This is a genomic window from Agrobacterium sp. Azo12, assembly GCF_029193765.2.
GTDB lineage: Bacteria > Pseudomonadota > Alphaproteobacteria > Rhizobiales > Rhizobiaceae > Agrobacterium.
In genome coordinates this window covers 1650551-1765532 of the sequence record NZ_JARFYO020000001.1, presented here as the reverse complement: position 1 = coordinate 1765532, position 114982 = coordinate 1650551, and the positions used below count along the sequence as shown (strand labels likewise).

The 114982-nt window shown below is 56.0% G+C and carries 101 protein-coding genes, 2 tRNA genes and 1 riboswitch (2 of these 104 cut by a window edge); of the genes, 38 read left to right on the top strand and 65 right to left on the bottom strand.

Annotation, left to right across the window (positions count from 1 at the left end; translation table 11 throughout):
- The 11 genes from surE to PYL13_RS08185 all read right to left on the bottom strand — a co-directional run.
- Positions 1–378 carry the 5' end (the start) of a 5'/3'-nucleotidase SurE gene (gene surE / locus PYL13_RS08235; protein ID WP_275640987.1) on the bottom strand. It extends 399 nt beyond the left edge of the window, so 378 of the gene's 777 nt are visible here — the first part of the coding sequence; the start codon lies at positions 376–378; its stop codon lies beyond the left edge, outside the window.
- Between the two features lie 21 nt (positions 379–399).
- The gene (gene serS / locus PYL13_RS08230) at positions 400–1683 is read right to left on the bottom strand and encodes a serine--tRNA ligase (RefSeq protein WP_192487682.1); all 1284 of its coding nucleotides are present in this window, start codon (positions 1681–1683) and stop codon (positions 400–402) included.
- Between the two features lie 98 nt (positions 1684–1781).
- A complete protein-coding gene (gene tatC, locus PYL13_RS08225) occupies positions 1782–2594 on the bottom strand; it encodes a twin-arginine translocase subunit TatC (protein WP_275640986.1) in 813 nt (270 codons plus the stop codon).
- Positions 2591–3421 (bottom strand): Sec-independent protein translocase protein TatB, encoded by an 831-nt coding sequence (tatB, locus tag PYL13_RS08220; RefSeq protein ID WP_275640985.1) that lies wholly within the window; start codon positions 3419–3421, stop codon positions 2591–2593. Before tatB ends, tatC begins: the two co-directional genes overlap by 4 nt.
- Before the next feature lie 58 nt (positions 3422–3479).
- Positions 3480–3683 carry a twin-arginine translocase TatA/TatE family subunit gene (locus PYL13_RS08215; protein ID WP_192487679.1) on the bottom strand — a complete coding sequence of 68 codons (204 nt, stop codon included), beginning with the start codon at positions 3681–3683 and terminating at the stop codon, positions 3480–3482.
- A gap of 138 nt (positions 3684–3821) precedes the next feature.
- On the bottom strand, positions 3822–4553 hold the full coding sequence (gene scpB, locus PYL13_RS08210) for an SMC-Scp complex subunit ScpB (protein ID WP_259144999.1): 732 nt from the start codon (positions 4551–4553) through the stop codon (positions 3822–3824).
- The gene (locus PYL13_RS08205; protein WP_250982703.1) at positions 4546–5394 is read right to left on the bottom strand and encodes a segregation and condensation protein A; all 849 of its coding nucleotides are present in this window, start codon (positions 5392–5394) and stop codon (positions 4546–4548) included. The genes scpB and PYL13_RS08205 overlap by 8 nt, the downstream gene beginning before the upstream one ends.
- Positions 5395–5435: 41 nt before the next feature.
- Complete coding sequence (gene nagZ / locus PYL13_RS08200) at positions 5436–6452, bottom strand: beta-N-acetylhexosaminidase (protein ID WP_275640984.1); 1017 nt, start codon at positions 6450–6452, stop codon at positions 5436–5438.
- Positions 6453–6567: 115 nt separating this feature from the next.
- The gene (locus PYL13_RS08195; RefSeq protein WP_368077675.1) at positions 6568–9522 is read right to left on the bottom strand and encodes an SPOR domain-containing protein; all 2955 of its coding nucleotides are present in this window, start codon (positions 9520–9522) and stop codon (positions 6568–6570) included.
- Positions 9523–9651: 129 nt separating this feature from the next.
- Entirely contained in the window at positions 9652–11409 is a 1758-nt protein-coding gene (gene argS / locus PYL13_RS08190; protein WP_275640982.1) for an arginine--tRNA ligase, read from the bottom strand.
- A gap of 62 nt (positions 11410–11471) precedes the next feature.
- The gene (locus tag PYL13_RS08185; RefSeq protein WP_192487673.1) at positions 11472–12689 is read right to left on the bottom strand and encodes a deoxyguanosinetriphosphate triphosphohydrolase; all 1218 of its coding nucleotides are present in this window, start codon (positions 12687–12689) and stop codon (positions 11472–11474) included.
- Between the two features lie 185 nt (positions 12690–12874).
- Between PYL13_RS08185 and erpA the strand changes: the two genes are divergently transcribed.
- Both erpA and xth read left to right on the top strand, forming a co-directional pair.
- Positions 12875–13207: an iron-sulfur cluster insertion protein ErpA gene (gene erpA, locus PYL13_RS08180; protein ID WP_192487672.1), complete on the top strand. Its 333-nt coding sequence runs from the start codon at positions 12875–12877 to the stop codon at positions 13205–13207.
- An 86-nt stretch (positions 13208–13293) separates the two neighbouring features.
- The gene (gene xth, locus PYL13_RS08175; protein ID WP_275640981.1) at positions 13294–14085 is read left to right on the top strand and encodes an exodeoxyribonuclease III; all 792 of its coding nucleotides are present in this window, start codon (positions 13294–13296) and stop codon (positions 14083–14085) included.
- Positions 14086–14212: 127 nt separating this feature from the next.
- On the opposite strand, the gene exoR is transcribed toward xth, so the two are convergent.
- The 5 genes from exoR to PYL13_RS08150 all read right to left on the bottom strand — a co-directional run bounded on the left by exoR (position 14213) and on the right by PYL13_RS08150 (position 22353).
- The gene (gene exoR / locus PYL13_RS08170; RefSeq protein ID WP_192487670.1) at positions 14213–15007 is read right to left on the bottom strand and encodes an exopolysaccharide production regulator ExoR; all 795 of its coding nucleotides are present in this window, start codon (positions 15005–15007) and stop codon (positions 14213–14215) included.
- 542 nt (positions 15008–15549) lie between these two features.
- Positions 15550–16851: an OmpP1/FadL family transporter gene (locus tag PYL13_RS08165; protein WP_275640980.1), complete on the bottom strand. Its 1302-nt coding sequence runs from the start codon at positions 16849–16851 to the stop codon at positions 15550–15552.
- 471 nt (positions 16852–17322) lie between these two features.
- Positions 17323–20166 carry a valine--tRNA ligase gene (locus PYL13_RS08160; RefSeq protein WP_275640979.1) on the bottom strand — a complete coding sequence of 948 codons (2844 nt, stop codon included), beginning with the start codon at positions 20164–20166 and terminating at the stop codon, positions 17323–17325.
- Positions 20167–20512: 346 nt separating this feature from the next.
- The gene (locus PYL13_RS08155) at positions 20513–21472 is read right to left on the bottom strand and encodes a PopZ family protein (protein WP_275640978.1); all 960 of its coding nucleotides are present in this window, start codon (positions 21470–21472) and stop codon (positions 20513–20515) included.
- Positions 21473–21681: 209 nt separating this feature from the next.
- On the bottom strand, positions 21682–22353 hold the full coding sequence (locus tag PYL13_RS08150) for a protein-L-isoaspartate O-methyltransferase family protein (protein ID WP_275640977.1): 672 nt from the start codon (positions 22351–22353) through the stop codon (positions 21682–21684).
- Positions 22354–22944: 591 nt separating this feature from the next.
- Between PYL13_RS08150 and PYL13_RS08145 the strand changes: the two genes are divergently transcribed.
- Positions 22945–23073: a hypothetical protein gene (locus PYL13_RS08145; protein ID WP_275640976.1), complete on the top strand. Its 129-nt coding sequence runs from the start codon at positions 22945–22947 to the stop codon at positions 23071–23073.
- 63 nt (positions 23074–23136) lie between these two features.
- Here PYL13_RS08145 and PYL13_RS08140 read toward each other — a convergent pair whose 3' ends face one another.
- On the bottom strand, positions 23137–23544 hold the full coding sequence (locus tag PYL13_RS08140) for a hypothetical protein (RefSeq protein ID WP_275640975.1): 408 nt from the start codon (positions 23542–23544) through the stop codon (positions 23137–23139).
- A 144-nt stretch (positions 23545–23688) separates the two neighbouring features.
- Between PYL13_RS08140 and PYL13_RS08135 the strand changes: the two genes are divergently transcribed.
- A complete protein-coding gene (locus PYL13_RS08135) occupies positions 23689–24198 on the top strand; it encodes a lipocalin family protein (protein WP_275640974.1) in 510 nt (169 codons plus the stop codon).
- Positions 24199–24499: 301 nt separating this feature from the next.
- A complete protein-coding gene (locus PYL13_RS08130; protein ID WP_250982717.1) occupies positions 24500–25012 on the top strand; it encodes a nuclear transport factor 2 family protein in 513 nt (170 codons plus the stop codon).
- A 26-nt stretch (positions 25013–25038) separates the two neighbouring features.
- On the opposite strand, the gene PYL13_RS08125 is transcribed toward PYL13_RS08130, so the two are convergent.
- Entirely contained in the window at positions 25039–25542 is a 504-nt protein-coding gene (locus PYL13_RS08125; protein WP_259145015.1) for a DUF2441 domain-containing protein, read from the bottom strand.
- Positions 25543–26012: 470 nt separating this feature from the next.
- On the opposite strand from PYL13_RS08125, the gene PYL13_RS08120 reads away from it, so the two are divergent.
- Positions 26013–26312, top strand: coding sequence for a hypothetical protein (locus PYL13_RS08120; RefSeq protein ID WP_275640973.1), 300 nt, complete (start codon positions 26013–26015; stop codon positions 26310–26312).
- A 298-nt stretch (positions 26313–26610) separates the two neighbouring features.
- Positions 26611–26742: a hypothetical protein gene (locus PYL13_RS08115; protein WP_256435694.1), complete on the top strand. Its 132-nt coding sequence runs from the start codon at positions 26611–26613 to the stop codon at positions 26740–26742.
- A 246-nt stretch (positions 26743–26988) separates the two neighbouring features.
- Here PYL13_RS08115 and PYL13_RS08110 read toward each other — a convergent pair whose 3' ends face one another.
- From PYL13_RS08110 to lldR, 7 genes are all read right to left on the bottom strand, one after another.
- Entirely contained in the window at positions 26989–27615 is a 627-nt protein-coding gene (locus tag PYL13_RS08110) for a hypothetical protein (RefSeq protein WP_275640972.1), read from the bottom strand.
- Positions 27616–27621: 6 nt separating this feature from the next.
- Positions 27622–27930, bottom strand: coding sequence for a hypothetical protein (locus PYL13_RS08105; RefSeq protein WP_275640971.1), 309 nt, complete (start codon positions 27928–27930; stop codon positions 27622–27624).
- On the bottom strand, positions 27923–28669 hold the full coding sequence (locus PYL13_RS08100; protein ID WP_275640970.1) for a TIGR04255 family protein: 747 nt from the start codon (positions 28667–28669) through the stop codon (positions 27923–27925). Before PYL13_RS08100 ends, PYL13_RS08105 begins: the two co-directional genes overlap by 8 nt.
- A gap of 304 nt (positions 28670–28973) precedes the next feature.
- Positions 28974–29047, bottom strand: a tRNA-Cys gene (locus PYL13_RS08095).
- A gap of 409 nt (positions 29048–29456) precedes the next feature.
- Positions 29457–31160 (bottom strand): D-lactate dehydrogenase, encoded by a 1704-nt coding sequence (gene dld / locus PYL13_RS08090; RefSeq protein WP_441296630.1) that lies wholly within the window; start codon positions 31158–31160, stop codon positions 29457–29459.
- Complete coding sequence (lldD, locus tag PYL13_RS08085) at positions 31160–32308, bottom strand: FMN-dependent L-lactate dehydrogenase LldD (protein WP_275640968.1); 1149 nt, start codon at positions 32306–32308, stop codon at positions 31160–31162. The genes dld and lldD overlap by 1 nt, the downstream gene beginning before the upstream one ends.
- A 4-nt stretch (positions 32309–32312) precedes the next feature.
- Complete coding sequence (gene lldR / locus PYL13_RS08080; RefSeq protein WP_275640967.1) at positions 32313–33071, bottom strand: transcriptional regulator LldR; 759 nt, start codon at positions 33069–33071, stop codon at positions 32313–32315.
- Between the two features lie 161 nt (positions 33072–33232).
- Positions 33233–33440, top strand: a riboswitch (cobalamin riboswitch).
- Positions 33441–33541: 101 nt separating this feature from the next.
- Between lldR and metE the strand changes: the two genes are divergently transcribed.
- Entirely contained in the window at positions 33542–35896 is a 2355-nt protein-coding gene (metE, locus tag PYL13_RS08075) for a 5-methyltetrahydropteroyltriglutamate--homocysteine S-methyltransferase (protein ID WP_275640966.1), read from the top strand.
- Between the two features lie 69 nt (positions 35897–35965).
- Here the strand turns inward: metE and wrbA are convergent, their stop codons facing one another.
- Positions 35966–36565 (bottom strand): NAD(P)H:quinone oxidoreductase type IV, encoded by a 600-nt coding sequence (gene wrbA, locus PYL13_RS08070; protein WP_192487654.1) that lies wholly within the window; start codon positions 36563–36565, stop codon positions 35966–35968.
- A gap of 249 nt (positions 36566–36814) precedes the next feature.
- Here wrbA and PYL13_RS08065 point away from each other — a divergent pair, with 249 nt between their 5' ends.
- A complete protein-coding gene (locus PYL13_RS08065; protein ID WP_275640965.1) occupies positions 36815–37579 on the top strand; it encodes a competence/damage-inducible protein A in 765 nt (254 codons plus the stop codon).
- Positions 37580–37713: 134 nt separating this feature from the next.
- Positions 37714–38559 carry a universal stress protein gene (locus PYL13_RS08060; protein WP_275640964.1) on the top strand — a complete coding sequence of 282 codons (846 nt, stop codon included), beginning with the start codon at positions 37714–37716 and terminating at the stop codon, positions 38557–38559.
- A gap of 77 nt (positions 38560–38636) precedes the next feature.
- On the opposite strand, the gene PYL13_RS08055 is transcribed toward PYL13_RS08060, so the two are convergent.
- Positions 38637–40079, bottom strand: coding sequence for an alkaline phosphatase (locus PYL13_RS08055; RefSeq protein WP_275640963.1), 1443 nt, complete (start codon positions 40077–40079; stop codon positions 38637–38639).
- A 163-nt stretch (positions 40080–40242) separates the two neighbouring features.
- On the opposite strand from PYL13_RS08055, the gene gpt reads away from it, so the two are divergent.
- Positions 40243–40743 (top strand): xanthine phosphoribosyltransferase, encoded by a 501-nt coding sequence (gene gpt, locus PYL13_RS08050; RefSeq protein WP_275640962.1) that lies wholly within the window; start codon positions 40243–40245, stop codon positions 40741–40743.
- A gap of 65 nt (positions 40744–40808) precedes the next feature.
- Here gpt and soxR read toward each other — a convergent pair whose 3' ends face one another.
- Positions 40809–41276, bottom strand: a complete 468-nt coding sequence (gene soxR, locus PYL13_RS08045) for a redox-sensitive transcriptional activator SoxR (protein WP_275640961.1) — start codon at positions 41274–41276, stop codon at positions 40809–40811.
- Positions 41277–41341: 65 nt separating this feature from the next.
- On the opposite strand from soxR, the gene PYL13_RS08040 reads away from it, so the two are divergent.
- The 3 genes from PYL13_RS08040 to PYL13_RS08030 all read left to right on the top strand — a co-directional run bounded on the left by PYL13_RS08040 (position 41342) and on the right by PYL13_RS08030 (position 47756).
- Positions 41342–41917, top strand: a complete 576-nt coding sequence (locus tag PYL13_RS08040; RefSeq protein WP_275640960.1) for an NADPH-dependent FMN reductase — start codon at positions 41342–41344, stop codon at positions 41915–41917.
- Complete coding sequence (locus PYL13_RS08035) at positions 41917–43086, top strand: MFS transporter (RefSeq protein WP_275640959.1); 1170 nt, start codon at positions 41917–41919, stop codon at positions 43084–43086. Before PYL13_RS08040 ends, PYL13_RS08035 begins: the two co-directional genes overlap by 1 nt.
- An 866-nt stretch (positions 43087–43952) precedes the next feature.
- Positions 43953–47756: a vitamin B12-dependent ribonucleotide reductase gene (locus PYL13_RS08030; RefSeq protein ID WP_275640958.1), complete on the top strand. Its 3804-nt coding sequence runs from the start codon at positions 43953–43955 to the stop codon at positions 47754–47756.
- A 185-nt stretch (positions 47757–47941) separates the two neighbouring features.
- On the opposite strand, the gene PYL13_RS08025 is transcribed toward PYL13_RS08030, so the two are convergent.
- Entirely contained in the window at positions 47942–50245 is a 2304-nt protein-coding gene (locus PYL13_RS08025) for a P-loop ATPase, Sll1717 family (RefSeq protein WP_275640957.1), read from the bottom strand.
- A gap of 603 nt (positions 50246–50848) precedes the next feature.
- Here PYL13_RS08025 and PYL13_RS08020 point away from each other — a divergent pair.
- Together PYL13_RS08020 and PYL13_RS08015 are read left to right on the top strand one after the other, a co-directional pair.
- Positions 50849–51526 carry a FadR/GntR family transcriptional regulator gene (locus PYL13_RS08020; RefSeq protein ID WP_275640956.1) on the top strand — a complete coding sequence of 226 codons (678 nt, stop codon included), beginning with the start codon at positions 50849–50851 and terminating at the stop codon, positions 51524–51526.
- A complete protein-coding gene (locus PYL13_RS08015; protein WP_275640955.1) occupies positions 51523–52854 on the top strand; it encodes a CynX/NimT family MFS transporter in 1332 nt (443 codons plus the stop codon). The genes PYL13_RS08020 and PYL13_RS08015 overlap by 4 nt, the downstream gene beginning before the upstream one ends.
- Before the next feature lie 165 nt (positions 52855–53019).
- Here PYL13_RS08015 and PYL13_RS08010 read toward each other — a convergent pair whose 3' ends face one another.
- The 7 genes from PYL13_RS08010 to PYL13_RS07980 all read right to left on the bottom strand — a co-directional run bounded on the left by PYL13_RS08010 (position 53020) and on the right by PYL13_RS07980 (position 61960).
- Positions 53020–54309 (bottom strand): NtaA/DmoA family FMN-dependent monooxygenase, encoded by a 1290-nt coding sequence (locus PYL13_RS08010; RefSeq protein WP_275640954.1) that lies wholly within the window; start codon positions 54307–54309, stop codon positions 53020–53022.
- Positions 54310–54330: 21 nt separating this feature from the next.
- Positions 54331–55254, bottom strand: a complete 924-nt coding sequence (locus PYL13_RS08005) for a hypothetical protein (protein WP_275640953.1) — start codon at positions 55252–55254, stop codon at positions 54331–54333.
- 11 nt (positions 55255–55265) lie between these two features.
- Positions 55266–56516: an acyl-CoA dehydrogenase family protein gene (locus tag PYL13_RS08000; RefSeq protein ID WP_192487641.1), complete on the bottom strand. Its 1251-nt coding sequence runs from the start codon at positions 56514–56516 to the stop codon at positions 55266–55268.
- Positions 56517–56675: 159 nt separating this feature from the next.
- Positions 56676–57659, bottom strand: a complete 984-nt coding sequence (locus tag PYL13_RS07995; RefSeq protein ID WP_275640952.1) for an ABC transporter permease — start codon at positions 57657–57659, stop codon at positions 56676–56678.
- Positions 57660–57662: 3 nt separating this feature from the next.
- The gene (locus PYL13_RS07990) at positions 57663–58595 is read right to left on the bottom strand and encodes an ABC transporter permease (protein ID WP_275640951.1); all 933 of its coding nucleotides are present in this window, start codon (positions 58593–58595) and stop codon (positions 57663–57665) included.
- The gene (locus PYL13_RS07985; protein ID WP_275640950.1) at positions 58585–60198 is read right to left on the bottom strand and encodes a dipeptide ABC transporter ATP-binding protein; all 1614 of its coding nucleotides are present in this window, start codon (positions 60196–60198) and stop codon (positions 58585–58587) included. The genes PYL13_RS07990 and PYL13_RS07985 overlap by 11 nt, the downstream gene beginning before the upstream one ends.
- Before the next feature lie 4 nt (positions 60199–60202).
- Positions 60203–61960, bottom strand: coding sequence for an ABC transporter substrate-binding protein (locus PYL13_RS07980; RefSeq protein WP_192487637.1), 1758 nt, complete (start codon positions 61958–61960; stop codon positions 60203–60205).
- 328 nt (positions 61961–62288) lie between these two features.
- Between PYL13_RS07980 and PYL13_RS07975 the strand changes: the two genes are divergently transcribed.
- The 6 genes from PYL13_RS07975 to PYL13_RS07950 all read left to right on the top strand — a co-directional run bounded on the left by PYL13_RS07975 (position 62289) and on the right by PYL13_RS07950 (position 69929).
- A complete protein-coding gene (locus PYL13_RS07975) occupies positions 62289–63875 on the top strand; it encodes an ABC transporter substrate-binding protein (RefSeq protein WP_275640949.1) in 1587 nt (528 codons plus the stop codon).
- Positions 63875–64918: an ABC transporter permease gene (locus PYL13_RS07970; RefSeq protein WP_275640948.1), complete on the top strand. Its 1044-nt coding sequence runs from the start codon at positions 63875–63877 to the stop codon at positions 64916–64918. The genes PYL13_RS07975 and PYL13_RS07970 overlap by 1 nt, the downstream gene beginning before the upstream one ends.
- Positions 64915–65754 (top strand): ABC transporter permease, encoded by an 840-nt coding sequence (locus PYL13_RS07965; RefSeq protein ID WP_192487634.1) that lies wholly within the window; start codon positions 64915–64917, stop codon positions 65752–65754. Before PYL13_RS07970 ends, PYL13_RS07965 begins: the two co-directional genes overlap by 4 nt.
- The gene (locus tag PYL13_RS07960; protein WP_275640947.1) at positions 65751–67403 is read left to right on the top strand and encodes a dipeptide ABC transporter ATP-binding protein; all 1653 of its coding nucleotides are present in this window, start codon (positions 65751–65753) and stop codon (positions 67401–67403) included. Before PYL13_RS07965 ends, PYL13_RS07960 begins: the two co-directional genes overlap by 4 nt.
- 61 nt (positions 67404–67464) lie before the next feature.
- Positions 67465–68601 carry an LLM class flavin-dependent oxidoreductase gene (locus tag PYL13_RS07955; RefSeq protein ID WP_250982744.1) on the top strand — a complete coding sequence of 379 codons (1137 nt, stop codon included), beginning with the start codon at positions 67465–67467 and terminating at the stop codon, positions 68599–68601.
- 101 nt (positions 68602–68702) lie between these two features.
- Positions 68703–69929 carry a GNAT family N-acetyltransferase gene (locus PYL13_RS07950; RefSeq protein ID WP_275640946.1) on the top strand — a complete coding sequence of 409 codons (1227 nt, stop codon included), beginning with the start codon at positions 68703–68705 and terminating at the stop codon, positions 69927–69929.
- A 45-nt stretch (positions 69930–69974) separates the two neighbouring features.
- Here the strand turns inward: PYL13_RS07950 and PYL13_RS07945 are convergent, their stop codons facing one another.
- From PYL13_RS07945 to PYL13_RS07925, 5 genes are all read right to left on the bottom strand, one after another.
- A complete protein-coding gene (locus PYL13_RS07945; RefSeq protein ID WP_441296659.1) occupies positions 69975–71207 on the bottom strand; it encodes an adenylate/guanylate cyclase domain-containing protein in 1233 nt (410 codons plus the stop codon).
- Positions 71208–71436: 229 nt separating this feature from the next.
- Positions 71437–72264 carry a response regulator gene (locus PYL13_RS07940; protein WP_192487629.1) on the bottom strand — a complete coding sequence of 276 codons (828 nt, stop codon included), beginning with the start codon at positions 72262–72264 and terminating at the stop codon, positions 71437–71439.
- Positions 72265–72414: 150 nt separating this feature from the next.
- On the bottom strand, positions 72415–74928 hold the full coding sequence (locus PYL13_RS07935; protein WP_275640944.1) for a GcvT family protein: 2514 nt from the start codon (positions 74926–74928) through the stop codon (positions 72415–72417).
- 181 nt (positions 74929–75109) lie between these two features.
- Entirely contained in the window at positions 75110–75373 is a 264-nt protein-coding gene (locus PYL13_RS07930; protein WP_250982747.1) for a hypothetical protein, read from the bottom strand.
- 108 nt (positions 75374–75481) lie between these two features.
- Complete coding sequence (locus PYL13_RS07925; protein WP_405049378.1) at positions 75482–78142, bottom strand: mechanosensitive ion channel domain-containing protein; 2661 nt, start codon at positions 78140–78142, stop codon at positions 75482–75484.
- A 330-nt stretch (positions 78143–78472) separates the two neighbouring features.
- Between PYL13_RS07925 and PYL13_RS07920 the strand changes: the two genes are divergently transcribed.
- Complete coding sequence (locus tag PYL13_RS07920) at positions 78473–78724, top strand: GlsB/YeaQ/YmgE family stress response membrane protein (protein ID WP_192487625.1); 252 nt, start codon at positions 78473–78475, stop codon at positions 78722–78724.
- 193 nt (positions 78725–78917) lie between these two features.
- Positions 78918–78993, top strand: a tRNA-Lys gene (locus PYL13_RS07915).
- 238 nt (positions 78994–79231) lie between these two features.
- Here PYL13_RS07915 and PYL13_RS07910 read toward each other — a convergent pair.
- Together PYL13_RS07910 and PYL13_RS07905 are read right to left on the bottom strand one after the other, a co-directional pair.
- The gene (locus PYL13_RS07910) at positions 79232–79447 is read right to left on the bottom strand and encodes a hypothetical protein (RefSeq protein WP_250982748.1); all 216 of its coding nucleotides are present in this window, start codon (positions 79445–79447) and stop codon (positions 79232–79234) included.
- 341 nt (positions 79448–79788) lie between these two features.
- Positions 79789–80700: a PhzF family phenazine biosynthesis protein gene (locus PYL13_RS07905; protein ID WP_275640943.1), complete on the bottom strand. Its 912-nt coding sequence runs from the start codon at positions 80698–80700 to the stop codon at positions 79789–79791.
- Positions 80701–81052: 352 nt separating this feature from the next.
- On the opposite strand from PYL13_RS07905, the gene PYL13_RS07900 reads away from it, so the two are divergent.
- Complete coding sequence (locus tag PYL13_RS07900) at positions 81053–81826, top strand: NAD kinase (protein WP_250982751.1); 774 nt, start codon at positions 81053–81055, stop codon at positions 81824–81826.
- Between the two features lie 4 nt (positions 81827–81830).
- Entirely contained in the window at positions 81831–82367 is a 537-nt protein-coding gene (locus PYL13_RS07895) for a hypothetical protein (RefSeq protein ID WP_250982752.1), read from the top strand.
- Positions 82368–82653: 286 nt separating this feature from the next.
- Here PYL13_RS07895 and prfB read toward each other — a convergent pair.
- The 3 genes from prfB to PYL13_RS07880 form a co-directional block, all read right to left on the bottom strand.
- A protein-coding gene (gene prfB, locus PYL13_RS07890) for a peptide chain release factor 2 (RefSeq protein ID WP_259145094.1) occupies positions 82654–83785 on the bottom strand; the annotation gives its coding sequence in 2 pieces (ribosomal slippage) (positions 82654–83715 and positions 83717–83785; 1131 coding nt in all).
- Positions 83786–83914: 129 nt separating this feature from the next.
- Positions 83915–86371: a penicillin-binding protein 1A gene (locus tag PYL13_RS07885; protein ID WP_275640942.1), complete on the bottom strand. Its 2457-nt coding sequence runs from the start codon at positions 86369–86371 to the stop codon at positions 83915–83917.
- A gap of 398 nt (positions 86372–86769) precedes the next feature.
- Positions 86770–88035, bottom strand: coding sequence for an N-acetylmuramoyl-L-alanine amidase (locus PYL13_RS07880; RefSeq protein WP_246787651.1), 1266 nt, complete (start codon positions 88033–88035; stop codon positions 86770–86772).
- Positions 88036–88685: 650 nt separating this feature from the next.
- Between PYL13_RS07880 and PYL13_RS07875 the strand changes: the two genes are divergently transcribed.
- Entirely contained in the window at positions 88686–91643 is a 2958-nt protein-coding gene (locus PYL13_RS07875; protein WP_275640941.1) for an Rne/Rng family ribonuclease, read from the top strand.
- A gap of 105 nt (positions 91644–91748) precedes the next feature.
- On the opposite strand, the gene PYL13_RS07870 is transcribed toward PYL13_RS07875, so the two are convergent.
- Positions 91749–92534 carry a DUF4394 domain-containing protein gene (locus tag PYL13_RS07870; RefSeq protein ID WP_275640940.1) on the bottom strand — a complete coding sequence of 262 codons (786 nt, stop codon included), beginning with the start codon at positions 92532–92534 and terminating at the stop codon, positions 91749–91751.
- 196 nt (positions 92535–92730) lie between these two features.
- Between PYL13_RS07870 and PYL13_RS07865 the strand changes: the two genes are divergently transcribed.
- Both PYL13_RS07865 and PYL13_RS07860 read left to right on the top strand, forming a co-directional pair.
- Positions 92731–93357, top strand: a complete 627-nt coding sequence (locus tag PYL13_RS07865; RefSeq protein ID WP_275640939.1) for a sigma-70 family RNA polymerase sigma factor — start codon at positions 92731–92733, stop codon at positions 93355–93357.
- A complete protein-coding gene (locus PYL13_RS07860; protein WP_275640938.1) occupies positions 93354–94073 on the top strand; it encodes an anti-sigma factor in 720 nt (239 codons plus the stop codon). Before PYL13_RS07865 ends, PYL13_RS07860 begins: the two co-directional genes overlap by 4 nt.
- Positions 94074–94179: 106 nt before the next feature.
- On the opposite strand, the gene PYL13_RS07855 is transcribed toward PYL13_RS07860, so the two are convergent.
- The gene (locus PYL13_RS07855) at positions 94180–94530 is read right to left on the bottom strand and encodes an antibiotic biosynthesis monooxygenase family protein (protein WP_275640937.1); all 351 of its coding nucleotides are present in this window, start codon (positions 94528–94530) and stop codon (positions 94180–94182) included.
- Positions 94527–94853, bottom strand: a complete 327-nt coding sequence (locus tag PYL13_RS07850) for an NIPSNAP family protein (protein ID WP_275640936.1) — start codon at positions 94851–94853, stop codon at positions 94527–94529. The genes PYL13_RS07855 and PYL13_RS07850 overlap by 4 nt, the downstream gene beginning before the upstream one ends.
- Positions 94854–94928: 75 nt before the next feature.
- On the opposite strand from PYL13_RS07850, the gene PYL13_RS07845 reads away from it, so the two are divergent.
- Positions 94929–95630, top strand: a complete 702-nt coding sequence (locus PYL13_RS07845; RefSeq protein ID WP_275640935.1) for an ArsR/SmtB family transcription factor — start codon at positions 94929–94931, stop codon at positions 95628–95630.
- A 93-nt stretch (positions 95631–95723) separates the two neighbouring features.
- On the opposite strand, the gene PYL13_RS07840 is transcribed toward PYL13_RS07845, so the two are convergent.
- Complete coding sequence (locus PYL13_RS07840) at positions 95724–96845, bottom strand: pyridoxal phosphate-dependent aminotransferase (RefSeq protein WP_441296658.1); 1122 nt, start codon at positions 96843–96845, stop codon at positions 95724–95726.
- Positions 96846–97179: 334 nt separating this feature from the next.
- Between PYL13_RS07840 and PYL13_RS07835 the strand changes: the two genes are divergently transcribed.
- The 5 genes from PYL13_RS07835 (at position 97180) to aat (ending at position 101182) form a co-directional block, all read left to right on the top strand.
- Positions 97180–97947, top strand: coding sequence for a DsbA family protein (locus PYL13_RS07835; RefSeq protein ID WP_250982762.1), 768 nt, complete (start codon positions 97180–97182; stop codon positions 97945–97947).
- A 315-nt stretch (positions 97948–98262) separates the two neighbouring features.
- Complete coding sequence (gene aroQ, locus PYL13_RS07830) at positions 98263–98700, top strand: type II 3-dehydroquinate dehydratase (protein ID WP_192487609.1); 438 nt, start codon at positions 98263–98265, stop codon at positions 98698–98700.
- A gap of 27 nt (positions 98701–98727) precedes the next feature.
- Positions 98728–99210, top strand: coding sequence for an acetyl-CoA carboxylase biotin carboxyl carrier protein (gene accB, locus PYL13_RS07825; RefSeq protein WP_192487608.1), 483 nt, complete (start codon positions 98728–98730; stop codon positions 99208–99210).
- Positions 99211–99221: 11 nt separating this feature from the next.
- Positions 99222–100565 carry an acetyl-CoA carboxylase biotin carboxylase subunit gene (accC, locus tag PYL13_RS07820; protein WP_192487607.1) on the top strand — a complete coding sequence of 448 codons (1344 nt, stop codon included), beginning with the start codon at positions 99222–99224 and terminating at the stop codon, positions 100563–100565.
- A 2-nt stretch (positions 100566–100567) separates the two neighbouring features.
- Positions 100568–101182, top strand: coding sequence for a leucyl/phenylalanyl-tRNA--protein transferase (aat, locus tag PYL13_RS07815; protein ID WP_192487606.1), 615 nt, complete (start codon positions 100568–100570; stop codon positions 101180–101182).
- A 165-nt stretch (positions 101183–101347) separates the two neighbouring features.
- Here aat and PYL13_RS07810 read toward each other — a convergent pair whose 3' ends face one another.
- From PYL13_RS07810 to gatB, 5 genes are all read right to left on the bottom strand, one after another.
- Positions 101348–101782 (bottom strand): DUF2155 domain-containing protein, encoded by a 435-nt coding sequence (locus PYL13_RS07810; RefSeq protein WP_192487605.1) that lies wholly within the window; start codon positions 101780–101782, stop codon positions 101348–101350.
- A gap of 99 nt (positions 101783–101881) precedes the next feature.
- Positions 101882–102280 (bottom strand): NADH:ubiquinone oxidoreductase subunit NDUFA12, encoded by a 399-nt coding sequence (locus tag PYL13_RS07805; RefSeq protein WP_192487604.1) that lies wholly within the window; start codon positions 102278–102280, stop codon positions 101882–101884.
- A gap of 109 nt (positions 102281–102389) precedes the next feature.
- Positions 102390–102863, bottom strand: coding sequence for a GNAT family N-acetyltransferase (locus PYL13_RS07800; RefSeq protein ID WP_275640933.1), 474 nt, complete (start codon positions 102861–102863; stop codon positions 102390–102392).
- The gene (locus PYL13_RS07795) at positions 102860–103357 is read right to left on the bottom strand and encodes a GNAT family N-acetyltransferase (RefSeq protein WP_275640932.1); all 498 of its coding nucleotides are present in this window, start codon (positions 103355–103357) and stop codon (positions 102860–102862) included. Before PYL13_RS07795 ends, PYL13_RS07800 begins: the two co-directional genes overlap by 4 nt.
- Positions 103358–103431: 74 nt before the next feature.
- Complete coding sequence (gatB, locus tag PYL13_RS07790; RefSeq protein WP_192487601.1) at positions 103432–104934, bottom strand: Asp-tRNA(Asn)/Glu-tRNA(Gln) amidotransferase subunit GatB; 1503 nt, start codon at positions 104932–104934, stop codon at positions 103432–103434.
- Positions 104935–105105: 171 nt separating this feature from the next.
- Here gatB and PYL13_RS07785 point away from each other — a divergent pair, with 171 nt between their 5' ends.
- The gene (locus PYL13_RS07785; protein ID WP_275640931.1) at positions 105106–105681 is read left to right on the top strand and encodes a hypothetical protein; all 576 of its coding nucleotides are present in this window, start codon (positions 105106–105108) and stop codon (positions 105679–105681) included.
- Positions 105682–105702: 21 nt separating this feature from the next.
- Here the strand turns inward: PYL13_RS07785 and PYL13_RS07780 are convergent, their stop codons facing one another.
- Positions 105703–106212, bottom strand: coding sequence for a GNAT family N-acetyltransferase (locus PYL13_RS07780; protein WP_259145136.1), 510 nt, complete (start codon positions 106210–106212; stop codon positions 105703–105705).
- Between the two features lie 390 nt (positions 106213–106602).
- Here PYL13_RS07780 and PYL13_RS07775 point away from each other — a divergent pair, with 390 nt between their 5' ends.
- A complete protein-coding gene (locus tag PYL13_RS07775; protein WP_250982769.1) occupies positions 106603–106860 on the top strand; it encodes a YjhX family toxin in 258 nt (85 codons plus the stop codon).
- Positions 106861–106907: 47 nt separating this feature from the next.
- Here PYL13_RS07775 and PYL13_RS07770 read toward each other — a convergent pair whose 3' ends face one another.
- From PYL13_RS07770 to PYL13_RS07755, 4 genes are all read right to left on the bottom strand, one after another.
- A complete protein-coding gene (locus PYL13_RS07770; RefSeq protein WP_275640930.1) occupies positions 106908–107369 on the bottom strand; it encodes a GNAT family N-acetyltransferase in 462 nt (153 codons plus the stop codon).
- Positions 107370–107389: 20 nt separating this feature from the next.
- Complete coding sequence (gene gatA / locus PYL13_RS07765) at positions 107390–108871, bottom strand: Asp-tRNA(Asn)/Glu-tRNA(Gln) amidotransferase subunit GatA (protein WP_275640929.1); 1482 nt, start codon at positions 108869–108871, stop codon at positions 107390–107392.
- A gap of 119 nt (positions 108872–108990) precedes the next feature.
- Positions 108991–109278, bottom strand: coding sequence for an Asp-tRNA(Asn)/Glu-tRNA(Gln) amidotransferase subunit GatC (gatC, locus tag PYL13_RS07760; protein ID WP_192487597.1), 288 nt, complete (start codon positions 109276–109278; stop codon positions 108991–108993).
- 166 nt (positions 109279–109444) lie between these two features.
- The gene (locus PYL13_RS07755; protein ID WP_275640928.1) at positions 109445–110155 is read right to left on the bottom strand and encodes a metal-dependent hydrolase; all 711 of its coding nucleotides are present in this window, start codon (positions 110153–110155) and stop codon (positions 109445–109447) included.
- A gap of 96 nt (positions 110156–110251) precedes the next feature.
- Between PYL13_RS07755 and ruvX the strand changes: the two genes are divergently transcribed.
- A complete protein-coding gene (gene ruvX, locus PYL13_RS07750) occupies positions 110252–110746 on the top strand; it encodes a Holliday junction resolvase RuvX (RefSeq protein ID WP_275640927.1) in 495 nt (164 codons plus the stop codon).
- Here ruvX and PYL13_RS07745 read toward each other — a convergent pair.
- The 5 genes from PYL13_RS07745 to PYL13_RS07725 form a co-directional block, all read right to left on the bottom strand.
- Positions 110683–111018, bottom strand: a complete 336-nt coding sequence (locus tag PYL13_RS07745; protein ID WP_192487594.1) for a DUF6105 family protein — start codon at positions 111016–111018, stop codon at positions 110683–110685. The two genes, ruvX and PYL13_RS07745, sit on opposite strands and share 64 nt — an antisense overlap.
- A 379-nt stretch (positions 111019–111397) precedes the next feature.
- Positions 111398–112033, bottom strand: coding sequence for a TetR/AcrR family transcriptional regulator (locus tag PYL13_RS07740; RefSeq protein WP_192487887.1), 636 nt, complete (start codon positions 112031–112033; stop codon positions 111398–111400).
- 176 nt (positions 112034–112209) lie between these two features.
- The gene (locus tag PYL13_RS07735) at positions 112210–112812 is read right to left on the bottom strand and encodes an AAA family ATPase (protein WP_250982774.1); all 603 of its coding nucleotides are present in this window, start codon (positions 112810–112812) and stop codon (positions 112210–112212) included.
- Between the two features lie 12 nt (positions 112813–112824).
- Positions 112825–114477, bottom strand: a complete 1653-nt coding sequence (locus PYL13_RS07730) for an acyl-CoA dehydrogenase family protein (RefSeq protein ID WP_275640926.1) — start codon at positions 114475–114477, stop codon at positions 112825–112827.
- Between the two features lie 124 nt (positions 114478–114601).
- Positions 114602–114982 carry the 3' portion of a LysE family translocator gene (locus tag PYL13_RS07725; protein ID WP_275640925.1) on the bottom strand. 198 nt of this gene lie beyond the right edge of the window, so 381 of the gene's 579 nt are visible here — the last part of the coding sequence; its start codon lies off the right edge, out of view — the gene reads right to left on this strand; the stop codon is at positions 114602–114604.

The window sequence follows — 114982 nt, the reverse complement described above, 5'->3', positions numbered from 1 at the left end:
GGCCTGGCTCAGCGCAAATGAACGCACGCCCTGCAGCGTGCCTTCGATGGCGCCGGCAATAGTACCGGAATAGGTCACGTCGTCGGCCATGTTGGCGCCGGAGTTTACACCCGACAGCACCAGATCAGGTTTGCCGGGCAAAACTTCGCGAATGCCCATGATGACGCAATCGGTTGGCGTACCGCGCAGGGCAAAATGCTTGTCGGAAACCTTGCGCAAACGCAGCGGCTCAGAAAGCGTCAATGAATGCGCCAGACCACTCTGATCCGTCTCCGGAGCGACAATCCACACATCGTCGGAGAGCTTGCGCGCAATGCGCTCAAGCACCGCCAGCCCTTCGGCGTGGATACCATCATCATTGGTCAGAAGAATGCGCATTCATATACCCTTTCTGCAGTATCAGGCTGCTTTTTCGATCTTGGTCAGACCGCCCATATATGGCAGCAGCACGTCCGGAATTGTGACAGAGCCGTCTTCGTTCAGGTAGTTTTCGAGAACGGCAATCAGGCAGCGGCCAACAGCCGTGCCGGAACCGTTCAGCGTGTGAACGAACTTCGTTGCCTTGTCTTCCTTGCCCCGGTAACGGGCGTTCATACGGCGACCCTGGAAGTCACCACAGACCGAGCAGGACGAGATTTCGCGGTAAGCGTTCTGGCCTGGCAGCCACACTTCAAGGTCATACGTCTTGCGTGCGCCAAAGCCCATGTCGCCGGTGCACAATGTCATGGTGCGGAAATGCAGACCAAGACGCTTCAGCACTTCTTCAGCGCATGCCGTCATGCGTTCATGCTCTTCCACAGCGCTTTCCGCATCGGTGATCGAAACCAGTTCGCACTTCCAGAACTGGTGCTGGCGCAGCATGCCACGGGTATCACGACCGGCAGAACCAGCTTCCGAGCGGAAGGACGGCGTCAGCGCGGTAAAGCGCAGCGGCAGCTTTTCCTGATCGAGAATTTCGCCCGAAACCAGGTTGGTCAATGTGACTTCAGCCGTCGGGATCAACCAGCGGCCATCCGTGGTCTTGAACAGGTCTTCGGAGAACTTCGGCAACTGGCCGGTTCCAAACATCGCTTCGTCACGCACCAACAGCGGCGACGACACTTCGGTATAACCGTGCTCGCCTGTATGCAGGTCGATCATGAACTGGCCAAGCGCCCGTTCCAATCGTGCAATCTGGCTGGTCAGAACAGTAAAGCGGGCGCCGGACAATTTGGCTGCGCGTTCGAAATCCATGTAGCCAAGCGCTTCACCGATATCGAAGTGTTCTTTCGCCTCATGGTTCCAGCCCGGCTTTTGACCAACGACACGCGCAACAATGTTGTCGTGTTCGTCTTTGCCGACAGGAACGTCATCGAAGGGAATATTGGGAATGCGCGACAGGGCGTCGTTGAGTTCTGCCGTGATCTGGCGGTCCTCTTCTTCTGCCTGTGGCATGGTTTCTTTCAGCTCGGCAACTTCGGCTTTCAGCTTTTCAGCAAGCTCGAAGTTCTTCTGTCCCATGGCTGCGCCAATCTCTTTGGAGGCGGCATTACGACGGGACTGCATTTCCTGAAGTTTCTGAATAACGGCACGGCGCTTTTCATCAAGCACTATCAAACCGGAAGAAAGAGGCTCCGCGCCGCGCTTTGCCAGGGCGGCATCCAGAGCTTCGGGGTTTTCGCGTATCCATTTAATATCGAGCATTGTCGTTCCAGACTGTTCGGTTTGCCTGCGGTTACTTCAAAAAAGCAAAAGCCGGGCTTGAAGCCCGGCTCATGAAAAATAGCATGCCGGACCAAACGTCAGGCGTCTTCGGAGGCTTCGAGCTCCCTGCCTGCATTTTCCGCCTCCCGCTTCTTCTCCACGAGTCGAGCCAAGTATATGGAAATCTCGTAGAGAATGATCGCAGGCAGCGCAAGACCGATCTGGGAAAGCGGATCGGGCGGCGTTAGAACGGCGGCCACGACAAAGGCAATAACGATGGCGAATTTGCGCTTGTCCTTAAGCGTCTGGCTGGTGAGCAGACCAACGCGGGCCAGAAGCGTGGTGACGACAGGTAGCTGGAACACCAGACCGAATGACAGCACCAGCGTCATGATCAGGCTGAGATATTCCGACACTTTCGGCATCAGCGAAATGGCAACTTCGCCCTCTTCCGGCAACTGCTGCATGGCAAGGAAGAACCACATGACCATGGGCGTGAAGAAGAAATAGACGAGTGCTGCACCGATCAGAAACAGGATCGGTGATGCAATGAGGAATGGCAGGAAAGCAGCGCGCTCATTCCTGTAGAGGCCGGGCGCCACAAACTTGTAGAGCTGCGAGGCAATAACCGGAAACGCGATAACAATCGCGCCGAACATCGCCACCTTCACCTGGGTGAAGAAGAATTCTTGCGGGGCGGTGTAGATGAGTTCTGCCTTGGAAAGGTCAAGTCCTGCCCAGGTCACTGCCCACTTGTAGGGAATGACCAGAAAGTTGAACAGGTGCTTGGCAAAGCCGAAGCACACCACAAAAGCAGCAAAAAAAGCCACCAGCGACCAGATGAGCCGCGTGCGCAGCTCCATCAGATGCTCGACAAGCGGCTGGGGTTTGTCTTCGATATCGCCGCTCATGCTTCGTCCTTCTTGGCAGTCTTTGCAGTGGCGGCGGTTTTCCGCACCACTGGCTTCTTGGCGGCGGCAGGCTTGTCAGCCACATCAGTTACAGCCTTGGCAACGGATGGCTTTTTGGCAGCAGCGGTCTTGGCTGGCGCGGCTTTGGCGGGCGCGGCTTTCGCCGGCGTAACCTTGGCTGGCGTTGCTTTCACGGCGACCGGCTTTGCTGTCTCGACCGTATCAGCAGCAGGTGCGACTGACGCCGTTTTGGCTCTAGGCTTGGCGGCCGGCTTTGCAGCAACCGTGGTTGCCTCGGCCGTGGTGGCAGCCTTTGCCGTTGCTGCCTTGGCGGTCGATGCCTTCGGCGCACGCGGCTTTGCAGCCGGTTTTGCCTTGGCAACAACAGGTGCTGGCGTTGCAGCATCGGGGATGATTGCCGGAGGACTATCCGGCAACATCATCGAAGGTTCAGGCACCGAAACCGGTGTCGAGGAAGCTGGTGTCGCAGAGGTTGCGGACGTGCCCGACTTTGCGTCATCCAGTGTCGTTGCCTTTTGCAAATCGGATTTGATATCCTGACCAAGCTGGCGCAGCGGGTTCATGGCGTCCCGCAGGGAGTTTGTCGGATTCAGGTTCTGTACGTCGGAAATGGTACGACGGACATCATCCATATCAGCTTCACGCAGCGCTTCATCGAACTGACTGCGGAACTCGCCCGCCATCTTTCGAAGATTGGCCGTCATTTTGCCGAAGGCACGTATCATTGGAGGCAAATCTTTGGGTCCGACGACAACGATCAATACGACCGCAATCACCAGAATCTCGCTCCAACCAATGTCAAACATCAATATGCTCCCGAGACACGCTCGCCTCGCCGGTCAGACTGGCCTTGACGGCCAAGTCTTACTTGATTTCGTCAGCCTTGTGATCAACCGTCTTGCTGTCGGTCGATGCGGGCGGCGTTGCGTCGTCGTCAGCCATGCCCTTCTTGAAGCTCTTGATGCCCTTGGCAACATCACCCATCAGTTCCGGAATCTTGCCGCGGCCGAAAAGAACCAGGACAATGACCAGAACGATAAGCCAATGCCACACACTGAAAGAACCCATAACCGAAACTCCTGAATTGCGCTTTTAACCGATGTAAGATGTTTATTGCTGTTTTTCAAACACCAAAATGCACGCCCCTGCAATTGAGGAGTTGTCGCAGGTCAAACTCCCGCGAGGTTTTCCAGCATTTTAGTTTTATTAGTCGTCGTCGCCGGCGCCACCGGGCATCAACAGGCCCAGTTCTTCCAGATCCAGCTGCGTGATCGGATCTTCTTCATCCGTCAGATCATCGTTCATGGATGGAATCGGTATGCCGAAATTGGCCGGAATACGGCCGGAAAGCAGCCCTGCCCCCTTCAGTTCTTCGAGACCCGGCAAGTCGCGCAGTTCCTCAAGACCGAAGTGATCGAGAAAATCGACCGTCGTGCCCATGGTGACCGGCCGACCCGGTGTGCGCCGGCGCCCGCGAAACCGCACCCAGCCCGCTTCCATCAACACATCAAGTGTTCCCTTGGAGGTTTGCACGCCACGGATTTCTTCGATTTCCGCACGCGTCACCGGCTGGTGATAGGCAATGATTGCAAGGACTTCCAGGGCCGCACGTGACAGTTTGCGCGGTTCCTTGTCTTCGCTGCGAATGACGAATGACAGGTCACTGGCCGTTCTGAAAGCCCAGTTCCCGCCAATCTGGATAAGATTGACGCCCCGGTTGTTATAGGCAACCTTCAAGCGCCACATCAGTGCCGACACATCCATGTCCTTGGGCAGACGTTCGGCAATAAATGCTTCCGAGACCGGCTCGGCAGAGGCAAACACAAGCGCTTCGGCAATGCGTTCGGCTTCACGCTCCACGCGGCTCAGCGCCACCTGTGGTTCGGTTTTCACCACGTCCGCAATGGTGTTGTCGTCCATCGGTTCATGGTCACTCATTCTCGGTATCCTGATCAGGCTGGCCTAGCACCGGTTTGCCGGTGCCCTTGCGCATGAAAATCGGCTGAAAGGCGCCATCCTGCCGTATTTCGAGAGTGCCTTCCCGCACCAGTTCCAGCGATGCGGCAAAGGCGCTGGCAATCGCGGTCACACGGTGTGCAGGGTCGGCTATATATTGCAACAGATACTGGTCGAGCGCCGTCCAGTCATCGATATCGCCAAGCAGCGAGGTCAGCAGCTCACGGGCATCGACCAGCGACCATACCTGACGTTTTTCAATCGTCACATGGGTAATGGCATGGCGCTGCCGAAGCGCTGCATAGGCGCTCAGCAGATCATAGAGATTGGCCTCGAACACCGAGCGGCTGGTATGGGGAATATGTTCCGGTGCACCACGCACGAAGACGTCGCGACCCAGACGGTCGCGGTTGACCAACTTTTCCGCCGCCTCGCGCATCGCCTCAAGGCGTTTCAGGCGGAAGGCCAGCGTTGCGGCCATTTCCTCACCGCTTGGGCCGTCATCCTTGGCCTGCTGCGGAATGAGAAGCTTGGACTTCAGAAAGGCAAGCCACGCCGCCATAACCAGATAGTCGGCCGCCAACTCAATGCGCACCCGCCGCGCCGTATCGACAAAGGACAGGTATTGTTCGGCCAGCGCCAGCACCGAAATGCGCGACAGGTCCACCTTCTGCGTACGGGCAAGATGCAGCAACAGATCGAGCGGGCCTTCAAAGCCCGCAACGTCGATCATCAGCGCAGCTTCACCCGTAGCCCGCTCGGCAGTGTTTTCCTGCCAGAGCTTGTCCATAGGTGTGCTGGTGCGGGACTTGTCTGCCGCCATCTTCCCATCCGCCGGAAACCGGCCTGTTTTACCTGATGATATCAGGCAACTGCCCACATTGCGTTGAATTCTGCTCTCAGCGCCGCTTCATCGCCGCCGTCAGCCTGCTGGAAGCCCGCTTCAACTGCCTTCGCACGCTCCAGAGCGCGTCCAGACAGCACCGGGACTTCTTTCACGACCGCAAGCATTTCACTCATCACGCCGTTGCAATGCAAGACCATATCGCAACCGCCTGCCACAATATTGGCAGCGCGCTCGCCCAATGTCCCGCGCAGCGCATTCATCGAGGTGTCGTCAGACATCAACAGGCCATCAAAACCGATGCGGTCACGAATGATCTCGTCGATGACCTTTCTGGATGTGGTGGCCGGTGCATCCGGGTCGATCGAGGTAAACACCAAATGTGCGCTCATTGCCATCAGTTCCTTGTTCAGGGCACGGAATGGCACGAAGTCATGTTTGTCCAGTTCGTCCACCGGAACATCGACTACAGGCAGCTCATGGTGAGAATCCACCATGCCGCGCCCGTGGCCGGGCATGTGCTTCATGACAGGCAACATGCCGCCGGCTTTCAGGCCATCAGCCGCCGCCTGCCCCATCAGCGACACCGTCTCGGGGTCAAAACCATAGGCGCGGTTGCCGATGACATTGCTGGCGCCAGGTACCGGGACATCCAGAACCGGCAGGCAATCCACTGTGATGCCGAACCTCGTCAGATCAAAGGCATGCAGGCGCGACATCAGCCAGGCGGCGCGTAGCCCCTTTTCCCGGTCTGCCTTGTAGATTTCACCCAAGGCTTCTGCCGAAGGATAGGCCTGCAGGATTGGCGGCTTGATACGCTGTACGCGTCCACCTTCCTGGTCGATCATCACAGGTGCATCGGGGCGGCCAATCGCATCCCGCATCGCGGCCACGAGATCGGAGATCTGATCCGGCTCTGCGATGTTGCGGCCAAACAGAATAAATCCCCACGGACGTTCCGCTTTGTAAAAGGCAACTTCCTCAGGCGTCAGTGTCAGGCCACTGCATCCCAAAATTACGGCTTTAGATTCTGTCATGGCGCTCACCGGCTTCATGTGGAGGATTGGATGTGATGACCGGACGTACCGATCGGACAATAAAAAACCGGGAACGGCAAGCGCACCCGGTTTTTGAATTTTATGCCATCAGCAATTAGCGGGCAATCAGGCAGCTTCCGCCAGCGGCACGGTAACGCTCGCACAGTGCTGCGGCTTCATTCTTGTCGCCAGCTGGAATGCGAACCCGGTAATAGGTTCCCTTGCCAGCAACTTCCGCTGCCTTGATGTCAACGCCGCGACCACCAATGACCGAACCGAACTTTCCGGACAGGCTCTGGTAGGACTTCTGCGCTTCAGCCTGGCTCGGCAGCGAGGCGATCTGCACATAATAACCACCGGTCGAGACGGTGTTCTGCACAGGGGCAGCCTGCTGAGGCTGTGCCGGGGCAACCGGGGCCGCAGGTGCTGTTGCAACGGGCTGGTTGGAGGTAACGGCAGCATTTGCCTGCTGTGCGGCCGGACGTGCCGACGGTACAGGCGCGCCGTTATTGGCAGCAGCTGGAGCCGTTGCGGCAGGTGTTGCCACTGCAACCGGGCTGGTTTCGATGACCTTCGGCACATCGTTTGCAGCCGTGGCATTGTCAGCGGTGCTCAGAGGTGTTGGCTCAGGTGCAGCGTTGGATGCTGGTGTTGCCGGTGTCGTTGTTGGTGTCTCTGGCACTTCCTGTGCGACGAGCGTGCCATCCGGCTTGACGATCATCGTACGGACCTTGCGTGGAGATACGGCAGGTGCATTGCTTTCGGACTCGGATGCGCGGGCTGGTGCATCATTCTGCGCCAGCAGGCGTGGATCTTCGGTTTCACCAACCGGCGTACCCATGTTGCCGAAATCGCTTTCGTCCTCGCCTTCCATTGGCAAGTTCTCAGGGATCAGCGTCTTCTGCACAACATCAACCGGCTCTTCGTTGGAAGAGATCAGCGACGACTGCTTGGGATCAGCTGCGGTCTGGCCAGCAACACGGTCATACACCGCCTTATCCTGGTTCGGCACAGTCTTGCCACCTGGATTTTCAGGCACTTCCTTTACCGGATCATTGTCGGCAGAAATGATGATTGGCGCACCGTTGCCGGACGTCTGCGAACCACCGGACATCAGCGCGTAAACACCACCGGCAACCAGAACAACACCGAGTGCGGCAACCGGAACGATCCAGCGACGCGAACGACGCTCTTCGTTTTCATATGGCTGCATTGGCTGTTCATAGAGGTTCTGCGGTGCATGCTGCTGTTCAGCCCTGCCCTCAGATGCCGCCTTCATGCTGTGACGGAAATCCTCTTCCAGCGCCTTTTCAAAATCATCCAGATTTTCAAACGGTGCTGCGGCCTGCTGCAAACGGGCAGCGGACTGGTTTGGAGCATTTCTGTTGCGATCAAGACCAGCTGGCGTGGATGCAGGCGTAAACAGTGCCGCAAGCTCAGTGTCGAGGTCCAGATCATCATCATGACGGCGTGGGGCCGGCTTCGGCTCAAACACGCCAACTGGCAGATCCGGCACTTCCATCTCACCAATGGTTTCCGGACGATCTTCGGTATCGCCAATCTGGCCGTGGTCAAATGGCAGCGGCTCAAGCTCTACTGGTGCAGGCGCTGGTGCCCGTGCAGCAACCGGTGCTGGAGCAGGCTTGGCAGGCTGCGGCGCATAAGAGAATGACTGTGGAGCTGCAGCGGCAGGCTGCGTTCTCTGCGGAGCAAAGGCAGCAGCTGCTGCAACCACTGGAGCCGCAACAGCGGCAACCGGCGGGGACGGTACAGGCACAACGCGTGGCATCTCAATCGGCTTTGCGGCGACCGGCTCAACATTGCCGATATCGGACAGATCGAAATCCAGATCGATATCATCAAGCGCCATTTCGAACGCATCATCTGCGAAGGGCTCGAACTCAGCGGCAGGTGCGACAGGCTTTGGTGCCTGTGGCGTCGCCTGGCTGCGTGGAGGCTCGTAGAAGGACGGCGCAACCTGGAAGACATCAGGGCTTACAGGTTCGGCGCGCTTCAGAAGCGGGGCAGCCGCAACAGGTGCAACCGGGGCAGCTGGTGTAAAGACCGGCTGCTGGGCGGCGGTATTGTCGTTGCGGACGGAATAGTGATCAACGTCGTAAAGCAGTTCATCCATCGGGGAGAACGGTGCTTCAGGCGCCTGCGTGACAGGTGCTTGTGCGACAGGAGCTTGGGCAACCGGCTCGGGCGCAGGCTCGAACACTGGCTCAACCGGCGCCTGACGCACAGGCTCTGCCTGCGGACGTGGCGCAACCGGTGTGGCGCGCGAACCGAAGTTTGCCAGCGGCAGGCGCAGGCCCGACACTTCCAGCGACGAACGGTGCAGATGCGGAGCGGCCTGCGGCGTTGCGACGGGAGCCGCTACCGGGGCCAGCTGTGGCACGGTGTTCTGGGCCTGCAAGGTGGATGCCATTGAGCCAAAGTTCAGTTCCAGCTCATCGGCCAGATTGAAGGCAGGCTCGACACGCGGCAGCTCAGGCTCTTCCTGTGCAGGGGCTGGCTCTGCAGCCACGCTGACTGAGGGCAGCTCAAAAGAAGGCTCGCGATACTCGACCACACCAGGTTCGCTGACGTAGTTCCAACCACCCTGCTCCGGAATAGTCACTTCCGGTTCTGGCGCGAATTGCGGCTCTGGGTAATCGGGTTCAGCAGGCTTCGCGTAAGCCGCAACTTCCTGCTCGTAGGAAGGCGCAAAGGACGGCTCAAGCGAAACCTCTGGCTCGTCGTAAGCGGCAGGTACCTGAACGACAGGTGCCTGGGGCTCTTCGTGATAGCTTGGTTCAGGCTCGTAGCGCGGCTCTTCCTGATAGACAGGGGCCGTTGCGGCAGGCCGCTCAAAAGCCTGCGGCGGTGCCACCGGTTCGCGCGGAGTAAACTCGGCGACAGGATCCAGGCGTGGCGCATCGTAAATCTCGAATTCGCGCAACAGCTCGTCTTCGAGATTGAATTCAGGTTCCCGTCTTTCAACCTGCTGCGCAGGTGTCTGCGCAGCAACAGGAACGACATGTGAAGGACGTTCATCGAAACCGACGATACGGGTCAGTTCCGCCAAGGGATCATCCTCAGCGAATACATCACTCCGAGCGTCTCGATTATACGCGGCGTTTTTCTCGACCATTTCACGTTCCACTATCTACGCATTACGGCTTTTGCCAGCGCATTGTGGGTAAATGGTGACGCTTTAGCGCATTTCGGCCGGTGCATCGGCCCCTACGAGGGCCAGTCCGGACTTCAAAACATTCGCGACAGCATTCACCAGCCCAAGTCTGGCAACGCTTAATTCTCGGTTTTTATCGTTAACAAATCGTAATTCAGGCTGATCTTTACCTTTATTCCAGTGTCCGTGGAACGAACTTGCCAGATCATAGAGGTAAAATGCCAGTCTGTGCGGCTCTTGCGAAGAGGCCGCAGATTCGATCAGACGCGGATATTCCGCCAGCTTGGCAATAAGCTGTAACTCATTGACATCGCTGATCAAAGCAGCACCGCCTGCGAGGTCAGCCGTGCTGACGTCGAGATCAGGAAAGGCCTCTTTCGCCTGACGGAAAACAGACATGCAACGTGCGTGAGCATACTGCACATAAAATACCGGATTATCTTTCGATTGCTCCGTTACTTTGGCAAAATCGAAGTCAAGCGGCTCAGAATTCTTGCGATAGAGCATCATGAAGCGAACCGGATCACGGCCGACTTCATCCACAACATCGCGCAGAGTGATGAAGTCACCCGAGCGTTTCGACATCTTGACCGGCTCACCGTCACGGAACAGCTTGACCAGCTGGCACAGCAGAACCGTCAGCTTGGACTTGCCCTCGGAAACAGCACGAGCAACCGCCTCAAGGCGCTTTACGTAGCCGCCATGGTCTGCGCCAAGCACATAAACCATTTCAGTGAAACCGCGGTCGAACTTGTCCTTGAAGTAGGCAACGTCAGCCGCAAAATAGGTGTAGCTGCCATCCGACTTGATCAGCGGACGGTCCATGTCGTCACCAACCTCGGTGGAGCGGAACAGGGTCTGTTCGCGGTCTTCCCAGTCCTCCGGCAGCTGGCCCTTTGGTGGCGGCAGCGTGCCCTTGTAGACATGGCCCTTGAAGGTCAGGTCATTGATGGCCGACAGGATAGGACCGGCATTGCCGGCATGCAGCGTGCGCTCGGAATAAAACACGTCGTGCTTGACGTTCAGCGCTTCGAGATCTTGCCGGATCATCGCCATCATTGCGGTGATGGCCTTGTCCTTGACGATCGGCAGCCACTTTTCTTCCGGCATGGCGCGCAGCTTGATGTCGTATTCGTCAGCCAGTTCCTTACCAACAGGCACGAGATAGTCCCCTGGGTAAAGGCCTGGTGGAATGGCGCCAACATCTTCACCCAGCGCTTCGCGGTAACGCAGGAATACCGACCGCGCCAGAACCTCGATCTGCGAGCCGGCGTCGTTGATGTAATATTCCTTGGTCACGTCATAACCGGCAAATGACAGCACGTTGGCAAGCGTGTCACCGACAACGGCGCCACGGCAGTGGCCAACATGCATCGGGCCGGTCGGGTTTGCCGAAACATATTCGACGTTGACCTTGTGGCCCTCGCCCATTGTCGAGCGGCCAAAATCAGTTCCAGCCTCGATCATTGTCGACAGCAGGCGCTGCCAGTAACCGACGGAGACCTTGATGTTGATGAAGCCGGGGCCTGCAACATTGACGTCGGCAACATCAGGTTCACCCTTCAGCTTCTCGACAATGATTTCCGCCAGGGCGCGCGGGTTGGTGCCAAGCGGCTTGGCCAGCACCATTGCAGCATTGGTGGCGACATCGCCATGGCTTGCATCACGAGGGGCTTCAACGGTTACTCGGCCGAAATCAACGGCTGCGCGGTTGTCCTTAACGATATCGATCGTTTCGAGCGCGTTTTTGATTCTGGTATCGAAGTCGGCAAAAAGGTTCATTGCATCCACCTGCGCGAACGGGTTTCCATCCGTATCCATGGTTAAAGAAGTTGAGGCGCTGCCTATCGCAAATCGGGGGTATGGTCAAACAATCGCTGGTGCGCCTTCAGTGCATAACTGTCGGTCATGCCCGCGAGATAATCTCCAACATGCCGTGCCAGCTGCCCTTCGCTGAGGCCAGCGATATGGTCCACCCAATAGTGGCCCTGCATTTCCTTCGGGTCCTGCATGTAGCGTTTGAACAGATCGCAAACGATTTGCGTTGCCCCGGCACGAACGCGCATGATCTCCGGATGGCGGTAGATATGGCCAAACAGCAGCTTCTTGATCTGCTTGTCGGTCTCGGCCATACCTTCAGAAAACGTGGCAATGGTAATGTCGGCGCCGCGCACATCTGCGGCACTCTGCGGATTGACGACAGACAGATTGTGCTGCGTGACGGCAATCACATCCTCGACCATGCGGGTAATCTGCCGGCGCATGATTTCATTGGCGAAACGTTCGCCATCGAGATTTGGATATTTGGCGCGAACCTCAGCCATAAGCCCGGCCAGAAACGGCACTTCTTCCAGCATCTCGAAGGTCAGATAACCCGAGCGCAGGCCATCATCGATGTCGTGGGTATTATAGGCAATATCATCTGAGATGGCTGCGACCTGCGCCTCAAGGCTGGCAAAGCTGCCAATTTCCAGATCGTTCAGCTTGCAATAATCAACGATCGGCAGTGGCACCGGCCCCCGCAGCCCCTGCCCGTTGGCGTCAACCAGCGGACCATTGTGTTTGACCAGACCTTCCAGCGATTCCCACGTCAGGTTCAGGCCATCGAAATCAGCGTAGCGGCGCTCCAGCTTGGTGACGATGCGCAGTGACTGGGCGTTATGGTCAAAACCACCATAGGGTTTCAGCATCTCATCCAGCGCATCTTCGCCGGTGTGGCCAAACGGTGTGTGGCCAAAGTCATGCACCAGCGCCACGCCTTCGGCGAGGTCTTCGTCCAGCTTGAGCGCACGCGCCAGCGCACGGGCAATCTGCGCCACTTCAACCGTGTGGGTCAGACGTGTGCGGTAATGATCGCCATCAGGGCTGATGAATACCTGCGTCTTGTGTTTCAACCGGCGGAACGCCGTTGTGTGCACGATGCGGTCACGGTCGCGCTGGAATTCGGAACGGGTCAGGCTGGATGGTTCAGGAAAAAGGCGGCCGCGTGTCGTCCACGGGTCGGCAGCAAACACTGCCCTCTCACCGCTTCCAAAACCCAATGCACGCTGATCAATTCTCATGTCTCACCCTGTTCTCGACTGCCATTGACGTTTCACACCCACATTCATACCTATGCTAAGGCCTGTCGCATAGTAACGGAAACACAGACTTTTCCTTCAAGCAGGGTATAGACCTCTTCTTTGAGTGTTTTATAATTGCGTTTAAACAAATCTCTCCGGACCTTGACCCCGGCCATGAGGACAACATGACACAGATAGACGTAACCCTTTCCGAATCGGCAGCCAAGAGAATCGCCGAAATCGTCAGCGCAGATGCCGGCAAGCAGGCCCTTCGTGTTTCCGTGGAAGGTGGCGGCTGTTCCGGTTTCTCCTACAAGTTTGACCTTGAGGACACACAAGCAGACGACGACGTGGTGATTGAACGCGACAACGCCAAGGTTCTGATCGACAGCATGTCGCTGATCTACATGGCCGGCTCCGAGATCGACTTCGTCGATAATCTTCTTGGTCAATCGTTTCAGATAAAGAATCCGAATGCGGTTGCAAGTTGCGGATGTGGAACGAGTTTTTCCGTTTAAACCCTTCCTGTGAGTTCAGCGGTAAAACGGGTGTCAATTGCCTTTTCATCGGGTAAAGATAGACCTTGAGAAAAACGGGGTATCCGATGAAAATCGCCACATGGAACATCAACGGCGTCAAGGCACGCATTGAAAACCTTTGCCAGTGGCTGAAGGATTCCAGTCCGGACATCGCCTGCCTGCAGGAAATCAAGTCCGTTGATGAAGGTTTCCCTCGCCTCGAAATTGAAGCTCTCGGCTACCACGTGGAAACACATGGTCAGAAGGGCTTCAATGGCGTTGCGCTTCTCTCAAAGATCAAGCCGGACGAAGTGCGCCGTGGCCTTCCAGGTGATGATACCGATGAACAGGCCCGCTTCATTGAAGGTGTGTTCTCGATCAAAGGCGGCGTCATTCGCGTCTGTTCGCTTTACCTGCCAAACGGCAACCCGCCGGATGATCCCGTAAAATACCCCTATAAGCTGCGCTGGATGGAGCGTCTGCGTGCCTATGCGGCGCAACGTCTTGAGCTTGAAGAGCCGTTCATTCTGGCCGGTGACTATAACGTCATTCCCGAACCCTATGACTGCCACGACCCGAAAGTCTGGGAAGGCGACGCGCTGTTTCTGCCGCAGACACGGCAGAGTTTCCGCCGTCTGGAAAATCTCGGTTTTGTCGATGCGGCCCGTGCGACAACCGATGCGGCGGGACTTTATTCCTTTTGGGATTATCAGGCTGGGGCATGGCCGAAGAACAACGGCATTCGCATCGACCACCTGATGTTGTCGCCGGAAGCCTCTGACAAATTGCAGGCAGTTTCGATTGAGAAACATGTCCGCGCCTGGGAAAAGCCATCGGACCATGTGCCCGTTTGCGGTTTCTTCAACTTCGCCAGCTGATCTTATCAGCCTGCGGTCGCGCAGGCTTCACTCACCCATGAATTTATGCATACACATCCGTCGCCACCTCTCAGGTGGCGGCGCTAAAAAGGCGTGAGCTGTTTACAGGGATAATCCTTATCAGGGATCAGTCCAGATTGCCGGAGCGGATGCTCTGGGCAAGCGAGATGGCGTCACGGCGATCTCCCTCACCAGCCACCGCAAAAGCCTGTTCCTGCAAATCCTGAACCCAAGGGCATTCAGAAGGGTTGCAACGATCAAGAGCTGCGGTCATGAAAGCAAGTCCGCGTACGGTCTGGCCTTCCTGGAAGATCACATTGCCAAACACCGACATGGCACCAGCATGGCCGTTGCGGCGCGCCTGGTTTAGCCACTTCTTGGCCTGCATAGCATCCGCGCGACCGCCCTCACCCGCCAGAATCATCTGGGCAAGCTGGAACTGCGCTTCTGCAACGCCAAAGGTCGATGCCACCTGGAAATAGATCTGGCGGGCCTGCGACATATCAGGCTTTACCGGGCTGCCCGGAATGCCATGGCGATAGTAGTCGGCCAACGACAGCAGAGCGTTCACGAAGAAGCCTGTGTCTTCAGAACCCGGCTCTACGCCCTGGCTGGCAATTTCATTGTAGATTTTGAAGGCTTCGAAGTCGTTTTTGGCGACACCGTCACCATAGGCATACATGTTGGCCAGTGCCCAACGGGAGCCTGTGTGGCCCTTTTCGGCCGCATAACGATAGGCTTCTACCGCGTCTTCCTTCTTACCGTTCTTGTAGGCCTTGAAGCCGAATTTGAAGAGGTCGAACGGTCCGGATTCCTTCGTGACACCCGCATTGATATCGAATGCAGCTGCTGGCATTGCCAAGGAGGCAATGAGGAAACCCATACACAGGGGTTTCAGGATGTTGGCTTCACGTTTCAACATTTCACCGAACTTCTTTCATTCGTCTCGGCGTATATCCAAGACCGCTGTCACACTGCAAAGACAAACCGCAGTCATTTGCGATTTTCCGAGGCGACTGCGTCTTTCTGGCCGCAGTTATCACTACGCGGTCATTTGGAAGCCGAGTCCAATTCCGTGTTTGACGGAAACAGATATAGGAAACATTTCCGGCAAGATAACGGCGTTTACCAACAGCCTGTTTGGCAGTTGCAATCGATGGAGATGCCCGTCTCCGCTGATAAGCCTTACACCCTGAATTCAAAACCGTTTTCACTTTCACCACGTTCACGGATGCTACGCGACACGCTTGCCCCCCGGCAAAATCGCCACCCGTGAGAATAGCGAAACGCTTCCTTTGTGGCGGGAAATGGACAAATGCGCCTCTCTCTCACCGCGTGCATAAGGTTGCAGAAATGTGTTGCTAAATCGTCACAATTTTGAGCCACAAAAAAAGAAAGGCCCGGCAGGGACCGGACCTTTCACTTTTCCAATCAGACGTCATTCTGCTTCAGTAAATGCGTCGATCAGAACTTGACCTTGATGCCGGTTGAGATGGCCGCCACGACATCGTTGCCGAAGTCATAACCAGCCTCATCCCCACATATCGCCGTTCCCGTTCCACAACGCGCACCGCCAATAGATGAACTACCCGAGGTCAGCAGACCAACCGCACCGGCGATCTTGAACTCAATGTTCTTGTTCGGTGAATAGATCAGCTGTGTGCCGAGCATCCAGGTGTCTGTCTGTGTCCCGATGACGGTCGAGGTGCCACGATCCCAGGTGACGCTAACCGCCCCACTCCACTGATCGTTGAACTTGTGCCCAACACCACCTGAAACAGTCCAACCATCACGGTAGAACAGGTCAAGCGTGTTAAGCGAACTTGCTCCAGGAACGCAGGGAGAAACGCCAACAGGGCAGAACGGTACGACCTGGATCTGGCTCCAGTCGGTCCACTTGACAGAACCGAAGGCCAGCCAGTCCGGTGCGATACCGGATTGCAGCTTCAACTCAAGACTGTCCGGCATGGAAACCGATCCATAGACAGGAGTAATCTTGCCGCCGTAAATGGCCAGTGGCGTGCCAGCCACAGCGGGTAACCCCGTCAAATCAACGCTACCGCTGAGATCGTGATCAACAGCGCTGTTATAAACAAGGCTCGCACGGAATGCTATTTCCGGGATTTCATAGGCAATGCCTGCGCGCCAACCCCAGCCATCACCTTCCATATCTAGCTTGCCAATGCCTGAGTACAGGCTGGGATACGCCGGACCGAGAGCAGCGGGGGCGAGAACCTGGCGATACTTGTAACCGCTGATTTCCTGATAGAATGCACCACCGATGATCGAGAAATCGCCCTTGCCGGCTTCAAATTTGACTCGGCAAGTCGCGGCATAGTTATTCGACTTGACCTTGGTTTCGATGTTGTAGCTGGAACCCTGCCAGATGCCGGGATTGAGATCCGCACCCCAAGGCTGCGAATAATCGAACATGCAGTCGCCGAAATCGCCGATCGAGGCCTTTCCACCAATTCGCGGCGACCAATAGCTCTCCGCATCGTCCGCAGAAGTGCTCCAGCTAGCTGGCAATGGAATAGCTGCAGGAGGGGTAGTGCCTGGGCTCTTGTACGGATTATCTACCGCGTTTTTCACCTTGCGGTGCGGCATCACGAAGGTGCCGGAAGCATCCAAGGCGTAATCTGAAGGTTCGAACAGAAGGTCGATGTTGTAACCACCGCGCTCCAAACCGCCAGCAAAGGACGGCGATGCAACAATGCTGCCTGCGACGAGGCACAATGCGCCTTTAATAAATCCACGTTTTGCCATCTCTCTCCCCAAACAAGGCAATGTGATGGTGAAACAGTGAAGCTGTTCGCCCAAAATGACAATGCCAGAATTTTGCCTGCTACCTTTAGATTAGCTCAAAAGTTTTACGTAAGTTTTTGATAAATCCAAAAAAAATCAAGCCATTTGGGACGAGATTCCAACATAATTAGAATTTTAGACAAAACGCAGAAATAAATTCTACCGAACCCGCAAACTGTAACATTATCACTACAGCTTGGGCATTCGGGAAAATATCGCGAAAAACTGTAACATCCGATACAGTTTTCGGCTTTTCTCGAGATTTGCCAACCGTTTGACGTGGCAAGATCTGGAATGGGCTCACGCCTTAATCGCGAAACACTGGAGGGTAAGGCCAGCACGCCAGCGCCCTGTCCTTACCAACGTCAGGCAACAAAAAAGGCGCATCCCTTTCAGAATGCGCCTTCGTTATTCGTTGCTCTGTGCAGCGGATCAGCTGGCCTCGTTAACCCGTGTCAGCGCGGTCTTGAGGTTGGCGATCTGTACTTCCAGCTCGGCGTTGCGCTCACGGTCTGCAGCAACAACTTCCGGATCGGCATTGGCAATAAACTTCTCGTTGCCAAGCTTCTTGGCAATACGGTCAATTTCAGCCTCAGCCTTGCCGATTGCCTTTTCGAGACGGGCCTTTTCAGCCGCGACGTCGATCAGGTTGCCAAGCGGCAGGCAGGCCGTTGCCTCACCGACGATGATCTGTGCCGAACCCTTCGGTGCGGTGCTGGCCAGCGTGATGTTTTCTGCACGTGCCAGACGGCGAATGGCAGCGTCATGACGCTCCAGACGCGACTGCGTCACGCCATTGGCACCAACGACAACCAGCGGCGCTGTTGCACCCGGCGGTACGTTCATTTCAGAACGGGCCGAACGAATGCCGGTGACGAGATCAACCAGCCAGTTGATTTCGGCCGCAGCAGCGGTGTCGGTGAATTCTGGTGTTGGCCAAGCGGCATGGCACAGCAGACCGTCACGGCTTTCGCCTTCTTCGACCGTATGCGCCCACAGCTCTTCCGTCATGAATGGCATGAACGGATGCAGCAGCTTGTAGATTTCGTCCAGAACATAAGCCGCGCACGCCTGTGCTTCGGCCTTTGCCTTTTCGTCGTGACCGCTGAAGACAGGCTTGAGCAGTTCCAGATACCAGTCGCAGAACTGGTTCCAGACAAAGCGGTACAGCGAGCTTGCAGCATCGTTGAAGCGATAGTTGCCGATGGCTTCCGTTACCTCATTTGCCGTAACGGCAAGTTCGGTCAGGATCCAGCGATTGATGGTCAGCGTGGTTGTTTCCGGCAGGAAGTCCGGATCACGCTTCACGCCGTTCATTTCCGCAAAGCGTGTCGCATTCCACAGCTTGGTGCCGAAGTTACGATAACCGGCGATGCGGGCAGGATCGAGTTTCACGTCGCGGCCCTGCGCTGCCATGATTGACAGCGTAAAGCGCAGCGCATCCGCACCATATTCATCGATCAGTTCCAGAGGGTCGATGACGTTGCCCTTGGACTTCGACATCTTCTGGCCGTTCTTGTCGCGAACCAGCGCGTGGATATAGACCGTGTGGAACGGCTCAACCGGCACACCGGCGTCATCCTTCATGAAGTGCAGACCCATCTGCATCATGCGAACGACCCAGAACGGAATGATATCAAAGCCGGTTACCAGAACATCTGTCGGGTAATAGCGTGCCAGTTCCGGTGTCTGCTCGGGCCAGCCAAGCGTCGAGAATGGCCACAGTGCCGACGAGAACCAGGTGTCGAGAACGTCTTCGTCACGGGTCAGGATTTCACCCGGCTTGAAGTTTTCAAGCTTTTCCTCAACCCAGGCCTTCCATGGACCTTCGTGAGAAATGTAGTGCTGGATCGCAGCCTGCAGGGCTTCTTCTTCCGTCTTCTCGACGAAAACCTGGCCATCAGGACCGTACCATGCCGGGATCTGGTGACCCCACCACAGCTGGCGCGAGATGCACCATGGCTCGATGTTTTCCAGCCAGTTGAAATAGGTCTTTTCCCAGGACTTCGGAACGAATTTGGTGCGGCCATCACGAACGGCCTCAATAGCAGGGCCAGCCAGCGTCTTGTTGTCGACCCACCACTGTTCCGTCAGGCGCGGTTCGATCGGCACGCCGCCACGGTCGCCATGGGGCACCATGTGCTTGTGCGGCTCGATCTTGTCGAGAAGGCCGGCATCCTCGAAAATCTCGACGATGATCTTGCGGGCGGCAAAGCGGTCCTGCCCTTCCAGGCGATCCCAGGCACCGTGAAGTGCTGCCGGATGGTCGAGACCTTCCAGGAAGTCTTCATTGTCCTTGATGGTGACAGTGCCGTCGACATTGAGAATGTTGATGGCGCGCAGGCCTGCACGCTTGCCAACTTCAAAGTCGTTGAAATCGTGGGCGGGCGTGATCTTGACCGCGCCGGTACCGGCTGTCGGATCAGCATAGTCATCGGCAACAATCGGGATCTTGCGGCCAACGATCGGCAGGACGACGTGCTTGCCGACGATTGCCTTGTAACGCTCGTCTTCCGGGTTCACCGCAATGCCGGTATCGCCCAGCATGGTTTCCGGGCGGGTCGTGGCAACCACGATATAATCGCGGGTTTCATATTCCGTGGGCTTGCCGTCTTCATCAAAGGCAACCGGGTACTGATAGGTAACGCCCTTTTCCAGCGGATAACGGAAGTGCCAGAGATTGCCCTTCACTTCCAGCTGCTCAACTTCCATGTCGGAAATTGCCGTCAAAAGCTTGGGGTCCCAGTTCACAAGGCGCTTGTCCTTGTAGATCAGGCCATCCTTGTAGAGGCTGACGAAAACTTCCAGAACAGCCTGCGACAGGCCTTCATCCATGGTGAAACGTTCGCGCGACCAGTCACAGGAGGCGCCAAGACGCTTGAGCTGGTTGAAGATCAACCCGCCGGATTCAGCCTTCCATTCCCAGACCTTGTCGATAAAGGCTTCACGGCCCATCTCGCGACGGCCAGGCAGCTTCTGTTCGGCCAGCTTGCGTTCAACCACCATCTGCGTGGCAATGCCAGCATGGTCCATGCCCGGCTGCCACAGCACGTCCTTGCCTCGCATGCGCTCAAAACGAATCATGATGTCCTGAAGCGTATTGTTCAGGGCATGACCCATGTGCAGCGAGCCGGTGACGTTTGGCGGCGGGATGACAATTGTGAAGGTTTCAGCGCCGGGTGCCGCGTTGGCACCGGCACGAAACGCATTGGCATCGTCCCATGCTTTGGCGATTTTCGGTTCAACCGAAGCGGAATCGTAGGTCTTTTCGAGCATTTCCTGACCTGAAATTTTGAGTTCTTGTATTTGTTTTTAAATAAGGATGGGCGGTAGAGAGTCAACAGAAAGTGGCAAATTCAACCAAAACTGCTGCCCGACCGGGCGACCATTGCAGCTTCCCGGCATCGGGCATCGCCTTACACGCGAAAGAGCGGGCTCAGACGTAACATCCAATCCCGTTCAGGAACAGAATCAGGTTCATCCCATACTGAGTCAACAAAATGACCTATCTTGTTGTTTTCTCATGTTTCGTGGTAAAACTATCCTGCAGAACCACCGAAAACCTGAGCAACAAAAAAGCCGCCCCGAGACCGGCGCGGCTTTTGTTTAACCTTGATGGAAATTAGCGGCGTGGGCCGCGCGCTACGCGCTCGATTTCCTCACGCACCAGACGCTCGACCAGTGTTGGAAGGTTATCTTCCAGCCAGTCCTGCAGCATCGGCTTCAACATTTCCTGCGCCATGTCTTCGATGGAGCGACGCTCAACACCGTTAAATACGTCGGCCAGTTCGTTGAACGAGCGGGCAATCTGCGCACCCGCTTCAACGGAAATCAGGCTGGACAGGGCAGATGGCCCCTCGGCAACCGCTTCCGCAACAGGCTCAACAAACTGTACTGTCTCTGCGACTGGCGCAGGATTTACCACTGGCGCGCTGGCCTCGTGAACGTCGGCAAGCTCAAGCGCCTGCTCGAAGGTTTCTTCGTCCCAGGCAACAGCCGGCGCGCTCTGCACAGCTGGCGTTTCACGAACCGGGAACGGCGAAATGGTCGCCTGTCTTTCTTCGCTGAAAAACGGCTGCGATGGGCGCGAAATTTCGGCGGCGGTATCGTCGATCGAACCACGCAGTTCCGCCATGCGGGCAGCCATGACAGGGCTTTCATAAGCGGCATGTGCAGCAACAGGCTTTGCTTCCGGCTTGTCCTGCAATGTTTCAGCGGTCAGCGCGCTCAAGGCTGGCTCCAGCGTGCGGCCGGTGGCGGCCCTCACCCGGGCTGCAACATCGGCAAGCGACATGGCTTTTTCCGGAACGGGTTGCGCTGCCGCGCCATGGGTCTGGTTTGCAGCTGGCGGCACGTGGGGCGGCGGGCTTGTCATCTCGCCGCGGCGCTCGGCGGATGAAGCCGGGTTGCCAGCCTGCGTGAAAGCGATACCAAATTCGTCGTCGCTCTCATCGTCGTAAACAGGAGGAAGCTTGCCAGCAAAAGCACCGGACGGACCAGGCTCATTGCTTTCGATGATACGGCGGATCGACGCCAGGATTTCTTCCATGGACGGTTCACGCGCTACACTTGGCTGAGCCATTTCTATCCCCGTTTTCCATTGCTATTTATTGGCTGGGGCAAACACGAAACACGCCCCGAATCACCGCTAGTTTATGGCAGTGCGAATCGGAACTGAATGACCCTTTTGACGGGAATTGCCGCGATACACAGATTATTGTTGTGGAAAAACAGAAAAGCCCGGTCAAAACCGGGCCTTTGTTTATCCGTGAACAAGCAGCATATGCCTGATCAGAATACGAATTCCTTGGCCTTCTGGAAGCCTGGAAGCGGCTTGACCGAGGCGTTGAATGAAGTCGTTACCGAGATGCCTGTGGAGGCGCGGCTGTAGACCGTTGCCTTTGCGGAGTTGCCATAACCGACAACGGTTACAAGGCGGCCACCGTCACGAAGCTGGTCGAGAAGTGCGTCCGGAATAAATTCTACGGCACCGTTTACGAAGATGAGATCGTAAGGTGCTTCGCTGGCGTAACCCTTTTCCAGGTCGGAAACGACGGCTGCAACATTGTCATAACCTAGCTTGGCAAGGGTTTCCGTTGCAGCTTCCACCAGCTTTTCATCATTGTCGATTGCAACGACCGAACCGGCCAGTTGCGATAGAACTGCTGAGACGTAGCCGGTACCGCAACCAACTTCCAGAACAACGTCGTCCTTGGTGATGGCGGCCAGCTGCAACAGCTTTGCCAGAGGCGAAGGTGCTGTTAGGTAACGGGCCGGACGGCCATCAGAGGCGGGACAGATCTGCACATTTTCATCGCGGTAAGCGATGGTCTGCTGCGCTTGCGGCACGAATGCTTCACGCGGCACATTCACAAATGCCATGAGCACGGAATGCGACGTTACATCGGTCGTGCGGATTTGGCTATCGACCATGTTCACACGTGCTTTTTCGAAATCCATCATATCGTATCGCCTCAGTAGAAATTCGAAACGAGCGCATAAACGCTGTTTCCTTGCGATACGTCTTAATTGGCGATGCCTGCGCTTTCAAGCGTGCGTGTCGCACAGTGACGATAAAAACAACCGGCTAGCCGATAATTTTTACAAACATGCTCAGATGAGCGGTACTGTGATGTAAAGGCATGTCAGAATAACGGCACCAAACATCGAAACTTCGATCAAACTGTCGCGCATTTAACCAACCCTCCGTGGGACCCTATGTCCTTGAGAAAAAGAACGGACAATGTGAATTTTGGTTCCACGCTCTCGCCACGGAATAGCCACCTGCCCGCCTCTATTCTTAACGGGTGAACATAGCCAGGGCGTGACAGTGCCAACTGGTGTGATACGCGACTGTGTAAACCGCTAATGTCATCAAGGTTTGCGCCCAGTTCAGCCCCTCCTACGACTTGCGCCGAGGCCGCCTGTATGGGTTAAAGGACTGCAAATCCCTATACCTCAAGGAAGAACACCATCGACGAGTTTGACAAACCCGACACGGAGCCAAGAAAGAAGCCGCTCTGGCCATGGTTGTTGCTGCTGGTGGTGACGCTGGTGCTGATTTACGCCTATTTCGTCTGGGTCTGGACGATCGACTACATCTTCTCAGGCGCGAGCGACCTGTTCCACGCGCTTGAGTGGGTGTTGAACTTCCTAGACGAACAAAAGGCAGGAGAGGATTAAAGGGATACTGGTGTCCGCATTATACCGGACTAAACCTGGCCACAGCATCGAATACCGCTGTTGTCACTCCCAGACATCAACCACAAGGAATGTGCCACGGTTTTCGTGACCCATTATCTTGACGGTGATCCAGCAGTCACCACGCAGGATCATTCTTTGAGCCTCAGCCGACATAGAGCCGTTGTTCAGCATCTCTTCGAGCGACTGACGGTTTTGCGCATCAGAGAAGAACTCGTCATCCTCATCCCCTACGTCTCTGAGGTCATAGACATGGTAGTTTGCCCTGTCCTGGCGAATAATCTGCCACGGTTTCGTCAGTGACGTTCCGTTGGAATTGTTAAGGTCGTTTGCGCCGATATAGGCGGTGTAGGAATCGATTACATCAGCTTTTACAACGCGTGTCTTCGATTGGGCGCCTGCAACGCTGGAACTGGCAAAAAGCACGACGATGAGAGCAATATAGAGTTTCATATCTGTCTCCTGAGACAAACACTTCTTGGCAGTATGCCCGAGGGTAATCCACTCTTTCCCGTGGTAAGGGTTAATGTTCTTCGCCGCTGCAACTGGACAAGCAGCATGTGCGTTTCAGGTTCTCCTCGAAGGAGAGTTAAAGACATGACAGACGTTACAGCCCTACCGAGCCTTGATCTCAATCGCTATCTTGGCCGGTGGTACGAGATTGTCCGCTTGCCGTTGAAATATGAAGACGATGCCGCAACTGACATCACGGCACGTTACTCCCTCGAAGAGAACGGCGCTATTCGCGTTGACAACAGATGTTTCGACAAAGATCAGCAGCCAGCTCAGGCTGTCGGCGAGGCAAAGCCGGTTGACGAGACACATGCAAAGCTGAAGGTCAGTTTTCTTCCTGCCGCCCTGCGCTGGCTGCCGTTTACCGATGGCGATTACTGGGTACTCAAGATCGATCCCGACTATAGTGTCGCGCTGGTCGGCACGCCTGACCGTCAGTTTCTATGGGTTCTGGCACGCGAGAGTTCGATTCCCGCAGAAACGCTGGAAGACTATCTTACTGAGGCACGCCGGCAAGGCTTTGATCTGACGAAGATGATCATCCCCCGCCACACCGGGCGCGACGTGACCGATGCCATGCTTCTAGAAAAATAGCAGTCAAAGCTTGTTGTGCATCGTCCCGACCGCCAGCAGCACCGTGGGCGCTGACGGCTTTTGCTGACTCCGAAACTGGTAAGTCCAGCTAACCAGCCTGTGCAGTATTAGGCGGGTAATTTAAACGCTCTAACACAGTTACACTCATTGCCGATTGGGAAGGAGATGTGGGGCTTGGTAAAAGATAAGCCCCATTACAGGTTAAGAGCAGCCCCGAACGTGAAGACAGCCTTTCCCGATCAACGCCACGACTGACGCGCCACGCGCGCAGTTGACCTTGAAAACATGGAAGGTTTAAGACATGACGATCTACAAAATTGCTCGATCTTGGACGATCATCGCGACGCTTGCACTTGCTGCGTCATCGGCCCATGCCAATGCTGGCACGGCGGTCAGCACTGATGTGACAGCCCGCAACGAGACCATCGTAAAGCAGGCATTTGAAGACTGGGCAGAACGAGGGGGAGCTTTCACGCGCGTCGTTTCACCTGATGTCGAATGGACAGTTCGCGGCTCGGGTCCCTACTCGCGCACCTATAGCGGCCTGGACAGTTTCGTAAACGATGCTTCCGCCCCTATTCTGTCGCGGCTCAGCACCCCGCTTAAACCGGTGGTCAAAAAAATCTGGGCGGTGGATGACGACGTGATCGTGCGGTTCGACGCCTCCGCCACGACAACCACCAATGACACCTACAGCAACGAATATCTCTGGATATTGACCATGAAAGATGGCCTCGTTGTCAAATCCGAGGCCTTTCTGGATATGGGGCTCTATCAAGACCTAGTGGACGGCGCCCCTACGCGCACCAACTGATCCAGCCTTTGGTAAAGAGACGTTGGTTACCCTGCGGCAGCTTGGTTTGGGGTAACCAGCGGTGCATCAGAGGCCAGAACCTGCCTTACCACGCGCAAGGCGCCTCCATATAGTATTTCAGGTTCGTCTGCGCTCGGCGCTGTCCAATATGCCTTGCTCTCTTCTGCCATATAGTCCGCATATGGTCTGTTGCGATCAGCTTTCGCGATCAAGGCAAAATCACCGCAGTAGATGCTGGCTTCGCCGGTCGGTTCCAGCTCGAAAACATGGGCATCGGGCCGGTACTGGCGTTGAAAGGCAAAGGCCATATCGACTGTTTCGAACACAAATACACAATTGAGGCGTGACGGACGTTGAGGGGCAAGTGCCAACCTCGCTGTTTCCAGTGCGACTTCCCACAGTATTATTTCAACGTGAGATACGGCTTTAACTGCGGTTTCGGGACCAAACAAACGGACTGTTGTCCCCCAATTGCCGGGCTCGATAGTAGCGCCCACAGCATGTTCAATACTGCTTACGTGATAATACATTCAATTCCTCAAGGTGGCCCGTGTAATATTTGGACAACCCACGGCATGATCGTATAGCGCAAGGTCTTGCGAGGGGAGTGTCTTTGCGCAAATCCGTATCAGAAGCCAGAATAAAGTCCAGAGGACATTTTCAAGGCAATCGATTATGTGAGAAGGTCTGTTTATTCATGAAAATCATACAAAAATTCTCGATGCCTTAAGTACTGTTGCAATCATCATCAGAAAAAATTTGAGCAAGGCAAAGAGTTCGAGGCCGCGACGCCAGTGGACAGCCAGAGTTAGCAAAAGGTTTGCCTGCCTCTCCCAGGTGTAAAACCCGTCTCGGCTGCTTAATGCGCGCGATGACACTGCCGCCACGCTATTAGCCGTCAACAGTCGGCATCGCCGTGCCAATATTAACTGTGGTTTTCAGCAAGTCTGGACAAAGACATTTGCCGAGACATAATCCCCGCAATTGAGGGGGATTGCCGATGAATTTTGTTGTTGCGTTTGGTGTGGCGCTGGCTGTCGGGGGATATTTTGCAAATCGACTTCCACTCGGCTTTGCTTACTCCCTGTTGGGCGCATTGCTTTCGGCAGTCTCAACCGCTGTGATCGTTCTGCTTATCACACTTTTGGTGGCCTATTACGGCTCTACTGTAGACCAAAGCGCTGTGAATCCTCTTGTTGAGTCCGCTCTCACGGCGACCTTTCAAAGCTTTATTTTTGCGCTAATTTTGTTTTCAATCGCCCGGTGGAAACGCAAAAAGAGCACGCAACTTAAAGCCTAGGCAGTAAACCTACATTCGGTTCGCTGATTTCCTTTTTTGGCTTGACTCAGGTCCACCACACGCCCGTGCAAACCGCTCAATCCGCTGGCAGCACAAGGTGAACTCCAGCGCTATCGGCCAACTATACAGGATAATTTGCTGCGGGGCGCCAGCGCCACTTGGACGGGTCGCATTTGTCAGGATGCCACCTGATCGGCACAACGGAGCTCTGCCGCCCCCTTCCCGAATGACAACTCCGATTTCCCTTGCTATTGTCACGCAAAGCGCGGCTATCTTTTGCTTTGAAGAGGAGATTCGAATGGCCAAGGGTCAAGTTAGAAGCAACAAAGAAGTACGCAAACCCAAGAAGGATAAGGCTGCACCGGTCGCCGCCGCTCCTACTCTGGGTGCACGGGCTGTAGAGGCCAGCAAGCAGAAGAAGCCGCAGTAATCCTGCGCCACAACGCTCGCATCAACTGATCGATCAACCGGCAGCGCAAGGTGAACCCCAGCACTGCCGGCTCGCGTCAATCGTTCCAGCTGTTTGCGGCCTCGGCTATCGTTCTGAAGCCGCGTCTCCTACACTTACTGGAGGGAATAGCTTCCAGAAAGAGATCGATTGCGTAATAGAGGTGTGAAGCAGCCGCCTCTTTTATCTTCTCCAGGCTCTTGCCATAAGCATAGAGAACCGTTCCAATCATGCTGCCCTAGGGCGCCTGTCCACATTCTCATGCAGCCGGCAGAAGTGTATGGAGAGCTTGAACACGAACATGTAAAAGCCTGCCATCGATAAAGTGAAGTGCTTAGCTTTGGCACTTCCTGCGTTAAACGTCTCAAAGGGCATGGAATGAAGATCATCTAAATTGACGACGTAATCTTCACTGAGTGTCGCGCCTTGAGGAAGGTAGAACAAACTCGTCACCTCCTGTGCCTTAATGGCTTTAAGCTTCGCGTCTACTTGTGGGTCACTCAGCCCGGCGGACTTGAAGCGCGTGGCAAGCTGAGAAAGCCTCATAACCGGCGCGAATACGACCTTTGGAGGAATAGTGCGGCCGTTCTCTGGCGCAATATCACAAGAGTTAGAAAGAACGATCCCCTTCACAGGGCGAGCCGTGCCTGACGAGAATATAAACAGCTGAAAGCCCGACCAGCAATCGCCCTGCAACACTTCGCCTGCAAACGGATCATTGCCGGGAGAAATATAATAGCCCTTCGCCGAGCCATTTCGGAGCGCTTCAAGCTCTTGTAAGAAAGCCTTCTGCTCCGGCGGGGACACCAAATAGTATGGGATGCTAACTTTGAAGGCGTCATCCGACAAAGCCATAAAGGGTTAAGCCTCGTAAAGACCTTCGAGGTCGCTGTACATAGCTGCTTCAAACTCTGCACCGAGCGAACCTTGCGATTTTAAAAGTTCAGCGAAGACGTTTTGAACCGCCACCTCGAAAGCTGTCGCCGCCGAAATATTTGACAGTTCCGCATAACGCACGGCCGAGTAGGTGCTGTTGATTAGTTGCCGAGCGAGAACTGGCTTTTCAAACTCGGGCCATACCACCGCAGTTGGCGATACCCCTGCACCTATGGCCAGGACGATCAGACCTGCGGTGGTTGATGCTGTGATAGATCGATTTATACTAGCCATAGTTTGGTCCCATGCTCTGAATGGCTTCTTCCGTCAAAGAACTAAAAAACTTGCTCTTGTTCGCCTGCCTTAGAAGCTCCAGTCTATCACTGGAAGTGTTGAAAAATTCTCTAAAGCTCAAGGAAGGAGTGTGACACACCGAATCAATGTCTAAGATAGTACCAGTTAAGGTAGCGCCATTTGGCAAAGTTGCAACTGCTCCAGTCATCACAGATACAATGTGGAGAAAGTCGTCTTCCAGCACCTGTAGCTGCAACGAGAACGGCCCGCCCTTATAATCGAGATCGCCAACAGCCATCTGCATCTTGATCTTGCTTACCTGGTCGGCAACCGATCCCCCCTGAAGAATATTCACGTACTTTAGAGAAAAGCGCTCCAACTCAAGCTGCAAGCCGGAGTTCACTATGCGCTCGCAAACCCCTAGGATAAACTCTCGAAACGCCGCCCATTTAGGATACGGCATAGCTGCGCTCACCAAGACGTTCCGAGCGCCTACCGAAACAGCGAAACCGTCAAAATCAAGACGTAGGATTGGTACGAATTCAAGATTTGGATCGGAGGCTCTTACCGGCTGTGGTATTTCAGCGAACGGAAGTCTGATAATTTTCGGAGCACCATGATAAGCGGTGAACAAGACGCCCGGCAAGATATCGGCCAATTGCTGCTGCCCTTCAAACCGAAGCTCAAATGTGGCGTCGATCAAAGGCTCGTCCCTTAAACTGATGGGAAGGTTTGCCATGTCGTCTGCATCTCCTACCGGCAGGACTCAGGGGGCCGAGTCTAGCTCGTCGTCCGCATAGGACAAAACTTACCCCCGGTCTAGAACGAAATGTAAGCTCCAACAGTTGCGAAGCTTTTCACGCCACATTTTCAAAGGCTTTTCGACGCTCCGCATGTTGCAATCATGTCGCATTGAGCCGCCGGACAGCTTCGGAAGTTATTGTAATTCAATGGAATTTTGTCGCACTGACATGCGACAGAAAAATAGCCCGCTGGAAAGCGTGAGATTTACTCAACACTTTGATTTTGCAGACATAAATCTTTGGAGGCCTCGCCCGGAATTGAACCGGGGTACAAGGATTTGCAGTCCTCTGCGTCACCACTCCGCCACGAGGCCATCGCTAAGCGTATTTTGTTGTGGTTGCCGGGGTTTAGAATAATCCTAAACGATGTGCAAGAGGGTCGTTTTGAATATCAGCTTTTTTTATTTCGAATAATGGTTTTTAGCCTCACGGCACCCGGACGCCAACCCTTCGGTTGTTGCCCCTATTATTTTCAACCTACAAATTCTTAAGGTTTTATGCCTATTTTCCAGTTTCACACAAGGATGAGCGTTCACTTATTAAGCGCGATTAAAAACGCGAGGTTGAATGGCATACGATTGGGATGGCGGACGAACGCGCCGCGTCCGCTATATAAAAATACTCCTGCTGATTGCGATCGCAGGGTGCGTAGCGTTACCGCTACTGGCGTCTTTCTAAATAAAAGAGTGGGTGGTGAGTGTTTCTCACCACCCTTTTTTTGCCTTACCGTTCCGCCCAGCAGAAGAATTTTGATGTCTGGCCAATACCGGGGTTCAACACATTGGCCGGATCGAGCGAGCGGTAGAAAGCCCTAAGTTCAGGTTTGGCCTTATAGAGGTGGCCAACATTGTGTTCGGCCGGATATTCAGCACCACGCCGGTCTAGCAAGTCCCACATTTCATGTTCGATGGCGATCGGGTCATGCCCCTTGCGGACGATATAGTCCTGATGGAAGACATGGCAGAAGAAGTGGCCGTAATAGAGCTTGCTGATCAGCTTGCCCTCTATCGATTCTGGTAGGGTTTCCAGCCAGTCGTCGTCGTTACGGCGCAGTGCAATGTCGAGGGCGACAATGTCCTCCACCGAACTGCGATGCGTGTCGCGATACCGGATGGCCGCACCGGCAATGGCGAAGCGGTGCAGAAACGCCTTGCGCCCCTCCTCTGCATCACATTCGAAGAAATCACCTTCCCGGCTGGCAAAATAGCTTTGCAGAAAGGCCTTGGTTTCCGGTGCACTGTCGAGCGAAACCTTGAGCAGCAGATGGTGGTCGAACCGCTTGCGAAACTCCCGCATGCTTTTTGGCAGGTGGCTCGGCAGCAACGCCATGACGGCCTGCAGAATATGGTCGGTCACACCACGCAGTTTGAACCCTTCAAAAAACGCATCGACCCGGCTTTTCAGCGCAAAGGCGGCCGGTACCCTGTCTGTGCCGAAACGGTCGATCAGCAGGAAGGTGTCCTTGCCGTATTTTTCGCCGATATCGTAAGCGTCGCGGTGAATATATTCACCTGCAATCGGCAGCGTATCAAAGGCGGTCAGCATATGGCGACGCACCGCCGTCAGGTCTGCGGTATCGTTTGAGCCGATGTAAAACACCGCGCTCTTTTCCATCGGAAACGTGTCGAGCCGCACGGCAAACAGGACCAGCTTGCCGGCAGAACCGGACGCCTCGAAATGGCGGGTCACATCGGCATTGAAGCGGGCCGGTGTTGGCGCATCGACCTGGCGCACATGCTGGGCATAGTTCTGGTCTGATGCGACGAGCGTCGGATCATTGACGATATCGTCCGGGCTGTAGGCGCCCTTTTCCAGCCGTGACAGAATATCTTCCGGGTTGTCACCCAGCTTAACGCCGAGGTGATTGACGAGGTGCAGTTCACCCGCCTCATCCACCTGGCCATAAAGGGCCAGCTGGGTATAGGCCGGTCCGCGTCGCACCAGCGAGCCGCCGGAATTGTTGCAGATGCCGCCGAGCACCGAGGCACCGATGCAGGATGAACCGATAACCGAATGCGGCTCACGCCCCAGCGGCTTCAGGGTTTGTTCCAACCGGTCGAGCGTCGCACCGGGCAAGCAGATGACCTGTTTGCCGTCATTGATCACCTGAATGCCCTTCAGGCGCAGTGTCGACACGATAACGATCTCGCGGTCGTAATCATTGCCGTCAGGTGTTGAGCCACCGGTCAGGCCGGTATTGGCGGCCTGCATGATGACGATTCGTCCAGCGGCAACGGCGGCCTTGACGACCCGCCACTGCTCCACCAACGTTCCCGGCTGCACCACGGCCAGCACGTTTCCATGACCAAAACGGTGCCCCTTGCGGAACCGGCGTGTGGCCTTGGCGGCGGTCAGCACGTGGCCTGCCCCGACAATACCGCCAAATTCACGCAACAGGGTTGCGGCATCAGTGTTCATTGCATGCATCAAAGCTGCCTCATTGCCTTTACCAGCAGGTCAGAGGAAATGTCGGAGATGGATTTTGCCCCCGTCAGCGTCATGGCAACGCGCATTTCCTTTTCGAAAAGATTGAGAAGGTTGAGAACACCCTCCTCACCGGCGGTGGCCAGCGCATAAACAAAGGCACGGCCAATCATTACCGCATCGGCACCCAGTGCCAGCATACGCACCACATCGAGGCCCGAGCGTATGCCGGAATCGGCGAGGATCTTGATGTCACCCTTCACCGCGTCAGCTATGGCCGGCAAGGCGCGTGCGGACGACAGGACACCATCCAGCTGGCGGCCGCCATGGTTGGACACAACAATGCCGTCGGCACCAAAGGTCACGGCGTCCTTGGCATCATCGGGGTCAAGAATGCCCTTGATGATCATCGGGCCTTTCCAGAATTCACGGATCCACTCCAGATCCTTCCAGGAAATCGACTGGTCGAAATTGGCACCGAGCCAGCCGATATAATCGGCAAGGCCGGTTGGTTTGCCGAGATATTTAGACACGTTGCCGAGATCATGCGGTTTGCCGTTGAGGCCCACATCAAAGGCCCAGCGCGGATGGGTGACCGACTGCCAGTAACGGCGAAGTTCGGCATTGGGGCCGCTCATGCCGGAATGGGCATCGCGGTAGCGGGCGCCCGGCACCGGCATATCCACCGTAAATACCAGCGTTTTCACACCGGCCGCGACCGCACGGTCCAGCACGTTTTTCATGAAACCGCGGTCTTTCAGCACATAAAGCTGGAACCACATCGGGCGGTCGATTTCCGGCGTCACTTCCTCGATCGGGCACACCGACACGGTGGACATGGTGTAGGAAATGCCCTTCTCGGCCGCCGCACGCGCCGCCTGCACCTCACCACGGCGGGCATACATGCCGCTCAGGCCAACAGGTGCCAACACAACCGGCATGGACAGCTTGTCGTCCCACAGCTGTGTGTTGATGCTGAGATCAGACATGTTTTTCAGCACACGCTGGCGCAACTCGACGTCAGAGAGGTCGCTGACATTGCGGCGCAGCGTATGTTCGGCATAGGCACCGCCATCGATGTAATGGAACAGGAACGGCGGCAGCCGGCGTCGTGCGGCCTCGCGATAATCTGTAGACGCAGAAATAATCATGGTGTTACCCCCTCACACTACCTTGATAAAATGAGCGCGCTAGGCGCGCTTCGTCTTCGTCGATGGATTTCAACGATGAATGGACAAAATCGATATGAACATGCGCCGCCCGGCGCGCGCGCTCGCCGTCACCGGCCAGAATGGCATCGCGCAATTCGCGGTGCTGCGATGACAGCGGCTCGGTCACCTTTGGAATGACGTAAAGTTTCTCGAGGTTCTGCGAAATATTGGCTTTCAGCAGATCAAACAGCCCCTTCATCACTTCTATCAGCACCAGATTGTGCGAGGCGTCGGCAATGGACAGGTGAAAGGCGGCATCCGCCTTGGCCAGTGCCATCGAATCGTCACTGCCCTGCAGGCTGATCAGAGTTTCGAAACAGTCGGAGATTCGAGCCTTGTCTTCATCCGTTGCGCGCAAGGTGGCGTGGTAGGCAGCAGCCCCTTCCAGCGCGTGACGAATTTCCAGCACGTCAAACCGGTAGGCCGGATCGCTGGCAAACAGCCGTGACAGCGGATCGACAAGTGCATTTTGCGACCAGCCGCGGGGCGGTTCCTGGACATAATTGCCTCCGCCGGTGCGGCTTGTCAGGCGGCCTTTGCTGGCCAGTTGCTGGATGGCTTCACGCAGCGACGAGCGCGACACCTTCAGTTCCAGTGCCAGTTGCCGTTCGGCAGGCAGGCGGTCACCCGCTTTCAGCCCGCGCGCACTGATCAGCACCTCGATCTGTTCTGCAATGGCATCAGACAATCGAACAGTTTTCATATGGGTTTCATCGCCTTAATATTGGTCTGACCAATAAACCAATTTTATTTAAAGCAATGCCCCTGCCCTTGTCCAATAAAAACAACGACACCAGATAATCACAAAATCAATAAGGATATAAATATATCTTTATATCACCTTGACTGTATTTTATCGCTCGGCCATAGTTGGCGCATCGAGGTTCTGTGGAGGTCGCACTCCGCAGCTAAGAGGGAATACGGTCAGGGGTTTCACCCCAACGCCGGAGCTGCCCCCGCAACTGTAGACGGAGAGTTGCCGTTCACCATGTCACTGATGCGAACACCTCGGGAAGACGAACGGTTATGATGACCCGTAAGCTAGGAGACCTGCCGCGATAGATAACGTTCACGGGCGGGGTGTCCCGGTGTGCCGCTTTTGCGACAGGCACATCAGCGCCTTCCGTCGATGCGTCAGCCAATGCCTTGCCCACAACCTTCGGGGTTAAGGAAATGACCATCAAGACTGCAAATCTCGGTTTCCCGCGCATTGGAAAACACCGCGAACTCAAATTCGCATTGGAAGCCTATTGGGCCGGAAAATCAGACCGCACCACATTGCTGGACGCTGCCGCAAAGCTGCGGGCAGACCACTGGAAACTTCAAAAAGACAGCGGCATAGACATCATCCCGTCCAATGATTTTTCACTCTACGACCATGTGCTCGATACCGCCGTCATGGTTGGTGCGGTTCCCGCCGCCTATGGCTGGAACTATGAAAAATCTGGCGCGCAGGTGGAGCTCGACACCTATTTTGCCATGGCACGCGGCGCCACAGGCAGTGCCCACGCCCAAGAAAACCATGCCGATTGCAGCCATAACCACAAGCATGAACATGGCGTGCCAGCGCTTGAAATGACCAAGTGGTTCGACACCAATTACCACTACATGGTGCCGGAATTTACCCGCGATCAGACCTTCGCCTTCACCGCCAACAAACCGCTGGACATGTTCATGGAGGCAAAGATGCAGGGCATTCATACCCGCCCGGTCATTCTGGGCCCGGTAACATTCCTCAAGCTTGGCAAGACAGAGGGGGAGTTTTCGCCACTCGATCTGCTGGAGCGGCTGTTGCCGGTTTACGTGCGGCTGCTGGCCGAGTTGAGTGCTGCGGGAGCTGACTGGGTGCAAATCGATGAACCGGCCTTGGTGCTCGATCTTACCGAGGCGGAACGGCAGGCCTATCACCGGGCCTACACCGCATTAAAGACGCTGGTTCCGAACCTCAATATCATGCTCGCCACCTATTTCGGGACCATCGGCGACAATCTCTCAACGGTCTTGTCACTGCCCGTTGACGGCCTGCATATCGATCTCGTGCGGGCGCCAGAGCAGCTTGAAACCGTGCTGCAAAACCGTCCAGACAATCTCGTTCTGTCACTTGGCGTCATTGACGGTCGCAATGTGTGGCGTAGCGACCTTGAAAAGCTGCTCGATCGTCTGGAGCCGGTTATTGCGCAGGTTGGCCCCGACAAAATCCAGATCGCACCGTCGTGCTCGTTACTGCATGTGCCAATCGATCTGGAGCTGGAGACCGAGCTTGATCAGGACATCAAATCATGGCTGGCTTTTGCGACACAAAAGCTGGCAGAACTTGATGTCACCGGTCGGACACTTGTCTCGGGACGCGCAACGGTAACGCATGCGCTCGCGGCCTCATCGGCCTCAGCCGCAGGGCGCCGGACCTCACCCAAGGTTCACGATCCAGAGGTCAAGGCGCGACTTGCCACGATGTCTCCTGCCCTGACCAGCCGTAAAAGCGGCTTCCAGCAACGCAAGGCCTTGCAGGAACAGAAGCTTGATCTGCCGCTATTCCCAACCACGACCATAGGTTCGTTCCCGCAGACATCAGATGTTCGCAAGGCCCGTTCCGCGTTTGGCAAAGGAGAGATCAGTGATGCGGATTATGATGCCTTCCTGAAAAGCGAAACGGAAACCGCCATTCGCTGGCAGGAAGAGATCGGGCTCGACGTGCTTGTTCATGGCGAGTTTGAGCGCAACGACATGGTGCAGTATTTTGGCGAGCAGTTGACCGGCTTCACCTTTACCCGCCACGCCTGGGTGCAAAGTTACGGCTCGCGTTATGTGCGCCCGCCGATCATTTTTGGTGACGTGTCGCGCCCTGCCCCGATGACAGTCAAATGGCGGCACTATGCCCAGTCACTGACAGACAGACCGGTCAAAGGCATGCTGACCGGACCGGTGACCATTCTCAACTGGTCTTTCGTGCGGGATGACGTTGCCCGCAGTACCGTGTGCTACCAGATTGGTTTTGCGATCCGCGATGAGGTCAGCGATCTGGAAAAAGCTGGCGCCACCATGATCCAGATCGATGAGGCGGCCTTGCGGGAAGGCCTGCCGCTGCGCCACGCCGACTGGAAAACCTATCTGCAGTGGGCAGTCGAAAGCTTCCGCCTGTGCTCAACAGGCGTTTCCGATGACACACAGATCCACACCCATATGTGTTATTCGGAATTCAACCAGATCATCGATTCCATTGCCGCTATGGATGCCGATGTGATTTCCATCGAGACATCGCGCTCGAAGATGGAACTGCTGGAAGCCTTCCAGACCTACCAGTACCCCAATGAAATCGGACCCGGTGTTTACGACATCCACTCGCCACGCATTCCTGACGTCAGCGAAATGGTCACGCTGATGACGTTGGCACGGCAGCGCATTGGTGACGGCCAGCTGTGGGTCAATCCCGATTGCGGCCTGAAAACCCGCAAATGGGACGAGGTCAAACCGGCGCTGGTCAATATGGTCGAGGCTGCTCGTGAACTGCGCCTTGCCGCTTTGGCTTGAGAACCATCCCAATAAAAACGCCGCCTGTCGGGTCTGACAGGCGGCGGCATTTAAAGACCTATCGCAATCTTAGGAAGCGAGCTTTGCAGCCAGCTTGGCAATGTGCGCGCCCTGGTACTTTGCGCCTTCGAGTTCGATGGCCGAAGGCTGGCGCGAGCCGTCACCGTCGGTGATGGTCGACGCACCGTAAGGCGAACCGCCCTTGATTTCATCAACACCCATCTGGCCCTGGAAGGCGTATGGCAGACCGGCAACGGCCATGCCGTGGTGCAGGAAGGTTGGGATGAAGCTGAGAATGGTGGATTCCTGGCCGCCGTGCTGGGTCGCTGTGGAGGTGAATACCGAACCGAGCTTGCCCACCAGCTTGCCGTTGAACCACAGACCGCCAGTCTGGTCCCAGAAATTGCGCATCTGCGAGGCAACTGTGCCGAAACGTGTGCCGGCGCCAACAATGATCGCATCATATTCAGCCAGTTCATCAACCGTTGCGATTGGTGCGGCCTGATCGAGCTTAAAGTGCGAGGACTTGGCAACGTCTTCCGGAACCAGTTCAGGTACGCGCTTTACGACAACGTCTGCACCGGCAGACTTCGCACCTTCCGCCACGGCATATGCCATGGTTTCAATGTGGCCGTAGGAGGAATAATACAGAACCAGTACTTTTGCCATTTTCTCGGTTTCCTTTGCTTGGGGGCCGAAGACCCGTTTAAGAAGTTGTCGCAGCATAATCCTGCCGCTCATCAATTACGTGACAAAGATGTAGCCCGGATACTGCAACCTCACCAGCCGATCACATCAAGACGCACTGTTCAATGATGTTGAACGCTTTTTGTCTTGCATTCACTTTTTCGTAGCAATGACGCGCTTGCATTCCATCGGCATCGCGCTACGTTCAACAGACACAACTGCGGATTTTTCATGACCACTGCACCCGTTTCCGTTACCGCCGCCATGCTTGCCATTGGCGATGAACTGCTCTCAGGCCGCACCAAAGACAAGAATATTGGACACCTCGCCGATGTGCTTACCCTGTCGGGTATCGACCTCAAGGAAGTGCGCATTGTCGCAGATGAGCAGGATGCCATTGTCGAGGCATTGAATGCCCTGCGCAGCCGTTATGATTATGTCTTTACATCGGGCGGAATTGGTCCGACCCATGACGACATAACCGCCGATGCGGTGTCCGCAGCCTTTGGCGTGCCGTGCGTGCATGAGGCGGAAGCCATGCGCCTGCTGGCCGACATGTATCGCGCCCGTGACATGGAATTTACAGAGGCCCGCCAGCGCATGGCGCGTCTGCCTCAAGGTGCTGCCCATATCGCAAATCCTGTTTCGACCGCCCCCGGTTTCAACATCGGCAATGTCTATGTGATGGCCGGTGTGCCGCAGGTCTTTCAGGCCATGGTCCATAATGTCGTCCCGCACCTGAAAACCGGTGTGAAGCTGCTGTCGCAGTCGGTTGCCAGCCCATACGGCGAAGGCGATATCGGCACGGCACTGGGCGAAGTTCAGAAGAACCATCCTGAAACCAGCATTGGCTCCTACCCAAAATATGACGGACAGCGATTCTCGACAGAAATCGTCGTTCGCGCTCGTGATGCGGCGGTATTGCATGTTGCTGCGCAGGCGGTTTCAGACATGCTGGAACAGATCGGGCGTGAAAAGGCCGCCGCCAGCACTTGAACCGTTAAGTGCTTTGGCGCGTTATCTTTTCACCGGACCGAAAGACGGTGACAACTTGATCAGGATCAAGGCGACATATTTCGAGAAGGACCAGTCTCAAGACACTTGAGACGCATACCATTGAGGAGATCGTCATGAGCTACAAAACAATTCTGACCGTTTTGGACAGCACTCAAAACGCAGCAAAGGTTAGTGAATTCGCCATTGCTCTGGCGAACAGGTTCTCGTCGCATGTGATTGGCCTGCATATGGAAACCATGGCGGCTGTACCCGTCGTTGCACCCATGGAAATTCCCGATCCTGCCTCCATTCAGGCTATTCAGGATATTGCGCAAAAAGAAACAAAGGAAATTGCCCGGATTTTCGAGCAAAAACTCTCGGAAAATGGTGTGTCGCATGAGTGGCGCAGCTTCGTTTCCTCGGTTGGTTATACCTCGGCATCCGCTGTCGACAGCGCCCGTTGCACCGATATCGTGATTGCCGGACAGAGCGATTCGTCCAGCCTTTCCGACAGCCGTTCCGATATCGAAAGCTTTCTGTTTGAAAGCGGCCGCCCGGTTCTTCTGGTGCCTTATATTCTCACCGAACCCAAACCGATCAAGCGGGTGCTGATTGCCTGGAACGGTTCGCGCGAAGCAACCCGTGCGGCCTTTGATGCGCTGCCCTTCCTGAAGGAAGCGGAAAGCGTCGAGATCTTCACGGTTGATCCGCCGGAAAACGCGACACAGTCACCGGCCATGGCAGGTGCTGAACTCGCAGCAACGCTTGCGCGCCACGGCGTGAAGGTGACCGTGGCCACCAAAGCGACCTCAGGCACGCTTTCGGCCCATGCGGCAATTGAAAACCGCCTTTCGGATGACAGTATCGATCTGCTGGTGATGGGTGCCTATACCCATTCGCGCTGGTGGGAAATGCTGTTTGGCGGCGTGACCCGCACGCTTCTGGATTCGATGACCGCGCTGACGCTGTTGTCGCGTTAAAGCTTCAAGTCCCATCAGACCAAATAGAAAAAGGGCGGCAATTTTGCCGCCCTTTTCCATTGTTATCTGCCGTTTGATCAGTTGGTCTTCTGGTCAACGGTGATGCCGAGCGCGGCAGCAGACGCGCGGAAGATGTCGGTGTTATCAACGTAAACCTGGCTTGCAGCAGGAACGTGGTAACGGGCCAGACCATCATGCGGCTTGGCATTCTTGGTGAAAAAGTCCGAACCATTACCCTTGGCAAAAACCGGAACCAGCTCGCGTGTGTGGGTGTCGGAGTTCCAACGCACCAGCGGCATGGCGCCAGCGCCCTGGTTGATGATGTCGGAATAGGCTTTGTTATCGGAATCCGGTCCCTGCAGCAGGCCATTGCCATGGTCGGTGGTGACGATAATCATGGTTTCATCGAAAGAGCTGTTTTCTTCAATCCATTTGACGGCCGCTTCAACGGCTTCGTTGAATTCGATCTGCTCTTCAATGATGCGTGGCAGGTTGTTGGCATGGGCTGCCCAATCCACCGCGCCGCCCTCGACCATCAGGAAGAAACCGTCTTCATCCTTGGAGATTAGGTTCAGGGCTGCCTTGGTCATGGTGGCCAATTCAGGCTGGTTCTCCAGCTTGTCGCCAAAACCAACGCCGCTGCGGTTGAACTGGGTGGTCGCGTTGTTCTGAACGGTGCCGATGACCTTGGTCTTGTCACCGAGGTCAAGCGAACCGGCTGCCAGAGCTTCAAAGTCAGCCTTGGTTTCAATCAGCTTGTAGGCGGTTTCGCCAGATGTCAACTTGTCCCAGGTGTCTTTGCCGCCAACGTAACGATAGGCCTTGTCATCATTTGGCTCGACTGCCTTGCCATTATTGTCGAACAGCGGGTGGCCGGACCCCATGACAACGGTTGCGAGACCGCTTTCAACGATTTCCTTGCCGAGGGCGGCATATTCATTGCGGCTTGCATTATGGGTAAGGAACCCGGCCGGTGTTGCATGGCTCCACTGAACGCTGGTGACAACACCAAGGGCGCGACCGCTTTCAACGACATATTCGCCAATGTGCTTCAGCTTCTCGTCGTTGTTCGACCAGTTGATGGCGTTGTTGTAGGTTTTTACGCCGCTGGCCAGAGCCGTGGCAGCGGCAGCACTGTCTGTGTAATAAGCGCGGGTATAGTCATATCCGGTGAAATAACCGGGATAGTTACCAAGCGAACCTTCAAACACGCTGTCAGACTTTTCCGACTTCCAGAGTTCGGCAGGATCGAACGTCACGGTGCCTTCGGCAGATTTGGTCGGGGTGTTGGAAGTGTTGAGCGGATGCGTGGACGAGAACACCTTCACGTCGAAATCGTCATACACTTCATGGCCCAGCGCGCCGTGACGATAATAGCTGGCGGCGTGCCATGTGTTGATCCCTGCGCCATCCGAAATCAGCAGAATGACGTTCTTTGCCGGCTTATCCTGCGCAAAGACAGGCGTCGTCAAAGTTGTACCAATCACCAATGCGGCGACAAATTTGCTAAAAATACGCATTTTTTCTTCTCCTGCGGGAATTAGGAAACAGGAAAGCAGCTAGTGTAATTTTATAACAGCTGTGTGAAACGAACCAGTCGACCTGTGGAAAGCTTGATTTTTCAGCGGTGTTGCCGCTATTAGCGAAAGCCATCAACACAACACGCTCATGGTGGCTTTTCTCATGTCTTCTCTCCCCGATAAAGCTTTCCCCGTTTCATGGGATCAATTCCACAGAGATGCGCGCGCACTTGCATGGCGCCTCGCAGGTCTGAACCAGGATTTCCGCGCTATCGTCTGTATTACGCGCGGCGGTCTGGTACCTGCCGCAATCATTTCGCGCGAACTGAACATCCGTCTCATCGAGACGGTTTGCATCGCTTCTTACCATGATTACGTCAATCAGGGTGAGATGAACCTGCTGAAGGGCATTTCGCCTGAACTGACCACCGAACAGGGCAAGGGCATTCTGGTGGTGGACGATCTGACCGACACCGGCAAGACCGCTTCTGAAGTGCGCGAAATGTTGCCACAGGCGCATTTTGCCTGTGTCTACGCAAAGCCATCAGGCGTGCCGATGATCGACACCTTCGTGACAGAGGTCAGTCAGGACACCTGGATCTATTTCCCATGGGACATGGGCTTTTCCTATCAGGAGCCGATTGCCAAGGGTTCGCGCGGCTGATCCGCGTTATTTCGTGTCATTCCATGACATCTCAAAAGGCTGCGCTTGGCGCGGCCTTTTTTGTGTCAGCCATTCGGCTCCAGCAGCACCGGACCAACACTGTTTTTACCCAGCACGTCACCGGGGTTGCGCAAGGGACATTCATCGGTGGACAGACAGCCGCAGCCGATACAGCCGGTCAACTGGTCGCGCAGCCGTGTCAGCCGGGCAATACGGTCATCGAGGTCTGAGCGCCAATCCGCCGCCAATCGCTGCCAATCCTTCGAATTGGGTGTTCGCTCATCCGGCAATGCGCCAAGCGCACCCTGTATTTCCTTGAGTGGAATACCGGCACGTTGCGCAACCTTGATAATGGCGATGCGGCGCAGCACATCACGCCCGTAGCGTCGGTGGTTAGCACTGGTGCGCCAGCCCTTGATCAGCCCTTCCGCCTCATAAAAATGCAAGGTGGACACGGCAACACCGGCGCGTTCCGCCACCTCGCCCACACTCAAGTCCCGCATAATCGGCAATTGCCGAAGTTTTTTTGTCATCACTATTGACCTCAACCTTACTTGAGGAATTACCACACGGATTATTCAACACCAAAGGATTTTCCATGACTGACAAAACACTTTCCATCCGCGTCATTATTGGCAGTGCCCGCTCCGTGCGTTTTGCAGATGTGATGACGGCCTGGGTCAGTGAGCAACTGGCGGCAATGCCGCATATCAAGGTTGAGGTGCTGGACCCGCGTGAACTGAACCTGCCGCAAGGACATTGTATGGATGTGGAGCCGGCGAAGAAACTGCGCAAGAGCCTCAACTCTGCCGATGCCTTCATCGTCATCACGCCGGAATATAATCGCAGCTACACTGGTGCGCTTAAGATCCTGATCGATTCCGCCTATGATGAATGGAACGCAAAACCCGTCGGTTTTGTTTGTTATGGTGGAATTTCCGGCGGGCTTCGCGCCGTCGAGCAGCTTCGTCCGGTGTTTTCGGAACTGCATGCGGTGACCACGCGTGACGTCGTGAGCTTTGCCAATCCCTGGAAAAACGTTGGCCCGGATGGACGGCTGGATGCCGGCGCCTCTGCGACAACGGCGTTTGAGACCATGATGACCAAGTTGCAATGGTGGGCCTACACGCTGAAACAGGGACGTGAGGTGACGCCTTACCGAAAGACTGCATAATGAAAGAGCACAGCCTTGCCCTGAAGGGCACCTTGTTGTTCGTGGCGACCCTGACCATCATGGCCGGCACCACGGTGGCACCTTCCCTTCCCGCCATTGAGCAGACATTTGCCGATACTGAGCATGTCGCGCTTTTGAGCCGCATGGTGTTGACACTGCCGGCGATATTCGTGGCGATGTCGGCACCCATTGCCGGCATTCTGGCAGACCGGTTTGGCCGTAAAAAGCTGCTGGTCATCAGCATGGTGCTGTATGGCCTCTCCGGCATGTCCGGCCTTCTGGCGGACAATCTGTTTTTCCTGTTGGTGGGCAGAGCCGTACTCGGGTTGGCGATTGGCGGCATCATGACCGTTGGCACCACGCTGGCAGGCGATTATTTTACCGGCACCGAGCGGGAAAGCTATCTTGGCCTGCAACAGGCGTTCACACAGTTTGGCGGTGTTGCCTTTGTGGTGACCGGCGGCATTCTGGCCGATATTCACTGGCGGGTGCCTTTTGCGATCTATGCCGCCTCGTTCCTTATTCTGCCTGCAGTGCTGGCATTTCTCAGCGAGCCAGCCAAAAAGACAGCACCATCAGGCTCTCTGGCAAAAACTGCGGTTTCCGCAAACTGGTCGCACGTGCTGTTGCTGGCACTGGCGACCTATCTGATCAATGTGCTGTTTTACACCGTGCCATCACAGCTGCCGTTTTTCCTGCGGCATCTGGAGATCAACAGTGCCAGCGCCATCGGCTATGCCATTGGCACCTTCAATCTGGCCGGCGCCCTTGTTGCTATGAGCTTTGGCCTGTTGCGATCGCGTTTGGCGGTGCCTGGCATTCTGGCAGGTGGGCTTGCTCTCATGGCAACCGGCTTTCTGATGCTTGCGCAGGCAAGTGGCATGGTTTCGGCACTGGTTGCGCTGTGTGTGCTCGGCACCGGACTTGGCGTGGTGATGCCCAGCATCATGTCGCTGACAATCAAGATCGCACCACCTGCCCTGCGCGGCCGCATTGCAGGACTGGTCACGGCGTCGATGTTTCTCGGGCATTTCACATCACCGCTTGCCAGCCAACCCTGGATCGGCTGGTTTGGTTTTGCGGCGCTTTACCGCGATATCTCCATTGCATTTGCGGCCATGGCTGTCATCGCCGTCGCCACCGTTACCCTGCGGCGCAGGACGGCGTAACATATCTGCCCTCAGGACACGCGTTCTGAGGGCATTTTTCTGCAGACGAAATATCCATAGATCCGGCCCAGTCCCTAGCCCTAGTGGTGCTGAGAGAATCAGCCAACCACAGCTGCGACAAAAAAATGTGCCCGCCCGCAAAATATTGTTTGAGACGAATGTAATGGGCAGCCACGGCAAAGTGTGGTGCTTTTGGTGACAGACAAGCGAAAACTTCACTTATCTGCGCTTTTCTGGACAGATCGTCATTTTCGCGGTTTTTGGCAAAAAACTGGGGATGGAATTGCCGTCAAAAATAGCTGTAACAAAATGTGACATTTTAAAGATAGCCCAGTAAATAGGGCTTTTCGCGAGTTCACGTGCAGTAAGTCGCTGTGGACAATGTTTCAGCAATCCGCGCCAAGTATCTGAAATTTATAGCAGGTTTTGCTTTCCCCGTTTTCCACAGCCTCCCCACACAATATCTTGTGGTTAACAAGAGGTTGCAAACTAAGGCTTGACGGAATCACTGCAAATCTCGAAAGTAGCAAACATGTTGCGGCGGTAACTGAATCGGTGAACGAGGCCGGTTCTTTTCAGTTTCAGTACACGCGTTTGTCTGCGTTTCGGCCATGAGAGGCATGGAGCGTGAGACTTTTTGTGATCTGAATTTACCGCCGTAAATATGATGCGGGGACTGGTAGCAAGAAACTGTTAATACTATATATAGTATGCTTGCAGCCGAAATCACCACGAGATACAGGATGGCCATCTACGGATGAACATCCCATTCAGATCGGCAACACCCGGCTGCGCGCGATAACGCGAAGTCGGACCGGATTATTGCGCCCCCTTGACGGGCGCCAATTGGACGAGGAACGAACACAATGCGCATTGAACGCCGCTTCACGAAGCCAGGCCAATCGCCTTACGCGGAAATCGACTTCCGCAAGGCCGTCAGCGAAATTAAGAACCCGGACGGTTCTATCGTTTTCCGTCTGGCGGATATCGACGTTCCCGCGCAGTTCAGCCAGGTTGCGACCGACGTTCTGGCGCAGAAATATTTCCGCAAGGCTGGCGTTCCGAAGTTCCTGAAAAAGGTTGAAGAGAACGACGTTCCGTCTTTCCTGTGGCGTTCGGTTGCCGACGAGAAGGCCCTGAAAGAACTGCCGGAAGGCGAGCGTTACGGTTCTGAGACTGATGCGCGCCAGGTGTTTGACCGTCTGGCCGGTACATGGGCCTACTGGGGCTGGAAGGGCAAATATTTCTCGTCCGAAGAAGATGCTCTCGCCTTCCGTGACGAGCTTGCTTACATGCTGGCCAGCCAGCGCGTCGCGCCAAACTCTCCACAGTGGTTCAACACCGGTCTGCACTGGGCTTATGGCATTGATGGTCCTGGCCAGGGCCACTTCTATGTTGACCCGTTCACCGGCAAGCTGACCAAGTCCAAGTCTTCTTACGAACATCCGCAGCCACATGCCTGCTTCATCCAGTCCGTTGAAGACGATCTGGTCAATGAAGGCGGCATCATGGACCTGTGGGTGCGTGAAGCCCGTCTGTTCAAATACGGCTCCGGTACCGGTTCCAACTTCTCCTACCTGCGTGGCGAAGGCGAAAAGCTTTCCGGCGGTGGCAAGTCTTCCGGCCTGATGAGCTTCCTCAAGATCGGTGACCGCGCAGCTGGCGCCATCAAGTCCGGCGGTACGACCCGCCGTGCGGCCAAGATGGTGGTTGTTGATGTCGACCACCCGGACATCGAAGCCTATATCGACTGGAAGGTGAAGGAAGAGCAGAAGGTTGCTGCCCTCGTTACCGGTTCCAAGATTGTTGCCAAGCACCTCAAGGCCATCATGAAGGCCTGCGTGAACTGCGAAGCCGACAACGGCGATTGCTTCGACCCTGCGAAGAACCCTGCCCTGAAGCGCGAAATCCGCGCTGCCAAGAAGGATCAGGTCGCAGAAAACTACATCAAGCGCGTTATCCAGTTTGCCCAGCAGGGTTACAAGGACATCGAGTTCAAGACCTACGATACGGACTGGGATTCGGAAGCCTACCTGACCGTTTCGGGCCAGAATTCCAACAACTCCGTTTCGCTGAAGGATGACTTCCTGCGCGCCGTTGAAAATGACGGTGACTGGAACCTGACGGCACGCCGCGACGGCAAGGTCATGAAGACCCTGAAGGCACGTGACCTGTGGGAAAAGATTTCCCATGCCGCATGGGCATCGGCTGACCCAGGCCTGCACTTCAACACAACGATGAACGACTGGCACACGTCGCCAGCTGCTGGCCCGATCCGCGCGTCCAACCCTTGCTCGGAATACATGTTCCTTGACGATACGGCCTGCAACCTTGCCTCGTTGAACCTCATCCAGTTCAAGGATGCGGCCACCAAGCGCATCAACATTGCAGACTACGAACACGCCGTTCGCCTGTGGACCGTTGTTCTCGAAGTGTCTGTCATGATGGCTCAGTTCCCATCGCGCCAGATTGCTGAACGGTCCTACGAATACCGCACGCTTGGTCTCGGTTACGCCAACATCGGCGGCTTCCTGATGTCTTCGGGCATTCCGTATGACAGCGACGAAGGCCGCGCCATTGCCGGTGCTCTGACCGCGATCATGACCGGTATTTCCTACGCCACGTCTGCTGAAATGGCTGGCGAGCTAGGTCCGTTCCCGGGCTTTGCACCAAACCGCGACAACATGCTGCGCGTTATCCGTAACCACCGCCGCGCCGCCCACGGTCTGGCCTATGGTTATGAAGAGCTGTCGGTAAACCCGGTTGCCCTGATCCACGCAGATTGCACCGACCCTGATCTCGTCACACATGCCATGGCAGCCTGGGACAAGGCGCTGGAGCTTGGCGAACAGCACGGCTACCGCAACGCCCAGACCACGGTTATCGCGCCAACTGGCACGATCGGCCTCGTCATGGATTGCGACACAACCGGTATCGAGCCTGACTTTGCGCTGGTAAAGTTCAAGAAGCTGGCCGGCGGCGGTTACTTCAAGATCATCAACCGCGCTGTTCCGGAATCCCTGCGTTCGCTCGGTTATTCCGAAAGCCAGATTGCTGAAATCGAAGCTTACGCTGTCGGTCACGGCAACCTCAACCAGGCACCGGCCATCAACCCGACCACGCTGAAGGCCAAGGGCTTCACCGATGAGAAGATTGAAGCCGTCAATGCTGCACTGAAGAGCGCGTTCGACATCAAGTTCGTGTTCAACCAGTGGACACTCGGTGCGGACTTCCTGAAGGACACGCTGAAGGTTTCCGACGAGCAGCTGTCCGACATGAGCTTCAACCTCTTGGAGCACATGGGTTTTGCCAAGAAGGACATCGAAGCAGCAAACGTTCACGTTTGCGGTGCGATGACGCTGGAAGGTTCGCCGTTCCTCAAGAACGAAGATCTGGCCGTGTTCGATTGCGCCAACCCATGCGGCAAGATCGGCAAGCGTTACCTCTCGGTAGAATCCCACATCCGCATGATGGCTGCTGCCCAGCCATTCATCTCCGGTGCGATCTCCAAGACGATCAACATGCCGAATGATGCAACGGTTGAAGATTGCGGTGCAGCCTACATGCTGTCCTGGAAGCTGGCGCTGAAGGCCAACGCCCTTTACCGCGATGGTTCCAAGCTGTCGCAGCCGCTCAATTCCTCGCTGGTTGAGGATGAGGACGACGAAGACGCACTGGAAGAGCTGATGCAGCAGCCAGTTGCGGCACAGGCCGTCACCATCACCGAAAAGATCGTTGAGCGTGTTGTCGAGCGTGTCAGCCGCGAGCGTGAAAAGCTGCCGAACCGTCGTCAGGGTTACACCCAGAAGGCTGCTGTTGGTGGTCACAAGGTTTACCTGCGCACCGGCGAATTCGGTGACGGTCGCATCGGCGAAATCTTCATCGACATGCACAAGGAAGGCGCTGCTTTCCGTGCGATGATGAACAACTTCGCCATCGCCATCTCGCTCGGCCTGCAATATGGCGTGCCACTGGAAGAATATGTGGAGGCCTTCACCTTCACCAAGTTCGAACCGGCTGGCATGGTTATTGGCAACGACGCGATCAAGAACGCAACCTCGATCCTCGACTACGTGTTCCGCGAACTCGCCGTGTCCTACCTTGGCCGTCACGATCTGGCGCATGTCGACACGTCGGACTTCTCCAACACGGCACTCGGCAAGGGCATTCAGGAAGGCAAGACCAACCTGGTTTCCACTGGCTGGACCCGCGGTTACAAGCCAACGCTGGTTTCCAACAGCGAACGCGCTTCCTCCGAGCCGAAGGGTGCAGCAACAGCGGCGCCTGCGCGTGCCTCGGCAAGCGTGACCTCGTTCAGCGGCAGCGCCGTGCGCAAGCTGGAAGTGGCAACCGCCGTTTCCACCTCTGAAATCGTCGCCTTCAAGCGCGATTACGAAGAGCGCGCCAAGGAACTGGCGGAAGAGATTGCCGAGGAATCGCTGGCAACCGAGACCGAACAGGCAGCAACTGCCCTCTTCTCCGACAAGGCCGCTGCCGACGCAGCATCTGCCAAGACGGAAGCCAAGAAGGTGGAAAATGAACGCCGCATGCGCTCGATTGCTCAAGGCTACACCGGCAACATGTGCTCCGAGTGCCAGAACTTCACCATGGTGCGTAACGGCACCTGCGAGAAGTGCGACACATGCGGCGCGACAAGCGGTTGCAGCTGATCAGTTCGCAATAGCGATGTGAAAACAGAAGCCCGGCGTTAAGCCGGGCTTTTTTCGTGTGTGGTGGGGTGATGGATTACGTTAGGCGAACAGATAACTGCACTTGCGACAAAACCACGTCATCCAGAAAGCAATAAGCTTCTATGAAATTCGATCGTAAGTCCAAGGCTTATCAATTGCATAAATTAGAAGTTGAGACCTGCGTGGAAGGCTGGGTTGAGCACGTAAACCAAGTCATCTTTCGCCTTCGTGATCAAGACGCCAATAAGTTTCATGTCGTATGCGACATCGAAGACAAACTTAGGAGCATTGCCACCAATTTTCACGCCAAGGAATCCATAGTACAACATGAAGTTCGTCACGCTCTCTAGCAACTCATCGGGAATGCCCCCACCAAGAAGTATTCTCCTCAGATGCTCTGAAGTGAAAGTCTCACCTTCGCCAATGAAATGATAAATGAGGTTTGTATCACTGCCAATGATGTCGGTGAGCTCTTGATCTGCCTCAGTTATTAAGTCCAGCGAATAGGCTTTCAACCCCTTTTCGAAATCGACCTCCTCGATCCTAGCTCGCCCCATTCCGACCGCAAAACCGCGGCAGTGGCTGAGGAGCTTGATCAGATTTCGCGGACGCATAAGAGAGCGATCAATAAGAAGTTGGCTAGTCTCTTCACCTTGGAAATGAGAAATGCAAATTTGCGCCCAAACCCGCTCAAATGGCGTAGATTCCGGTAATGAGGTGTGGATAAGGCGCTTGCGCAACATTTCGCGGAGTAAATCTGCGTCTGTCCAATCAAGTGTTGCTCGGCTCTCCTTGCCATAGTCTGCTGAGGCCTCAACGAGAAGCTGGTATACGTCATTCCGAACAAACACGACGCAATTAAAATCGTGTCGCTCAGACTGCATCTGTCGCTGGATTTTACGTGCAGCGTCGATCAAGCCTCTTAGAATCAAGATGTCGTCGTCTGTCAGTCCATGTGATGACCAACCTTTATCGAGGTTGTCAAATAGCACCCATACGCTTTCTTTGACACTCAGATAGTCCGAAAGTGCTTTTCGGATGTCACGAATGTTATGCTTGTGAATGAGTTCTGTAACCTCTGCAGCTGTTAAACGTTGATCCGACGTGGTTCCAAAACGCTTCTGAAACGACGTTGCTAAATCGCGCGACAGACCAAGAAGACGCTCAGAGAAATCCCCCTCTCCCGCAGCCCCACTTTTGTAAATTTCTTGAAGGTTGTTGTATAGATCATAGAGGCGGGGATCTCTAAGATGTCGATCTTGGTCTTTCTCGAGAAGTTTGTAGCAAATCTCCAAATAGAAAACATATTCGAATAAAGCCGTGATCAAATGCATTCTCGCTCCATCAGCGAGATAATCGAGAACATCCTCCTTGAGACGGATGAGCTGATATCCTTCAGGCTTCAAATCAACAACTATATTCTGGACGTTGTTTCGTTTGGCGTTCCGAAGCTGCGAGAACAATGCGGTTTTGCCAGCGCCCTTGCGCCCTACCACCAAATTGACTTCACCACGGGACGCTCGCTGGAACTGATCAGTTCGCAAATAATAACCGCCGAGGGTCTGAAACTCATTCTCCGCAACTGGGTCACCGATAGACATTTCGGCGAGAAAATTTCCCTTAGGAAGAGGTAACGGATCGCCGTCTTGAAGTCGCTCTGTTACATCCAAGGCAAACTCACCAATAATCTCGGTGATAAGATCATCGGAAGCGAGAGTCTTAACAATATCTCGGACATCCAAGGGAGCGGGGCCAGTTCGCGGTTGAAGTATGGTAGTAAGTTTCCCCATACCAAGTGCCAAACCACTTACGAAGGCTGCTCTAATATTGTGAACCTCGGCATCTGCGAAATCAACAGGAAGAAGCGTAACGATCGCACCAAAACAAGCTGAGACATCATCAATAGCCTGCGATGCCGATAGCCGAGGATCGTCTGATGGCATATAAGCCCTAAAACCAAGCCGAGCTTTTTTAATTCGGCTAATTATTGCAAGCTCGGAAGAGTTCGACTGCGGCGTCCTTAGTAGGTAGACTGGAGTTTTTGCGTTAAGAACCGTTCTCAAAGGAATTGGGTTACTACCGTCAAATTCAGAGATTAGCTTTCTGAGATCGTCCTGATCAGCGTAAGACTGAAACCCCAAGGTATCGAAAATACCAATCTTGTCGATTAAGTCGCCGGTTCTACGAAAATTTGAGTTCCTAGTAAGATAAACACGCTTTCCTAGGCCGATCGCATATCCAATCTCGAAAGTTACATTGAAGTTCAACATCGTGATATCGGCGATGAGAAAATCAGTGTCTTTAATACCGTCGAAAATAGGTGACGTCAGCGGACGCCCACAGATTTCATTCTCCTCCCAAAGCTGGATATCAAGCACACGACCACTTTTGGCGATTTGATCTTTTGCAGAACGAATTACCTTGATAACCTCAGGTTGAGACGATGGGTAAGCAAAAAACGATTTCATTAAGATCTCCCTCGATACGTTTGTATAGAGGGAGCAAGAAAAATACTACCTTTTCGCGAATTTTCTTCTTACTTCCCGCAAGAAAAACACTGACAAAAATGGCGGTTTTCACGCCAACCCTTAACAAATCAGTTCGAAGCTAGCCAACTGGTGATGATTTGCGATGTCTCATTGTGTTGGCTGGGATAAGACCCTTAGTAGTCGACATAGAGGGGGCAATTAAGATCGAAACCTCCAACGCAAATCCCTCTCTCACCTGAAGAATCTATGACTTAGCAAGCTAAGACCATGGTTTTTCTTCCTCTCCCACAAGGGTAGAGGTAGGGGCGCCGAGTGACGCTCCGATCTCCCTCATTCCCGCACTTGTTGCGGGAATCTAGTCATCCCCATTCCTGGGGATGGTAGAGTCTCTTCGTCACGCAGACGCGTGACGACTGGATGCCTGTGACATCCCTCGGGTCAAGCCCGAGGACGAGGCATGAGGAGCATTTGTTGAGCCGTCAACGTCAAACAATTGACGGTATCCACACCCCCACCTTGATGATTGACAAAACAGATGCGCAGGCATAATCCAAAGTCATCAGATGACTTTATGATTAGATCATGCAGAACCTTGAAAAAATAAGCCTGACGGAACGTGCTATCAACGCCATTCGCAGCGAGATCATCGCCGTGCGCTGGCAGGTTGGCGAGAAGCTGCCCAACGAGACCACCCTGTCTGAGATGCTGTCGATCAGCCGCGGAACGGTGCGCGAAGCTGTGCGCGTTCTGGTGGCTCAAGGGCTGCTGGAGACCAGACAAGGCTCCGGCACCTATGTGCTGTCAACCACCGACATGGCGGCACCGCTGACACAGGCACGCAGAGCAAGTTTGCGCGACCAGTTCGAGGCGCGTTGCGCCCTTGATGTCGAGGCCGCACGGCTGGCCGCCATCCGCCACACACCTGAAATGATTAGCGAACTGCGGCGTCTATTGGCCGAGCGCGGCAATTATTCCGGTGGCGACAAGACACAGTTCATTGCCCGCGATCTGGCGTTTCACCGGGCGGTGATAGCCGCGTCGTGCAATCAGGCGATGATCGAAATCTACAATTTCTTCTCTTCCTCCATCACCGAGACCATTGAAGCGACGCTTGATGAGGAAGTTCCCGAACCCGACATGCAGGCCCATGCCGACATTGTCGATGCCATAGAAACGGGCGATGCCGACAAGGCTGCCGCCGCGGTGCGGCGCTTTATGGCGCCCGTCTTTTCCACCCTTGATCGATTGCTGCTTTCATGAATTCTCATTCCCCTACCCCAACTCACGCCACTGCCGCTCATCCTGCGCAGACGCTTGAAAATACGCTTGCAGAGACACTGGAACCGCTTGGCGAAACCCTAGTTGATGCCGAGGTGGACATTGTTCCGCCGCCGGCACCACCGGCATTCAGCACAATGGGCCGTGTCATTCTTGGTGCCAGCCTGGTGCTGATTGCCTTTAACCTCAGGCCGGTGTTTTCCAGCGCCTCCGCCCTGCTGCCGGAAATTCGCTCCGAGCTTGGACTGTCTGCCCTTGGTGCCAGTCTGCTGACCACGCTTCCCGTGGTTTGCCTTGGTGCATTTTCGCCTTTTGCACCGCGCTTGGCACAGCGTTTCGGTTCCGAATGGACGCTGCTTGGCGTGTTGCTGCTGTTGTCGCTTGGCACCGCCTTGCGCGGTCTGTCATCAATGCCACTGCTGTTCATCGGCACGGCACTGGCCGGTGCCTGCATTGCCGTTGGCAATGTGTTGTTGCCGGGTCTGGTCAAACGGGACTTCCCCAAACAGGCAGCCTTGATGACCGGCCTTTATACCATGGCGCTGTGCGCCGGTGCGGCGGGCGCGGCCGGCCTGACCCTGCCACTGGAAGCCATGCTCGGCGGCTCGATGAATGCCGCACTTGCGGCCTGGGCGCTTCCTGCACTGGTGGTTGGTGCCATCTGGCTGCCGCAGGTGTTTATGGTCAAGCGCGGCGCGGTGCGCAGCGGCTTTCGTGTGGAAGGCCTGTGGCGCGACAGGCTGGCGTGGAATGTTACCCTGTTCATGGGATTGCAGTCGGCGTTGGCCTACAGCGTGTTTGGCTGGCTGGTCCCGATCCTCAGGGATCGCGGCCTTGACGGTGTGACCGCCGGGGCCGTGGTATCAATATCGGTCATGGTGCAGGCCGCCGCCTGCCTCGTTGTTCCGCATATTGCCGTGCGTGGCAAAAACCAGTCCATCATCAACGTCACACTGTGCGCATTGGCAGTTGGTGCCCTGATCGGTCTGCTGTTTGCGCCGCTTTCAACCGTGTGGATCTGGGCGGTTATTCAGGGTGTCGGCCAAGGTGGGCTGATTGCAGCCGCCATGACAGTAATTGTTCTGCGCTCAGGTGATGCACATGTCGCGGCCCATCTCTCTGGCATGGCGCAATGCGTGGGTTATCTGCTGGCGGCAACCGGGCCTCTGATTGTCGGTTTCATCCGCGGCTGGACCGGCAGCTTTGCCGGCTGCGCCATCCTGTTTGTGGTGATTGGCACCATCGCTGCCATCAATGGCTGGTTTGCCGGACGCAATGGTCATGTGGGCGCCAGAAGTGTGGCGACCTGAAAACTAATGGGACTATGGAGCGTGCCTCACACTCCCTCTTCCCTGTGCTTGTCACACGGACCCAGTCATCCCAAGTCTTTGGGATGAAAAGACCCTTTCCGCCGCGCAGACGCGCGGCGACTGGATGCCTGTGACAAGCACAAGGCATAAGGAAAACCAGCGTCCTCAAAAAGCCAGAGTGGGTGACGCCGCCTTGAAGTGATCCCGCAACGTTTCGGTTTCATATTCGTGGCGATAGAGGCCACGCTTGCGCAAAATTGGCACCAGCTCGTCTGCTATAACCGGCAGGCCATCGATCAGCCGATCCGGCTGCAGGTTAAAGCCATCGATGGCGCCGGCATGGAACCAGTCCTCAATGTGGTCGGCCAGCTGTTCGGGCGTGCCGACAAACCCGGCATGGCCCGACCCGGTGTAACGGGTTTGCTTGAGATATTCACGCACCGTCGGGTTGGTTTTACGGATTTGCGTGATGATGGACTCACGAAAACCGATGCTGCCAAGGAAGGTCTTGGCGTCCTTGATCGGACCCAGAACTTCATCGGGAAACGGCTCGTCCAGGTCAAGTTTCGAGGCATCGTAACCGATGGCCTGCGATAGCCAGCCCACTGAATAGGATGCCGGACCGGCGTCATGGATTTCATCGCTACGACGACGCGCCTCCTCTTCCGTGCTGCCGAGGCTCAGCAACAGACCCGGCAGAATTTTCACATCGTCCGGCGATCGGCCATTGTCGCGGGCAAATCCCTTGACCAGACGATAATGCTCGATGGCCTGCGCCTTGGTCAGTTCTGCGGCAAACACACCTTCCGCGATGCGGCCTGCCAGTGTGCGGCCCTGCGGCGAGCCACCGGCCTGAAAGATGATTGGCTGGCCCTGTTTGGATGGTGGCACACGCAGGCGCCCGGAAATATCGAAGAACTCGCCGTGGTGATCAATGTCGCGCCCGTCAGCCGCAGACGCCCACAGCGCCCGAACGACGTCGACAAATTCGCTGGCCCGCTCATAGCGGTCATCACGGGCTGGAATGTCTGAAATGCCGAAGTTGCGCGCCGCCGGCACACCACGGGTGGTCACGACATTCCATGCCGCACGTCCACCCGTCTGGTGGTCCCAGGACAAGAAGCGCTCGGCCAGTTCAAACGGATCGTTGAAGGTTGAAGAGGCCGTTGCCACCAGACCGACACGAGAGGTCGCGGCCGCCACATGCCCCCAGTTGACCGACGGTTCCAGCCGTACCGGATTGGCATCATAGGCCGGGTCACCGAGCAGCGGACCGTCTGCCAGAAACAGCGCGTCCAGCGTGCCACGCTCTGCGGTCTTGCCAATATTTTCCCAATAGGCTGGATCAATGAAGGCATCCTTTTCCAGCAATGGGGTTTTCCACGCCGCCGGAAGATATCCGAGAACCAGCACGTTGATGCCGAGCAGGACGTGGCCAGATCGTTTGTTTGTCATCTGAAATGTCTCCAATACCGTCTACAGAGAGACGTGAGGTTTTGGCGCCGGAAACGCGGGGCGCACCGTCGATGGCAGCGGTCGTGGCGCCGAAAGGTCGAGGGCGTCTCGCAGCGAACCGCCAGGCGGGGTTGGTGCAAAACCATCCGCAAGCCAGCGCTCGGCCACATCCAGCAACTCCCGCACCGATTGCTCGTTGCCTGCTTTCAACACGACACCAGACACAGCTTCGGTGGGAGGCGTCTCTCCCAGGGAAACGACAGGCACGGTACCTGCGCCACCCAGCACCAGCTCAATCGGGTTATCCTCTCCCGCTGGCGGTGCATTCGCTTTCGTGTGGCCATACCAGGCAATGACGGAGGCACCGGTTTGTGGTTCCGGCGCGTTGAGCGGCCCGGCAATCGAAAAGCTGTTGGCGATATCGACATGCACGATACGATCGGACTGTACGAGAATGCCGCTGTCGCGATCACCGATAATGGAATCATGCGGCCAGCTTTGCTCCAGAGCCCGCACTGCAACGGCTGTGTCATAGGCTGTCTTTGCATTCAGCTGCGCGCCACCGCCAAGCCCTGCCCCGCCCCATGCCGGAGCATCTTGTGGACCCTCCGGCGCATAGGCATCGCGAATGCCGACAAGCAGACCACTTCGCCCACCGGAGAGATGGGCAAGCGACGCGACACGGCGTGCCAAATTATAGGGGTGGTCACGTTGTGGCGCGGCGGCAATCAGGAAACGGCCGTTTTCGGTCGCGCCTGCCAGCGTGGCGCCGGCAGCACTGCTGGCCAGGGTGACGGATGCAGGTTCGCTGCCGTCAATGCGGTCGATGCCAAGCACCGTGAATGCAACTGGCAAAGCATCCCAACGCGACAGAAGTTCACGACTGCCGGTCAGCTCAAGCAAATGCGGCCCGGCCAGTGCAAGGGCAAGATAGGGTTTCGTCATCGTGTCGCTCCTCAGTTGCCCTGCCCGCCACGACCAAGCCGCGCGATGCTCGACACCGGAGACTTGTCGTTGACCAGATAGTCACCGAGGATGCGCGCCTTGTAGGCAACCGGATTATGCGACGCCAGAGTGCGGGCATTGCGCCAGTGGCGGTCAAGCGCGGTTTCCTCCGATGTTGCCGAGGCACCAAGCGCGTTGAACACATGGGTAGCAGCATAAAGCGTGCTCTCGACGATGGCGATCTGCGCCTGCGCAACAGCCACTTCGCTGGCCGTTGCGCGCTGGTCACGCAATTCGACATTGCCCACCGCATGGGCGGCGGCAATCAGGTCAAGCGAACTGGCGGCACGGCGAAGTGCCGCTTCGGTCGTAAAGGCCCGCACCGAAACTTCACCGATAACCTGCAGCAACTGCGCATCCTGTGCGGGCACCGGATCAAGTCCCTGCGGGTAATTGCGGCCGCGGGATTTGAGCGCCTTGATACCATCGCGCAGCACAGCACGGGTAATGCCGGTCAGAACGGCCAACAGCGCCGTCTGGTAAAAATGCCCTTGATAGACAACACGTTCGCTGGCCGGAAAGACATCCCCCTCATGCGCCACGACATCCTTGTAAACCGCACTGCCGCTGGCCGTCGTGCGCTGGCCAAAACCAGGCCAGTCATCCGTCAGTTCAACGCCAGGCTGGTGGCGGTTGACGAGTGTGGTGATCAGCGTGCCTTCGGCATCCTTGCCGATGACATCCAGCCAGTCGGCATAAAGGCTGCCGGTGGCATAAAACTTCGCGCCGGAGACCCGGTAATGGTCATCGGTTTTGGTGACCGTGGTCTTGATGGTGGCATAGGTGCCGTTATTGGCTTCCGTCCAGCCGCCACCGACAAATTCACGGTCGCGGAAACGCTTCAGCCAACGCTCATTGGCGGCGGATGGCCGTGCATTGAGGCGGTCTTCGACAAAGGCCAGATGGTTGCGCCAGATATGGGCGACATTGGCGTCTGCTTCTGCCAGCAGGGCCAGCAGGTAAAACACCTGTTCCAGCGAGGCGCCAAAACCGCCAAACTCCATTGGCACACGCACCAGAGCGAAATCGGCATCCTTCAGCCACTGCACCTGTTCAAATGGAAAGGTGCGGTTGCGCTCACGCTCAATACTGCCTTCGGCAATACGGTCAAACACCGGCTGGAAGCGCTCGACAAGCGTCTCTTCCCGAGCAGTTGCGGGGCGCAAATAGGTGCGGGAAAGCGTTGCATCCACTGCGGTCATGTCATTCTCCTTCATGATGGCGCAACATCAGGAAAAGATGCTGCGCGAATGTCTGTTGTGTTGGCGACGGGCCTTGAAGGCCCATCTGCATAATTGTCGGGTTTGAGCGGCACGGGCTGCCATCAGCGCGTCGAACAGGACTGGCCAGGTCACGCGGCGTCACGCCGGATCACGCCATTGCGCGACCAAATCAACGGTCAGGGTGCACACCACGAAGACGGATGCGGCAAAGATCGTCGTACCGATAACCAGCGGGAAATCGCCATCCAGCGCAGCTGTGATCGCCATGCGCCCAATGCCGTCGAGGCCGAAGATCGTTTCGGTGACGATGGCGCCACCCATGATGACGGCAAGCTCAAGCCCACCCAGCGTGATGATCGGATTAAGGGCTGCCTTCAACGCGTGCGACAGGTAGATCCTGCTTTCACTCAAGCCCTTGGCACGGGCGGTGCGGATGTGATCCTGGCCGAGCACGTCGAGCATGCCTGCCCTGACGATGCGCTGGAAAATGCCGATTTCGGCGATCGCCAGCGTTGCCCATGGCAGGATAAGGTGCCTTGCCCATTCCAGCGGATTTTCCGTCAACGGCACGTAACCACTGCTCGGAAACCAGCCGTAGCCGTGGTTGGTCAGCTGGTAGAAAAAGAAATAGGAAATCAGGATCCCGCTCAGAAAAGTCGGAATGGACAGGCCGACATAGGCGAAAAAAGCCAGTACATGGTCGATGAAGCGGCCATGCCACCGGGCGGCGACAACGCCTGAAATGATCGATATCGTCATCCAGATGACCAAAGCACCCAGTGCCAGCGAGATCGTCACCGGCGCCTTGGCCAGAATGAGGTCGGTAACCGGTGCCTGTTTGCGGAAAGAAAACCCAAGCGCCGGTGGCCAGTGCATCAACCCCATCGGCGCGCCCTGAATGTCGGGCCCGCGGAACAGGTAATACCACAGCTGGTCATACCATGGTTCGTTGAGACGCAGCGCCCGCGCCACGCCGTCTATGGTTTCCTGCGTGGCGTTGCGCGGTGCCAGCATGGCGGCCGGATTACGGTAGGCAATACGGGTGATGAAAAACGACAGGATCAGCACGATGACGAGTGTCGAGGCGGACCGAAACACGGTGGAAAGAAGGTTTCTGGTCATGGATTACAAACGCCTTTGATGCGGATCGAGCACGGTTCTGAGCCCGGAACTCATTGTATTGAAGCCGACCACGGTGAGAAAAAGGGCAAGTGCGGGGCCGGCCAGAAACCAGGGCTGGTCCTGATAAAGCGAGGTGCGCTGCGCCTCGGCAATCATGTTGCCCCAGCTTGGCATCGGAGCTTGAATACCAACCCCGAGAAAGGACAGCGTCGCTTCGGCCACGATGTTGGCCGGAAGCTGCACGGCCCAATAGACCAGCAGGGTCGGCAGGATGTTGGGCAGGATATCGAGACAGATGATACGGGCTTTTGAAGCGCCAGAAACCAGCGACGCCTCAATCATCGGGCTGGAGCGCAGTTCCAGAACCATGCCACGCGTCAGGCGGGCAAAGTAGGTCCAGGAAAACAGCGCAATAACCAGAATAACGACAATCACAGGCGAAATTACCGGCATGCCCTGCTCGCCCCTGTTCAAAGACAGCAGGCTGAGCGCCGTGACAACAAACGGAAACGACATGGCGACATCAATGGCCTGACTGACGATCCGGTCGACACGACCGGCGAGAAAACCACTGATCATGCCAATCAACGTTCCGATGATCATCGCTGCCGTGGTGGCGGGAATGCCGACCAGCAGTGAAATCTGCGCGCCGTAAAGCGTGCGCACAAACACATCACGACCGTTGCCATCTGCCCCCAGCGGAAAGGCCCAGGATGGTCCAACCGGCAGGCCCATCTCATCCAGCGCCACATCCGGAAACAGGTCCGTCGGGCCATGCCCGGTCAGATAGGCAGCCAGAGGTGCCAAGACGGCCGCCACCAGCACGGCAAAGACGATAATTGCGCCAACCCGCACGCTGCGTTCACGCCACAAGACAGCGGCAAATTCCGGCAACCAGTGACGGCGCGGTGCCTCTTCGATAACATCAACCGACATAGGACACGGCCTTCACCACTGTATTGACGGGTTGCCGTTTGCCGCCGGGCATCGAGGCCAGCAAACGCTTTGTGTAGGCGTGCTCTGCCCGCTCGAAGATGCGCCTTGTCGGGCCGGCCTCGACGATATGCCCCTTCTCCAGCACAATGACGCGGTCGCACAATTCACCGACCACACCGAGATCGTGCGAAATGAACAGAAAGGAAATTCCCAGCCGGTCGCGCAACCGGCGCAGCAGTTCGACGATCTTGGCCTGTGTGGTGATATCGAGCGCCGACACCGGCTCATCCGCCACAACAAGCGACGGGCGCGAGGCAATTGCCCGTGCAATGGCCACCCGTTGCCGCTGACCGCCTGAGAGCTGTGAAGGGAAACGCGTGGCAATGGCCTCCGGTAGCTCCACCTCTGCAAGCAACTGGAGGACCTGTTGGCGCAGGCGCGTGCGGTCCCGTTCACCGGCAATCACGAAACTGTCGCCAAGAATGGCTTCAACGCTTCGCCTGGGGTTGAGGCTGGCGTAAGGGTCCTGAAAAACCACCTGAATGTCGCGGCGCGCTGCACCGGTCAGCGTGGTCGGCCGCCCGGCCCTTGCGTAATTGACGCCGGACAACGCGATAGAGCCATCATCGGGCCGGTCAAGACCGGCAATCAGCCGACCAATGGTTGATTTTCCCGACCCGGACTCACCGACCAGCCCTAGAATTTCGCCCTTGGCGATCGAAAACGTGACGTCCTCCAGCACCGGCTGGCCTGCAACGAAAGAACGGCTGAGACCGTCCACATCAATCAGCGACTGGGCGGAGCTGACGGCCGGTGGCTGCGTATAATTTCTGGGACCGTCCAGCCGCGCCGCACTCAACAATTCGCGCGTATAGGCATGTTTCGGTGTTGTATAGATCGCATCGGCAGCGGCACGTTCGACCACAAGACCGTCTCGCATCACCACCACAACATCGGCGATATCGGACACGACAGCCAGATCATGGCTGACGAAGACCAGTGCGGTACCGTGCCTTTCCTGCAGACGTCGCAGCAGATCAAGAATGGATGCCTGAACAGTGACGTCGAGCGCCGTGGTCGGCTCATCGGCGATGATCAGGCCGGGGTTGAGCGCAATGGCAATGGCAATCATCACGCGCTGGCGCATACCGCCCGAGAGATGGCGCGGATAATCATCCAGCCGCTTTTCCGGGTTTGAAATTTCAACGTCGTGGAGAAGCCCGAGAACACGCTCGCGCTTCTCCTTTTTGCCGATGGATCGGTGCGCCGATATCGCCTCACCGATCTGGTCGCCAATCGTCTTGAGTGGATGAAGGTTGCTTAGCGGGTCCTGAAAGATAAAGCCGATCTCAGCCCCTCTTATCTTCCGTAACGCCGCCGGTGACGCGCCCAGTATCTCCCGCCCCCGGTAGAGAACACTGCCGCGAACCTTTGCCGAGGCTGGCAGGAGGCCAGCTGCCCCCAGCAGGCTGGCACTCTTGCCCGATCCGGACTCACCGACGATTGCCAGCGTCCTTCCCGCTTCGACATCAAATGATACGCCTCTGACAGCCTCGACGGTGCCAAAACGAACCTGCAAATCGTGAACGGAAAAGACGCTCATCGGACTAGTTCTTCACAGCGATGTTGGTGATGTCGGCCTGAACAGCCAACGACGACCATGCCCAGTGGGTGATGCGATCAGAGGTGATCGCGATCTTGCGCTTTTCAAACAGCGGGATCCACGGAATGTCGGCAGAGACGATCTTGTCGGCCTTGGTCCAGATCGGACCTGGATTGTCCGACGGGAATGCCTCAGCTGCCAGCTTGTTGAGTTCGGCATTGCTGTAGCAGATCGAGTTGACGTTGCCCGTGCCGCATGGCGAGGCATCCGAGTTCAACCAACCGCCGAGAAGCATACGGGTGCTTGGTCCCTGCCAATCTGGCGCAAACTGGCCACCAAGCGAGATGTCCCATCTGCTTTTGGCATCCTGGATGAAGGCGTACCACTGGGTCGGTGGAACCGGGATGAGGTTCAGCTCGATACCGGCTGCAGCCACATCTTCCTTCACCGCAACGGCAATCGCCTCAAACTGGGCTGTGGTGCGGTAGATGGCATCAAACTTCACGCCATTGGGATAACCAGCCTTGGCAAGCAATTCCTTGGCCTTTGCCGCGTCACCCTTGTTGCCTTCGGTTGGATAAGGATCAAACGCCTCATAACCGAGAATGGTCGAGGTGATGATCTGCGACAGCGGCACGGCGGCAATCGGGCCACCCTGAACCTGCACGAGGTGGGCGCGGTTGACGGCATAGGTCAGCGCCTGGCGCACTTCCGGCTTTCTCAACGCATTGGCACCGTCGCTCTGTGCTTCCGGGCGAGCATTAAAGGTGATGAAGTTGGCCGCGCCGCTGTTGGACGAATGCAGCTGTTCCGCCTTCTGGGTTTGGAAACGTCTGATCGCGGTTCTTGGCGGCGTGTCGAGATAAAGCGAAAGATCCGCCTCACCTGCCTCAATCTTCTGGACGATGCTGTCTTCGCTATTGGCGGTAAAATCAACGACGATCTCATCGACATAGGCTTTGCGGGCCTCGTCACTTTCCGGCTTGAAGTTCTTGGCCTTTTTCAAAACCAGCTTCTGGCCGTCCTGATAGCTATCAACGTAATAAGGACCGCTGGACGGGAAGTTCTTGCGGAACTCGGCTGAGTCAGGGAAATATTTCGATGCGACTTCCGGTGGCAGTGGCGACACGAAGTTCATCGAGAGAATGTTGAGGAAGTCGTAGTTCTTCGAATCCGACTTGATGACCAGCGTCTTGTCGTCAGGGGCGCTGACGCCAGAGATTTCGTGGGCGTCGATGAAGGCCTTGGTTGCAGCGAGATCACCGGTCGGAACCTTGGCAAATTCTTCGCAATAGGCCTTGAAGCCTGAGATCGCCAGGTTGAAGTAGTTGATGGCGGCAACCTGCTTGTTCGGATCACAGAAGCGCTTGATATTGTAAACGAAATCGCCTGCTACAATCTTGCGGTCAATTGGTCCGGAAAAGAAGACGTCGTCTTTTAGATGAAAGGTGTAGGTCTTGCCTTCATCAGACACGTCCCAGGACTTGGCAAGGTCAGGCACCAGCTTTGTATCGTCCTTGATGTCAGTGGATGCGCCGGGATAGGTGACCAACTGGCGGGTAACGGCACGCAGGATTTCCCAGGAATCCGTGCTGTAACCGGTCAGCGGATCGAACGCATCGAGATCCGCCTGCAGGGAAGCAATGCGCAGCGTACCGCCATATTGCGGCTCACTTGCCAGCGCCTGTCCCCCAAGCGCAACGATAATGGCAAGGCTCGACGCAACACGTCCCAGTGCTGAGCGGTGAGAATGAGATTTCATGGGAATAACCTTAATTGATAATGTCTATAATATTTATAGATTTTAGGCATTCCGAGAATGTTGCAAACTTCCAAAGTTCTCAGCTCAGGGGGAAATATCTGCCTGTTTAAGAAGCAATCTGCGGAATAGACTTCCGCCCTGCCCATTCCGCGGCCAGTACGCATGCCTCAAAACTGCGGATCATCAGATGACGAAAATCATGCCGGGTCGGTGCCCGGCGATAGAAGATTTTCATTTATCGGCAAAAATTTAGAACAGACATGCCGCGCCTTCCGCTCGTTTATGTAGCATATCTATAAAAATTATAGAAATTGAGGATTCTGGAAGAATGGCACGCAGCTGGAGATCATTTACGCTTGGTTTAACCGGGGCACTTGTCGGCGCCGCATTATCGTCGGCAGCCTTTGCAGCTGAAAGTGGCGGAACACTGAACCTGATCGTTCAGCCGGAGCCCATCTCGCTCAATCCCGGCATCAACCGCCTGGGTCCGGCGACCTTTGTCGGCAACAAGATCTACGATTCGCTGCTTGGTTATTCAGCCAAGGAGATCGCCCCTGTTCCTCGGCTGGCGGAAAGCTGGGAGATTTCCGCCGATGGCAAGACCTATACGTTCAAGCTGCGCCCCGGCGTTACCTGGCATGATGGTGAGCCCTTCACATCAAAGGATGTCGCCTTCAGCATCGGCGATTTCCTGCCAATACAGCATGCACGCTCAAAAGATCTCAGCGCCCAGATCGACCACATCGAAACGCCTGACGATCTGACTGTCGTCTTTACCCTCAAGGCACCCTACCCGGCCTTCCTCTGGTCACTCAACGTGGCTATCGTTCCGGCTCATAAATATGTCGGCGTTACCGATCTGCGCACCGCGCCTGCAAATTCCGAATTTATCGGCACCGGCCCGTTCAAGTTCTCGGAGTGGAAAAAAGGCAGCATCATCCGCCTGGTTCGCAACGACAAATATTGGGATGCGGGCAAACCCTATCTTGATGAAATAGACTTCCAGATCGTGCCGGATGCCAATTCCCGCGCCATTGCATTTGAAACCGGACAGGTCGATGTACTTCGCTCAGGCGACGTCGAAAACTTCGACATTCCCCGCCTCTCGGCGCTTGAAGGTGTTGCCGTCAACGAGGGTGGCTGGGAGTTTCTGCAGCCAATCGGTTACGTGCACATCAACAACCGCAATCCGGTTCTTGCTAACCAGAAAGTTCGTCAGGCCATCACCCAGGCGATTGATCGCGACTTCATCATCAACACCATCTTTGCGGGTTACGGCAAGCCGATCAACGGCCCGTTCTCCAGCCTGTCGGCCTACAAGGACACAAGCGTCGAGACGACCTATTCTTATGATCCGGAAAAGGCCGCCGCTTTGCTGGATGAGGCAGGATACAAGGCTGGTGCCGACGGTACACGTTTCACCCTGAAGCTGGTGCCTCTGCCCTATGGTGAATTGTGGTCGCGGCAGGCGGAATATCTGCGCGAGGCACTGGGTGCCGTTGGTATCAAGGTGGATATCCAGTCCGTTGACGTTGCAGGTTGGTTCAAGCGCCTGACCACTTTCGAATACGATATTGCCCAGAACTTCGTTTACACCACCGCCGATGCGGGTATTGGCATTTCCTACGGCTACAAGACCGTCAAGGGTGACAATGCTGGCAGCACTGGCGGTAACATCAACGGTTATTCCAACCCGGAAGTGGATGCCCTGCTCGATCAGGGTGCGCACGAGCAGGATGATGCCAAGCGCAAGGAAATCTACTCCAAGGTCCAGAAAATCCTGTCGCAGGATGTGCCGATGGTTTGGACCCACGACATTGTCTTCCCGACGCTCTATCGCGACAAGGTTCAGGACCTCATCACCACGGCGCTCGGCACCGATGACAATTTCGCCAATGTCTGGCTGAAGAAGTAATGGCGGCAAGGCAAAACACAGCGCAGGGGCACCCCCCTGCACTAGGAGGCCGGTCGGCACTTGCCGCCTACGCCATTGGGCTGCGGCTTTCCAAGGCACTGTTGACCCTGCTGTTCGTGGTCATCGGCAGTTTCCTGCTGCTGCGTCTGGCGCCAGGTGATCCGGCGCTCATTCTGGCCGGCGACCAGGGTGGCAGTGACCCGGCCTTTCTCGAAGACTTGCGCCGTCACCTCGGACTGGATGGGCCGGTCTATCTGCAACTGTGGAAATATCTGCAGAGTGTCGCGACATTCGATTTTGGACTGTCCTATCGTGACCAGCGACCGGTGATTGACATCGTGCTGGAAAAAGTTCCGGCAACGCTTGTTCTGACGATCAGCGGTTTTCTGTTCTCGGTCGTTCTCGGCGTGACACTGGGTGCCCTTGCAGCCAGAAAACCGGGTTCGGCGCTGGATGGCGTCATCACCACGATATCGGTGGCGTTTTTTGCCATGCCGATGTTCTGGGTCGGCCTTGTCTTCATCATCATCTTTGCCGTCAAACTCGGCTGGCTGCCATCCTACGGCATGGAAACACCCGCCATCGCCTCGCAAGGCGGATGGCCAGCCTTTGTCAATCGTCTGGCCCATATGGTGCTGCCGGTGCTGACGCTTGGGCTTTTCCATATGTCGATCCACGCCCGGGTGTCGCGCACCGCACTGCTTCAGGTGTCCGGCATGGATTTCATTCGCACTGCGCGGGCCAAGGGTCTGTCGCCTTGGCGCATCTGGCGTGACCATCTGCTGCGCAACGCCCTGCTTCCGACGATTACCATAGCCGCCTTGCAGGCTGGCCAGCTGATTGGCGGTTCGATCCTTGTTGAGACGGTTTTTGCATGGCCGGGCATTGGCCGGCTGGCCTTCAACGCGCTGACCACCCGTGACTACAATGTGCTTCTTGCCGTGTTCATCGTGTCGTCCTTTGGTGTGATCCTTGCCAATCTGATTGCCGATGCCGCCTACCGGCTGATTGATCCACGCCTAGACAGGGAGGGAACGGTATGAACTTTTGGCCAAACCATCCCCTGCTCAGACCGCCTGTGATTTTCGGCTTCGTGGTGCTGGCCGCACTGGCATTTCTGGTGATTTTTGCAGACCTGATCTACCCCGGCGATCCATGGCGTATGGTCGCCCGGCCAAACCTTCCGCCCTTATCACCCGGTTTCCCGGCCGGTACGGATATGCTGGGACGTGACCTGACCGCCGGTCTCGTGCATGGCAGCCGGGCCACGCTGGCCGTGGCTGTCAGTGTCGTGGCGTTTGCCGTCAGCCTTGGTGTGACGCTGGGGCTGCTGGCCGGTTATTTCGGTGAAATTGCCGACGAGTTGATCATCCGTATCACCGAGTTTTTCCAGACGATCCCCGGTTTCTTGCTGACGATCATGATCGTTGCCATTCTATCGCCAACCCGCTGGACTGTGGTATTTGCAATCGCGCTCATCTCATGGCCGCCCATCGTGCGTATTGTGCGGGCCGAAGTGTTGTCGATACGGCGTCTCGACTGGGTACGAGCGGCGCGGGTCAGTGGCCTGTCGCATCTGCGTATCGCCATTTTGCATGTGCTGCCAAATGTGCTGCCACAGGTGGTGGTGCAGGCCTCACTGCTGATTGCAGGCGCTGTGATGATTGAATCCGGCATCAGCTTTCTTGGGCTTGGCAGCCGCGATTCCGTATCCTGGGGTTTTCTGTTGGCCTCCGGCCGTACTTCGTTCAGCGTCAACTGGTGGCTTTCCACCCTGCCGGGGCTGGCAATTTTCCTCACCGTTCTGGCCTTCAATCTGGTTGGTGACGGGCTGGAGCGCTGGCTGGACCCCAAACATGCCGGGAGGCATCAGCCATGAGCCAGAAACGCATCCCGCTTGTTGCCATAGACAGGCTCAATATCGCCCTCCCCAAGGGGGCAGACCGATCACTTGCGGTTTCCAATGCAACGGTGTCGATTGAACGCGGCGAAGTGCTGTGCATCGTGGGTGAAAGTGGTTCAGGTAAATCGGTTCTCGCCTCCGCCATTGCCGGCCTGTTGCCCGGCGACACATTGAAGGTCACCGGCGGTGCCCTTTCCTTTGATGGGGAAGACGTTCTGTCTCTCAATGACGTGCAACTGCGCAAACTGCGTGGCGCGCGCATTGGCTATATTTTCCAGGAGCCGATGACGGCCCTCAACCCGCTGTTGACGGTTGGTCGGCAGGTGGCGGAAACACTTGAAGCGCATGGCTATCCGGCCCCAAAAGACAAGGTCGCCGCACTGTTTGCGGCCATGAAACTGCCGGAGCCCGACAAGATCGGCCAGCGATATCCGCATGAACTGTCTGGCGGCCAGCGGCAGCGGGTGGCGATCGCCATGGCCATTGCCTGCGAACCGGAACTGCTGATCGCCGATGAGCCGACCACGGCACTGGATGTTACCACCCAGTCCGAAATCCTCAGGCTGATCCTTGAACTGCGTGAAAAGCGCGGCCTTGCCGTGCTGTTCATCACCCATGACTTTGGTGTGGTTGCCGACATTGCCGACTGTATTGTGGTGATGCAAAACGGCGAAATCGTTGAGGCTGGCAGTGCGGCCGATCTGTTGGCGCATCCACAGCACCCCTATACGCGCCGATTGCTGGCCGCTGTGCCTGACCTTGATGACAAAAGACACCGCCCACCAGTCAACGGTTCGGTGCTGCTTCAGCTTGACAGCATCCGCAAAACCCATGCCGCCCCGCGTCGTCTGCTACGCGCAGCACGTGAACCGGTGGCAGCGCTTGGTGGCGTTGACCTGCTGCTGCGAGAGGGTGAGACGCTTGCTTTGGTCGGGGAAAGCGGTTCCGGTAAATCAACGCTCGGTCAGGTCATTACCGGGCTTATTGAACGGGATGCCGGCACCTTCCGGTTTGCCGGAGAGGAAATCGTCAGCGCCAAAGACCTGTTTACCCGTGAGCGGCGGCCATTGGTGCAGATGGTGTTTCAGGATCCTCAGTCCTCGCTTAACCCGCGCCACAGCATTCGCCGTATCCTGACGGAAGCTGTCCTGCATTTCGGGGCCAGCAAGGATGATGCAGAAGCGCGGATGAGCGAGCTTTTGCAACGGGTGGGCATCGATGTGCGGGCAGCCGACCGCAAGCCGCACGCCTTTTCCGGCGGCCAGCGCCAGCGTATCGCGCTGGCGCGTGCGTTGATGTTGCAGCCCAAACTGCTGGTGGCCGATGAACCGGTCTCGGCACTTGATGTTTCGGTGCAGGCGCAGGTTCTGACACTGCTGACCGAACTGCAAAAGGACTTTGGCCTGTCGATGCTGTTCATCACTCACGACCTGCGCGTTGCCGCCTCGATTGCCGACCGGATTGCGGTGATGCAGCGCGGCCAGATTGTCGAGGTTGCTCCCGCCGACGCGCTCGTTCGCGCGCCAAAATCAGACTATGCCCGCGCCCTCATCGCCGCCGTACCCGGCCGGCGTGAACAGGAAAACCACCGGGTTAACTCATTCACACAACGAGACTTCGCATGACACATAACAGCATTTCATCAAGACGGAAGCGACCTTCATCCGCCGCTTCGGAGACCCGGTCATGAGTGGCAAAATTCATCTGCACTGGTATCTGCCAACCAATGGCGACAGCCGCGGACTGACCGGTTCGGGCAATGACAGCCACCTTATCGACTTTGCCGGCGGTTACCGCGCCCCCACCCTCGCCTATCTTGGTGAGGTCGCACGGGCAGCAGAAGCCCAGCCCTTTCACGCTGTGCTGACCCCAACCGGCACATGGTGCGAAGACGCATGGATTGCCACCGCAGCCCTGTCTGCCGAGACAAAACGGCTGAAATTTCTGGTGGCCTTTCGCCCCGGTCTGATTTCGCCAACTCTGGTTGCGCATCAGGCCGCTACCTTCCAGCGGGTGACGCAGGGCCGTTTGCTGCTCAACGTGGTGACCGGCGGCGACCGTTTTGAACAGGCGCGGTTTGGCGACCACCTTGACCACGATGCACGCTACGAGCGGACGGCCGAGTTCATTCAGGTGCTGCGCGGCGTCTCCGACGAGAGCGCCCAAGAGCCGTTTTCCTTCAAGGGCAAACATTACGATATCCGCGAAGCGCGCATCAATGCGGCACCTTACGGGCTGCCGCAGATCTTCTTCGGTGGCGCAAGCGGCGCAGCAACCGAGGTCGCCACCTCGCATTCCGACGTTTATCTGGTCTGGGGACGCCAGCCGGAACTTGAGGCCGACAACATCAAGAAGCTGAAGGCACAGGCGGCGGCGAAGGGTCGCGACCTCAAATTTGGCATTCGCCTGCATGTGATTTCCCGCGACACCGAGGATGAGGCGTGGGCGGTGGCCGACAAGCTGCTCGGTTGGGTTTCCCCTGATCAGGTGGCAAACGCCAAAAGCCTTGCGGCAAAATCGGAATCCGTCGGCCAAAGCCATATGACGGCGCTGCATGCTGAACGGGATGGTCTGCCAAAGTCAGCCCGTGAACTGCAAATCCACCCCGGTGTGTGGTCCGGATACGGCCTCGTGCGCGGTGGCGCAGGAACCGCGCTGGTCGGCAGTCATGAACAGGTGGCAGACCTGATCGAGACCTACCACAAGGCAGGGTTTGATCATTTCATCTTCTCCGGCCAACCGCATCTGGAAGAAGCATGGCATTTCGGTGAAGGCGCTGCCGCCCGCCTGAAATCCCGTGGTCTGCTGGCACCGGTGTCGTGATGTAGAGACTGGTGTCCTGCCCTGACAGGACACAAAAGACGGCTGCGCATTGATACTGCAGTGCGCGTGCCTTGCTGCTTTCAATTTTCGGGACACCCCACATGACTGAACAGACCCGCTCCATAGAGGTTCGCGCCCTTACCAGCACGCAAGAAAAGCGACAGGCCTTTGCCCAGTTTCGTCAAGCCATGCTCGGCATTGGCGACATTGGTCACGCCGATGCGAAGGTCGAAACCGCCTATCTGGAAAGCGGTTCACCGCTTGGTGGATTTATCGACGGTGAACTGCAGGGCGTGGTCAATGGTTATGGCGGTTCTGTTGCCCTACCCGGTGGCAATTACGTAAGTCACCTTGCGGTGACGCATGTTGGCGTCGCCCCGACCCAGACACGCAACGGCATTGCCCGTACGCTGTTAAGCGAGCAGTTAAAGCGCGCCCATGCCGAGGGTTATGTGGTGGCGGGCCTGCGTGCATCTGATGCTCGTATTTATGGACGTTACGGATATGGCATCGCCTCTTGGGCGGTACGGCAGGATGTTGACCTTACCAATGGCGGGCGACCAAGGCCAGAGCGGCGCAAGGATTTGCGCGTGGTTGATGCCTATGAGAGTTTCGACCTGTTCCGGAGGGTTGCAGCTGCAGCGCCCTTGCCACGTTCTGCCAGCCTGCAACGCTGGGACGGGTGGTGGAAAATTCAGGAGTTTCGCACCCGACATGGGTCCACCCCGCATCATGCCGTGGTGGTTGGCGCTGAAGGTGCGGAACGCGGTTATATCCGTTTCCATATTCAGGCAACGGACAACTGGTTTACCTCAACGCAGCGTACCGCCATTGTCGATGATCTGATCGCTCATGACGATGACGCCTGGCGGGCGTTGCTCGGCCATGTGTTGTCGCAGGATATTCTGCACAAGGTCATTTTGCCATCGCGTCCGGTCGATGATCCATTGCTGCGGCTGGTTGACAATCTGCGCGCCGTGCAGACGTCTGAGCTGCGTGATGAAAGCTGGATACGCCCACTCGATCTGCATAAGCTGCTGAACGCCCGTTCTTACGACAGCAAGGCCCGTGTGGTGATAGAGGTCACCGATCCGCTGATCGCAGACAATAATGGCGTGTGGACGGTTGGCGCAGATGGCGCGGCAAAGTCGAGTGAGACATCAAAGATCAGCCTGCCAATCGACACGCTGACGGAACTGGTGTTTGGCGCATCCCCGGCCTGGTCACTGGCGGCGTCCGGTCGCCTGTGCGGCGACCGCGCCGATATCGAAGCACTCGACAGGGCCTTTGCGACCGAACAGAAGCCACATTCGGGCATCTCATTCTGAGGGAATGCAGCGGAAAATGCGCGGGCCGAAATCAGTTTTCTTCGATCAGCTTTCTTCGGGCATGGCATAGACCTCGAAAGGTTCGCCGAGACCGCGCAGCATGAAACTGCCAAGCGGCTTCAACTCTTTCCAGTGACCGGATTTTTTCGCAAACTCCTTGGAGAACAGCACAGAGTGGCCGACTTCCTTGGTCAGGCTTTCCAGCCGCGATGCGATGTTGACCGCCGGGCCGATGGCCGTGAAATCCAGCCGTCGCTTAGAGCCGATATTGCCATACATCACGTCCCCGACATGCACGCCAACGCCGTAACGCAGGTTAGGCTTGTCGCGCCGCTGGTTTTCTGCATTCAGACGTTCCATGCCCTTCTGGCCTTCGCGGATCGCCTCCAGCAGATTGTGGCAGGCATTTTCATTGTCCATCGGGAAAACAGCAAGAAGACCATCGCCCATGAATTTGAGAATTTCGCCACCGTGATTTTCAACCGGCTCGGAAAGTGCATCGAAATAGCCGTTCAGCATTTCAATCACATCATCGCGTGGCCAGAGATCTGAGATTTCGGTAAAGCCACGAAGGTCGCAGATCATGATGGCGGCGCTCATGGTAGCACCGGACCCTCTGGTGATTGCACCTGCCAAAATCTGTTCACTGGCGTGAGGGCCGACATAGGTCTCCAAGAAAGTCCGCGCCATGATGTTTTTGACGCGGATTTCCGTCACCATTGACAACACCGGCAGAAGGTCTTTCAAGAAGACGATATGTTCAGGCGAAAAACCACCCTGCTGTTTGGTGGCAAAAGTCACCACATGGCGTTTTCCACGGGTGTGGATCACCGGCCAGGCAACATAATCGGTAATGCCCTGCTGCTTCAGCTCATGATAAAAATCGTGCCAGCCACCATTCTCAATCTCTTTGTCCAGCTTCTTGCGAAGCTCGTCGGCACCATCGAGGATTTCGTTGACCGGGCTTTTGATGTACTGGCCGCTGCGCAGCATATCACGGCCAAACATGTCGATCTGGACTTCGTCAAAGCCCGTTTCCCACAAAAGGCGCGCACCCAACCATTCCGGATGGTGGGTTCTGAAATGCATGGACGAGCGGGCCAGTGGAAGGCCGTAGGCGGCAATGCGCTCACACAGGCCTTTCAGCAAATGGTCAATAAAGGGCTCCTGGCTGGTTCCGTTGATCAGCCAGTCAAGAATATCGTTCGGGGTGGTAGGCCAAGGCGCAAGGGGCTTAACCTGCGCAGCCTGTTCAGTGATATCCAAGGAATGCTCCATTTGCTCAGCAGGCTTTTGAAAAAAGCCAGCCATTCTCCCGCGCATCCTCCCCACACGCTACGGGGTGAAGATAGGAACGAATTTCGCCACCAACAAGGAGCGAAAGAAAATGGCGGCGTAATTATTCGCTGGCGAAGCAAAAATATCGCACCGGCAGCCAAAACGGCGAAACGCCCCCTATGTTACCATAGAGGGCGTTTTCAGAATTTCAGTTGACAATATCAACCACTTAGGCGGCGCGACCGACCTTTGCCATGCGGATCTGTACCAGCGTGTCGAGGTTCTGGTTGACGCGGCAATAGAACTCTTCATCGATGAAAGGTCGCAGCATGAAATCATTGCCGCCGGCCTTCAGGAAACGTGCCGACAAAAGACGGTTGGTCGATGACGACACACCGATGACACGCAGTTCATGCGAACCGCGCATGGTGCGAATGCGGCGCGTCAGTTCGAAACCGTCAATATCAGGCATGTTGTAATCGGTCACGACAAGGCCGATATCCGGGTTGTCCTTGAGGATCTGCAGCGCCTTGGCACCGCTTTCTGCCAGGCTGACGCGGAAGTTATAACGCTTCAAACGGCTGGACAGTAGCGCACGCGCGGTTGGGCTATCGTCCACGATCAGAACGTGATGGCGGCTGTTGGTCAGGAAGCGGCAAACCGATTCCGTCAACATATCCACGGCAAACACATTGTCCTTGATGATGTAATCGACCACATCCTTGGCAATCAGCTTTTCGCGGGTCGCCTCATGGAACGTGCTGGTGAACACGATGGTCGGCACGGACAGATCGATCAGATATTCCAGCGCCTCGCCGTTTTCAGCGCCCGGCAGATTGATGTTGGAAATCGCCAGATCAATCGGACCATCTGCGGCATCATAAGCTTCCTGCAACTCTTCGAAGTTGCGGCAAATGGTAACCTGAACACCCAACATATCCATCAGGCGTGTGCTGACCAGCTGGGTAAAGACGTTGGTGTCTTCGGCAAGAATGATACGTTGCGCAGAAAACGGTACACCGGAATATTGCATCCCGGTAATTCCTAAAAAGTTCATGACACCCCCGGTTGTGGACAAAGCCCCTCTGCGCCGGACTGTAACCAATAGTTTTTGCGGAATAATTAATCGCGTATTGCTGATATACACTATTTAAAATCAGCCCCGGACGCCTACGCCGGGGCTGATTTGTTGCCTTACACGGGCAAATCAGGCCCGCAATACTTGGTTATCGCCATCAAACGGGCTTTCTGCCACCACCTGAGCGTCATACAACTTGCCGAGGATCTTGATTTTTAGCTGTGTGCCGATTTCAGAAAAATCCGGTGCCAGCATGGCGAGAGCCAGAGATTTGCCGACACGCCAGCCAAAACCGCCACTCGTCACACGACCGACCAGCGTACCGTCGGCATTGTAAATTGCCTCCGAGCCACGTGCATCGACATCCGTATTGCCCTCGACCACCAGTGTCGAGAATATCCATTTGACGCCCTTCTCCTTATAGGCGACCAGCGCATCGCGGCCGATGAAGGATTTCTCAGGGCGCAGGAACCGATCAAGACCGGATTCGTAGGCGTTATATTCCACCGACAGCTCACGTCCCATGTTGCGATAGGACTTTTCGATCGACATCGACACCATGGCGCGAATACCGAAGGGCTTGATACCGAACTCGGCACCGGCCTCCATCAACTGGTCGAAAATATAGTTCTGGGTTTCGATGGGGTGATGCAGTTCCCAGCCCAGTTCGCCAACAAAGTTCACGCGCAAGGCATGGGCGCGCGCCACACCAACCGAGATTTCCTTGGCGGTCAGCCATGGGAAATCCTTGTTGTCGAGGCTGATGCGGGTCAGCTTCTTCAACAGGTCACGCGACTTGGGGCCGGCCAGAACAAGCACACCGTATTTCTGGGTGATTGGTTGCAGCACCACCGAACCATCTGTCGGTGCCAGACGACGCAGCACATCATGGTCATGGGCTTCCAGACCGCCTGCCGAAACTAGGTAAAAACGACCCGGCGCCCATTCATAAACCGTGAATTCGGCCTTCACGCCACCGGCCGGTGTCAACAGGTGGGTCAGCGCAATACGGCCGCGTTTCTTCGGGATTGCATTGGCGAGAATGCTGTCCAGCCAAGCCCGTGCGCCAGGGCCTGACACTTCCATCTTAGCAAAGGCCGACATGTCGAGAACGCCGACATTGTTGGTGACATTTTTCACCTCATTGCCGACATGCTCGAAATAGTTGGAGCGGCGGAACGACCATTTTTCAACCGTGCGTCCATCATCGAGCGGTGGCGCGTAATTGTGGTTGGTCAAAACATCGACGCCGACGCCCTTTTCACTTTCCGGCAGTTCGTAACCTTCTGGCGCATACCAGTTGGCACGCTCCCAGCCATAGACAGAGCCAAACACGCCACCAAGCTTCTTCAGGCGGTCATAGACAGGTGTTGTTTTGAGTGGACGCGCCGCGGCACGCTCCTCATCCGGGTAATGCATGGTGAAGACGTTGGCATAGGCTTCTTCATTCTTGGCGATGAGATAGCCCTCGGTCGCATAGGGGCCGAAACGACGCGGATCGACGCCCATCATATCGAGGCTTGGTTCGCCTTCAACGATCCATTCCGCCAGCTGCCAGCCGGCACCACCGGCCGCAGTAATACCGAAGGAATGCCCCTCATTCAGCCAGAAGTTTTTCAGGCCCGGTGCTGGACCCACAATCGGATTACCATCCGGCGTATAGGCAATCGCGCCATTATAGACCTTTTTTATACCAACCTCACCGAAGATCGGCACGCGCGCAATTGCCGTTTCGATATGCGGCATCAGGCGTTCGAGCTCTTCCTGGAACAGTTCGTATTCGCTTTCCGGCGACGGGCCATCAACATAACAGACCGGCGCACCATGTTCGTAAGGGCCAAGGATCAGGCCGCCAGCTTCCTCACGCATGTACCAGGCGCTGTCAGATTCACGCAGAACGCCCATTTCCGGCAGGCCCTTGGCCTTGCGCTCGAGAATGGCCGGGTGCGGTTCTGTGACGATATACTGGTGCTCGACCGGGATGACGGGAATGTTAATACCGACCATCTCACCGGTCTTGCGGGCAAAATTGCCGGTACAGGAAATGACGTGTTCGGCAATCACCTCCCCCTTGTCGGTGGTCACCTTCCACTTGCCGTCCTCCAGCTGTTCGATGGCGGTGACCGTGGTGTTGCGGTAAATGGTGGCGCCCTTGTCGCGCGCGCCTTTGGCCAGTGCCTGTGTCAGGTCGGCCGGCTGAATGTAACCATCATCGGGGTGCTGGATTGCGCCAAGAATCCCGTCGGTTTCTGCCAGCGGCCAGACTTCTTTCAACTGCTCCGGGGTCAGCAGCTTGACATTGACGCCAATGGTTTCGGCGATACCGGCATAATACATAAATTCGTCCCAGCGATCCTTGCTGCGGGCCAGACGAATGTTGGACACCTTGGAGAAACCGACATTCATGCCGGTTTCTTCCTGCAGTTCCTCATAGAATTTGACGGAATATTTGTGGATCTGCCCCACGGAATAGCTGAGGTTGAACAGTGGCAGCAGGCCGGCAGCGTGCCAGGTGGAACCGGATGTCAGTTCCTTGCGCTCGATCAGGATGCTGTCGCTCCAGCCCTTGGCGGCCAGATGATAAAGCGTCGAGACACCGACAACCCCACCACCGATAACAACGGCCCGTGCATGTGTTTTCATAATCCGAAATCCCTCTGAGGCATGCCGGCCGCTTTTGGTGCGGCCTTTTGCGAAACTGCTGGCGGATGTCAGAATATGCAATTCGAGAGCGATATCAGGTGCCTGTTTACGACATGCGCAAGGCTTGCCGCGACGGTTAGCAAATTGCTTTTAAAACACGGAAAATCGCCACTGCGCGCCGTTACTTGACGACAGCAGACCCTTTGACGATTTCCACATTTTCCGTGCCTTCCAGCGCAATGCGGTCGCCATTCGGGAAGGTAACGAAACAATTGGAGGCACAGACCTGTTCCGAGGCACCAGGTGCAATCACCACATCAAACCTATTTCCACCCTCGCTAACGGCGAGAGAGGCCGGCTCCGCGTCGCTATTGGTAATAGTAGCCGAGACAGCCGCTGTCGCAGACAGAACAATAACCGTCATCACGGACAATACATGCTTCATGCGTTTTCGGCTGATGTAGCCGCCCCCTTGATAGCCCAATCTCTTTGTCAAAAAGAGTATGCGGTGATTCTAAGGGGCACGCCATGAATAGAGGCTGAATAGTGGCAATCAGCCTTTCTTGTCTGTCGACTTGGCCGTTGGCCTAGTGGACACACCGTCAGCAGATTTGCCGGCCGCTTTTGTGTTCGCTGCCGCCTCAACCTGTTGCGGTTCAGGCTTCACCTCGACATTTCCGCCCTCGCCCTCTTCCGCGTCCTTTTCCTTCCGCGCTAGCTTCTCGCTCTCTTCCACCAGTTTGCTGGCCAGAGCCTGCGAGTTGTCACGGTCGACATGCACATTGAGATTGCGCTGTGGCGAGGCGATATCAATGCCCTCCTCGCGGAAGCGTCTGAGAATATCGATCCGCAACTGGTTACGAACCGGCAAACCGTCCGACAGGTCGGCCAGGAAGAAGCGCACTTCGAAATCAAGCGAGAAGTCACCAAAGCGCAAGAATTCAACATGCGGTTCAGGATTTTTCAGAATAAGCGGCTGGGCGCGCACCAGTTCCAGCAGGATGTCCATGACCTTGCCTGGATCAGCCTCATAGCTGACGCCAACCGGAATTTCCGAACGGGCAATGCGGTTACGGTGCGTCCAGTTGCCAACCGGAGAATTGATGAACTCGGAGTTTGGCACGATGATCGACTGGCGGCGGAAGGTTTCGATTTCGGTCGCACGCACCGAGATACGCTTGACGGTGCCTTCGGTCGCGCCTGTGACCACCCAGTCGCCGACCTTGAATGGACGCTCCACCAGCAGGATGAGGCCCGACACGAAGTTGGACACGATATTTTGCAAGCCAAAACCGATACCGACCGACAACGCGCTGGCCACCAGTGCGAGGTTGGAGAGGTCAAGCCCGGCCGAGGAAACACCGAAGATGGCGGCAATGGCGATACCGAGATAACCAATGCCCGTCTTGACCGAGTTGCGCACACCGGCGTCAGCCTTGCTGCGCGCCATGACATTGTTGTCCAGCCAGCGCTGGAACCAGCGGGTGATGATGTAGCCAATTGCAAAAACCGCGATGCCACCGAACACCGCCAGCAGCGAGATATTGGTGTTGCCAACCGGAATACCAGTCAGCAACCGATAGCCCCAGTTCTCGATATCGCCGGGCTGGAAACCCCAGGAAAACAGGATCAGCGGCACACCAAAGGCAAGTGCGACAACATAGATGCCGAGACCGGCAACAAGTCCCAGTTGGTCAAGAAACACGGGGCCCAAGCCGTAACGCCGGTACAGGAAACTGCCAGCGACGGAATCGGCAAATATGCCCTGTTTGGAAATCGCCTTGCCGGAGAGAATGCCAATATACATGGTAGCCAGCACGGCACCGGTGACGACAATCTGTGTCGACACAAACCGAGCAAGGCCAACATATCCCGTCAAACACGCACCGATGATAAACAGGCCGGCCAGACGAAACAACACGTTCATCCAGCGTGGTAGGCGTTGTCCGGGCGCGGCCGGATCTGCATCCTTCTGCATGACCGGGTGCATGAAGGACATGATGATGAGGATGATACCGACAATGACCGATGCAACGAAGCTTTTCACCACCGTCAGGATAACAGGTGAATACAGCGCCTCACTGATACCACTCAGCAGATAGTCGAAACCATTGACCACGGTCATGGCCAGCACGGCCCAAGTCAGGTGGTGCGCGCCGGTATTGCTGACACGAACCAGACGCCAGTTCGGGTGCTTGGGCGCAAACACCGCATAGGTCAGGCGCCAGACGAAGTAAACCAGACCGGTAAAGCCCATGGCCGTAAAGACGATGGGCGCAATGTCTGAACGCAGCACATTGAAGTTTTCAAGCAAAAACGCCGATGCCACCAGGAAGGCTACGACCGTGGCCGATTGCACCATGGTGGACCAGAAGGCCACCGAAAGGCGGCGGATATAACCCGGCTCGCCCGAGAAGGCACTGCGTTCCATGTGGCTGCCAAGGAACTTGTAGCCGCCGACCAGAAACAGCATGGCGGCCAGCAACGACAGGAAGATGGCAGACAACAGTTGAAGCGGCTTGTAGTTCCACACGAAGGTCCACCAGCTACCAACGACCCGCTGGAAGGACGACACTTCGTTGACCAGCGACGAACCGGCAGCCGAAAACACATTCAGCGAAATCTCGGTGCGCTTGAAAAGCGTATCCTTGAAAAGAGACCGGCGCAGATCTGTAATGTGGTTGGACAACTGACTGGCCTGCGTGGACAGTTGTTCGGCCTCGCCCGTCAGTGCATTGATGTCAGCTCTCTCGGCAATCAAACGGCTGCGCTCTTCGGTGACGATCGGCGCTTCTGGCGGTTGGCCATCCTTCGGCGGTTCGCCAAGTTCATCGAGACGGGTCTTGGCGGCCTCAAAACGTGGGCGCAGGCTGACCGAAGATTTAACCGCGTTGGACGCAATGGCATCGGACTGGGCCTTAAGGTCCACCAGTCTGGCATCATCATCTTTTGCCGCTTCAACGGTCTCTGCCAGTTTACCAAGTGCAGCCTTGTTGTTTTGCAGGTCGGTCCGCATCTGCTCAATCGGTGACGACGCATCCGCCGGTACTCCATCCTGCGATAGCGCCAACGAAGGCACGGCACACAAAGCACTGAGCGACAACAGAACAATCAATACAGCTAGCCGCGGCAAACGCCGGGCGTCAGGAATGCCAAACACGTCAATTACCTTTCCGGCGTACGGAATCACTTGCGACCCGAATCTGAAATTCATCACGCTGTTTAAACAAGCACACAACAAACATCAGTTTCATACGTGTCACGCAAAAATATTCAAAACCTGTGTGAAGGATCGAAAATTGGCCCGGCAAAATGGCCTTGAGCCCTTGTTCAATCCCCCTCGACTACCCGCAATTCGGCGTGCAATTTGCCGCAAAATAATGCGCGTAGCGGTTTATGAAAAACGATTGCCGCGACAATAGGGCTTCCAAGCGGCTTCTGATGTCCTTTTTTAGGCCAGAAACGCTGTAGAGCCGCTGTTTTCCCTTGTATTTTAATATTAGAATCACCAAATTTAAACTTGCAGTTAGCGTGGGAGGAAATCATGGAATCTGCAGGTGTTGGCTGGATTGCAGCAATTGTCATTGGTGGTGTCGCCGGATGGCTCGCTGAACAGTTCATGAAAAGCAATCTTGGCGTGTTGATGAACATCATCCTTGGTATCATCGGTGCGATTGTCGCCAATGCGATACTATCGTTGTTTGGCGTCGTGTTGACCGGTTGGCTGGGCTATCTCATTGCTGGCTTTGTGGGCGCGTGCATACTCATTGCCGTCGGACGTGCATTCCGGAGGTGATTCCTCCTGTATTTACAAACGACTAACATACATTCCCGAGAGCATTCTCCACCGTCGATCTTCGGGAAAAAGATGGGCGTGTCCAGCGTGAGTGAAATTTTTTTGTCATAAAAAACGAAGAAATTTCATTTCCGCGCTGGACATTCCTTTTTTTCCTCTTTATAGCCCCCTCACACCGCCTGAGGGCGGCGGCGGGTGATTAGCTCAGTTGGTAGAGCAGCTGACTCTTAATCAGCGGGTCGTAGGTTCGAGCCCTACATCACCCACCATTAACTTCCTGAAATGACTGTGAAATTGGAGACTGCGAAATAACTTCGCCGCCTCTCGTCTCATGTCTTTCATGCAGATTTCGAGGATGGGTCATGAGCCGCATTTTGCTTATCGTTCTTCTTGGCGCTCTGGCCATCTCCATCGTCGGACATATCATTTTCGCATTCGTTGTGACGTAAAAAATCCCCCGCGCCCGACTGGAGAAAGGGCACGAGGGATCACATCAAACCAATATTGTTATTCTGTCTGCCGAGCTGTTTCGGGCGTCTCAGTTTTTTTCTGCATGATCAAGACTTCATCGGTCTTTTGATCTGCCGTTTTGGCAATGCTTGCCGTCTTTATTTCAGTATCGACTGCAGCTGATGTGTTCAGCTTGGCATGTCCGGCGCATTCGGCAAACGCTACAGGGGCCGAAAGCGCAAGTGTCGAGGCGATTATGAGAATTGCCTTCATATCATTCTCCTTTCGCTGTTTCACTGCGCGAGAAGAGTAACCCGCAATTCCAAATTCACGAAATCACGCTTTCTTACCGTGTTCGTCAGAACCTTTATCCGTCACCGACCGGCGCTCGCTGCGCAGATCGAGAGGATTTGGACAGAAACGCCGAAAGATCATTGCCACATGGGTTCCATGCAAATGGATGATGTTTGGAGAGTAGTTTGCTCCGCCATTTGCGGCCGTCAGTTGACGGCTACCACTTCTACCTGAGCCGTTACCCGTGTGTTGCATCGCGTTTCTCCTTCTGTCAGGGAAACGGGCAATCCACAAAAATGGTTCCAATTTTCAGGCTTTTATCAAACATCCATGGTGCCGTGCGCCACGCGGACGGCACTGCCGCCAATTCGTGCGCGGGAAATATCACCGTCTTTCACATCGATATGCAGATGGATGAAGGACGGACGACCCATCTCGACGCCCTGCTCTATCATCACCGGATAATGCCCGTCGGACAGGCCGTCAAAATGATGGATGGCGCCGGATAGAGCAGCCGCGGCCGAACCGGTTGCCGGGTCTTCGGCAATGCCCATTTCAGGCGAGAACATGCGCGCATGAAATTTGGCGGTGTGGTTCACACCACCACGACAGTAAACGTAGCAGGCAGCCAGCCTCCCCTCCACCAGCGGCGCCGAGCGTTCCCACAACTGCGGATCAAAATCCATTTCCCTAATAGTGGAGATATTATGCAGCGGCACCAGCAGGAATGGCACACCAGCCGTCCAAATCGACGGCTGGTGATTTTCAAAGCCGATATTGCCTTCGCTGACACCGAGTGCATCGGCCAGCTTCGCGCGGTCAAGCGGCAGCTCGATACGGGAAGACTTTCGCGGCAAATCGAATTCGGCAAACCCCGGCGCATCCTTGCGAAGCCGGATGGCGCAGCGGACCGGTCCTACCTTCTCCTCGAGAACGCAAACCATATCGACGTCACCGCCATTGGGGTTACGCTCCCCCAGTGCCACGGCAGCCCCAACGGTCGGGTGGCCTGCAAAGGGCAGTTCGCTACCGGGGGTAAAAATGCGTAAGGATGCGGCGTAGGCAGGGTTATCTGATTTGCGGATGAACACGGTTTCCGACAGGTTCATCTCGCGGGCGATAGCCTGCATCGTCTTGTCGTCAAGCCCGTCAGCATCATACATGACTGCGAGAGGATTTCCCTCAAGACGTTTGTCGGTAAAAACATCATAGATACTGTATTCGATCGCCACACCAGTCTCCTGCCGTTTTTTATTCCTTATGCTTTTGCCGCAACCTGCCCGACCCCGGCTTTCTCTGCAAGCCCGCAAATGATGGGCATTGCAACTGATAAAGTCCGAGCGCCATTAATCGTGCGCATGGTGAACAGTTTTCATAACGGCCGCATATTTTCAGACATCGTCATAAGGAACTGCCATTTTCCGCCTATAGGGTGCATCAAATCAGGCAGGGAGCCCACCATTGTGACGTTTGTTCGAAAATATCAGGCCATGCATCATAAAACGCGCCGGCTGCAGGCCTGAAAGAGCTTGTCGCACCCTCCTGACTTCCTGTACCAAGGTACTGTTCCAAAAGGTAGATTGCATGTCCGGTTCACAACAGTCGCTATCATTTGTCCACGCCAACACACCGGATGCCCGCGCCGCATGCGAAGCATTGATTGCCCGGTATGGAAACGCCCCCTTTGACGAGGCAAACGTCATCATTGCGCTGGGTGGCGATGGCTTTCTATTGCAGATCCTCAATGAAACCATGAATTCCGGCAAACGTGTCTATGGCATGAACCGCGGCTCAGTCGGTTTCCTGATGAATGATTTCCGCGTCGACAACCTGCATGAGCGTGTGGCGATTGCCACCGGCAATGATTTCCACCCATTAAAAATGATCGCGACGGATGTGCATGGAGCGGAATTTACCGCGCTAGCCATGAATGAGGTCAGTCTTTTCCGACAGTCGCACCAGGCTGCAAAGCTGAAGGTCACCGTCGATGACAAGATACGGCTGGAGGAATTGATCTGTGACGGCGTTATGGTTGCAACGCCTGCAGGGTCCACTGCCTATAACTTCTCCGCCCACGGGCCGATCCTGCCACTGGAATCACCCCTTCTCGCATTGACCCCGGTCAGCGCGTTTCGTCCGCGCCGCTGGCGTGGTGCATTGTTACCGAACAAGGTGACGGTGGATATTCATGTGTTGGAAGTTGAAAAACGTCCCGTCAATGCGGTTGCGGATCACACCGAGGTTAAATCCGTGGTAAGTGTGCGTATCGCACAATCCCAGGATAGAACTGCGGTGATTTTGTCCGATCCTGACCGCTCATGGTCGGACCGAATTCTCGCCGAACAATTCACGAACTGATGAAATGATGAAAATGCCAGGTCTTGTTACAAAAACCCTCCTGACAGCCGCACTGTTTGCGCTCTCGCTGCAAGCCGTTCACGCGCAGACGACACCAACCTCCCCCATCGAGGACCTGCCTGTCGCTGCCATTTTCGTCGCCAGCAGCGGCCTTTGGGAAGACGAGCCGGCCCCCGCTGCAGCAGCCACCACGACAGCGACTTCGGAAGCAGCGCCTCCTGCGGCCGCACCGCCACGCCGTGGTTATTACAAGGTCGTTGCGATGCGACAGAATGACGGCACGGCACGCATCTTTCTGCAGCAGATTGCCTACACGCCAAATGGCCCTGACCTCATCCAAACGGTGGAGCTGGAAGAGTTTTCGAAGTTCAAGGCCTATGTCACCGACATTCGTCCGGAAAGCTCGTCAGGCAACGGCAATGTGCCGGGCCTGTTTGTTACCGTTCACCTGAAGACCGATCCGATGTCGACAGAGACTGAAGCCTGGACCGTGCTAATCGATGAGCTGGGCGACATGAAGATCGAGAAAGCCTCGAACTGAACGCTGTGGAGCAGCCGCCTGCGACGGCTCTGAACCAATCACTTCCGACAAGATCAATCCCCGGCTTCGACCGGGGATTTTTTATGCCCGAGCAAATGAATGCCCCACATGCCTGGTCTTCTCCCGGGTCTTGATCTCAGGCAGCGCCTTGCCGCCGAAAGAAAACCCGCCGATCATGATCGGCGGGTTCTTTTGGTGCTGTCAAACTGAATCAAGTCGCTCACGATCTGATTCATCAACAGGCTCTAATGCTTTGTTTTCAATACACCTTACGGAGATATTGAAATCAGTCGATGTCGGAAACATCAATATCGGCACCGCCGCTGATGCGGTGAGCCAGTGCGGCTTCCATAAACTCGTTCAGATCGCCGTCCAGCACGTTGCTCGGAGCGGTGCTTTCCACACCGGTACGCAGGTCCTTGACCAGCTGGTAGGGCTGCAAAACGTAGGAGCGGATCTGGTGACCCCAGCCGATATCGGTTTTGGAGGCTGCCTGTGCATTGGCCGCTTCTTCGCGCTTTTGAAGTTCGACTTCATAAAGGCGCGAACGCAACATGTCCCACGCCTTGGCGCGGTTCTTGTGCTGAGAGCGTTCCTGCTGGCAGGCCACAGCGATACCGGTTGGAATATGCGTGATACGCACGGCCGAGTCGGTGGTGTTAACGTGCTGACCACCGGCACCCGACGAACGGTAGGTATCGATGCGGCAATCGCTTTCATTGATGTCGATCTGGATCGAGTCATCAACGACAGGGTAAACCCAGATCGACGAGAACGAGGTGTGACGGCGCGCGTTGCTGTCATAGGGCGAAATACGCACCAGACGGTGAACGCCCGATTCCGTCTTCATCCAGCCGAATGCATTGTGGCCCTTAACGAGAATGGTTGCAGACTTGATGCCCGCCTCTTCCCCATCATGCACTTCCAGCACTTCAACCTTGAAGCCCTGGCGTTCAGCCCAGCGGGTGTACATGCGCAACAGCATGCTGGCCCAGTCCTGGCTTTCAGTACCGCCAGCACCGGAGTGAACTTCAACATAGGTGTCGTTGGCGTCGGCTTCACCAGACAGCATCGCTTCGACCTGCCGGCGGTTGGCTTCGCTGCGCAGCGCCTTCAATGCCTCTTCGGCGTCCTTGACGATATCCTGATCGCCTTCTTCCTCGCCCATCTCGATCAATTCGATATTATCGTTGACCTGCTGCTCGAGGGCTTTGACGCCGCTGATGCTTTCGTCAAGCTGCTGGCGCTCACGCATCAGCTTCTGTGCTTCTGTGGCATCGTTCCAGAGGTTTGGATCCTCTGCCTTGTTATTCAACCAGTCCAGTCGTCTTATCGCCTGGTCCCAGTCAAAGATGCCTCCTCAGCAGGCTTATGGCCTGCTTGATTTCGTCGACAACATTCACAATCTCGTTGCGCATTCGCTGCTATTTCACCTTCGTTGAAAGTCTCTGGACGTCTTCATCCACTCAGTAAAACTGGCCCCGGTGCATAAATGCCGAAGGCGCGGATGTAAAGACCCGCGCCTTCGCTGCATTGTGATCTGGAGCTTAGTAAAGCCCGCCACCACCGTTGGTAATGGCCTGCTGTGCCTGTGGTGAGGCACGCATGATATCTTCCGGCGACATGTAGTTTTCCATGCCGATAACCGAGAAGCTGTCAGCCGGGCCGGTGCCTGGCTTGAAGGCTTCCATGATCGTGTCTGGATCACCTTCATTGGCATACATGCCGGTCTTGCGGTTGACGGCGATGAACTGCATGCCCTCAGGCACGATGAACTTGCCGGGCGGTGTGTGCTTGGCAGCAGCTGCGAGGAACTCGCCAAAGATAGGTGCAGCAAGCGAACCACCGGTGCCACCACGACCAAGCGGTGCTGGCGTATCGAAGCCAATGTAAAGGCCAGCCACGAGGTCCGGTGTGTAACCCACGAACCAGGCATCCTTTTCATCGTTGGTGGTGCCTGTCTTGCCAGCAACCGGACGATCCTTGACCGGAATCTTGCCAGCGGCCGTACCACGGGTGACGACGCCTTCCAGCATGGATGTTGTCTGGTAGGCTGTCATCGGGTCGAGAACCTGTTCGCGGTTATCGATGATGGTCGGCTCGTCCTGACCTGACCAGGTCTGCGCGTTGCAGCCTTCACAGGTGCGTTCTTCGTGACGGAAAATCGTCTTGCCGTAACGGTCCTGAATACGGTCGATCACGGTTGGCTTGATCTGCTTGCCGCCATTGGCCAGAACCGCGTAGGCAGAGACCATACGGGTCACGGTCGTTTCACCCGAACCAAGCGACATGGCGAGAACCGGCAGCATCTTGTCATAGATACCGAAACGTTCCGCATATTCCGCAACAAGGTTCATGCCCATGTCGTCTGCAAGGCGGATGGTCATCAGGTTACGAGACTTCTCAATACCGAGACGCAGTGTCGACGGACCAGCGGAACCACCGCCGTAGTTCTGCGGACGCCAGACCTGACCGCCAGAGACGATCTCAATCGGCGCATCCATCACAACAGAAGCTGGCGTATACCCATTGTCGAGCGCTGCAGCGTAAACGAACGGTTTGAACGACGAACCCGGCTGGCGCATGGCCTGCGTGGAACGGTTGAACTCCGACTGACCGTAGGAGAAACCGCCAACCATGGCGAGAACGCGGCCGGTATGCGGGTCCATGGCAACGAGGCCACCCTGCACTTTCGGTGGCTGACGAAGACGGAACGTATTGCCGTTTTCTGTCAATGCCTGGACATAGACAACGTCACCAGCCTTCAGAACGCCACTTGGCGACTTGGCGGTGTTACGCTTGCCGGTCGCATCGCGGTAAGCCCATTTCATGTTTTCAGCTGGAATGCTCGCACGGACGCGATCCTGGACAACCTTGCCACCGGCATCGGTTTCCGGCTGCATGCCGATATCAACGGATTGATCGCCAGCGTCCAGCACCACGGCCAGTTTCCACTCCGGCACGTCGCGCAGCGGACGGATCTTGGCAAGGGCAGCGCCCCAATCACCGGATACGTCAATCTCATCGACAGGGCCACGGAAACCACGGCGCTCGTCATAATCAAGAAGACCGTCCTGCAGCGCCTTGCGCGCTTCAACCTGCAAGACCGGATCAAGCGAGGTACGAACCGAAAGGCCACCTTCCAGCAGGGCCTTCTCGCCGTATTTATCAACGATCTGGCGACGGACTTCTTCGGCGAAGTAGTCAGACGCAAACAGGTGGGCACCACCGCGACGCAGATTTACGCCAAGCGGCTGGTTTTTTGCTTCCGACGCATCGGCGGTGTTGATGTAGCCATTTTCGGCCATACGGTCGATCACCCAGTTACGGCGCTCAAGAGCAGCCTTCTCGTAACGGAACGGGTGGTAGTTGGCCGGGCCCTTCGGCAGCGATGCCAGATAGGCGGTTTCGGCAATGGTCAGTTCGGTGACCGACTTGTTGAAATAGGTCAGCGCGGCACCGGCAATACCGTAGGCATTCATACCGAAGAAGATTTCATTGAGATAAAGCTCAAGAATCTTGTCTTTCGAATAGGTCTGCTCGATGCGGAAGGACAGAATCGCTTCCTTGATCTTGCGGTCGATGGTCTGGTCGTTGGTCAGCAGGAAGTTCTTGGCGACCTGCTGAGTAATGGTCGATGCACCAACCGGACGGCGGCCGGAACCGAGGTTCTGGATGTTGACCAGAATAGCGCGGCCAAGACCGTAGATATCAACGCCAGGGTGATTATAGAAATTCTTGTCTTCTGCGGAGAGGAACGCAGCCTTCACGCGGTCTGGAATGGCCTGGATGGGCAGGAACAGGCGCTTTTCATGCGCATATTCTGCCATCAACGCACCATTGCCGGCGTGAACGCGGGTCGTGACCGGCGGCTCGTAGGAGCTGAGAACGGCATAGTCCGGCAATTGCTCGCGAAGGGTGTAGAGATAAAGCGCAGCCCCTGCAGCAGCGCACAGGAAAAGCGCGCTTGCAATACCGAAGAAATATCCAATCAGTCTTATCATATAAAGCTACCGATAATCCGAACGTGGCATTCGCGCTCACCATCAAGCGCATTTTCGCATAGTCGGTGCGGTTTTGCACACCACTCCGGCAATGACAAGCCGGGACATCAGCATTTGCCAATATAGCCGGTCATAAGCCACACCAAACAAAGTCTTTAATGCAAAAGCGACGAGTCGCCCACACATATGCCGAGTAACGCCGGGAATGTGAGTAAAATAGGGCCCTACCCCAGTAAAGCGGGCATTAGGGCCATTGCCAAGACCTTTTCCGGCCAAGGGTCACCTTATCGCAACAGGTCAAATAGCTGAGAACTGCCTGTCCCGCAGCAAACCCTGTGGTTGTATTTGGCGCCGCAAAAGCCACGACCCCACGAAAAAGTTACTGGAAAGAGGACGCCTCAACCGCCGTTGGCGACGAACTGATTGTGATATTTTCCGACCGCCTTTGCCATGACATCGGCCAGCTTTTTACGCCATTCGACATCGAGCAACAGCTTTTCATCTTCCGGATTGGACAGGAAGCCCATTTCCAGCAGAATGGAGGGAATATCAGGCGCCTGCAAAACGCGGAAACCGGCATAGCGATGCGGGTTGTTGATCAGGCCGATCTGCCCTTCAAACGACGCCAGGATATTACCGGCCAAGGTCACCGAGAACGCCTGTGTCTCGCGCCGTGTCAGGTCGAGCAGGATATCGGCCACTTCCGGCTGGCTTGCCGGCATGGCAACACCGGCCAGTTCGTCGGACAGGTTTTCGCGCTCAGCCAGTTCAGCCGCCATGCGGTCGGATGCGCGGTCTGATATGGTGTAGACGGTTGCGCCACGAATGCCCTTTTGTTTGAGCGTATCGGCATGCAGAGAAATCAAAAGATTAGCGCCTTTCTGGCGGGCGATCTGCACACGCTCGGAAAGGGCCAGAAACTCGTCGGATTCGCGCGTCAGCACGGCCTGAATGCCGGGCTCCTTGTTCAGCCGCTCTGTCAGTTCCTTGGCAAAGGCAAGGGTAATGTCTTTTTCATGCGTACCGGTCTTGCCGCCCTGCGCACCATTATCAATGCCGCCGTGGCCTGCATCAACTGCGATGATGAACTGGGCCTGCCGGTCACTCTTGCCGCTGACAACGCCATCAACCGAGGCGGTGGTGACCGGAGATGGCGGTTGCCAGCTCTGGTCTTTGACGAGATTGGCAAAGGTCGCCTTGTCGGTGATTTCAGCATCCAGCACCAGACGAACGCCATTACCTTCCGAATTTGGCTGCACCTCGGATATGGCCAGGCGCACCGGTTTCTTGGCGGTCAGAACGATCCGGGCGCGGCCCTCGTCCATCGTGCCGAAACGCACGTCACGGAAAAGGCCGGCAGCCTCGAGATCCTTGGCAGGAAATGCAAAATCGGTGGATGGAAGATCAACGACGATACGCTCCGGCGAATCGAGATAATGCACCTCGAATTCCGGCTCTTCGGCAAAATCGATGACAACGCGGGTGCGGGCTTCATTTCCGGCGATGCGGGCCGCGCTCGCCACCATCCTTGAACTCTCGCCGATTGCAAAAGCAGCGTTTGGAACCGAGAAGAAAGTGACTGCCGTCAGAGTGGCTGCAAGGGTGATTCGCAGCGTAATACGCGTCGAGCACCGGATTGCCGCCCGCATTTGTGCAATAATCATGACAGCCCAAATCTTTTTTTTCATATTCGTCATTTTAGCAAAGTGCTTTCAAAAGCCCCCAATGCCTCTCGAAACCGCGCCGCCCTGCCCTGTTTCGGTCCGTGTCAGACCACATTCACAGCCATTGGTGAAGCATTTGTTAACGCCTGAATTACTCCAGCAATATGGCATATTTAGCGTGCCTATTGCTATTGAGCCGGATAAACCATACAACACAAATTGAGGGTTTAGATGTTAACGGGATAGATACCCGTAGGGCTGCCAATCGTAAAGACGCTGGCGCTGCAAAACGGGAATCATCTGCCGTCGCTACATTTTTCCTGAAACTGGAACAATTCCGGCATGAGCCGGGCATATACCCGGTGGCATGCCACCGTCCGCCCTTCTGGAAGGGCAAACTCATCGGCCTCAAGGGGCCAGTTATTATCGTATTACCGGCTTGGGCAAATGGTGTCGTTGCAACAGCTTTCTTACATACAAGGCCAAAGCGGCAAGCATTTTGCATTGCCCTTCGCCTCGCTGTTGTCAGTTGACGCGCGCCAAGCGGTAAACATCATTTCCGACGCACCCTCTCATAGATACGGGAGAACCGCCTTTTCGGCGGTACGATCCTCGTCTGTCACGGGGTCGCGTCGAGGAGCAGAGATTACATGGCAGACAAAATGCTTATCGACGCCTCCCACGAAGAGGAGACGCGGGTTGTAGTCGTCAGAGGCAACCGGATTGAGGAGTTCGACTTCGAATCCGAGCACAAGAAGCAGATCCGGGGCAATATCTACCTTGCAAAGGTAACCCGGGTAGAACCATCGCTTCAGGCAGCCTTCGTCGATTACGGTGGGAACCGTCATGGCTTTCTGGCATTCGCAGAAATCCATCCCGACTACTATCAGATCCCGCTTGCGGATCGTCAGGCACTTCTGAGAGCAGAAGCCGAAGAACATCGCGGTAGCGATGATTTCGAGCCAGCGGATGCCCCGCACGACCATACAGCGACAGTCGATCTTTCCACAGCTGACCAGCCGGACATCGGCATTGTACCGCTGAGCACTGATGCGAAAGTCTCCGACACATCAGAGCAGCAATCCGCCGCGCCGCAGGAAACTGCCGAAGCTGAAGCTGCGCCTGCAGAGGTAGAAGCAGAAGCCGCCAACATTGAGGCACCTGCCGAGGAAGAAAAGCCAAAGAAGCGCGTACGCCGCCCCCGCAAGAAGAAGGCCGATGCTGAAGAAGAAGCATCAGCCGAAGCTTCCGGCAGCGATGATGAGACCCCAGGCGGCGAAATGGCTGCGATGGTTGACGCTGACACGATTTCGGAAGAAGTCGAAGGTCTTCGCCGCAATGGCTCTGACGACGATGATGACGATGACGACGACCATGAGAAGGAAGTTATCGAATCCGTCGGCGCAGAAGATGCCATGGAAGAGGTTCCTGATCGCGTAGCGCGCAAGCCACGCAAGCAGTACCGCATTCAGGAAGTCATCAAGCGCCGCCAGATTATTCTGGTTCAGGTTGCCAAGGAAGAACGCGGTAACAAGGGCGCAGCTCTGACCACCTACCTTTCATTGGCCGGCCGTTACTCCGTGCTGATGCCGAATACGGCTCGAGGCGGCGGTATTTCCCGCAAGATCACTCAGCCTCAGGACCGCAAGCGCCTGAAGGAAATCGCACGCGATCTGGAAGTGCCGAACGGCATGGGCGTTATCCTGCGTACAGCAGGTGCCAACCGTACACGTGTCGAGATCAAGCGCGACTTCGAATACCTGATGCGCCTGTGGGAAAATGTCCGCACACTGACATTGAACTCCACAGCCCCTTGCCTCGTTTACGAGGAAGGCTCGCTGATCAAGCGTTCGATCCGCGACCTCTACAATCGTGACATCAGCGAAATCATCGTGTCCGGCGAAGAAGGCTACCGTGAAGCAAAAGACTTCATGAAGATGCTGATGCCGAGCCATGCCAAGGTGGTTCAGCCTTACCGCGATATTCACCCGATCTTCTCGCGCTCCGGCATCGAAGCGCAGCTTGACCGTATGCTGCAGCCGCAGGTCACGCTGAAATCTGGTGGTTACCTGATCATCAACCAGACAGAAGCTCTGGTTTCCATCGACGTCAACTCGGGCCGTTCGACCCGCGAGCATTCCATTGAGGAAACCGCGCTGGCAACGAACCTTGAGGCAGCGGAAGAAGTTGCACGTCAGCTTCGCCTGCGCGACCTTGCCGGTCTTGTCGTCATCGACTTCATCGACATGGAAGAAAAGCGCAACAACCGCTCCGTCGAGAAGAAGTTGAAGGATTGCCTGAAAAACGATCGCGCCCGCATTCAGGTTGGCCGCATCTCGCATTTCGGCCTTCTGGAAATGTCCCGCCAGCGCATTCGCGCTTCGGTTCTGGAATCCACAACACAGGTCTGCACGCATTGCGGCGGCACCGGCCACGTGCGCTCCGAGTCTTCCATCGCCCTGCACGTGCTGCGTGGCGTCGAGGAATATCTGCTGCGCAACACAACGCACAACATCACTGTGCGTTCAACGCCGGACACTGCCCTTTACCTGCTCAACCACAAGCGTGGCACGATTGTCGATTATGAAAACCGCTTCGGCGTTTCGATCATCATCGCCGCCGATGCCAGCGTTGGCTCGCAGCACTTTGCCATCGATCGTGGCGAACCTGTCGAGAACCCGGTTAGAATTGAAAGCCTGCTCCAGCTTCTGCCTGTGATCGAAGAAGAAGATGATCCAGTCTTCGAAATCGAAGAGGACGAAGACGAGGAAGAAATCATCAAGGCACCAGTTGCCCAGCCAGCACGCGCTGAGGGTGATGAAGATGGCAATCGCGGCAAGCGCAAGCGTCGTCGTCGTCGTCGTCGCAAGGGCGGCCAGAACGGTCAGGACGCGCAGGCACAGGATAATGGTGCCGAGGGCGATGATGAAGGCGACGAGAGCGATGACGATGCTGACAACGGCGTAGAAACCGTTGGTGGTGACACCAACGAGACTGCCGATGAAGTTTCGGCTGACAACAGTTCGTCTGACGAAGAAAACAAGCGCAAGCGTCGCCGTCGTGGCAAGCGCGGCGGTCGTCGCAATCGCTCCGATGAAGAGAACGATATCGAAGCCTCGGGTGAAACTGATGGTGACGACAACAGCACTGCCGATGAAGGCGTTGCGGTTGAAACCGCTGTGTCCAGCGAAAGCGACGTCGTCGTTGTGGAAGCCGCGGCGGCCAGCGTCGTTGAAGGCGGTAGCGGCGAAGTGGTGTCCGAAGAGCCAAAAGCCAAGAAGCCACGCCGCACTCGCAAGGCCAAGGCACAGGAAGAAGCTCCAGCTGAAGAGGCTGTTGCTGCTCCCAAAGCTGAAAAACCTGCCAAGGCCAAGGTTGAAACCGTAGAGCCGGTGGTTGTTGAAGAGACGGTTGTCGACGCCGCGATTGAAGAAGTTGGTGAAGCTTCTGCCGATCTGAGTGATGACGCAAAACCCGTCCGCGCCAACCGTGGTGAGAATGTTTCGTCTTCCGAGCCTGTGGTAACGTCCACAGCCTCGAACGAAGGTGATGGCGATGATCCAAAGCCGCGTAAGGGCGGCTGGTGGCAGCGCCGCGGTTTCTTCTGATAGAAGCCTTATAAAATGCAAAAAAAGCCGCCCGTAGAGTCACTTACGGGCGGCTTTTTCATTTTTTGATTCACTGCTTGGCGTGAGGTTTCAGCTGTTGCTGCCTCACATGGCAGGCAAGATAGCGATATCCCTCACCTCGTTGTCGATACCAGTGACTGCACCAACCTGCGTGGCAGCACCGGTCTCAAGATTGACAGTGTAGAGGGTTTTATTGGCGACAAGATAGGCGGTGTTCTTGCCGTCTTCCGCACCTTGAATGTCGAAAGCGTAAGTGGCTGGTGTCGTTTCGATACCCAACTTGCCGATTGCCTTGAGCGTACCGTCATTTGGTTTGGTCTGCTGGATCAGCGCACCAATGGTGGCATCGATATTGTACATCGCAGTCTTTTCAGGCTTGCCCCAGGAATTGGTGTAAGCGGCCGCGACGATGTTGGGGGTTTCACCCTTGTGCATATCACCGTCTTCATAGGCCAATGTGCCATCAACCGTCACAGCACCGGTATCAGGGTGAACACGGTGATTGGTGGTGCCGGTCATGAAACGCAGACGGTCTGCCATCGGATTGAAATCAACGACCACAGGCGCGTCCGTCATTGCCAGCGGCTTGTCCATTTTGGCCACTTCGGTTGCGGCACCGCTGGTCAGATCAATGGTGACGATGGTTCCCTCAGGCGTTACGCCGACCACGGTCTTGTTGCCAGGACGAAAATCAATGCCCACCAACTTGTCGACACCGGTCACATCCATGGTTTTGGAAACTTCCGGTTTGTCTGTGTCGAACATCACCAACGTCTTGTCGCCGGTCAGGCCAAGAACAGGTGCGGCATGTGCGGATGCGGCAGCTAGAACGGCGGTGGAAGCAATCAGTACGGAACGGATCATGTGCATGGCATTTCTCCCTTTGGATATCTGTTTCAGAGAACCCCGCTTCAACACCTGTGAAGCGCCTCTCAATGGGTAGACACACGGGAGATGCCGTTTGGATGCAGGCAAATAAAAAAATTATGCTGCATCCATTTGCGCCTTTGAGGGGTAACCCCACAGAGAATGATGAAGCCTTGCGTTCAAAAAACAGGACAAGCTGATGTCTGGAACAGGCGCCCTATCTGTGAGATACCCGTTTGAGAGAAATGTTCGGGAGGAGAACCGTTTGCTGGTAACGCAGGATCAAAGCGAAGATTTAAACGCTGCGCTTGCAGCCTGTGCAAAAGGTGACCGCAAAGCCCTGCGGCATATTTATGATAGTGAAGCCGGACGGCTGGTGGCTGTAGCCCAGCGCATTTTGAGGCGGCGTGATCTTGCTGAGGAAGCCGTGCAAGAAGGGTTCATCCGCATATGGACCAAGGCGCATCAGTTTGAACCGGGCCGCGGTTCGGCACGTGGTTGGATCTATGCTGTTATTCGCAATCACGCGCTCAATATGTTGCGGGATGGCAAACGCGAAGATCTTGTTACCAGCGACAAACTTGAGGAATTGCAGGACCGTGAACAGATCGATCAGATCATGGCCTCCTGGCAACGTCTGGAAAGTGGCAGCCGCCTGCATGAATGTCTTGGCGCACTGGAAGAAACGCGACGACGAACGATCCTCATGGCCTATGTCGGTGGTTATACACACGGCGAAATTGCCGGACGCCTGCGGTTGCCGCTTGGCACCGCAAAGTCGTGGATAAAACGAGGACTTTCCGCATTGAGGGAGTGCATGCGATGACCGGCACCAACCCTGAACACGACATCATACACCTTGCCGATGAATATGTTCTTGGCCTGATGGAGCCAATGGAGGCTGCGGCCTTCGAGGTCCGCCTTGAGCGCGACGCCGAACTGCGTGCCGCCGTTGAAGCAAGCCGTGACCGTTTTCTGCCGCTTGATGCGACGGCAGAACCTTTGGACGTCCCGGAGGAACTCTGGCAGAGGATTGATGCCGGTATTTCGGCTGCGCGCCCTACCCCTGAGATCGCCACAGCGCCATCCCCTGCCGCCAGCAATGACAATATCAAGTCTGGCTGGCGCTGGACTGCGATGGCTTCGCTTGCGGCCACAGTGCTGCTTGCCGTGACACTCGGCTGGAGCCTGCTCACCAGACCCGATCCTGTCGTGATCGCTGTTCTGCTTGATGCCAAGGGTGAAGCACAGGCAATCGTCGAAGACTTCGGCAACGAGCAAGCGACGGTGAAGCTGCTTGCAGATTTCACTGTCCCAGAAGGCAAGACGTTGCAGGTGTGGACCCTGCCCTCTCAGGACATGGGCCCAGTGTCGCTTGGACTGTTGGAAAACAGCCGCTCTGCAGCTCTGAAAGGACCGGCCCTGCCCAAACCGCAGGGAGAACAACTCTATGAAATCACGCTGGAAACGGCGGGAGGATCACCGACTGGTCGACCCACGGGGCCAATTCTCGTCAAAGGTTTCGCCAAAGCGCCGCGATAAAGACTGACGAATACAAAAGACGCCCGCAACGACGCTGCGGGCGTTTTCTTTTGTCTGACAGATTGGCGAGAGGAAAAACGGCTTGGGCACCGCTTCGCTCTTTCAGCTATTTTGCTTCATGACGCTGACGGCTGTCTGGCGGGGCGTCTTCGCGCTCATCTAAGCCATAATCACGGATTACGCTGGCAACACGCAGACGGTAATTGGCAAACACGCCATTGCGGCCGGCGGATTGCGCCGCGCGGTGGGCATCAAGATTGCGCCAGGCTTTGACCGCCTCTTCGTCCCGGAAAAACGAAAGCGACAGCATCTTGTCGGGATTGGTGATGCTCTGGAACCGCTCAACCGAGATAAATCCGTCGATAGTCTGGAGGTCTTCGCGCAGCCTGGCGGCTATGTCGAGATAGTGCTGCCGTTCCCCCTCGGCCGGCCACACCTCGAATATCACAGATATCATCGCTCACTCTCCCCATGTGGTGCGGATGCCAGTTGCAGGAATAGCCGGTCTTCGCGGCGGATGAATTGTTCGCGCCTGGCAAATTCGTAGTTGTCACGCCCGAGTGGATCTGCTGCCAGACGTGCACGATAGGCTTCATAGGCCGCGAGGTTCTCGATATTATAGATGCCGTAGGCAATGGTGCTAGAGCCCTCCTTCGGCGCGTAATACCCGATCAGTTCCGCACCACAGCGTGGAATGGCTTGTCCCCAGTTGCGGGCATAGTGTTCGAAAGCATCGACCTTATAGGGATCAATCTCATATCGAATAAAGCAGGTCAGCATGGCGATTTCCTTTCGTGTGACATGCCTCCGGTCTACGCCATTGCTGTACGTCAATGCTTCGGCTATGATCGAACTATGAAAGACGGACCCATTATCGCAACTATCGCCTCACTGATCGGCGACCCTGCCCGCGCCAATATACTGACGGCGCTGATGGATGGCCGCGCGCTGACCGTCAGCGAGTTGGCAAACGCTGCCGGTGTCACGGTACAAACGGCCAGCGGGCACCTCTCCAAACTGAGCGACGCCAATTTGCTGAAAGCCGAAAAACAGGGACGGCATCGTTATTTCCGTCTGTCGGGCGAAGATGTGGCGCAGGTGCTGGAAGCGCTGATGGGGCTTGCCCAGCGCACCGGCGCCGTTCGGGTCCGCACCGGCCCCAAGGACGCGGCGCTGCGTGAAGCAAGGGTCTGTTACGACCATCTGGCCGGGGAAAGCGGCGTGCAATTGCTGCACGGCATTACCCAGCGCGGTCTGGTGATTTCACAGGATGAAACCATTGCGCTGACCGATCAGGGCCAGCAATTTTTCTCCGACTTTGGTATTGATCTGGAAAGCCTGCAAAAGGCGCGTCGTCCGGTCTGCCTGCACTGCCTGGACTGGAGTGAAAGACGCCACCACCTCGGTGGTTCGCTCGGTGCATCGCTGCTCAACGCCATGTTGGACAAACAGTGGATCAAGCGCGCGGAAGGTCGGGTTCTGACCTTCACCAGCAAAGGCCGCACGGCTTTTGAAAGCACGTTTATCTGTGAAGCCGCCGACGACAGTGCCAGTTGATAAACTGATTCAAGTGCCTGCGGGTTTGATTCCGCAAATCGCCGCAAGGCACTGAAATCAGATTCTTTTATCCCTTAGATCCAAGCGCTGAAATCAGCGCTTTTCTTTCAGCCAGCCGGCCATGCGGCCAACCGCCTCGGCGATATCAGAGACGGAACCGGCGTAGGAAATACGCAGGGCGCGGTGCCCCTCTGTGGGGTCAAAATCCATGCCCGGTGTCGCTGCAACATCGATTTCCGTCAGCATGCGCTTGGCGAAATCCATGCTGTCATTGGTAAAGCGGCTAACATCGACATAGGCGTAGAAGGCACCATCCATCGGGGACGCCAGCGGCAGGCCGATCTGTGGCAGACGCTCCATCAGGAAGTCACGATTGGTGTGGTAGCTTTCCTTGTAGACATCCAGTTCTTCAGCTGCACCAAAAGCGGCGGCAGCAGCAATCTGCGACAGTTCCGGAGCAGAAATATAAAGGCTCTGCGCAAGACATTCGACCGGACGCACCAGACTTTCCGGCAGCACCATCCAGCCGACACGCCAGCCGGTCATGCAATAATATTTCGAGAATGAATTGATGACGACAGCCTGATCAGTGATTTCCAGCGCGGAGGTTTCCTCGCCAACAAATGTCAGTCCGTGGTAGATCTCGTCGGAAATGAAAGCGATGGAGCGGCTCTCGCAATAGGTTGCCAGCCGCTTCAGTGCCTCACGTCCGGTGACGGTACCGGTGGGGTTGGCTGGACTTGCCAGCAGAACGCCCTTCAGTTTGCAGCCGGCAATGGTTTCCGCCCGCTCAAGGCTTGCTGGCGTCAACGTAAAGCCCGTTTCAGCCGTAACTGGCACTTCCACAACCTTCAGGCCGAGTGCTTTGAGAATATTACGATAGGCCGGGTAGCCGGGTCTGGCGATAGCAACCGCATCGCCAGCATCGAACAGGCTCAGAAATGCCAGATTGAAGGCAGCGGAAGAGCCTGTCGTTACCGCAATGCGCGCCGGGTCAACATCTATGCCATGCTGCACGCGGTAGTGACCGGCAATGGCTTCACGCAGCTCAAGCAGGCCAAGCGCATCGGTGTAACCAATCCGCCCTTGTTTCAGCGCTTCGCTGGCCGCAGCGAGAGCAGCTTTTGGTGCGGGATGGGCTGGCTGGCCAAGTGACATGGAAATGACGGGGCGACCGTCTTTCTTGCGACGATTGGCTTCCGCCAAAATATCCATGGCATGGAAGGGTTCAACGGCACTGCGGCTGGAAACAGGAATCAAAACGAAGCCTCTCTTATTTTCTCCAGCATCAGCCCCCAAAATGGTTAGGGTTTGGTGAAGCAAGATGTGTGGTGGTAAAACTGTAGCGCACAGGGATGTGTTGTTTTGAGGACGTCTGCCGCTTTCAAGTCGGAGACTTGCCGCATTCCTCTGCCAATAACAATCCAGCCACCGCGACAATGGGCGCTATTTTTTCGGTTGTGGCGTTTATGGCTTGCCGTAAAATGAATTAATCTGCAAACACCACACCACATGTTTGCTACCGTCTTTCAATGACAACGAGGCCGAAATGAAATTTTCACTAGCATCCGCAACGCTTGCCAGCGTCATGGCCTTTTCGGCAGTTGGCATCAGCGCCCCTGCTCACGCACTGGATGACCAGCAGAAAAAGGAAATCGGCGCGTATATCAAGGAATACCTCATCGCCAATCCGGAGATCATGCTGGAAGTGCAGGATGCGCTTGAGCGCAAACAGTCTGAGGCACGCAACGCCAAGGCATCAGAGGCGGTTAGCAGCAACCAGAAAGCGCTTTTCGAATCGAAATTCGATATCAGCCTCGGCAACCCGAAGGGTGACGTGACGCTGGTCGAGTTCTTCGATTACAACTGCGGTTATTGCAAGCGCGCCATGAGCGACATGGACAACATCCTGAAGTCCGACAAGAACATTCGTGTCGTGCTCAAGGAATTTCCAATCCTCGGACCTGAGTCGCTGGCCGCCCACAAGGTTTCCAATGCCGTGAAGTTGGTGGCGCCGGAGAAGTACCCGGAATTCCAGCGCACGCTGCTTGGCAGCACCGGTCGCGCCAATGAAGACAGCGCCATGGAAGTCGCAACCTCGCTCGGTATCGATGAGGCCGCCATTCGCAAGTCGATGGAAGAAAGCCCCAACACCCCGCAGGTGCAGGAAGCCTATTCGCTTGCCAACAACCTCGGCATTACCGGCACTCCATCCTACATCATCGGCACCGAGGCCGTATTCGGCGCCGTTGGCGCTGATCCACTGAAAGAGAAGATTGCCAATATGCGCACCTGCGGCAAGGCAACCTGCTCGTAACAGAGCAGCCTGCGCCTCGCGTCTTCAACGTTTTCAACTCCCGTGCCGGTCACGGGAATTGCCACCAGCCCTAGTCATCCAGCTGACAAGAAGTATTCCCTTGCAGACAGTTACGAGCGGTTATTCTGTGCCAAAACAGGAATCGCGCTCACGCCGCGCAGTAGCACCGGCCTTGCCGTTTCAATCAAACAATCCACATCAAAATGCTCTTCATGACCAGAAGATTAAGGACAACCCGTGCTTTAAGGCGAACAGGGCTTTTCCTTGATCGCCTTAAAGTCTATAGGTGGCGCTGAATTTTTGACGGAACCGTACATGAGCAAGCTAGTCCTCGTCCTCAACGGCCCCAATCTGAACATGCTTGGGAAGCGGGAGCCGGGTATTTACGGCGGAAAAACCTTGAAAGATATTGAGCAGGATTGCCGCGAGGCAGGCCAGTCGCTCGGCTTTGAGGTGGATTGCCGCCAGTCCAATCATGAAGGTGTGCTGGTCGATTGGCTTCACGAAGCCGACGACCGCGCGATCGGCGTCGTCATCAATCCGGGTGCTTACGGGCATACGTCAATTGCGTTGCATGACGCCATTCGCGCTATTTCCGTGCCGGTACTGGAAGTGCACATTTCCAATATCCACGCCCGCGAGGAATTCCGCCACAAATCGATGATAGCGCCCGCCGCCAAAGGCATGGTTTGCGGCTTCGGCCCATACGGCTACATCATGGCGCTCAACGCACTGAAGAATATCACGCAATAAGAATAAACAAGAGAATAGGGTCTCGTTATGGCTGAAAAGAAAAACGGTATCGACAAGGAACTGATCCGCGATCTCGCGAACATTCTCAACGACACCGACCTGTCGGAAATCGAAATCGAGCAGGACGACCTGCGCATTCGCGTTTCGCGCTCCGCACCGGCAGCAACCGTTTACGCAGCGGCTCCTCCTGCTTATGCAGCACCGGCACCAGCTGCCCCTGCAGCACCGGCCCCGCTCGCAGCGCCAGCGGCATCTGCTGCCCCTGCCCGGAACCCGGCAAACACCGTTACTTCGCCTATGGTCGGCACGGTTTACCTGTCGCCAGCTCCAGGCGCCCGCGCATTCATCGAAGTTGGTGCCACCGTCAAGGAAGGCCAGACGCTTCTCATCGTTGAAGCCATGAAGACCATGAACCAGATCCCGGCTCCAAAGTCCGGCAAGGTCACGGAAATCATCGTCAACGACGCTCAGCCTGTGGAGTATGGTGAAGCCCTCGTGGTCATCGAATAAGGCGGATAAGCATGGTATCCAAGATCCTCATAGCAAACCGTGGCGAAATCGCGCTTCGTGTACTGCGCGCCGCCAAGGAACTCGGCATTCCAACCGTTGCCGTGCATTCCACGGCAGATGCGGATGCGATGCATGTGCGCCTTGCTGATGAAAGCGTTTGCATCGGCCCTCCTCCGTCGCGTGACAGCTACCTCAACATTCACCAGATTGTTGCGGCGTGCGAAATCACCGGCGCGGATGCCGTTCACCCCGGTTACGGCTTCCTGTCGGAAAATGCCAAGTTCGCAGACATTCTAGATGCGCATGGCATTACCTTCATCGGACCGACCGCTGACCATATCCGCATCATGGGTGACAAGATCACCGCCAAGCAGACCGCACAGGAACTGGGTATTCCCGTCGTTCCCGGCTCTGATGGTGAAGTGAAGCCGGAAAACGCGATGGAAATTGCCAAGTCGATCGGCTTCCCGGTGCTTATCAAGGCAACGGCAGGCGGTGGCGGCCGTGGCATGAAGGTTGCCAAGACCGAGGCCGATCTGGACGAAGCCGTTTCCACGGCCCGCTCCGAGGCTCTGGCAGCATTCGGTAACGATGCTGTCTACATGGAAAAATACCTTGGCAAACCACGCCACATCGAAGTTCAGGTCTTCGGTGACGGTGAAGGCAATGCCGTGCATCTGGGTGAACGCGATTGCTCCTTGCAGCGCCGCCACCAGAAGGTCTTGGAAGAAGCAAACTCTCCTGCTTTGACCGTCGAGCAGCGGATGAGCATTGGAGAGATTTGCGCCGACGCCATGCGCAAGCTGAAATATCGTGGTGCAGGCACCATCGAGTTCCTTTACGAAAACGGCGAGTTCTACTTCATTGAAATGAACACCCGTCTGCAGGTGGAGCATCCGGTCACGGAAGCCATCACCGGCATGGACCTCGTGCAGGAGCAGATCCGCGTTGCTTCCGGTCAGGGCCTCTCGGTTACGCAGGCTGATATCAAGTTCAATGGCCATGCCATCGAATGCCGTATCAATGCTGAAGACCCACGCACCTTCGTGCCGTCTCCTGGTACGCTGACCTATTTCCACACTCCGGGCGGTCTTGGCGTTCGCGTCGATTCCGGTGCCTATCAGGGCTACAAGATCCCGCCTTATTACGACAGCATGATCGGCAAGCTGATTGTGCATGGTCGTAACCGTGAGGAGTGCATTGCACGTCTGCGCCGCGCGCTCGACGAGTTCGTTGTGGATGGCATCAAGACCACCCTGCCCCTGTTCCAGGACCTCCTGCAGAACGAGGACATCTTGAAGGGTGACTACGACATTCACTGGCTGGAAAAATATCTGGCCGGTGACGCACACTAAAAATGGCTGGGCGACGCAGCAGAAACGCGGAAATAACACCCGAGATACTGCTGCGCGCCTATTCCGTTGGCCTGTTTCCCATGGCCGATTCGGCTGATGACCCGGAGATTTTCTGGGTCGAGCCAGAAGTCAGAGGCATCATTCCTCTCGACGCTTTCCATGTTTCCAAAAGTCTTGCCAAAGCCATCAGGCGCAAACCGTTCGATATCCGCTTCGACACGGCGTTTGATTCCGTGGTTGGCGGTTGCGCGGCGGAAGCCTCCGACCGGCCCAGCACCTGGATCAATGCCACCATCCGCGCGCTTTACAGCGAGTTGAACATGATGGGTCACGCCCACAGTGTTGAGGCTTGGGAAGGCGATGAACTGGTTGGCGGACTTTACGGGGTGTCTCTAGGCTCGGCATTCTTCGGTGAAAGCATGTTTTCCCGACGCACCAATGCGTCGAAGATCTGCCTCGTCTATCTGGTCGAGCGGTTGCGGGAAAAGGGCTTCACCCTGCTCGATACGCAGTTCACGACCGAACATCTCATGACCTTCGGTGCCATCGATGTTCCCAAGGCAGACTATGCCAAGCTGCTGGAAAAGGCCGTCGACCGGCCGACAATTCGTTTTTAAGGGCGAACATCTGAGCCCCTCACCTGCGGCGTGAGCTCTTCACTGGACAGAACGCCACGGAGATTTCAGCACAAAAAGCGCGTGCCAATGAAAGGCAGAGGCGCTTGGTCGTCATGTGTCGGTTTTGAAAAGTCTGGGGTTTTCCGAGGAGCGCGACACGCTCTCTCAGTTGGTCTGCGATGGAGCAACGACTTCCGACTGCTGTTTGCAGCCTGTCAGCCAAACATCATAGATCGGGTGTTCAACGGCATTGAGACCGGGGCTGTCTGCGAACATCCAGCCGGTAAAGATACGACGTACCTTACGATCGAGGGTGATTTCATCGACCTCGACAAACGAATCGATTTTCTGCGCTTCGGTTTCGTCACGCGAATAACAGACCTTCGGTGTCACCTGCAGCGCGCCGAACTGTACGGTTTCATCGATATAAACATCAAAAGACGTGATGCGGCCGGTGATCTTGTCGATACCGGAGAAGACAGCAACCTTGTTGGAAATACGCTCCGCAGCGGCATTGTTCACCACTGCGAGGGAAGGCAGGCATGCCAGTGCAATAACAGCCAGCACACGCAAAGAACCATCCCGCGTGAATTTCCTCATATCAAACCGTCCCTCAAGAATTGAAACCGCAAGCACGCCAAAGCAAACCTGCTTTCCAGCTATAGTGCGAATATGGCGAAAAGCGTGCAGCAGCCTGATTCAGTTGCCCGGTGTCCAGGCGTCGTAGTCGCCAGTCACGCGAGGACGTTCGCCAGGAACAGCAAGCGAGCCCTTCGGGCGATAAGCCTGCGACGTACCTGTGAGGTTTGGCTGGTGTGCCTTCTGCCAGTCGCGTGGCTTGTAGTCTTCCTGCGAAGGAGGCACATCGGTGCGGTAGTGCATCCAGCCGTGCCAGCCTGGCGGAATTGCGGAAGCTTCTGCGTAACCGTTGTAAACAACCCAACGACGCGGCATGCCCCAGGAGGTGGTGCCGCCTTCGTAGTAGATATTACCCAACTCGTCCTGCCCTACCTTCTTGCCGAAACGCCATGTGTGAAAGCGCGCTCCGATCGTCTGGCCATTCCACCAGGTGAAGATTTGAGTGATAAGAGTCTTCATATCCGTTCCTTCGGCTTGCCCATGCAAGCGCCTACGCAAGCGCAGCATGCTGGCATCAGCTTATGCCGCCATGCGGCGCGATTGTCCAGTATTTCCAATCATCACAATGTTATTTCAGCTTCATTCTGAAGCCGAAATGTCGCCTCTCGAAGCCAAGCCGTTCGTAAAAGCGATGCGCGTCCAGCCGGGCCACGTTCGAGACGAGCTGCACCGTGCCGATATCCAGCTTTTTTGCCTTGTCGATGCAGTAATCGACCATGATTGCGCCAATGCCCTGCCCGCGCATGTCAGACCGCGTCTGCACTGCTTCCATGGCCATGGAAACCGATCCACGACCGACCAGCTTGTTGAGAATGACCGTCTGGAACGTACCGACGATTTCGCCTTCCAACTCCACCACATACAGGCTTTCATTAGGGGATGCGGCAATGGCATCAAAAGCCCTGCTGTAATCAGCAAGCGCCTCCGGATCGGTCGTGTCGCCGTGCGAGCCAACCTCGTCAGCGGCGTAAATGGCGGCGAGCGCTGGAATGTCCCGCTCCTGCGCCTCGCGAATCGCCAGCTGTTCGGCCGAGATCTTCATCTGCGCAGGCTCTTTTCCATGACGATGCCGGGCAGACCTTCAACGCCAGCCATCCGCTCGATTTCATCAACCTCGACAAAACCGACACCTTGATAGAAGGCAATCGCGGGTTTGTTGTTGGGATCGACCTCTAGGCGCATGATTTCCGCATCGGGAAAGCAGGTTTCCAGTTCGGCAAAAATGTCCCGGCCAACGCCCTGGCGCTGGAATTCCGGCGCAACATAAAGCTGATACAACAATGCCGTCTTGGTCATCTTGGTGGACATGGCAGCATATCCCATGCCGCCCAGACGTTTGCCGTCATCTGCAACCAGAAACTCCCCGCCCTTTTTTTCGATGCGCTCCTTGATGGCCTGTGGCGAATGCCAGCTAGCAATCATCTGCTTGACCTTGTCCTCGCCGTAGAGCGGGTCATAGGTGGCGTGCCATGTCTGGGCCAGCAATGTGCGAACTTTCTCAATATCGCGCTCACTCGCTGTGCGAACGAAAAACATGATAAAATTCCTTTTTCTAAAAGAAAAGGCCGGGCACCTTTTCCGGTCCCGGCCCCATCTCTGTCAAAACGACCTTATTCTTCTATGCCCAGCTTGGCCTTGACCAGAGCCTGGACGGCCTGTGGATTGGCCTTGCCGCCGGTGGACTTCATCACCTGACCAACGAACCAGCCGGCAAGGGTCGGCTTTGCCTTGACCTTTTCGACCTGATCCGGGTTGGCGGCGATGATTTCATCCACAGCCTTTTCGATGGCGCCGGTGTCTGTCACCTGCTTCATGCCACGGCTTTCAACGATCTCGGCCGGATTGCCGCCTTCGTTCCAGACGATTTCGAACAGGTCCTTGGCAATCTTGCCGGAAATGGTTTCAGCCTTGATGAGGTCAATGATGCCACCGAGCTGATCGGCAGAAACAGGAGTCTCTTCAATGCCTTTGCTGGCTTTGTTCAAGGCGCCCAGCAAGTCGTTGATAACCCAGTTCGCAGCCAGCTTGGCATCGCGACCAGCCGCAACGGCTTCATAATAATCGGCAATTGCCTTTTCAGACACCAGAATGGACGCGTCATAAACCGACAGGCCCAGTTCGCTGACAAAACGTTCTTTCTTGTCGTCAGGCAGTTCCGGCAGATCAGCCTTCAGGCTTTCAATGAACGCGTCATCGAATTCCAGCGGCAGCAGATCCGGATCGGGGAAATAACGGTAGTCATGCGCATCTTCCTTGGAGCGCATCGAGCGGGTTTCGCCCTTGACCGGATCAAACAGGCGGGTTTCCTGATCGATGGAACCGCCATCTTCGAGAATGCCGATCTGACGACGGGCTTCGGATTCGATGGCCTGACCGATGAAACGGATGGAGTTGACGTTCTTGATTTCGCACCGTGTGCCAAACTCACCGCCCGGCTTGCGCACGGAAACGTTGACGTCAGCGCGCATCGAGCCCTCGTCCATGTTACCATCGCAGGTGCCAAGGTAACGCACGATGGCGCGCAGCTTGGTCATGTAAGCCTTGGCTTCATCGGCGGAGCGCATGTCAGGCTTGGAGACGATTTCCATCAGGGCAACGCCCGAACGGTTAAGGTCTACAAACGACATGGTCGGATGCTGGTCATGCATCGACTTGCCGGCATCCTGTTCCAGATGCAGACGCTCGATACCGATTTCAATATCTTCAAAATTGCCCTGACGGTCCGGTCCGAGCGAGATGATGATCTTGCCCTCGCCGACAATCGGGTCCTTGAACTGCGAAATCTGGTAGCCCTGCGGCAAATCCGGATAGAAATAGTTCTTGCGGTCAAAGATCGAACGCTTGTTGATCTGGGCCTTAAGGCCAAGACCTGTACGAACGGCCTGTGCGACACATTCCTGGTTAATGACCGGCAACATGCCTGGCATGGCAGCATCAACCAGCGACACGTTGGCGTTCGGCGCATTGCCGAACGACGTGGATGCGCCGGAGAACAGTTTCGAATTGGACAAAACCTGTGCGTGGACTTCCATTCCGATTACAATTTCCCAATCGCCGGTAGCACCGGGAATGAAGCGTTTCGGATCTGGTGTGCGCACATCTACAAGGGTCATATCAAGCTCGCGGGATACATTCTTTTCTGTTTGTGGGGTAAAACAAATGTGCTGCATGCGCAAGACTTGTCGCGCTGTTGAAGCCGGGACAAGTTGCCTTGTCACACAATTGGAAAATATATTGGGTATCGCACCCGTCACCGTTTTGCGCCTCACACAGAGATCATCGCCATGAACAAAACTTCGCTCTTTTACGGATCACTCGCAGCCAGCCTCTTTTTTGCCGGCATGGCGCCCGCCCAAGATGCGCCGGTCAAGGATCAGGTTGCCCTTATGACCGACGCCAAGACACAGAAGCTGACGGGCATTGCCCGCAAGACCAAGGACGTCGATGCCCGCCCCGCAGTGGCGGGAGAGGTTATCGTCACCATCATCAAGGGTGAAGGTGTCGAAACCAAATCCAAACCGGCAGAAGCCGGTGACTGGGTTGTTCGCAACCGTTGCCCGGAAACCGGCAACGAGGAGATACTGGTCAAGGCCGCCAAGTTTCCACAGCGTTATGGCGAGGCGCAATCAAAAGCCGATGCGCAGGGTTACAGCGCCTTCAAGCCGCTTGGCAGCGAGATGACCTATTTCATCGTGTCGGAGAAAACCGGCGCCTTCACCTTCACCGCGCCTTGGGGTGAAAGCATGGTTGCCAAGCCGGGCGATGCCATCGTGCAGGTGCCGTCAGACGAAAAGGACACCTACCGGATCGCCGCCAGCTCGTTCAAATGCACCTACGAGATCGTGTCGCCCGCCCCTTAATCCGGGTGGCTGTACAATGCGTTAAAATCCGGGGCCGTAGGTATCCTTCGGCTCCTCGACCAGCTGCTTGCTCAAGCCGATGGATTGCACGTCGCGGTCCAGCTTCGGCGCATAGGTCACGGTCAACCAGTTCACGCTGTAGCCATGCTTCTGGAAAAAGGCGATGGCCTGCTCATTCTGGGCATGGCTTTCCACCCGCACTGATGTGAAGCCCTGCTCGATAATTTCCCGCTCGACATCGGCAAGGAGCAGTGCCCCCACGCCTTTGCGCTGATATTCCGGCGCTATCCAGAAATCACTGATCTTGTCATCGAAGTGTTCGCGGGCCGCCCAACCGACAATTTCGCCATCCAGTTCCGCGACCGTAATGCTCAGCCACGAGGACAGCGTGAAATTTTCAAAGGCAGATCGGGCGTTTTCACTGAGCGCTTTGGTAACGCCAATCGGCGCCATGGCCATTTCCCAGGCCCGCAACCCCAGGGCTGCAAGTGATGCCGCTTCGTCTTCCCGCGCATTGCGTATGCTGACCAAATGCTACCTCCGATCGTCCGGTTGCAGTAGACCATTCATTCCCGCATTTGACCAGTACAAGCTTTCGCCAAGCTCTTCATTCAACATGTATATTTGAGAGTTGTCTCATTTACCGCCGTGGCCGTGTTCTGTGGCCATGCGAACACAGCAACACGGATTGAAACAGGATGCGCACAACACGAGAATCACCTGGACTTGACCATGGCGGCCCTGCTCGCTAACCAGAAAATGTAACGAAGGAGCCTTTATGTTCTCTCAATCGGAGTCCCGGTAACGGCCCTGCCCGCAAGTATCTTGCGCGCCGGGCCCAAATGAAACCGAGCCGGATGCTTTTGTGGCACCCGGGTGTGTTTTCATGCGTCCTTGAGGACGCCGACCGGATTTCCGAAAATGGACATTTCACGCGCCGAACAGCGCATCCTTCACCTGCTCGCGCAAGGCGGCAGAATAGAACTCGTTCGAGACGACAATCGCAAAATCGAAAAGCTGAGCCTTTACACCCGTGACGGCTGGGTTTTCAGCGGCCTCAACCTCGAGACCTTCCGCAAGCTGAAACACAAGCGGGCCATCGCGTCTGCCAGTGGCAAGCCCTATCGCATCACCACACGCGGGCTGGAACTGGTACGCGGTGAACTCGACAACAGGTAAATGGCTGTGCCGGGCAGTAGCATTGCTGCCCGGTGCATCTCCGCAGATTAGAGCACCTGTTCCAACCGCACCTTTTGCAGTTCCACTTTCATGCTGTCAGACCATTGCTGGCCCTGCCAGACGATTTGAAAACCGCACCGTTCGTAAAGGCGGATGGCTGAGACGTTTTTAGCGTGGGTGCTGATCGTCACGGTCCCGATGCCGGCTGCGCGCATCTTCTGCAGAAAATGCTCAACCAGTGCGCGACCGAAGCCACGCCCCTGCCATTCAGGGCCGACCCAAAGGTCAGAAATGTGGTTGGGCTCACCATCCCGCGCACCCCAGCCGGCAATCTCACCGTCGATCTCGACCACTGCGATATCGCTGGTTGATGTGGCGGCAAATTGCGCAAATTCACCCCGGACACGCTCAATGACTGATGGATCGAGATAGACATCCTCGAATGCGTTGCTGGATTGCCATGCCCGAAAACCAACAAGGCCGACCGCTTCACGGTCAGCCTCGTTCATAGCGCGAATGTAAAAGGTGCTTACCACCACTTGGCAGGCGTGAACTTGCCTGCAGCCTGTTCAATGGCATGAGCTGTCTTGAACAGCGTTTCTTCCTCGAAAGGCTTGCCGATGAGCTGCAAACCAAGCGGCAGACCCTTGCCATCAAGACCGGCAGGAACCGAAAGACCCGGCAGGCCAGCCATGTTGACCGTAATGGTGAACACGTCCTGCAGGTACATCTTGACTGGATCCGATGCCAGTTCCTCATCACCAATGGCGAATGCAGACGACGGGGTGATTGGCGCCAGGATGGCATCAACGCCTTCATGGAAGACGTTTTCGAAGTCACGCTTGATCAGCGTGCGAACCTTCTGCGCCTTCAGGTAATAGGCATCGTAATAACCGGCCGACAGCACATAGGTGCCAACCATGATACGGCGCTGAACTTCCTTGCCGAAACCGGCAGCGCGGGAGTTCTGGTACATTTCGGCAATGTTGCCACCGTCAACGCGCAGGCCGTAACGAACGCCGTCATAACGAGCAAGGTTGGACGAGGCTTCGGCAGGTGCGACGATATAATAGGCTGGCAGAGCGTATTTGGTGTGCGGCAGGGAGATGTTGACGATCTCCGCACCCGCATCCTTCAGCCACTCGATACCCTGTGCCCAGAGCTTTTCGATTTCTTCCGGCATGCCGTCGATGCGGTACTCCTTTGGAATACCAATCTTGAGGCCCTTCAGCGACTGGCCAATGGCCTTTTCATAGTCCGGCACCGGCAGATCAACCGACGTGGTATCCTTTGTGTCTACGCTTGCCATGGTCTTCAACAGGATGGCGGCGTCGCGCACGTCGCGGGCAATCGGACCGGCCTGATCGAGCGAGGATGCATAGGCTGCGATACCCCAACGCGAGCAACGGCCGTAGGTTGGCTTGATGCCGACTGTGCCGGTGAAGGCAGCAGGCTGACGGATGGAGCCACCGGTATCGGTTGCGGTTGCACCGGCGCACAGATGTGCAGCAACGGCAGCAGCCGAACCACCGGACGAACCGCCGGGCACCAGGTTCTGGTCAGAACCATTGGCGCGCCATGGGTTGATGGCCGGACCGTAATAAGAGCTTTCGTTGGAAGAGCCCATTGCGAACTCGTCCATGTTTAGCTTGCCCAGCAGAACCGCACCGGCGTCCCACAGGTTCTGCGTGACTGTCGATTCGTACTTTGGCTTGAAGCCATCGAGAATGTGCGAGCAGGCCTGCGTGTGGATATCGCGCGTGGCGAACAGGTCCTTGACGCCAAGCGGAATACCTTCGAGCGCACCGCCCTTGCCGGCTGCCAGCTTCCCGTCAGACGCTTTTGCCATCTCACGTGCCTTTTCAGGTGTGGTGGCGACATAGGTGTTCAGCTTTTCATTGGCAGCATCAATAGCCGCAAGATAGGCGTCCGTCAGTTCGACGGCGGTAATGTCCTTCGCCTGCAGTTTGTCGCGTGCTTCGGCAATGGTGAGGCTGGTCAGTTCGGTCATATCGGCAACGGCTTTCGAATTTTAGAAAATCGGACTGGCAAATGCGGTTATCAAGTTTCCTGTCTAGCACTGGCATTTGCGAAACTGCGTTACGCGTTTCGCGCCAGTATATCCAAGGCTTACTCGACGACCTTTGGAACCATGAAGAAGTTCCGTTCGGACACCGGCGCATTGGCCACAATGTCTTCCGCCTTGTTGCCATCAGTCACGGCATCGGCACGCTTGCGCATCTCCATCGGCGTAACTGACGTCATTGGCTCAACGCCATCGACATTCACTTCCGAGAGCTGCTCCACAAAGCCAAGGATGCCATTCAGCTGGCCCAGCATCTGGTTTGCTTCGTCTTCGGTGACGGCAATACGGGCAAGTTGCGCAACGCGTTTTACGGTGGCGAGATCGACGGACATGTTTCTTCTCCGATGGAATATCCAGAGCCGGTAACCGCCCTTTCGGGAGCTGTGACCGGCCCTTTCGTGTTCTTGTGCTGTTTCCAGCAAAAACCGGCGGCCGGTTTTCCTGAAACTGCTTCACTTCGCTATAATGTTCATGCCCGTCATTCGCAACGGTAGAATATCAGAACGTGATGCTTGCCCCGGCTTTCGGCGTTTCAACCGTGGACTGGGCGCCTTCCATGCCAGCGACGAACTTTTCCGGTGTCTGATCGACAATCGGGAACGAGCCATAGTGGCAAGGCACGACATAACGGAAGTTGAAAAAGCGCTGGCAGGCAAGCGCTGCAACCGCACCACCCATGGTGAAGCGGTCACCGATCGGCACCAGACCAACTTCAGGCTGGTGCAGCTCGTTGATCAGCGCCATGTCGGAGAAGATATCCGTGTCGCCCATGTGGTGGACAGTTGGACCGTCTTCGAAATGCAGCATCAGGCCATTGGCATTGCCCAGTGCGTGCGAAACGCCGTCTTCGGTGATCTGTGCGGAAGAATGCAGTGCATTGGTGAAGGTGGCGGAAAAGCCGAACTTTTCGAACGCGATGGTACCGCCGGTGTTACCGACTTCGATCTTTTCAACACCCTTGGTGCCAAGCCATGCACCAAGATCGGCATTGGCCAGAACCGTAGCACCCGTCTCCTGCGCCAAGCGCACCGTATCGCCAACATGGTCACCATGACCGTGGGTCAAAAGGATATGGGTGATACCGCTTGCCACATCCTTGGCGTCCTGGCCGGTGAAGGATGGATTGCCCGTCAGGAACGGATCGATGAGAATTTTGGCATTTCCGGTTTCAAGACGGAAAGCGGAGTGACCAAGCCATGTCAGTTTCATCGTGTATCTCCTGATTTCAATTCAGATTTTCGTTTCTGTTACGGTAGAAAATGTCATATGTCAGCAACGATAAACACATCATGACAGGGCAGAACCATGGCGAACATTACCATTGAGGAACTGGCGCAGGTTCTGCAACCGGGTCAGGCCATTGCAGGTCTCGACCTTGGCACAAAGACCATCGGTCTTGCCATGTCGGATCTTTCACGACGGTTTGCCACCCCTCGCCCGGTGATCAAACGGGTAAAGTTTACGCAGGATGCGCAGGTTTTGCTGAATTTCGCGGCGAAGGAAAAAGTTCTGGCCTTTGTTATAGGCCTGCCAATGAACATGGACGGTTCTGCGGGGCCACGCGTTCAGGCAACCCGCGCCTTCGTGCGCTCGATGGGTGAAAAAACCGACCTGCCCTTTGTCTATTGGGACGAGCGTCTTTCAACGGTTGCGGCAGAACGTGCGCTTTTGGAAATGGATGTTTCCCGTGCCAAGCGGGCCGAACGCATCGATTCGGCCGCCGCCAGCTTTATTCTTCAAGGCGCTCTGGACAGATTGTCGGCACTTGGCAGGACGATCTCGCTGCCATCTGAAGACTGAGCATTTCCCCGCCACCATTTGGCAATGGCCTTGCGCTTGCGAAAGCCCATGATCGCAAACACGATCAGGCTGTCGACCACGATGGCGCGTGCCACCAATGGCGGAATTGTCTCGGGCGGAATGCCGAGAATATTTCCATAGATATTGAACACCAACTCATGCGCTTCACGCGTCAGCATGAAGATGCCGAAGCTCATGTCGTAGTATGACAGACCGTACCAGCTACCCAGAAGCGTGATTGGCCCGGCCCACAAAATCAGAAACCACTTCATGCCGCCTGCTCCTGATTAAACACACCGTAAGGCAGACCGGACACGACGATCCATCTGGCGAAGGCCATTATACACAGGTTCAAAGTCGGAGCATAAATGTCCAACGGCAAGAATGCAAAAAACGTCATCATGACGCACAAGGATATCCAACGGTACACGGCGGTTCCTCTGCATGCGCTCAACCGGCGCATGGTTAACAAATCATTAACGTAATGTGGACCTGCAGAATTGATGGCGCAAACACAACATGAAAACATGGTTAACGAGAGCCGTCCAACTGTGGAAAACTTTCCGTCCGCCAAAACAACAAAAACCCGTCGGATAAGTTCCGACGGGTTTGTATTTTGATTCACTTATATACCTTGATAGATAGGCGATCTCAGCCGTAAACGCCCCTCACCAGTCGCTTGACAGCGGTTTCGATTTTTTCCCAGTCTTTCGACGTCTTCATCGGCACGCCGGCAAACTGGCCGCTGGTGGCAGCGGAAATAACGATGTGCTGGATTGCCCCGAACAGGACGGCGTTCACGGCGGCGGTATCAACACCCTTGGGTGCAGCCAGCGATCCCTTCATGCGTTCCAGCCACTTGGCTAACGACTTGGCACGGGCTTCCGCCAGACGGGTCACCTGCGGGGAACTGTCAGACACTTCCCAGGCAACGATCTTGCAGACCAGCGGGTCTTCCCGCAACGCATCCATGAAATAAAGCGCCAGCTTTTCCATCAGGTCGCCATAGGTCAACAGAAACATGCCGCCAGTGTCTTCGGGAATGCGGTCCTTGACCCAAGAGCCCAGGTCTTCGCCAATCGCATCGACCAGACCTTCAAGCCCGCCAAAATAACGATAGATCAACTGCTTGTCGCAGCCAGCACGGCGCGCAACGGCGTTGATGCCGAAGCCCTGAAAGCCTTCCTCTGCCAGCAAAGCTTTTGCTGCATTGAAGATGATCTTTTCCGTCGCGGCGCGATCCTTGATGCGCGGGGCCGGTTTTGTTTCAAGTATCGATTCGAGCAAGGCGTCTAACTGTCTGTTGTTGTTGCCGGAAAACAGAAAAAAACTTTCAACGCGGTGCGCCGTTATCAGCGCGCTGCGTCATCAATCTGATTCATGCGACCTGTCTGTTGTCATGTTTTGTCGCCTGTCTTTGCCCATGGTGTGTTTCACCACCGGGAGACATGCTGTTAGCCGGATTACTGCATAGAATCGCGATTGGAAATTGTTTTCAGCAGAAAATCCGCACGATCCTCAACATTTGTTTTGGGAATCGTTACAACGCGATAGCCATAATCGCTGTAACTTTGAATCAAGGCTTCGTAACTGGCCACAGCATCGTCAAAACCATGCTGTCTTTCGCTGTCCGTCTGGTAGATTTCCCGCCATGGCGGAACGGCAAATACCGTCTCGTTATACCTGAATCTGCGGGCCGCCGTTTCAAACCACGGTTTTGGTTCGAGACCGGCATGGGCCGCGCCACTGATCTGATCGATAATACCGCGATCAAAAAACGTCACGCCGGGACGTTTGGCTGCCTCGATCATGAAATTGATGGAACGTGAAATCGTCAGATCGATGAAAGCCGACAGGTTTTGCCAAGGCAGCGCATCGCCGCCAATATAGAGTTGTTCCTTGACCAGTTGGCGGCCGGGCTCCTCGCAGGCGTCAAAACCGCGTTTTGCCAGTTCCGACAACAACGAGGACTTTCCGCCGCCAGAGCAGCCGGTCAGGATGATGAAACGCGCAGACTGCCCCTCAACCAGCGCAGGATCATAGATGTTCTCGATCAAGGCTGTCATGGGCAGTCGGCTTTATGAAACAGGCGGATAAAGAAGGTCGACGATGTATGAGGCGTCGAAGCGCGAATCCAGCATGCCATAGGTCGAGCGCCAGCCACCCGCCAGACGGGTTTCCAGGAAGGCATCGGCGATGCGCCCTGCCCCCAGTCGGCACAGTTCGGCAGCGGCTGCGGCCAGTGCCAACTGTTCGATCAGCAGGCGGGCAGCACCCTCATCACGCTCGCACAGCGCAATGGCGGCACGCAGAACTTCGGTGGTCTTCTTGCCAGATGGCCCAAGGTCACGTTCAAGAACGCTGAACACCAATTCGAACAGATCCTTGCCGCGTTCCAGCACCCGCAGGACATCCAGCGCCATGACGTTGCCGGAGCCTTCCCAGATGGCATTCACAGGGGCTTCACGGTAATGACGGGCAATTGGGCGCTCTTCGACGTAACCATTGCCACCCAGGCATTCCATGGATTCGTAGATCAAGGCAGGCGCGATCTTGCAGCACCAGTATTTGACGGCTGGCGTCATGACGCGCGCATAAGCGGCTTCGGCCGGATTGTTACGCGCATTGTCAAAGGCAGACGCCAGACGGAAAGACAGCGCCGTGGCAGCGGCCACATCCAGCGCCATATCGGCCAGAACACGGGTCATGATCGGCTGGCTGATCAGGTTTTTGCCAAACACCTGACGACCACGGGTATAATGCACCGCTTCCGCAAGCGAAGCGCGCATGATACCAGCCGATGCCAGCGCGCAATCAAGCCGTGTCAGCGTGACCATGTCGAGAATGGTGCGAATGCCGGTACCCGGATCACCCAGAATGTACCCGAAGGCATCGGTGAATTCGACTTCGGCCGACGCGTTGGAACGATTGCCGAGCTTGTCCTTCAGGCGCTGCAGGCGCAGGCCGTTGGACGAACCATCTTCGAGAATGCGCGGCACCAGGAAGCAGCCCATGCCATCGCCCATCTGCGCCAGCATGACGAAACCATCACTCATCGGCGCTGACAGGAACCACTTGTGGCCGGACAGACGATAGATACCCTCGCCCACCCGTTCAGCACTGGTGCGGTTGGCACGCACATCGGTGCCACCCTGCTTTTCCGTCATGCCCATGCCGACGGTGACGGCAGTTTTCTGCATGGCCGGCTTGTTGGTCGAATCATATTTGCGCGACAGGATTTTCGGCGCCCACTCCTTCTGCACGCGTGGCGATGCCATGAGAGCGGCCACCGAGGCGCTGGTCATGGTCAACGGGCACAGATGGCCGGCTTCAAGCTGCGCTGTCAGATAAAACCGCGTGGCACGTGCCTTATGCTCGTTGCCGCGGGTATCGGGATTGGTTTCCCAGGCGCTGGAATGCAGGCCCGATGCCATGGAACGGCGCATCAACGCATGCCATGCCGGATGAAACTCCACCTGATCCAGACGCTCGCCACGCGGACCATGGGTGCGCAACTGCGGCACGCCCTGATTTGCCATGCGGGCAAGTTCCTGCGCCTCAGGCGAGGTAACGTAGCGTCCAAGCTGGTCGAATTCGTCACGCAACGGGCGCGCCAGATCCGATGTCAGGTCAACGATAAGAGGGTCCGAGCGATAGGCATTGATTCCCGCCCATGTGGCAGGTTGATTCAATTCGGCGAGCGCTTCTTCTGTCCGGGAATTCTGAGTCATGAATTGCTTCTAGCTGAGTTTTTTCCAAATTGCATGGGGGTCATATTGGATAATGCCACCCATCAGAAGCTGTCGTGGCAATTCCATTCCCCCATGTGCAACTTTCTCTGCCTTGCAACCAGCCTTACAAAATACCGAAGACATTTCCGGCAAGGCCAAGCGACAGTACCATCAGAAATACCGAGGCAATGCAGCGTACCAGCCGTGGCGAATGTTCGCTGGCGCCGCGTATCAAGAAGGAACCGGCCGACAGCCAAACGAGTGCCACACAGATGATCAGCATGGAAAACATGGCGATATAGGGCAGAAGTTCCGCGACCGACCCCTGCGGCATTAACACGAGTGCGATGATGATTGCCTTGGGGTTAAGGCATGTGGTGACGAAAACGCGGCGCACGGTGACGGCATGTGCGGTGGCTGTCGACTGTGGCAATGTCCACAGGCGAATCGCCAGAAACGATACCCAGACCGCCGAACACAGCTTGATTGCCTGTGAAATGGCGGT

What these genes read in the sequence shown, in the direction of transcription:
- PYL13_RS07970 (WP_275640948.1), top strand. Translation starts at nt 63,875, where the DNA reads ATGGCGGCAAGGCAAAACACAGCGCAGGGGCACCCCCCTGCACTAGGA.
- PYL13_RS07865 (WP_275640939.1), top strand. Translation starts at nt 92,731, where the DNA reads ATGTCTGGAACAGGCGCCCTATCTGTGAGATACCCGTTTGAGAGAAAT.
- serS (WP_192487682.1), bottom strand. Translation starts at nt 1,683, where the DNA reads ATGCTCGATATTAAATGGATACGCGAAAACCCCGAAGCTCTGGATGCC.
- soxR (WP_275640961.1), bottom strand. Translation starts at nt 41,276, where the DNA reads ATGACAAAAAAACTTCGGCAATTGCCGATTATGCGGGACTTGAGTGTG.
- PYL13_RS07950 (WP_275640946.1), top strand. Translation starts at nt 68,703, where the DNA reads ATGACTGAACAGACCCGCTCCATAGAGGTTCGCGCCCTTACCAGCACG.
- gpt (WP_275640962.1), top strand. Translation starts at nt 40,243, where the DNA reads ATGTCTTCTCTCCCCGATAAAGCTTTCCCCGTTTCATGGGATCAATTC.
- PYL13_RS07785 (WP_275640931.1), top strand. Translation starts at nt 105,106, where the DNA reads ATGAACAAAACTTCGCTCTTTTACGGATCACTCGCAGCCAGCCTCTTT.
- metE (WP_275640966.1), top strand. Translation starts at nt 33,542, where the DNA reads ATGACCATCAAGACTGCAAATCTCGGTTTCCCGCGCATTGGAAAACAC.
- dld (WP_441296630.1), bottom strand. Translation starts at nt 31,160, where the DNA reads ATGCATGCAATGAACACTGATGCCGCAACCCTGTTGCGTGAATTTGGC.
- PYL13_RS07755 (WP_275640928.1), bottom strand. Translation starts at nt 110,155, where the DNA reads ATGAAACTGACATGGCTTGGTCACTCCGCTTTCCGTCTTGAAACCGGA.
- PYL13_RS08165 (WP_275640980.1), bottom strand. Translation starts at nt 16,851, where the DNA reads ATGGCAAAACGTGGATTTATTAAAGGCGCATTGTGCCTCGTCGCAGGC.
- PYL13_RS07850 (WP_275640936.1), bottom strand. Translation starts at nt 94,853, where the DNA reads ATGCTGACCTGCTTTATTCGATATGAGATTGATCCCTATAAGGTCGAT.
- PYL13_RS08005 (WP_275640953.1), bottom strand. Translation starts at nt 55,254, where the DNA reads ATGACGAAACCCTATCTTGCCCTTGCACTGGCCGGGCCGCATTTGCTT.
- PYL13_RS08025 (WP_275640957.1), bottom strand. Translation starts at nt 50,245, where the DNA reads ATGAAATCGTTTTTTGCTTACCCATCGTCTCAACCTGAGGTTATCAAG.
- PYL13_RS07775 (WP_250982769.1), top strand. Translation starts at nt 106,603, where the DNA reads ATGGACATTTCACGCGCCGAACAGCGCATCCTTCACCTGCTCGCGCAA.
- PYL13_RS07885 (WP_275640942.1), bottom strand. Translation starts at nt 86,371, where the DNA reads ATGATAAGACTGATTGGATATTTCTTCGGTATTGCAAGCGCGCTTTTC.
- PYL13_RS07770 (WP_275640930.1), bottom strand. Translation starts at nt 107,369, where the DNA reads ATGAACGAGGCTGACCGTGAAGCGGTCGGCCTTGTTGGTTTTCGGGCA.
- PYL13_RS07730 (WP_275640926.1), bottom strand. Translation starts at nt 114,477, where the DNA reads ATGACTCAGAATTCCCGGACAGAAGAAGCGCTCGCCGAATTGAATCAA.
- PYL13_RS08010 (WP_275640954.1), bottom strand. Translation starts at nt 54,309, where the DNA reads ATGACAAACAAACGATCTGGCCACGTCCTGCTCGGCATCAACGTGCTG.
- PYL13_RS07930 (WP_250982747.1), bottom strand. Translation starts at nt 75,373, where the DNA reads ATGAAGCATGTATTGTCCGTGATGACGGTTATTGTTCTGTCTGCGACA.
- PYL13_RS07835 (WP_250982762.1), top strand. Translation starts at nt 97,180, where the DNA reads ATGAAATTTTCACTAGCATCCGCAACGCTTGCCAGCGTCATGGCCTTT.
- PYL13_RS07860 (WP_275640938.1), top strand. Translation starts at nt 93,354, where the DNA reads ATGACCGGCACCAACCCTGAACACGACATCATACACCTTGCCGATGAA.
- argS (WP_275640982.1), bottom strand. Translation starts at nt 11,409, where the DNA reads ATGAACCTTTTTGCCGACTTCGATACCAGAATCAAAAACGCGCTCGAA.
- tatB (WP_275640985.1), bottom strand. Translation starts at nt 3,421, where the DNA reads ATGTTTGACATTGGTTGGAGCGAGATTCTGGTGATTGCGGTCGTATTG.
- PYL13_RS08065 (WP_275640965.1), top strand. Translation starts at nt 36,815, where the DNA reads ATGACCACTGCACCCGTTTCCGTTACCGCCGCCATGCTTGCCATTGGC.
- exoR (WP_192487670.1), bottom strand. Translation starts at nt 15,007, where the DNA reads ATGTTGAAACGTGAAGCCAACATCCTGAAACCCCTGTGTATGGGTTTC.
- PYL13_RS08205 (WP_250982703.1), bottom strand. Translation starts at nt 5,394, where the DNA reads ATGGCGGCAGACAAGTCCCGCACCAGCACACCTATGGACAAGCTCTGG.
- PYL13_RS07995 (WP_275640952.1), bottom strand. Translation starts at nt 57,659, where the DNA reads ATGACCAGAAACCTTCTTTCCACCGTGTTTCGGTCCGCCTCGACACTC.
- PYL13_RS07990 (WP_275640951.1), bottom strand. Translation starts at nt 58,595, where the DNA reads ATGTCGGTTGATGTTATCGAAGAGGCACCGCGCCGTCACTGGTTGCCG.
- PYL13_RS07935 (WP_275640944.1), bottom strand. Translation starts at nt 74,928, where the DNA reads ATGAAAACACATGCACGGGCCGTTGTTATCGGTGGTGGGGTTGTCGGT.
- PYL13_RS07975 (WP_275640949.1), top strand. Translation starts at nt 62,289, where the DNA reads ATGGCACGCAGCTGGAGATCATTTACGCTTGGTTTAACCGGGGCACTT.
- PYL13_RS08110 (WP_275640972.1), bottom strand. Translation starts at nt 27,615, where the DNA reads ATGGCTTTGTCGGATGACGCCTTCAAAGTTAGCATCCCATACTATTTG.
- PYL13_RS08115 (WP_256435694.1), top strand. Translation starts at nt 26,611, where the DNA reads ATGGCCAAGGGTCAAGTTAGAAGCAACAAAGAAGTACGCAAACCCAAG.
- PYL13_RS08055 (WP_275640963.1), bottom strand. Translation starts at nt 40,079, where the DNA reads ATGCGTATTTTTAGCAAATTTGTCGCCGCATTGGTGATTGGTACAACT.
- wrbA (WP_192487654.1), bottom strand. Translation starts at nt 36,565, where the DNA reads ATGGCAAAAGTACTGGTTCTGTATTATTCCTCCTACGGCCACATTGAA.
- accB (WP_192487608.1), top strand. Translation starts at nt 98,728, where the DNA reads ATGGCTGAAAAGAAAAACGGTATCGACAAGGAACTGATCCGCGATCTC.
- PYL13_RS08120 (WP_275640973.1), top strand. Translation starts at nt 26,013, where the DNA reads ATGAATTTTGTTGTTGCGTTTGGTGTGGCGCTGGCTGTCGGGGGATAT.
- PYL13_RS07855 (WP_275640937.1), bottom strand. Translation starts at nt 94,530, where the DNA reads ATGATATCTGTGATATTCGAGGTGTGGCCGGCCGAGGGGGAACGGCAG.
- PYL13_RS07880 (WP_246787651.1), bottom strand. Translation starts at nt 88,035, where the DNA reads ATGATTATTGCACAAATGCGGGCGGCAATCCGGTGCTCGACGCGTATT.
- lldR (WP_275640967.1), bottom strand. Translation starts at nt 33,071, where the DNA reads ATGAAAACTGTTCGATTGTCTGATGCCATTGCAGAACAGATCGAGGTG.
- PYL13_RS07735 (WP_250982774.1), bottom strand. Translation starts at nt 112,812, where the DNA reads ATGACAGCCTTGATCGAGAACATCTATGATCCTGCGCTGGTTGAGGGG.
- PYL13_RS07795 (WP_275640932.1), bottom strand. Translation starts at nt 103,357, where the DNA reads ATGTTTTTCGTTCGCACAGCGAGTGAGCGCGATATTGAGAAAGTTCGC.
- PYL13_RS08040 (WP_275640960.1), top strand. Translation starts at nt 41,342, where the DNA reads ATGACTGACAAAACACTTTCCATCCGCGTCATTATTGGCAGTGCCCGC.
- PYL13_RS07900 (WP_250982751.1), top strand. Translation starts at nt 81,053, where the DNA reads ATGTCCGGTTCACAACAGTCGCTATCATTTGTCCACGCCAACACACCG.
- nagZ (WP_275640984.1), bottom strand. Translation starts at nt 6,452, where the DNA reads ATGACAGAATCTAAAGCCGTAATTTTGGGATGCAGTGGCCTGACACTG.
- xth (WP_275640981.1), top strand. Translation starts at nt 13,294, where the DNA reads ATGAAAATCGCCACATGGAACATCAACGGCGTCAAGGCACGCATTGAA.
- PYL13_RS08035 (WP_275640959.1), top strand. Translation starts at nt 41,917, where the DNA reads ATGAAAGAGCACAGCCTTGCCCTGAAGGGCACCTTGTTGTTCGTGGCG.
- PYL13_RS08060 (WP_275640964.1), top strand. Translation starts at nt 37,714, where the DNA reads ATGAGCTACAAAACAATTCTGACCGTTTTGGACAGCACTCAAAACGCA.
- PYL13_RS08000 (WP_192487641.1), bottom strand. Translation starts at nt 56,516, where the DNA reads ATGACCGCAGTGGATGCAACGCTTTCCCGCACCTATTTGCGCCCCGCA.
- PYL13_RS08135 (WP_275640974.1), top strand. Translation starts at nt 23,689, where the DNA reads ATGACAGACGTTACAGCCCTACCGAGCCTTGATCTCAATCGCTATCTT.
- PYL13_RS08020 (WP_275640956.1), top strand. Translation starts at nt 50,849, where the DNA reads ATGCAGAACCTTGAAAAAATAAGCCTGACGGAACGTGCTATCAACGCC.
- PYL13_RS07895 (WP_250982752.1), top strand. Translation starts at nt 81,831, where the DNA reads ATGATGAAAATGCCAGGTCTTGTTACAAAAACCCTCCTGACAGCCGCA.
- PYL13_RS07925 (WP_405049378.1), bottom strand. Translation starts at nt 78,142, where the DNA reads ATGAATTTCAGATTCGGGTCGCAAGTGATTCCGTACGCCGGAAAGGTA.
- erpA (WP_192487672.1), top strand. Translation starts at nt 12,875, where the DNA reads ATGACACAGATAGACGTAACCCTTTCCGAATCGGCAGCCAAGAGAATC.
- lldD (WP_275640968.1), bottom strand. Translation starts at nt 32,308, where the DNA reads ATGATTATTTCTGCGTCTACAGATTATCGCGAGGCCGCACGACGCCGG.
- aroQ (WP_192487609.1), top strand. Translation starts at nt 98,263, where the DNA reads ATGAGCAAGCTAGTCCTCGTCCTCAACGGCCCCAATCTGAACATGCTT.
- PYL13_RS08100 (WP_275640970.1), bottom strand. Translation starts at nt 28,669, where the DNA reads ATGGCAAACCTTCCCATCAGTTTAAGGGACGAGCCTTTGATCGACGCC.
- PYL13_RS08140 (WP_275640975.1), bottom strand. Translation starts at nt 23,544, where the DNA reads ATGAAACTCTATATTGCTCTCATCGTCGTGCTTTTTGCCAGTTCCAGC.
- PYL13_RS08185 (WP_192487673.1), bottom strand. Translation starts at nt 12,689, where the DNA reads ATGAGAATTGATCAGCGTGCATTGGGTTTTGGAAGCGGTGAGAGGGCA.
- PYL13_RS08150 (WP_275640977.1), bottom strand. Translation starts at nt 22,353, where the DNA reads ATGATGGATTTCGAAAAAGCACGTGTGAACATGGTCGATAGCCAAATC.
- PYL13_RS07910 (WP_250982748.1), bottom strand. Translation starts at nt 79,447, where the DNA reads ATGAAGGCAATTCTCATAATCGCCTCGACACTTGCGCTTTCGGCCCCT.
- accC (WP_192487607.1), top strand. Translation starts at nt 99,222, where the DNA reads ATGGTATCCAAGATCCTCATAGCAAACCGTGGCGAAATCGCGCTTCGT.
- PYL13_RS07980 (WP_192487637.1), bottom strand. Translation starts at nt 61,960, where the DNA reads ATGAAATCTCATTCTCACCGCTCAGCACTGGGACGTGTTGCGTCGAGC.
- PYL13_RS08015 (WP_275640955.1), top strand. Translation starts at nt 51,523, where the DNA reads ATGAATTCTCATTCCCCTACCCCAACTCACGCCACTGCCGCTCATCCT.
- gatA (WP_275640929.1), bottom strand. Translation starts at nt 108,871, where the DNA reads ATGACCGAACTGACCAGCCTCACCATTGCCGAAGCACGCGACAAACTG.
- scpB (WP_259144999.1), bottom strand. Translation starts at nt 4,553, where the DNA reads ATGAGTGACCATGAACCGATGGACGACAACACCATTGCGGACGTGGTG.
- PYL13_RS08215 (WP_192487679.1), bottom strand. Translation starts at nt 3,683, where the DNA reads ATGGGTTCTTTCAGTGTGTGGCATTGGCTTATCGTTCTGGTCATTGTC.
- PYL13_RS07800 (WP_275640933.1), bottom strand. Translation starts at nt 102,863, where the DNA reads ATGAAGATCTCGGCCGAACAGCTGGCGATTCGCGAGGCGCAGGAGCGG.
- PYL13_RS08130 (WP_250982717.1), top strand. Translation starts at nt 24,500, where the DNA reads ATGACGATCTACAAAATTGCTCGATCTTGGACGATCATCGCGACGCTT.
- PYL13_RS07985 (WP_275640950.1), bottom strand. Translation starts at nt 60,198, where the DNA reads ATGAGCGTCTTTTCCGTTCACGATTTGCAGGTTCGTTTTGGCACCGTC.
- gatB (WP_192487601.1), bottom strand. Translation starts at nt 104,934, where the DNA reads ATGACCCTTGTAGATGTGCGCACACCAGATCCGAAACGCTTCATTCCC.
- PYL13_RS08125 (WP_259145015.1), bottom strand. Translation starts at nt 25,542, where the DNA reads ATGTATTATCACGTAAGCAGTATTGAACATGCTGTGGGCGCTACTATC.
- ruvX (WP_275640927.1), top strand. Translation starts at nt 110,252, where the DNA reads ATGGCGAACATTACCATTGAGGAACTGGCGCAGGTTCTGCAACCGGGT.
- aat (WP_192487606.1), top strand. Translation starts at nt 100,568, where the DNA reads ATGGCTGGGCGACGCAGCAGAAACGCGGAAATAACACCCGAGATACTG.
- PYL13_RS07840 (WP_441296658.1), bottom strand. Translation starts at nt 96,845, where the DNA reads ATGGATATTTTGGCGGAAGCCAATCGTCGCAAGAAAGACGGTCGCCCC.
- gatC (WP_192487597.1), bottom strand. Translation starts at nt 109,278, where the DNA reads ATGTCCGTCGATCTCGCCACCGTAAAACGCGTTGCGCAACTTGCCCGT.
- PYL13_RS07810 (WP_192487605.1), bottom strand. Translation starts at nt 101,782, where the DNA reads ATGAGGAAATTCACGCGGGATGGTTCTTTGCGTGTGCTGGCTGTTATT.
- PYL13_RS07920 (WP_192487625.1), top strand. Translation starts at nt 78,473, where the DNA reads ATGGAATCTGCAGGTGTTGGCTGGATTGCAGCAATTGTCATTGGTGGT.
- PYL13_RS07955 (WP_250982744.1), top strand. Translation starts at nt 67,465, where the DNA reads ATGAGTGGCAAAATTCATCTGCACTGGTATCTGCCAACCAATGGCGAC.
- PYL13_RS08160 (WP_275640979.1), bottom strand. Translation starts at nt 20,166, where the DNA reads ATGCTCGAAAAGACCTACGATTCCGCTTCGGTTGAACCGAAAATCGCC.
- PYL13_RS07965 (WP_192487634.1), top strand. Translation starts at nt 64,915, where the DNA reads ATGAACTTTTGGCCAAACCATCCCCTGCTCAGACCGCCTGTGATTTTC.
- PYL13_RS07940 (WP_192487629.1), bottom strand. Translation starts at nt 72,264, where the DNA reads ATGAACTTTTTAGGAATTACCGGGATGCAATATTCCGGTGTACCGTTT.
- PYL13_RS08155 (WP_275640978.1), bottom strand. Translation starts at nt 21,472, where the DNA reads ATGGCTCAGCCAAGTGTAGCGCGTGAACCGTCCATGGAAGAAATCCTG.
- PYL13_RS07845 (WP_275640935.1), top strand. Translation starts at nt 94,929, where the DNA reads ATGAAAGACGGACCCATTATCGCAACTATCGCCTCACTGATCGGCGAC.
- PYL13_RS07945 (WP_441296659.1), bottom strand. Translation starts at nt 71,207, where the DNA reads ATGGAGCATTCCTTGGATATCACTGAACAGGCTGCGCAGGTTAAGCCC.
- PYL13_RS07805 (WP_192487604.1), bottom strand. Translation starts at nt 102,280, where the DNA reads ATGAAGACTCTTATCACTCAAATCTTCACCTGGTGGAATGGCCAGACG.
- PYL13_RS07960 (WP_275640947.1), top strand. Translation starts at nt 65,751, where the DNA reads ATGAGCCAGAAACGCATCCCGCTTGTTGCCATAGACAGGCTCAATATC.
- PYL13_RS07745 (WP_192487594.1), bottom strand. Translation starts at nt 111,018, where the DNA reads ATGAAGTGGTTTCTGATTTTGTGGGCCGGGCCAATCACGCTTCTGGGT.
- PYL13_RS08105 (WP_275640971.1), bottom strand. Translation starts at nt 27,930, where the DNA reads ATGGCTAGTATAAATCGATCTATCACAGCATCAACCACCGCAGGTCTG.
- tatC (WP_275640986.1), bottom strand. Translation starts at nt 2,594, where the DNA reads ATGAGCGGCGATATCGAAGACAAACCCCAGCCGCTTGTCGAGCATCTG.
- PYL13_RS08030 (WP_275640958.1), top strand. Translation starts at nt 43,953, where the DNA reads ATGCGCATTGAACGCCGCTTCACGAAGCCAGGCCAATCGCCTTACGCG.
- PYL13_RS07875 (WP_275640941.1), top strand. Translation starts at nt 88,686, where the DNA reads ATGGCAGACAAAATGCTTATCGACGCCTCCCACGAAGAGGAGACGCGG.
- PYL13_RS07870 (WP_275640940.1), bottom strand. Translation starts at nt 92,534, where the DNA reads ATGCACATGATCCGTTCCGTACTGATTGCTTCCACCGCCGTTCTAGCT.